This is a genomic window from Brenneria populi, assembly GCF_036016195.1.
Classification (GTDB): domain Bacteria; phylum Pseudomonadota; class Gammaproteobacteria; order Enterobacterales; family Enterobacteriaceae; genus Brenneria; species Brenneria populi.
This window is the reverse complement of sequence record NZ_JAYWTM010000020.1, coordinates 1-115,343: the sequence shown is the minus strand read 5'-3', so window position 1 is coordinate 115,343 and position 115,343 is coordinate 1. Positions and strand designations below refer to the sequence as shown.

97 protein-coding genes, 1 tRNA gene and 2 pseudogenes (1 of these 100 running past the window's edge) are annotated in these 115,343 nt (G+C 56.7%); 53 read left to right on the top strand and 47 right to left on the bottom strand.

Annotated elements, in window-relative coordinates; translation table 11 throughout:
• From manD to VSX58_RS17065, 4 genes are all read left to right on the top strand, one after another.
• Positions 1-914, top strand: partial view of a D-mannonate dehydratase ManD gene (gene manD / locus VSX58_RS17080; protein ID WP_327619142.1) — the 3' portion only. It extends 301 nt beyond the left edge of the window; the window shows 914 of its 1,215 coding nt (coding positions 302-1,215); its start codon lies off the left edge, out of view; the stop codon is at positions 912-914.
• A 111-nt stretch (positions 915-1,025) separates the two neighbouring features.
• Positions 1,026-2,360, top strand: a complete 1,335-nt coding sequence (locus VSX58_RS17075) for an MFS transporter (RefSeq protein ID WP_327619141.1) — start codon at positions 1,026-1,028, stop codon at positions 2,358-2,360.
• A gap of 197 nt (positions 2,361-2,557) precedes the next feature.
• Positions 2,558-4,024 (top strand): mannitol dehydrogenase family protein, encoded by a 1,467-nt coding sequence (locus VSX58_RS17070; protein WP_327619140.1) that lies wholly within the window; start codon positions 2,558-2,560, stop codon positions 4,022-4,024.
• Positions 4,025-4,206: 182 nt separating this feature from the next.
• Positions 4,207-4,893 (top strand): GntR family transcriptional regulator, encoded by a 687-nt coding sequence (locus VSX58_RS17065; protein WP_327619139.1) that lies wholly within the window; start codon positions 4,207-4,209, stop codon positions 4,891-4,893.
• A gap of 273 nt (positions 4,894-5,166) precedes the next feature.
• Here the strand turns inward: VSX58_RS17065 and ydfZ are convergent, their stop codons facing one another.
• From ydfZ to VSX58_RS17045, 4 genes are all read right to left on the bottom strand, one after another.
• The gene (ydfZ, locus tag VSX58_RS17060) at positions 5,167-5,373 is read right to left on the bottom strand and encodes a putative selenium delivery protein YdfZ (RefSeq protein WP_327613044.1); all 207 of its coding nucleotides are present in this window, start codon (positions 5,371-5,373) and stop codon (positions 5,167-5,169) included.
• 250 nt (positions 5,374-5,623) lie between these two features.
• Positions 5,624-6,985 (bottom strand): esterase-like activity of phytase family protein, encoded by a 1,362-nt coding sequence (locus VSX58_RS17055; protein ID WP_327619136.1) that lies wholly within the window; start codon positions 6,983-6,985, stop codon positions 5,624-5,626.
• A 174-nt stretch (positions 6,986-7,159) separates the two neighbouring features.
• Positions 7,160-8,353: a multidrug efflux MFS transporter gene (locus VSX58_RS17050; RefSeq protein WP_327619135.1), complete on the bottom strand. Its 1,194-nt coding sequence runs from the start codon at positions 8,351-8,353 to the stop codon at positions 7,160-7,162.
• Positions 8,354-8,758: 405 nt separating this feature from the next.
• Positions 8,759-9,685, bottom strand: coding sequence for a LysR family transcriptional regulator (locus tag VSX58_RS17045; protein WP_327619134.1), 927 nt, complete (start codon positions 9,683-9,685; stop codon positions 8,759-8,761).
• A gap of 157 nt (positions 9,686-9,842) precedes the next feature.
• On the opposite strand from VSX58_RS17045, the gene xapA reads away from it, so the two are divergent.
• Complete coding sequence (gene xapA / locus VSX58_RS17040; protein ID WP_327619133.1) at positions 9,843-10,673, top strand: xanthosine phosphorylase; 831 nt, start codon at positions 9,843-9,845, stop codon at positions 10,671-10,673.
• A gap of 88 nt (positions 10,674-10,761) precedes the next feature.
• Positions 10,762-12,008: pseudogene (locus VSX58_RS17035) on the top strand (nucleoside permease).
• A gap of 165 nt (positions 12,009-12,173) precedes the next feature.
• Here VSX58_RS17035 and VSX58_RS17030 read toward each other — a convergent pair.
• The 5 genes from VSX58_RS17030 to VSX58_RS17010 are packed head-to-tail and all read right to left on the bottom strand — an operon-like array spanning position 12,174 to position 16,626.
• Positions 12,174-12,911: an ABC transporter ATP-binding protein gene (locus tag VSX58_RS17030; RefSeq protein ID WP_327619132.1), complete on the bottom strand. Its 738-nt coding sequence runs from the start codon at positions 12,909-12,911 to the stop codon at positions 12,174-12,176.
• The gene (locus VSX58_RS17025) at positions 12,908-13,690 is read right to left on the bottom strand and encodes an ABC transporter ATP-binding protein (protein WP_327619131.1); all 783 of its coding nucleotides are present in this window, start codon (positions 13,688-13,690) and stop codon (positions 12,908-12,910) included. Before VSX58_RS17025 ends, VSX58_RS17030 begins: the two co-directional genes overlap by 4 nt.
• Entirely contained in the window at positions 13,687-14,577 is an 891-nt protein-coding gene (locus VSX58_RS17020; protein WP_327619130.1) for a branched-chain amino acid ABC transporter permease, read from the bottom strand. The genes VSX58_RS17025 and VSX58_RS17020 overlap by 4 nt, the downstream gene beginning before the upstream one ends.
• Positions 14,570-15,463 (bottom strand): branched-chain amino acid ABC transporter permease, encoded by an 894-nt coding sequence (locus VSX58_RS17015; protein WP_327619129.1) that lies wholly within the window; start codon positions 15,461-15,463, stop codon positions 14,570-14,572. Before VSX58_RS17015 ends, VSX58_RS17020 begins: the two co-directional genes overlap by 8 nt.
• Before the next feature lie 50 nt (positions 15,464-15,513).
• The gene (locus tag VSX58_RS17010; protein WP_327613054.1) at positions 15,514-16,626 is read right to left on the bottom strand and encodes an ABC transporter substrate-binding protein; all 1,113 of its coding nucleotides are present in this window, start codon (positions 16,624-16,626) and stop codon (positions 15,514-15,516) included.
• A gap of 699 nt (positions 16,627-17,325) precedes the next feature.
• Between VSX58_RS17010 and VSX58_RS17005 the strand changes: the two genes are divergently transcribed.
• From VSX58_RS17005 to VSX58_RS16965, 9 genes are all read left to right on the top strand, one after another.
• Positions 17,326-18,027 (top strand): GntR family transcriptional regulator, encoded by a 702-nt coding sequence (locus VSX58_RS17005; RefSeq protein ID WP_407654886.1) that lies wholly within the window; start codon positions 17,326-17,328, stop codon positions 18,025-18,027.
• Between the two features lie 247 nt (positions 18,028-18,274).
• Positions 18,275-19,075 (top strand): pyrroline-5-carboxylate reductase family protein, encoded by an 801-nt coding sequence (locus tag VSX58_RS17000; protein WP_327619127.1) that lies wholly within the window; start codon positions 18,275-18,277, stop codon positions 19,073-19,075.
• A 386-nt stretch (positions 19,076-19,461) separates the two neighbouring features.
• Complete coding sequence (locus tag VSX58_RS16995; protein WP_327619126.1) at positions 19,462-20,310, top strand: SUMF1/EgtB/PvdO family nonheme iron enzyme; 849 nt, start codon at positions 19,462-19,464, stop codon at positions 20,308-20,310.
• On the top strand, positions 20,300-20,848 hold the full coding sequence (locus VSX58_RS16990) for a carbapenem self-resistance protein CarG family protein (RefSeq protein WP_327619125.1): 549 nt from the start codon (positions 20,300-20,302) through the stop codon (positions 20,846-20,848). The genes VSX58_RS16995 and VSX58_RS16990 overlap by 11 nt, the downstream gene beginning before the upstream one ends.
• Positions 20,845-21,402 (top strand): CpmK protein, encoded by a 558-nt coding sequence (locus VSX58_RS16985; protein ID WP_327619124.1) that lies wholly within the window; start codon positions 20,845-20,847, stop codon positions 21,400-21,402. The genes VSX58_RS16990 and VSX58_RS16985 overlap by 4 nt, the downstream gene beginning before the upstream one ends.
• A 195-nt stretch (positions 21,403-21,597) precedes the next feature.
• Complete coding sequence (locus tag VSX58_RS16980; protein WP_327619123.1) at positions 21,598-22,812, top strand: MdtA/MuxA family multidrug efflux RND transporter periplasmic adaptor subunit; 1,215 nt, start codon at positions 21,598-21,600, stop codon at positions 22,810-22,812.
• Positions 22,809-26,003, top strand: a complete 3,195-nt coding sequence (locus tag VSX58_RS16975) for an efflux RND transporter permease subunit (protein ID WP_327619122.1) — start codon at positions 22,809-22,811, stop codon at positions 26,001-26,003. The genes VSX58_RS16980 and VSX58_RS16975 overlap by 4 nt, the downstream gene beginning before the upstream one ends.
• Positions 26,000-29,098, top strand: a complete 3,099-nt coding sequence (locus tag VSX58_RS16970; protein ID WP_327619121.1) for a multidrug efflux RND transporter permease subunit — start codon at positions 26,000-26,002, stop codon at positions 29,096-29,098. The genes VSX58_RS16975 and VSX58_RS16970 overlap by 4 nt, the downstream gene beginning before the upstream one ends.
• 104 nt (positions 29,099-29,202) lie before the next feature.
• On the top strand, positions 29,203-30,645 hold the full coding sequence (locus VSX58_RS16965) for an efflux transporter outer membrane subunit (protein ID WP_407654885.1): 1,443 nt from the start codon (positions 29,203-29,205) through the stop codon (positions 30,643-30,645).
• 85 nt (positions 30,646-30,730) lie between these two features.
• Here VSX58_RS16965 and araD read toward each other — a convergent pair whose 3' ends face one another.
• The gene (gene araD / locus VSX58_RS16960) at positions 30,731-31,426 is read right to left on the bottom strand and encodes an L-ribulose-5-phosphate 4-epimerase (RefSeq protein ID WP_327619120.1); all 696 of its coding nucleotides are present in this window, start codon (positions 31,424-31,426) and stop codon (positions 30,731-30,733) included.
• Between the two features lie 416 nt (positions 31,427-31,842).
• Between araD and VSX58_RS16955 the strand changes: the two genes are divergently transcribed.
• The 7 genes from VSX58_RS16955 (at position 31,843) to VSX58_RS16925 (ending at position 39,839) form a co-directional block, all read left to right on the top strand.
• Positions 31,843-32,652 carry a DeoR/GlpR family DNA-binding transcription regulator gene (locus VSX58_RS16955; RefSeq protein WP_327619119.1) on the top strand — a complete coding sequence of 270 codons (810 nt, stop codon included), beginning with the start codon at positions 31,843-31,845 and terminating at the stop codon, positions 32,650-32,652.
• A 182-nt stretch (positions 32,653-32,834) separates the two neighbouring features.
• The gene (locus VSX58_RS16950) at positions 32,835-33,839 is read left to right on the top strand and encodes a substrate-binding domain-containing protein (RefSeq protein WP_327619118.1); all 1,005 of its coding nucleotides are present in this window, start codon (positions 32,835-32,837) and stop codon (positions 33,837-33,839) included.
• Between the two features lie 69 nt (positions 33,840-33,908).
• Positions 33,909-35,423, top strand: coding sequence for a sugar ABC transporter ATP-binding protein (locus VSX58_RS16945; protein ID WP_327619117.1), 1,515 nt, complete (start codon positions 33,909-33,911; stop codon positions 35,421-35,423).
• Positions 35,416-36,408 carry an ABC transporter permease gene (locus tag VSX58_RS16940; RefSeq protein WP_327619116.1) on the top strand — a complete coding sequence of 331 codons (993 nt, stop codon included), beginning with the start codon at positions 35,416-35,418 and terminating at the stop codon, positions 36,406-36,408. Before VSX58_RS16945 ends, VSX58_RS16940 begins: the two co-directional genes overlap by 8 nt.
• Before the next feature lie 14 nt (positions 36,409-36,422).
• Complete coding sequence (locus tag VSX58_RS16935) at positions 36,423-37,469, top strand: ABC transporter permease (RefSeq protein ID WP_327619115.1); 1,047 nt, start codon at positions 36,423-36,425, stop codon at positions 37,467-37,469.
• The gene (locus VSX58_RS16930; RefSeq protein WP_327619114.1) at positions 37,469-38,326 is read left to right on the top strand and encodes an L-ribulose-5-phosphate 3-epimerase; all 858 of its coding nucleotides are present in this window, start codon (positions 37,469-37,471) and stop codon (positions 38,324-38,326) included. The genes VSX58_RS16935 and VSX58_RS16930 overlap by 1 nt, the downstream gene beginning before the upstream one ends.
• 31 nt (positions 38,327-38,357) lie before the next feature.
• Positions 38,358-39,839: an FGGY-family carbohydrate kinase gene (locus VSX58_RS16925; RefSeq protein ID WP_327619113.1), complete on the top strand. Its 1,482-nt coding sequence runs from the start codon at positions 38,358-38,360 to the stop codon at positions 39,837-39,839.
• Positions 39,840-39,932: 93 nt separating this feature from the next.
• On the opposite strand, the gene yghU is transcribed toward VSX58_RS16925, so the two are convergent.
• Entirely contained in the window at positions 39,933-40,799 is an 867-nt protein-coding gene (gene yghU / locus VSX58_RS16920) for a glutathione-dependent disulfide-bond oxidoreductase (protein ID WP_327619112.1), read from the bottom strand.
• Between the two features lie 168 nt (positions 40,800-40,967).
• On the opposite strand from yghU, the gene VSX58_RS16915 reads away from it, so the two are divergent.
• Both VSX58_RS16915 and gss read left to right on the top strand, forming a co-directional pair.
• Positions 40,968-41,894: a DMT family transporter gene (locus VSX58_RS16915; RefSeq protein ID WP_327619111.1), complete on the top strand. Its 927-nt coding sequence runs from the start codon at positions 40,968-40,970 to the stop codon at positions 41,892-41,894.
• 387 nt (positions 41,895-42,281) lie between these two features.
• Complete coding sequence (gene gss, locus VSX58_RS16910) at positions 42,282-44,153, top strand: bifunctional glutathionylspermidine amidase/synthase (protein WP_327619110.1); 1,872 nt, start codon at positions 42,282-42,284, stop codon at positions 44,151-44,153.
• A gap of 100 nt (positions 44,154-44,253) precedes the next feature.
• Here the strand turns inward: gss and VSX58_RS16905 are convergent, their stop codons facing one another.
• From VSX58_RS16905 to VSX58_RS16885, 5 genes are all read right to left on the bottom strand, one after another.
• Complete coding sequence (locus tag VSX58_RS16905) at positions 44,254-45,672, bottom strand: glycoside hydrolase family 32 protein (RefSeq protein WP_327619109.1); 1,419 nt, start codon at positions 45,670-45,672, stop codon at positions 44,254-44,256.
• Positions 45,669-47,045, bottom strand: a complete 1,377-nt coding sequence (locus VSX58_RS16900; protein WP_327619108.1) for a PTS transporter subunit EIIC — start codon at positions 47,043-47,045, stop codon at positions 45,669-45,671. Before VSX58_RS16900 ends, VSX58_RS16905 begins: the two co-directional genes overlap by 4 nt.
• A gap of 576 nt (positions 47,046-47,621) precedes the next feature.
• A complete protein-coding gene (locus VSX58_RS16895) occupies positions 47,622-50,714 on the bottom strand; it encodes an efflux RND transporter permease subunit (protein WP_327619107.1) in 3,093 nt (1,030 codons plus the stop codon).
• Positions 50,711-51,850 (bottom strand): efflux RND transporter periplasmic adaptor subunit, encoded by a 1,140-nt coding sequence (locus tag VSX58_RS16890; RefSeq protein WP_327619106.1) that lies wholly within the window; start codon positions 51,848-51,850, stop codon positions 50,711-50,713. Before VSX58_RS16890 ends, VSX58_RS16895 begins: the two co-directional genes overlap by 4 nt.
• A 93-nt stretch (positions 51,851-51,943) precedes the next feature.
• Positions 51,944-53,128: a sensor histidine kinase gene (locus VSX58_RS16885; protein ID WP_327619105.1), complete on the bottom strand. Its 1,185-nt coding sequence runs from the start codon at positions 53,126-53,128 to the stop codon at positions 51,944-51,946.
• A gap of 250 nt (positions 53,129-53,378) precedes the next feature.
• Here VSX58_RS16885 and VSX58_RS16880 point away from each other — a divergent pair, with 250 nt between their 5' ends.
• From VSX58_RS16880 to arnF, 10 genes are all read left to right on the top strand, one after another.
• The gene (locus VSX58_RS16880) at positions 53,379-54,077 is read left to right on the top strand and encodes a response regulator (protein WP_327619104.1); all 699 of its coding nucleotides are present in this window, start codon (positions 53,379-53,381) and stop codon (positions 54,075-54,077) included.
• Positions 54,074-55,264 carry a sensor histidine kinase gene (locus VSX58_RS16875; protein ID WP_327613083.1) on the top strand — a complete coding sequence of 397 codons (1,191 nt, stop codon included), beginning with the start codon at positions 54,074-54,076 and terminating at the stop codon, positions 55,262-55,264. The genes VSX58_RS16880 and VSX58_RS16875 overlap by 4 nt, the downstream gene beginning before the upstream one ends.
• Before the next feature lie 106 nt (positions 55,265-55,370).
• On the top strand, positions 55,371-56,210 hold the full coding sequence (locus tag VSX58_RS16870) for a MipA/OmpV family protein (protein ID WP_327619103.1): 840 nt from the start codon (positions 55,371-55,373) through the stop codon (positions 56,208-56,210).
• Between the two features lie 228 nt (positions 56,211-56,438).
• On the top strand, positions 56,439-57,575 hold the full coding sequence (arnB, locus tag VSX58_RS16865) for a UDP-4-amino-4-deoxy-L-arabinose aminotransferase (RefSeq protein ID WP_327619102.1): 1,137 nt from the start codon (positions 56,439-56,441) through the stop codon (positions 57,573-57,575).
• Positions 57,576-58,559: an undecaprenyl-phosphate 4-deoxy-4-formamido-L-arabinose transferase gene (gene arnC / locus VSX58_RS16860; protein WP_327619101.1), complete on the top strand. Its 984-nt coding sequence runs from the start codon at positions 57,576-57,578 to the stop codon at positions 58,557-58,559.
• Positions 58,556-60,535 (top strand): bifunctional UDP-4-amino-4-deoxy-L-arabinose formyltransferase/UDP-glucuronic acid oxidase ArnA, encoded by a 1,980-nt coding sequence (arnA, locus tag VSX58_RS16855; RefSeq protein ID WP_327619100.1) that lies wholly within the window; start codon positions 58,556-58,558, stop codon positions 60,533-60,535. Before arnC ends, arnA begins: the two co-directional genes overlap by 4 nt.
• Positions 60,535-61,437 (top strand): 4-deoxy-4-formamido-L-arabinose-phosphoundecaprenol deformylase, encoded by a 903-nt coding sequence (arnD, locus tag VSX58_RS16850; protein WP_327619099.1) that lies wholly within the window; start codon positions 60,535-60,537, stop codon positions 61,435-61,437. Before arnA ends, arnD begins: the two co-directional genes overlap by 1 nt.
• Positions 61,434-63,092, top strand: coding sequence for a lipid IV(A) 4-amino-4-deoxy-L-arabinosyltransferase (arnT, locus tag VSX58_RS16845; protein ID WP_327619098.1), 1,659 nt, complete (start codon positions 61,434-61,436; stop codon positions 63,090-63,092). The genes arnD and arnT overlap by 4 nt, the downstream gene beginning before the upstream one ends.
• A gap of 2 nt (positions 63,093-63,094) precedes the next feature.
• Positions 63,095-63,418 carry a 4-amino-4-deoxy-L-arabinose-phosphoundecaprenol flippase subunit ArnE gene (arnE, locus tag VSX58_RS16840; protein WP_327619179.1) on the top strand — a complete coding sequence of 108 codons (324 nt, stop codon included), beginning with the start codon at positions 63,095-63,097 and terminating at the stop codon, positions 63,416-63,418.
• On the top strand, positions 63,415-63,792 hold the full coding sequence (gene arnF / locus VSX58_RS16835) for a 4-amino-4-deoxy-L-arabinose-phosphoundecaprenol flippase subunit ArnF (protein ID WP_327619097.1): 378 nt from the start codon (positions 63,415-63,417) through the stop codon (positions 63,790-63,792). The genes arnE and arnF overlap by 4 nt, the downstream gene beginning before the upstream one ends.
• Before the next feature lie 84 nt (positions 63,793-63,876).
• Here the strand turns inward: arnF and VSX58_RS16830 are convergent, their stop codons facing one another.
• From VSX58_RS16830 to ccdA, 13 genes are all read right to left on the bottom strand, one after another.
• Positions 63,877-64,068, bottom strand: coding sequence for a hypothetical protein (locus VSX58_RS16830; RefSeq protein WP_327619096.1), 192 nt, complete (start codon positions 64,066-64,068; stop codon positions 63,877-63,879).
• Between the two features lie 6 nt (positions 64,069-64,074).
• Entirely contained in the window at positions 64,075-65,697 is a 1,623-nt protein-coding gene (ggt, locus tag VSX58_RS16825) for a gamma-glutamyltransferase (RefSeq protein ID WP_327619095.1), read from the bottom strand.
• Entirely contained in the window at positions 65,694-67,217 is a 1,524-nt protein-coding gene (locus VSX58_RS16820) for a class I adenylate-forming enzyme family protein (RefSeq protein WP_327619094.1), read from the bottom strand. Before VSX58_RS16820 ends, ggt begins: the two co-directional genes overlap by 4 nt.
• Positions 67,210-67,980, bottom strand: a complete 771-nt coding sequence (locus tag VSX58_RS16815; protein ID WP_327619093.1) for a VOC family protein — start codon at positions 67,978-67,980, stop codon at positions 67,210-67,212. Before VSX58_RS16815 ends, VSX58_RS16820 begins: the two co-directional genes overlap by 8 nt.
• Positions 67,977-68,387 (bottom strand): PaaI family thioesterase, encoded by a 411-nt coding sequence (locus tag VSX58_RS16810; protein WP_327619092.1) that lies wholly within the window; start codon positions 68,385-68,387, stop codon positions 67,977-67,979. The genes VSX58_RS16815 and VSX58_RS16810 overlap by 4 nt, the downstream gene beginning before the upstream one ends.
• A 13-nt stretch (positions 68,388-68,400) precedes the next feature.
• The gene (locus VSX58_RS16805) at positions 68,401-69,405 is read right to left on the bottom strand and encodes a zinc-binding dehydrogenase (RefSeq protein WP_327619091.1); all 1,005 of its coding nucleotides are present in this window, start codon (positions 69,403-69,405) and stop codon (positions 68,401-68,403) included.
• A gap of 16 nt (positions 69,406-69,421) precedes the next feature.
• The gene (locus VSX58_RS16800; protein ID WP_327619090.1) at positions 69,422-70,399 is read right to left on the bottom strand and encodes an ABC transporter substrate-binding protein; all 978 of its coding nucleotides are present in this window, start codon (positions 70,397-70,399) and stop codon (positions 69,422-69,424) included.
• Between the two features lie 22 nt (positions 70,400-70,421).
• Positions 70,422-71,189, bottom strand: a complete 768-nt coding sequence (locus VSX58_RS16795) for an ABC transporter permease (protein ID WP_327619089.1) — start codon at positions 71,187-71,189, stop codon at positions 70,422-70,424.
• Between the two features lies 1 nt (position 71,190).
• Positions 71,191-71,925, bottom strand: a complete 735-nt coding sequence (locus VSX58_RS16790) for an ABC transporter ATP-binding protein (RefSeq protein ID WP_327619088.1) — start codon at positions 71,923-71,925, stop codon at positions 71,191-71,193.
• On the bottom strand, positions 71,922-72,620 hold the full coding sequence (locus VSX58_RS16785) for a GntR family transcriptional regulator (RefSeq protein ID WP_327619087.1): 699 nt from the start codon (positions 72,618-72,620) through the stop codon (positions 71,922-71,924). Before VSX58_RS16785 ends, VSX58_RS16790 begins: the two co-directional genes overlap by 4 nt.
• Positions 72,621-72,902: 282 nt before the next feature.
• Entirely contained in the window at positions 72,903-73,685 is a 783-nt protein-coding gene (locus VSX58_RS16780) for an alpha/beta fold hydrolase (RefSeq protein ID WP_327619086.1), read from the bottom strand.
• Positions 73,686-74,090: 405 nt separating this feature from the next.
• Entirely contained in the window at positions 74,091-74,396 is a 306-nt protein-coding gene (gene ccdB / locus VSX58_RS16775) for a type II toxin-antitoxin system toxin CcdB (protein ID WP_327619085.1), read from the bottom strand.
• Positions 74,397-74,398: 2 nt separating this feature from the next.
• Complete coding sequence (gene ccdA / locus VSX58_RS16770; protein ID WP_327619084.1) at positions 74,399-74,617, bottom strand: type II toxin-antitoxin system antitoxin CcdA; 219 nt, start codon at positions 74,615-74,617, stop codon at positions 74,399-74,401.
• A gap of 476 nt (positions 74,618-75,093) precedes the next feature.
• On the opposite strand from ccdA, the gene VSX58_RS16765 reads away from it, so the two are divergent.
• A complete protein-coding gene (locus VSX58_RS16765; protein WP_327619083.1) occupies positions 75,094-75,765 on the top strand; it encodes a CatB-related O-acetyltransferase in 672 nt (223 codons plus the stop codon).
• Between the two features lie 349 nt (positions 75,766-76,114).
• Complete coding sequence (locus tag VSX58_RS16760) at positions 76,115-76,261, top strand: hypothetical protein (RefSeq protein WP_327619082.1); 147 nt, start codon at positions 76,115-76,117, stop codon at positions 76,259-76,261.
• A gap of 371 nt (positions 76,262-76,632) precedes the next feature.
• Here VSX58_RS16760 and VSX58_RS16755 read toward each other — a convergent pair.
• Positions 76,633-76,794 (bottom strand): annotated as a pseudogene (locus tag VSX58_RS16755) (Arm DNA-binding domain-containing protein); the annotation flags it as partial.
• 521 nt (positions 76,795-77,315) lie between these two features.
• Here VSX58_RS16755 and VSX58_RS16750 point away from each other — a divergent pair.
• Positions 77,316-78,458, top strand: a complete 1,143-nt coding sequence (locus VSX58_RS16750) for a Fic family protein (protein ID WP_327619081.1) — start codon at positions 77,316-77,318, stop codon at positions 78,456-78,458.
• Positions 78,459-78,637: 179 nt separating this feature from the next.
• On the opposite strand, the gene VSX58_RS16745 is transcribed toward VSX58_RS16750, so the two are convergent.
• Genes VSX58_RS16745 through VSX58_RS16730 form a run of 4 tightly spaced genes read right to left on the bottom strand, consistent with a single transcriptional unit; the run spans position 78,638 to position 85,743 of the window.
• Positions 78,638-80,248, bottom strand: coding sequence for a type I restriction-modification system subunit M (locus VSX58_RS16745; RefSeq protein ID WP_327619080.1), 1,611 nt, complete (start codon positions 80,246-80,248; stop codon positions 78,638-78,640).
• On the bottom strand, positions 80,245-81,459 hold the full coding sequence (locus VSX58_RS16740) for an AAA family ATPase (RefSeq protein ID WP_327619079.1): 1,215 nt from the start codon (positions 81,457-81,459) through the stop codon (positions 80,245-80,247). Before VSX58_RS16740 ends, VSX58_RS16745 begins: the two co-directional genes overlap by 4 nt.
• Positions 81,456-82,781: a restriction endonuclease subunit S gene (locus VSX58_RS16735; protein WP_327619078.1), complete on the bottom strand. Its 1,326-nt coding sequence runs from the start codon at positions 82,779-82,781 to the stop codon at positions 81,456-81,458. Before VSX58_RS16735 ends, VSX58_RS16740 begins: the two co-directional genes overlap by 4 nt.
• Complete coding sequence (locus VSX58_RS16730) at positions 82,771-85,743, bottom strand: type I restriction endonuclease subunit R (RefSeq protein ID WP_327619077.1); 2,973 nt, start codon at positions 85,741-85,743, stop codon at positions 82,771-82,773. The genes VSX58_RS16735 and VSX58_RS16730 overlap by 11 nt, the downstream gene beginning before the upstream one ends.
• Before the next feature lie 440 nt (positions 85,744-86,183).
• On the opposite strand from VSX58_RS16730, the gene VSX58_RS16725 reads away from it, so the two are divergent.
• From VSX58_RS16725 to VSX58_RS16715, 3 genes are all read left to right on the top strand, one after another.
• Complete coding sequence (locus VSX58_RS16725; protein ID WP_327619076.1) at positions 86,184-86,645, top strand: hypothetical protein; 462 nt, start codon at positions 86,184-86,186, stop codon at positions 86,643-86,645.
• Positions 86,642-86,863: a helix-turn-helix domain-containing protein gene (locus VSX58_RS16720; RefSeq protein ID WP_327619075.1), complete on the top strand. Its 222-nt coding sequence runs from the start codon at positions 86,642-86,644 to the stop codon at positions 86,861-86,863. The genes VSX58_RS16725 and VSX58_RS16720 overlap by 4 nt, the downstream gene beginning before the upstream one ends.
• A 776-nt stretch (positions 86,864-87,639) precedes the next feature.
• On the top strand, positions 87,640-88,521 hold the full coding sequence (locus VSX58_RS16715; protein WP_327619074.1) for an integrase domain-containing protein: 882 nt from the start codon (positions 87,640-87,642) through the stop codon (positions 88,519-88,521).
• 295 nt (positions 88,522-88,816) lie between these two features.
• Here VSX58_RS16715 and VSX58_RS16710 read toward each other — a convergent pair whose 3' ends face one another.
• Together VSX58_RS16710 and VSX58_RS16705 are read right to left on the bottom strand one after the other, a co-directional pair.
• The gene (locus VSX58_RS16710; RefSeq protein ID WP_327619073.1) at positions 88,817-90,076 is read right to left on the bottom strand and encodes a tyrosine-type recombinase/integrase; all 1,260 of its coding nucleotides are present in this window, start codon (positions 90,074-90,076) and stop codon (positions 88,817-88,819) included.
• Positions 90,077-90,239: 163 nt separating this feature from the next.
• Positions 90,240-90,315 (bottom strand) — tRNA-Phe (locus VSX58_RS16705).
• A 656-nt stretch (positions 90,316-90,971) separates the two neighbouring features.
• On the opposite strand from VSX58_RS16705, the gene VSX58_RS16700 reads away from it, so the two are divergent.
• Positions 90,972-93,134, top strand: coding sequence for an ornithine decarboxylase (locus tag VSX58_RS16700; RefSeq protein ID WP_327619072.1), 2,163 nt, complete (start codon positions 90,972-90,974; stop codon positions 93,132-93,134).
• Between the two features lie 57 nt (positions 93,135-93,191).
• Here the strand turns inward: VSX58_RS16700 and ansP are convergent, their stop codons facing one another.
• The 5 genes from ansP to mutY form a co-directional block, all read right to left on the bottom strand.
• Positions 93,192-94,655, bottom strand: a complete 1,464-nt coding sequence (gene ansP, locus VSX58_RS16695; RefSeq protein ID WP_327619071.1) for an L-asparagine permease — start codon at positions 94,653-94,655, stop codon at positions 93,192-93,194.
• A gap of 356 nt (positions 94,656-95,011) precedes the next feature.
• A complete protein-coding gene (locus VSX58_RS16690; RefSeq protein WP_327619070.1) occupies positions 95,012-95,422 on the bottom strand; it encodes a DUF2628 domain-containing protein in 411 nt (136 codons plus the stop codon).
• 250 nt (positions 95,423-95,672) lie between these two features.
• Positions 95,673-96,746, bottom strand: a complete 1,074-nt coding sequence (gene mltC, locus VSX58_RS16685) for a membrane-bound lytic murein transglycosylase MltC (protein ID WP_327619069.1) — start codon at positions 96,744-96,746, stop codon at positions 95,673-95,675.
• Between the two features lie 53 nt (positions 96,747-96,799).
• A complete protein-coding gene (locus VSX58_RS16680; RefSeq protein WP_327619068.1) occupies positions 96,800-97,072 on the bottom strand; it encodes an oxidative damage protection protein in 273 nt (90 codons plus the stop codon).
• Entirely contained in the window at positions 97,069-98,175 is a 1,107-nt protein-coding gene (gene mutY / locus VSX58_RS16675) for an A/G-specific adenine glycosylase (protein WP_327619067.1), read from the bottom strand. Before mutY ends, VSX58_RS16680 begins: the two co-directional genes overlap by 4 nt.
• A 164-nt stretch (positions 98,176-98,339) precedes the next feature.
• Between mutY and trmB the strand changes: the two genes are divergently transcribed.
• The 3 genes from trmB (at position 98,340) to VSX58_RS16660 (ending at position 100,217) form a co-directional block, all read left to right on the top strand.
• The gene (trmB, locus tag VSX58_RS16670) at positions 98,340-99,059 is read left to right on the top strand and encodes a tRNA (guanosine(46)-N7)-methyltransferase TrmB (protein ID WP_327619066.1); all 720 of its coding nucleotides are present in this window, start codon (positions 98,340-98,342) and stop codon (positions 99,057-99,059) included.
• Entirely contained in the window at positions 99,059-99,403 is a 345-nt protein-coding gene (locus VSX58_RS16665; protein ID WP_327619065.1) for a YggL family protein, read from the top strand. Before trmB ends, VSX58_RS16665 begins: the two co-directional genes overlap by 1 nt.
• 100 nt (positions 99,404-99,503) lie before the next feature.
• On the top strand, positions 99,504-100,217 hold the full coding sequence (locus tag VSX58_RS16660) for a YggN family protein (RefSeq protein ID WP_327619064.1): 714 nt from the start codon (positions 99,504-99,506) through the stop codon (positions 100,215-100,217).
• A 117-nt stretch (positions 100,218-100,334) separates the two neighbouring features.
• On the opposite strand, the gene VSX58_RS16655 is transcribed toward VSX58_RS16660, so the two are convergent.
• Together VSX58_RS16655 and idnO are read right to left on the bottom strand one after the other, a co-directional pair.
• On the bottom strand, positions 100,335-100,871 hold the full coding sequence (locus tag VSX58_RS16655; RefSeq protein ID WP_327619063.1) for a gluconokinase: 537 nt from the start codon (positions 100,869-100,871) through the stop codon (positions 100,335-100,337).
• Positions 100,872-100,903: 32 nt separating this feature from the next.
• Entirely contained in the window at positions 100,904-101,668 is a 765-nt protein-coding gene (gene idnO, locus VSX58_RS16650) for a gluconate 5-dehydrogenase (protein ID WP_327619062.1), read from the bottom strand.
• A 456-nt stretch (positions 101,669-102,124) separates the two neighbouring features.
• Here idnO and VSX58_RS16645 point away from each other — a divergent pair, with 456 nt between their 5' ends.
• Positions 102,125-103,114, top strand: a complete 990-nt coding sequence (locus VSX58_RS16645) for a substrate-binding domain-containing protein (RefSeq protein ID WP_327619061.1) — start codon at positions 102,125-102,127, stop codon at positions 103,112-103,114.
• Between the two features lie 405 nt (positions 103,115-103,519).
• Positions 103,520-104,803, top strand: coding sequence for an MFS transporter (locus VSX58_RS16640; RefSeq protein ID WP_327619060.1), 1,284 nt, complete (start codon positions 103,520-103,522; stop codon positions 104,801-104,803).
• A 205-nt stretch (positions 104,804-105,008) separates the two neighbouring features.
• On the opposite strand, the gene VSX58_RS16635 is transcribed toward VSX58_RS16640, so the two are convergent.
• The 4 genes from VSX58_RS16635 to mutH form a co-directional block, all read right to left on the bottom strand.
• On the bottom strand, positions 105,009-106,049 hold the full coding sequence (locus tag VSX58_RS16635; protein WP_327619059.1) for an NADP(H)-dependent aldo-keto reductase: 1,041 nt from the start codon (positions 106,047-106,049) through the stop codon (positions 105,009-105,011).
• Positions 106,050-106,248: 199 nt separating this feature from the next.
• On the bottom strand, positions 106,249-106,467 hold the full coding sequence (locus tag VSX58_RS16630) for a YgdI/YgdR family lipoprotein (protein ID WP_327619178.1): 219 nt from the start codon (positions 106,465-106,467) through the stop codon (positions 106,249-106,251).
• A gap of 224 nt (positions 106,468-106,691) precedes the next feature.
• A complete protein-coding gene (locus tag VSX58_RS16625) occupies positions 106,692-107,408 on the bottom strand; it encodes a TerC family protein (protein WP_327613136.1) in 717 nt (238 codons plus the stop codon).
• A gap of 82 nt (positions 107,409-107,490) precedes the next feature.
• Positions 107,491-108,177, bottom strand: a complete 687-nt coding sequence (gene mutH, locus VSX58_RS16620; protein WP_327619058.1) for a DNA mismatch repair endonuclease MutH — start codon at positions 108,175-108,177, stop codon at positions 107,491-107,493.
• A gap of 698 nt (positions 108,178-108,875) precedes the next feature.
• On the opposite strand from mutH, the gene rppH reads away from it, so the two are divergent.
• From rppH to VSX58_RS16585, 7 genes are all read left to right on the top strand, one after another.
• Positions 108,876-109,409 (top strand): RNA pyrophosphohydrolase, encoded by a 534-nt coding sequence (gene rppH, locus VSX58_RS16615; RefSeq protein ID WP_327613138.1) that lies wholly within the window; start codon positions 108,876-108,878, stop codon positions 109,407-109,409.
• A 12-nt stretch (positions 109,410-109,421) separates the two neighbouring features.
• A complete protein-coding gene (gene ptsP, locus VSX58_RS16610; protein WP_327619057.1) occupies positions 109,422-111,668 on the top strand; it encodes a phosphoenolpyruvate--protein phosphotransferase in 2,247 nt (748 codons plus the stop codon).
• 164 nt (positions 111,669-111,832) lie between these two features.
• Positions 111,833-112,699: a prolipoprotein diacylglyceryl transferase gene (gene lgt / locus VSX58_RS16605; RefSeq protein WP_327619056.1), complete on the top strand. Its 867-nt coding sequence runs from the start codon at positions 111,833-111,835 to the stop codon at positions 112,697-112,699.
• A 36-nt stretch (positions 112,700-112,735) separates the two neighbouring features.
• A complete protein-coding gene (gene thyA / locus VSX58_RS16600) occupies positions 112,736-113,530 on the top strand; it encodes a thymidylate synthase (protein WP_327619055.1) in 795 nt (264 codons plus the stop codon).
• Between the two features lie 242 nt (positions 113,531-113,772).
• A complete protein-coding gene (locus VSX58_RS16595; protein WP_327619054.1) occupies positions 113,773-114,312 on the top strand; it encodes a prepilin peptidase-dependent protein in 540 nt (179 codons plus the stop codon).
• On the top strand, positions 114,306-114,884 hold the full coding sequence (locus VSX58_RS16590) for a prepilin peptidase-dependent protein (protein ID WP_327619053.1): 579 nt from the start codon (positions 114,306-114,308) through the stop codon (positions 114,882-114,884). Before VSX58_RS16595 ends, VSX58_RS16590 begins: the two co-directional genes overlap by 7 nt.
• On the top strand, positions 114,881-115,336 hold the full coding sequence (locus tag VSX58_RS16585; protein WP_327619052.1) for a YgdB family protein: 456 nt from the start codon (positions 114,881-114,883) through the stop codon (positions 115,334-115,336). Before VSX58_RS16590 ends, VSX58_RS16585 begins: the two co-directional genes overlap by 4 nt.
• Positions 115,337-115,343 lie beyond the last annotated feature (7 nt).

Here is a 115,343-nt window from a genome sequence, read left to right as displayed (position 1 = left end):
CCGATATGCCGCTCTATCAGCTGCTGGGCGGCGCATCCCGCACGGGCGTGATGGTCTATTGCCATACCACCGGGCACACCATTGATGAGGTGCTGGACGATTACGCCAAACATCGCGATCTGGGCTTTAAGGCGATTCGCGTGCAGTGCGGCGTGCCCGGCATGAAAACCACCTACGGGATGGCGAAAGGCAAAGGGGTGGCGTATGAACCGGCGACGAAAGGCGACTGGCCGGAAGAGCAGCTATGGTCCACGGAGAAGTACCTCGATTTCACGCCGAAGCTGTTCGAGTCCGTGCGCGCCAAGTTCGGCTTTAACGAACATCTGCTGCACGATATGCATCACCGCCTGACGCCGATTGAAGCCGCGCGCTTTGGTAAAAGCATTGAGGACTATCGCCTGTTCTGGATGGAAGATCCGACGCCGGCGGAGAATCAGGCGTGTTTCCGTTTAATTCGCCAGCACACCGTGACGCCCATCGCGGTCGGGGAGGTATTCAACAGCATCTGGGATTGTAAACAGCTGATTGAAGAGCAGCTTATCGATTATATCCGCACCACCATTACCCACGCGGGCGGGATTACCGGCATGCGCCGCATTGCCGATTTTGCCTCGCTCTATCAGGTGCGCACCGGTTCGCACGGCCCGTCGGATCTGTCGCCGATTTGTATGGCGGCGGCGCTGCATTTCGATCTCTGGGTGCCGAACTTCGGCGTGCAGGAATATATGGGCTATTCGGAGCAAATGCTGGAGGTGTTCCCGCACGGCTGGGCCTTCGATAACGGCTATATGCATCCGGGCGACAGGCCGGGGCTGGGCATTGAGTTTGATGAGAGGCTGGCGGCCAAATATCCCTATGACCCCGCTTATTTGCCGGTCGCGCGTTTGGAAGACGGCACCTTGTGGAATTGGTAATCAGAAAAGATGCAGTAATCATCGCGCATGAATGAATAGAACATCTTACCTACACCTATATTCAATAATGCGCCGCTCTCATAATATCTCTTAAAAGGTAATAATATAATTATGTCCAGTGTAAACCACGTTGAAGATATTCATGATAATACGCCGGTGATAAAACGGGTAGCCACCGCATCGGCGATCGGCACCGCAGCGGAATATTATGATTTTTTTGCCTATGGCACCGCTGCCGTGTTGTTTTTTGGTCAATTATTCTTTCCCAGTTCGGATCCGTTAATTAGCACCTTGGCCGCTTTCGCCACTTATGCCGTTGGTTTTCTTGCCCGGCCGCTAGGGGGAATCGTCTTCGGGCATATCGGCGATAAAGTCGGTCGCAAGAAAGCGCTGGTGATCACTATTTTAATCGTGGGATTAGGCACGTTTTGTATTGGTCTGTTGCCTACCTATGAAAAAATCGGTATTTGGGCGCCTATATTATTAATATTGATCCGTATCTTGCAGGGATTTGGCGTGGGAGGGGAGCAGGCCGGGGCGGTTCTGATGACCGCCGAGTATGCTCAGCCCGAGCGTCGAGGTTTTTTCGCCAGTTGGGTGCAAATTGGCGCGCCGACAGGCTTCCTTCTGCCTCTGGCCTTATTCGCCGTGTTAAATAAGGTGCTCTCGCCTGAGCAGATGTTGGAGTGGGGATGGCGCATTCCCTTCCTGCTTAGCCTGCTGCTGGTCATCGTGGGGCTTTTTATCCGCTTGAAAATTGATGAGTCGCCGGTTTTTGCCCAGATCAGAGAGACTAAAGCGGCGGAATCCCGTCCCGTCATCGAGGTCATTCGCGATTTTCCCGGCATCGTTGCCAAAGGCGTGTGCGCCAAACTTGTCGAGGCGTGTACCTTCGCCATGTTTACCGTTATCGTGCTGGCGTACGGTAAAGCGAACCATCTTGACGAAACGTTATTAATGGAAACCATGATCGTCGCCGTCATACTGGAGATTATGGCAATACCTTTAATGGGGCATCTTTCGGATAAACTCGGCCGCAAACCTATTTATATTCTTGGCGCGCTGCTTCAGGTGGTCATGATTGTTCCTTTCTTTCTGGCAATTAATCAGGATAGCTACTGGTTAACACAGATTGTGATGATTATTGTATTAACTCTCGGCCACAGTATGTGTTATGCGCCGCAGGCATCATTCTTCCCGGAATTATTCCCTACGCATATTCGCTGCAGCGGTATCGCTTTAATATGGCAGGTAGGATCATTAATCGGCAGCGGCGTGCTGGGATTATTGGCGGTTAAGATTCTTCAGGCGACGGGCGGCCATTATTATGGCCTGGCGGCATATGTTATGACGTTGGGCATTATTTCCGTCATCGGTTTATTGTTAATGCCTGAAACGGCGCCTAAGCGAATAAAGCGCGAGCTGCACTCCTGGGGTAAGCATTAATTAATTATTTATCTTTCAGCATTATTCCGGCTATACCGCAAATAATTCGAGTCGCAGGACAAAACGGCAACGCGTTTTTAAACAGCGTTTGCGCTGCCCCAACGGGGCGAACGCCATGGATGGCGCGAGTAACAAAGCCAACGCCCCTGCCGCTTGAAGTATGAAGGGCATATATGTCGCAGACACTAAGGATAACGATGAGTATCAACGAATTTTCCACGCTTAACGCGCAGGTTAGAGTGCCGCGCTACGATCGCCGCCGGCTAAAAACGCGCATCGCCCATATCGGCTTCGGCGCATTTCATCGGGCGCATCAGGCGGTGTGCGCCGACAGACTGGCGGCGGAGCAGGGCAGCGATTGGGGCTACTGTGAAATCAACCTGATCGGCGGCGAGCAGCAGATTGAGGCGATCCGCCGGCAGGATTTGCTCTGGTCGGCGTCCGAAATGGCGGACGGCGGCTGGAGTAGCCGGGTCATCGGCGTGGCGACCGCCGCGCTGCATGCGGAAGTCGAAGGCATTGAGGCGGTGCTGGAGGCGCTAAGCGCGCCGGATATTGCCATCGTGTCGATGACCGTGACGGAGAAAGGCTATTGCCACCATCCGGCCAGCGGGCGGTTGAATACCGAACACCCGCTGATTCGCCACGATCTGGCGGCGCCCGCGGAGCCGCGCTCCCTGCCCGGCGTGATCCTGGCCGCCATCAAACGCAGACGGGAGCGCCGGCTGCCGGCATTCAGCGTAATGTCCTGCGACAATATGCCGGAGAACGGACGGGTAACGCGCAACGTTATCGTACAGCTGGCCGAACGGCAGGATGTCGAACTGGCGCGCTGGATTGAGCGGCACGTTACCTTTCCGTCTACCATGGTAGACCGTATTGTTCCGGCGATTACGCCGGAGACGCTGCAAACGATTGAGGCGCGGCTGGGCGTGGCCGATCCGGCCGGCGTCGCCTGCGAGCCCTTCTTTCAGTGGGTGATTGAAGACAACTTTGTCAGCGGCCGTCCCGCATGGGAAAAGGCCGGGGCGGAGCTGGTGCGGGATGTGCTGCCGTTTGAGGAGATGAAGCTGCGTATGCTGAACGGCAGCCACTCGTTTCTGGCGTACCTGGGTTACCTTACCGGCTATCAGCACATCAGCGAATGCATGCAGGACCGCACGCTGGTCGCGGCGGCGCATCACCTGATGCTGCGCGAGCAGGCGCCGACGCTGCGTACGCAGGGGGTCGATCTGGCCGCCTATGCGGATGCGTTGCTGGATCGCTATCGCAACCGCGCGTTAAAACACCGCACCTGGCAGATTGCGATGGACGGATCGCAAAAACTGCCGCAGCGGATGCTGGACTCCATCCGCTGGCATCTGGCGCGCGGTAGCCGTTTCGATGCGCTGGCGCTCGGCGTCGCCGGGTGGATGCGCTATGTCGGCGGCGTTGATGAACAGGGGCGGCCGATCGAGATCAGCGATCCGCTGAAGGCGTCGATCGCCGATACGGTGCGAGACAGCGCGGAAGGGGCAAGCCGGGTGACGGCGCTGCTGACGCTGACGGCGATTTTCGGCGAGGATTTACCGCAGAATACCGTTTTTGTGGATGCGGTGACGCGGAACTATCTGTCGCTGTTGGCGAAGGGGGTTAAGGGGACGCTGAATGCGACGATTTGGTAGGCTGAAACGCGCGGCGGCCGCTGAACGCGTTGGCGATAGGCGGTGGCGCGGAGCCGGAGGCGCGCTTACGGCCCTTCGCTCCGCCTCCCGCCATCTCGCCACGACAGGCGTGTCGTAACAATGACACTCGTCGCGCTAAGCGTGTATCATACGCGGTAAATTTCTCGGGTAAGCGCGGCGGCATGGACACCTCTTTTCAAATCAATAACAGCGAGCCAGTCAACCAGCAAATTTATCGCGTACTGCGCAAAGATATCGTGGAATGCAATATTCCGCCGGGTAAGCTGCTGTCCGAAAAAGAAATTTCCACGCGTTTTGAGGTTTCCCGTCAGCCGGTAAGAGAGGCCTTTATCAAGCTGGCTGAGGCCGGGCTGGTGCAGATTTTGCCGCAGCGCGGCACGTTTGTGATGAAGATTTCCGAGCAGCGGGTGGCGGATGCCCGTTTTATCCGGCAGGCGCTGGAGTGCGCTATTGTTCGCCGCGCCGCCGAGATGGTTACCGATGAGCAGCTCTTGATGTTGGAGCATAACTTACGCCGTCAGGAGCTGGCCGCGCAGAATGAGCAGGTGCGAGAATTCCTCAGCCTCGATGACAGCTTTCACCAGTATCTGACGCAGATCGCCCGCTGTCCGCTGGCGTGGGAGACCATCGAATCGATTAAAGCGACGATGGACAGGGTGCGTTTCCTCAGCCTAAGCCAGGTTTCCCCGCCGCCGAGTCTGATTCAGCAGCATTACCTTATCTTCGCCGGGCTGAAAAACCGCGATCCCGATGCGGCGGAAAAAGCGATTCGCGATCATTTGCAGGAGATGATCTATTCGATCACGCCGATTGCGCAGCAGAACAGCGACTGGTTCGAGCAGGTTTGAGGGAATAGCGCGCAGGAGTCAAATAGAGAAAGGCCGGGCGACTTCAATATCGGGCGACGGAACGACGCCCGAAATAACAAAGTGATGCGTGGGTAAGGCCGTCAATAATAGCAACGCGCGCGATAGTCGTCATACTTCAAGGTCGGCTTGATTACCGCTCGTCAGCGGGGCTCGCCCCTTCGCGGAGCCGCCGCCGGCGTTTAAAAACGCGTTTGGCGTTTTGTCCCGCAACCCGAAATATGCAGGGTATAGAAAAGCGGCGCGTAGCTAAAATCAGGCGCGGCTAAGACACATCAACTCTTGCGGCGCGAAATACTCTTTAACGCCTTTAAGCTCAACGCATTTCGCGCGGCGAATGTCTTCACGTTTCAGGTTTTCCGCGTGAATAGCCGCGATGGTGCCGACCAGGCGAGAGTCGTTTTGCATCACGCGGTAACCGGCATCGAGCGGATTTCTATATCTGTCATACGCCTTATACATAGTAACCTCCTTCGTTTGACGATAAAAAATCGTCCCGATCCTACTGCTGGCGGAAAGTCGCCACCAGTGGATTGCGGCCGTTATAGAAAGTCCGTATATAAAGCAAGCCGCTATTAACAGCCATTGCTAAAAAATGCGGTTTGGATCACGATTTTAGCCTATCAACAATATTGCGTTAACAGCGACCGGGATGCCTGAAGGGCGCCGGCCGCCTGTCGTATGGCAAAATAATGACCGATATTTTAAGCGGTTACTGCAGCGGCCGCGCCAGTTTGATCAGCCACAGTTCGTTATCAGACTCTGGTTTTTGCAGCGGCACGATTTCCAGCGAGGCGTCGGTGGCCTGGCCGTCGCGCGTCAGTTTACCGTCCGCGCCGACCTGATAATCGTCCGCCTTGTCTTTGGCTTTCACCGGGGATTTCAGTATGGCGCGCAGGCCGAAGTCGTTATCGTTGACGATCGCCAGCGTCTGTTTATCGACGATTGCCAGACCTTCGACTTTTTCTTGCCGCCAGCCCAGCTTGCGCAGATCCACCAATTCCTGTTTTTGCGCCAGGCGGATACCGCGTTTTTCCAAGCGTTCGCCGTCGTCAAATTCGGGCGATTTCCCGTCGGCGTCAAACGGCGTCAGATCGGTGGCTTGGCTCAGGTCCACCAGATAGATGCGGTTCTGCATTTGCTTGTCTTTATCTTTGCCCTGTTCGACCAGCAAAATGCGTTGATTATCCAAAGCGACGATATCGCCGATTTTGGCGTCTTTGGCTTTCTTGTAGCTGTCGACATTGATGGGGTAGCCCACCATACGGCTGGCGCCGTTTTCCGGGTTAAAAATGACCAGACGCGTGAACCGCGCTTTGTTCTTGCTTTTGTTATCGATATCCAGCGTGCTCTGCACCGCCATGACCAGGTTGCCGTCCGGCAGTCTGGTCAACCCCTCGAAGCCGCGATTGGGCTGACGCCATTTGATGATATTGGGTAGACCGGTGGCGACGGACTGTTCGCCGCCAATAGGCGTCGGGCCGAATTTTTGCAGGATTTTTCCTTGCGCATCGATATGGATCAGAAACGGGCCGTATTCATCGCACAGCCAGAACCCGCCCTTACCGTCCGGCGCGATCCCTTCGGTATCCAGGCCGCGTTTACTGCTTTTCAGCGGGAGCAACGCATCATTTAGCGCCACTTCATTGGTGGAGCCAATCAAATCATCCGGTAGCGGCAGGCCGTCGATCGGGCCCTGTTCGTCATGCAACGCGCGCGGATTAGTTGCCTGCGCGGCGCCGGCGCTGACCTTGATGTCCATAACCAGCGGGGTGAAATCGGGATTGGCGAAGATCTTGGCTTCTTTATCGCCCGCCAGCGGCGCATCGGCGTTGGGTCCGCGATCGGTCAGCGTGGTAAACAGCAGGTCGTCGCCCTGTTTGCCGACGAAATAGAGGCCGGAACCGATCCCTACCGGCAAACCGTTGGGAAAGTTACCGGCGAACTTTCCCTGATAAGCGACGTGGTCTCCTTTGGGAAAGGAGACCACGTAGCGGGTGACTTGCTCGCCGTCGGCCAGCGCGTTTAAAGGAATCAGGCCGGCTAGCAATAGCGGCAATACATGCTGTTTCATCGTATTTACTCCTGTGGGTATTCGTTGGGAGGTCAAGGCTGAGTTGATTATGAAAATCACCGGAGCTTAAAGAACGGGCGTGTCATTTGCGTGACAGACACGATGCCGCCGCGCGACCGGAGAACGGGCGGATATTGATCGGAATCCGCTGTTCCGGGCGACAGCCGGATCGGTTCAGGTTTTTTTAGGTATCCGCCGAAAGCTTAGCGCGATCTGGATGGCGTTGCACAACACCAGAAACGCGGTGGTGATAAAGACCCAGCGGAAACCGGCTATGGCGGATACGCCGGAGCCAATCAGCGGACCGACGACGTTGCCTAGATACATAAACGATTGATTGTAGCCGAAGATGCGCCCGGTAACCTGCTGGCTGCTGTATTTTACCAGCAGCGCCTGGACCGCGGGCATCAGCGCGCCGTCGGCAAAGCCCAGCATAAACCGCAGTATGCCGAGCTGGGTCGGCGTTTGAATCACCGACATCACCCAGAACAGCAGAGCGCTTGACGCCAGCGCGGCGATCAGAATGCGGTGCGCGCCGATGCGATCGCCCAGGCGACCGAGCCGAGGCGCGGCCATCAGCGCCGATACGCCGGGAACGGCGGCGATGACCCCGCTGATAAACGCAATATTATTGCTATCGGGCGCCAGGTCGCGGATGAATAGCGTCAGAATGGGATTGATGGAGGCGTTCGACAGCTGAATCATCATGGTGGTGACGAACAGGCTCACGATCAGCATAGGATAGGGCAGGGAAGTAAACACCGCTTTACCGCTCAATCGGTTGGCCTTGCTGATTTTGATGGCGTTTTCCTTAATGGCGAACAGCGTAATCAAAAAGCTGATGAACAGCATCCCGGCGGTAACGAAAAAGACGATCCGCAGCCCAATGTAGTCGGCCATAAATCCGCCGAATAACGGGCCGAGGATGACCCCGGAAATTTGGCCGGTGGATAACGTCCCCAGCGCCCATCCGCTCTTTTCCCGCGGCACCTGCGAGGCGATCAGCGCCATCGCATTGGGGATGAACCCCGACGTCAGCCCCATCATGGAGCGTAAAATGAACAGCTGCCATACATTGGTGGCAAGGCCTTGCAGCGCCATGACGATGGACATCCCCAGCGCCGCGCGCAGCAGCATCAGCTTACGCCCTTTGCGGTCGGCCAGGCTTCCCCATAGCGGCGCGACAATCGCGGAAACCAGAAATGAGGAACTGAAAATAACGCCGGACCAGAGGCTCAATGATTCGTGCGAGCGTACGCCGAGTTGCTCGATGTACAGCGGTAGAAAGGGCAATATCTGGCTCATGGCCAAGCCGGTAAAAAAACACCCCAGCCATGCAGCGAATAAATTGAGTTTCCAGGTTTCCATGGTGTGCAGGACGCGCCTTTGTAAGCCGGTTGCAAATGGTGAAATTAAGCGTCAGAACGTGATTTGCCAGAATCCATAGAGCAGGAGTATCTACAAACAACGTACGGTTATCGGTATTTCATCTCTCGCCATGAGCATAACATAGCGGGCAATTTTGTTGTTCAACAGTCTGATAATTATTCGCAACGGAAGCGTTCGGCGCGTCATTACCCGTGGCGCTGGGCGTGATTTATCGTCGTATGACCGGTATTTTTGTGACGTGCCATGGCACAACGCTTGCGTTGGCCCGAAGGGCGGGCCCCGCCAACGGGGCGAGTAATCTCTAACTTTATCAACCGTCTGAGGCCGATTAGCGCGGGGGCGGCTAAGGGCATGAACGGCAAGATGTCGACTCCGCCGCCGGCCTTATTCAGCGGCTAGCCGCTGGCGCGTCATCTGCAGAAACGCTTGTACCAAAGGCGGCGTGGCGCAGGGATCGTATATCGCGTACAGATCCGCCGACGGCGGGTCGAGCAGCGGGCAGAAGCGTACGCCCGGCCAGGTTATTCGGCCGTAGCTGACCGGCAGCAGGGTGATGCCGTACCCTTCGGCGACCAAGGCCAGCGCGGTCTGCGGTTCATTCACCTGATGGGCGATCGTCGGTGAAAAACCGTATTTCAGGCACAGGTTGCGCACCTGCAGCCCCAGGTTTCTTTCCTGCGACGGCAGAACGATAAAGGACTCGCGCTTTAAGACTTCAAAGGGGAGCGGCTCGCCGTCGGCCAGCGGATGCCGCTGCGGCAGCGCGACCGCAAAATCTTCGCGCGCCAGCAGCTGGCATGCCATATCCGGCAGGGGCTGACTCGCCGCCTCTCGCCATACGGCGATATCGATACGGCGTTGGCGCAGCGCCGTCAGCTGTTCGACCGGCGTCAGTTCGTTCAGCGACCAGGTGGCGTGTTTAAAACGCCGGGTGAACTGTTGCAGGGTCTGCATCAGCGCCCCCCACACCGACGTCCCGACGACGCCTACCACCATATGTCCCGCCTCTCCGCGTCCCAGTTGCTGAACCTCGCGCAGCGAAATATGGGCCTGATCTATCATCTGCTCTACGCAGCTCAGCAGCTTACCGCCCGCCGGGGTCAGGGACATGGTGCGCGTCGTGCGCAGAAACAGCTTCACTCCCAGATGATCTTCCAGCTCTTTGATATGTTTGCTTAGCGGCGGCTGCGACATGTTGAGCCGGCGCGCGGCCTGGGTAAAGTTCATCTCTTCGGCCACGATGCGAAAATAGTGCAGCAGACGGAAGTTTATCGGACCAAGGTCAAATTTTATTGCGTGTTGCCCTTTCATGGTTATTTTCTCCTGGGGCCGGCGCGGTGTCGTTCGCGGCGATGTATCGATGGCTATTTATAGAGACAGGCAATAAATGTGCCGCCGATATTGTATTAGTTCCTGCCGGTTATTACCCAGTAAGATAAAATCCCTCACTCTTTGACCGGAAATAACCATGTTTAATCAAAATGATGCTTTCACCGCGGCCGATATTATCCGCGGTAAAATCGCCGATCTGCAACCTCGCGCCGCCTTAATTCTTGGCTCCGGCCTGGGCGAGTTGGCCGATACCATGACGGACGCCGTTGTTATCGATTACGATGAGCTCCCTGGTTTCCCGGTCAGCGGCGTGGTCGGGCACGCCGGTCAGCTGGTGGCCGGATACCTCGAAGGCGTGCCGGTACTGGTGATGAAAGGCCGGGGACACTTTTATGAAGGGCGGGGAATGAAGATAATGACGACCCCGATTTATACCTTTAAATTGCTCGGCTGCGAGTTCCTTTTCGCCACCAATGCCGCCGGGTCTTTGCGGCCGTCCGTCGGCCCCGGTCGTCTGGTGGCGCTCAGCGATCACATCAACTTTATGCCGGAATCGCCGATGGTGGGTGAAAACGACGAGCGTTTCGGCCCGCGCTTTTTCAGCCTGGCGAATGCTTACGATCGCGATCTGCGCAATCGTTTGGCTGGCGTGGCGGCGCAGTCCGGCATCGAGCTGGCGGAGGGCGTTTTTGCCGCTTATACCGGCCCCAACTTCGAAACCCCGGCGGAGATCCGCATGATGCAGATCCTGGGCTGCGATGTAGTGGGGATGTCGATCGTGCCGGAAGTGTTGTCGGCCCGCCACTGCGGTTTAAAAGTGCTGGCGGTGGCGGCGATCACCAACTATGCCGAAGGTCTGTCGGATACGCCGTTGTCCCATGAGCAGACTCTGCGCTGCGCCGCCATGGCGGCGGAAGATTTCACCCTGCTGATTCGGCGCTTCTTCGCCTCCTTGCCGGAGGCGTAATGCTCCTGCGGTCTGGGGCGGACGCGTTTCCGCCCGCCGCCTTTCAGGCCGCCGCAGACGGCGTTTTTTTATTACTATGGTAAGTGTCATGTCGATAACATTACGTTTGAAAGTTATTGTTTTTATGCAGTTTTTATCTGGGGGTGCTGGCTGACGACGCTGGGTTCCTACATGATCAACACGCTGCATTTCAGCGGGCTGGAGGTCGGACTGGTTTACAGCGCCAAAGGCATCGCCTCGCTGTTTATGCCCAGCCTGGCGGGCATCGTGGCCGATCGCTGGATCAAAGCCAACCGGCTTCACGGTTTCTGTCACCTGCTGGGCGCGCTGGCGCTGCTGACCGCCGCTCAGGTTTCCACCTCTTCCGCGATGTTCTGGGTGATACTGGTTTACGCCATGCTCTATATGCCGACGCTGGCGCTGACCAACGCCATTTGCTATTTTTGTTTGGAAAAACATGGCCTTGATTCGACGAAGGATTACCCGCCGATTCGGGTTTACGGCACAGTCGGCTTTATTTGCGCCATGTGGATCATCAGCTTTAGCAAACTGGAGCTCAGCAACCTGCAGCTGTATCTGGCCGCGGCGGTGTCTCTGGTTTTGGGGCTTTATTCGCTGACGCTGCCGGCCTGCTCCACCACGCGGGCGAAGAAAGGGGCGAGCTGGTTCAGTATGCTGGGTCTGGACGCGCTGGTGCTTTTCCGCCAGCGGCGCATGGCGCTGTTTCTGCTGTTCGCCATGCTGCTCGGCGCGGCGCTACAGATCACCAACACGTTCGGCAATCCTTACCTGCATGATTTCGCCAGAAATGCGCTGTATCAGGACAGTTTCGCCGTGAAGTATCCGTCGGTGCTGCTTTCCTTATCGCAGATCGCGGAAGTCTTTTTCATCCTCACGATCCCGTTCTTTTTACAGCGCTACGGCATCAAAAGAGTGATGCTGATCAGTATGATCGCCTGGACGCTGCGTTTCGCCTTTTTTGCCTGGGGAAGCCCGTCGGGACTGGGCTTTATGCTGCTGGTGCTTTCGATGATCGTCTACGGCTGCGCCTTTGATTTCTTTAATATCTCCGGTTCGATTTTTGTCGAAAAAGAGTCCAGCCCGCATATTCGCGCCAGCGCTCAAGGCCTGTTTATGACGATGGTGAACGGATTGGGCGCCTATGTCGGCGCTATCGGCAGCGGCATGGTGGTGGATTACTTTACCCGCGACGGGGTGAAAGATTGGCATGGCATCTGGCTGGTGTTCGCCGCCTATGCGCTGGTGCTGGCGGTTATCTTCGCTTTCTCGTTTCACTATCCCGCCGATGAGAAAAAACCGGCGACCGCGGGTTAAGCCGGATCCGGGTTCCCTCGTCATGCCGGCGGCTCTTGGCCGCGTTTATGCGGCGGCCGCGGCGGTTTCGGGCGCTGGAAGCCGATCCCCGCCTATTGTCGCGGGGATGGCGGGAAATGCGCCGGGGGATAGACGAGGCGCGCGTCGGGGATGACCGTAGGGGCTTTATGGCGATGGCGAGGCGGCGTCAGGCCGCCCGCCCAGATAGAGCTCGCGCATGCGCGGATCGTCGAGCAGCTCGCCGGCTTTGCCGGTAAGGGCCACCTTGCCCAGCGCCAGCACGTAGGCGCGGTCTGAGATATGCAGCGCCTCCATGGCGTTCTGTTCCACCATCAGGATCGCCACCTGCTCCTGCCGCCGGATATCCTGGATCGCCGCGAATACGTCGGAGAGCATCTTGGGCGACAGTCCCGCGGAGGGTTCATCCAACAGCAGCGTCGTGGGTTTCGGCATCAGGGCGCGGGTCAACGCCAGTATCTGCCGCTCCCCGCCGGAGAGCGCCGAGGCCATGGCGCGCCATTTTTTGCGTAATAGCGGGTAGCGTTCGCACAGCTCCTCCATCCGTTGACGGCGCTGGGCGTCCGGCAGGAATTGCCCGCCGGTCTGCAAATTTTCCTTGATGGTCAGGTTGTTAAAAACGTTATCGGTTTGCGGCACGAACCCCAGCGAGCATTCGCGTACCTTACGGTGAATAGGGATCTGGCCGACATCCCGCTCGTTCAATAGGATCCGGCCGCGGCGCGGACGCAGGTAGCCGGCGATACATTTAAGCAAGGTGGATTTGCCGCAGCCGTTCGGGCCGAGCAGCGTGACGATCTCCGCGTTATCAACCTGCAGGGAGATTCCCTGCAGAATATCGATGCCGGGCGTGTAGCCGGCAATCACATCGTGCAGCGCGATCATACGGCCTCCTGTAATGAAAGCGGCGTGCTGCGGCCAAGATAGGCGTCCAGCACCTGTTGGTTATCGGCCAGCTCATCGGGTTGGCAGTCGGCGACGATCTTGCCCCTGTCCAGCACAATGCAGCGCTGGCAAAGTTCGCGAATGAAATGCATATCGTGTTCGATAATGATCAGCGACAGCCCGTTGTGCCGCAGACGCAGCAGCGTATCGACAATGTCGCGCCGCAGATTGGGGTGCACGCCCGCCATCGGTTCGTCCAGCATCAGGATTTGCGGCTCGCCCATCAGCGCGCAGGCGATGCCCAGCAGTTTTTTCTGCCCGCCGGATAGCGCGGCGGCGGGCAGGTCGCGCACCGGGGTCAGCAGTAGCTCATCAAGCAGCGCCTGGGCTTTGCGCTTATCTTCCCATTCGGCCCGACGGGCGGCGGGGAGAGACAACAGGCTGCTCCAGAACCCGTGATGCCGGGTTCCGGCCGCCATCACCACCTCCATGACGCTCATTTTTTCCGGCATGGCCGGAAGTTGAAAGGTGCGCGCCACGCCGGCTTTGATGATGCGGTGGGGAGGGAGCCTGTCGATGCGCCGTCCGTCCGCCAGAATAGATCCTCCGTCAATCGGGGTAAAACCGGAGATGGCGTTAAGCAGCGTGCTTTTGCCCGACCCGTTGGGGCCCAGCAATCCGAGAATTTCTCCCCGGCGCAGGGTGAAGGTCACGCCTTCCAGCACCCGGTTGCCGCCGAAAGCTTTACTGACGGCATCGACCTGCATCAGTGGTGTCATGGCGCGATTCTCCTTAGCCGTTCAGGCAACAGGCCGCCGGCTCTCCCCAACAGGCAGCCCAGCAGAATGACGCCGACGGCGCCCAGACGCAGCGCGCCGGTAACGTCGGAGCTGATATTAAAGATATCTTTGGCGAAGGGGATAAAGGTATAGAGGCACTCCACCAGCAGCACGCCCAGCAATACGCCGGCCACGTTGCCGATCCCGCCGATCATGACCATGCTCCAGATCAGAAAGGTTTCCGAAGAGAGCAGATAATCGGGGCTAACGTAGCTGGTGTAGTACGCCAGCATGACGCCCGCGCCGGCGGCGATGGCGGCGCTGCACATCAGCGTACGGCACTTAAGCCACTGCAGATGATACCCCATGCAGGTCGCCAATTGAGGCTGTTCGCGCATCAGCCGCAGCGCCCGGCCAAAGCGGCTTTTGCCCAAGCGCAGCGAGAGCAGGGCGATTAACGCCACGGCCAGCAGGATCGCCGCGGCAAAGATCGCGCCGTCCTGCTGCTGGGAGCCGGTCGTCCAGGACGGGACGATGTTGCCCAGTCCCTGGGCGCCGCCGGTCAGCCAATCCTCATTGATGGCTATGGTGCGGATGATTTCGGCCACCGCCAGCGTGGCGATCCCCCAGTAGTCGGCGGCCAACTGGCGGCCGAGCATCGCCATACCGGCGCCGATCAGCATGGATAGCGCCATGCCGACGGCGGAAGCGGTGATAAAGGAGAGGCCGAGCTGCGTGCCGATACCGGCGGAGTAGGCGCCGATGCCGACAAAGGCGATATGGCCGAAGTTCAGCAGCCCGGCGTAACCCGCCTGAATATTCAACGCCAGGGCGATCAGGGCATAGATACCGGTGATGCTGATAAGATGGAGCAGAAAGTCAGACACGGCGCACCTCCCGGTTAAACAGGCCGTAAGGACGCAGCAGCAGCGCCAGCAGCAGAATCACGAATGAGGCGGCGTTGATGTAGGTCACGGGAATAAAGATCAGTTCGCCGCCGAACAGCCAGCCGAAATCGAGATTGGTGACCAGCGTTTCGGTGGCGGCGATCAGCAGAGCGCCGAGCACCGCGCCCATCGGATTGCCCAATCCGCCCAGAATGGCGGCGGCCAGCACCGGCAGCAGCAGGTCGTTGCCCTGGTTGAAATAGGCGCTGGCATTCATCGCCAGCATCGAGCCTCCCAGCCCGGCCAGCGCGCCGGCGATAAAGTTGACGATATGCACCAGCGCGTCGGCATTCAGCCCGGAGGCGGCGGCCAAATCGCGGTTGCTGGCCAGCGCCCGAATCGAGCGCCCCAGCGCGGAGTAGAAGAGCAGGGCGCAAAAGCCGATCAGCAGCAGAAAGGTCACCGCGGCGGACCAGAGCTGATTGCGGGAGATATGGCTGCCGGCCAGCGACAGCATCGGGCTGAGCGGCAGGTCATAGCTCTGCGGCGACGATCCGACGCCGCCGAGAATCAGCGCGATCAGGATCATCGACATCGCCAGCGATCCGATCATGGCGTTTGCCGGGCCGGCCTGAGCCAGACGTCGGAAGATCCAATGGTGCAATAAGACCGCCATAATCCCGCACAGCGCGGCGGCCGCCAGGATCGCCAAGAGAAACGGGCATCCGAGCCGCAGCAGGGCGAGCGTCATAAATGACCCCACCATGGCGTACTGCACATGCGCGACGTTGGCGAACCGCACCAGCCCGTAGACCAGGCTGAGGCCCACGGCTATCAGCGACAGTTCGGCGGTGCGGAGTAATGTATCAAGGATGAACTGAAACATAGTGCCTTCCTGCAAGGAAACGAACTTCTTGTGGGCGAATCCCCCACGGCTTAGCGAAGCACCTGGGCACCGTCGACCACTTTGACCTTTTTATAAGGCTGCGTTTGACGCAGATTGTCGGCATCCAGATTCAGCGGGCCGGTTACGCCGTCGAAGTGCGGCGCGACGCTTTGCATGGCCGCTTGCAGCGCGGCGGGGTCGGCCGAGCCGGCTTTATTGATCGCCGCGGCGGCCAGCGTGACGCTGTCGTAGGCATAGCTGCTGTAGGCGGATTGCGGGTCGGCGCCGTAGCGTTTGCGGAACATATCGATGTATCCCTGGCCCTCATCGCCGGTGCTGGCGACCTCCATCCCCATTCTGCCTTCGATGTATTGCGCCGGGGTGTTGGCCGTGCTCATGGTCAGGTACATGGCGTACCAGGGCGTTTGATTCAGCCCCAATTCATAGGATTCGCGATTGAGCACCACCGCATCCTGGCCGTAGGTGGTATAGACATAGGCGTCCGGCTTGATGCGCGAAAGCTGGCCCAGCTCGCGGCGGTAGGAGGATTGGCCGCCGGTGTAGAGCATTTTGGCGACCACTTTGCCGCCCAGTCCCTGAAAGTCCTTGCTGAACTGATCCAGCATACTTTGGCCGTAGGCGCCGTTAGGCGCGATAAACGCCACCTTGCGGTAACCCATGGCGTAGACGTCCTGAGCGGAGAATTTGGTCGCCAGATCGGCCAGCCCGATCACGCTGTAGGAGTATTTGCCGACCTTGCGCATATCGGTGCTGGAGGAGGTGATATTGATATGCACCCGCTGATTTTTCACCAGATATTGCCCGACGGGAATGGTGACGCTGGAGGAGAACTCGCCGATCACCAGCGGCACTCGGTTGACCTGGGTCAGTTTGCGCGCCGCATCCAACGCGGTGACCGGGCTGCCGGCGGAGTCTTCAATCATCACCGCCAGCTTTTGCCCGTTGACGCCGCCGTGTTCGTTGACCTGTTCCACGGCCAGCGCGATGCCCCGGCGCATATCTTCGCCAATGGTGGCGCTGACGCCGGTTAGCGGCAGAATCGCTCCCACCGTGACATCCGCTTTAGCGGATAGCGAGGCGCCTAAAAATGTGCCGCCTAACAACGCCGAAGCCAAAAAAACATGACGAATACGTAAGGTCATACTGAATCTCCTGGTTAGGGTAAATGCGGGCGGAGTTATGGTTAACCTCTTTATCCCCGTCATACTTCAAGCTGCCTATGCGTTGGCTTTCCTGCAACTCGAATTATTTAGGGTATATCCCCGTCGGCATCGCCGCGTAATTGTCGCTATTCGGCAGGACGTAAAGTCTTGCTGTTCTTACTCACCGAAAAAGTGAATAACATAGTGAATGATTAAGTGAATACACTTTGCCGAAAGTATTCAGCAATTGCTATGCCAGACAGGGTAAAAAAGCGCGGCCCTAGGGCCGATGGGGAGCGGCGTTATTGCAAAATGTTGAGCTATTCGTATGTATAACAATGGATTATATAAATATCCTGGCGTGATGAGCGCGTGGTTAAAAGATTTATACGGAAAAGAAATATCTAATAATCGGATGGAATAAATTATCAAAAACGGCGGCACTCTGCTTTTTTTTGGTGCAGAAGAACCGTTTTAGTGCAATGGCCTTTTTATTATAAATATATAAGAAAATAATATATTACTCAGGCGAAGGGATGCGGATTTTATATTGGCTTCCGCTGGCGGCAATGTGTGGATAGAAGTGTATGCACATCCCGATTGTGTTATATATCCAGGCATGCTATCAATTTAAATCATGTTTTTTAGGGACGGTCCCGATTATTAATCATCAGCCATCAATGAGGAAATAGCGTGCCGGTGAGTCAGAAAACAGTGCGCAGCGCCGATAGCGTGGAAAAAGTGTATGAAGTGGTGAAAACTCTGGCGATAGATTATCACTTTAGGCCCGGCGAGCGTATTAACGAGGTCGAACTGGCCAACCGGCTGGGGGTATCTCGCACGCCGGTGCGCGAGGCGCTGAACCGTCTGGCTCAGGATGGCTTTATGAGCTTCGTGCCCAACCGCGGTTTTTATTCCCGGGATATTACGCCGGAAGGCGTACGCGAGCTGTATGAGATGCGGGCGGTGATTGAACAAGCGGCGTTCCGCTTTGCCTGCCGGCGCGCCAGCGATGAAGAGATTAACCAGACGGCGGAAATCTGGGAGCAGAGCTGCCGCGATTTGCCCGATCCCGCCACCATTACGGACTGGACCAAAGTCGCCGAAGACGATGAAGCCTTCCATATGTCGATCGCCCGTATCGCCCGCAATGGACGGCTGTACGACACCCTTGATAGCCTGAATTCGCTAATCCGTTTTTTCCGCCGCATCGATTTGGAAACGCCCAGCCGGCGCAATAATGCCTATGACGAACACGTCGGCATTATCGACGCGTTGCGCCGGCGCGATGTGGAAAAAGGCATTCCGCTGATGGAAAAACACGTTTCGCTGAGCGCGGAACATGCGATTGCGGTGACGAAAGAGGGGCTGGCGCGTATCTATTTCGGCAAAATGACGTAAACCCGATATTTGTGCCGTCCGCACACAACGCGGCGCGGAAGAGCGTTCAGCCGCCGAATGCGGGTCACTTAAGCCGATTTTTAGGGGAAACACCGGGGGGAGGTTCCCGTAGGGACGCCTCCCCCCGGTGGTCGCCCCGTGTATCTCGATGCTTAAACGATCGGCATTCGTTCCGCCGCCCTGTTTTTTTATTTATACCAAGCTGGTTCCAGCAGCAGTTGAACGCTAAGTATTTGGAGAGAAGATCATGAGTCAGATTCATTTTATCGGGGCAGGACAGATGGCGGAAGCCATTATTCGGGCGGCGCTGAACAACGGCAAGCTGTCGCGCGACGCGATTACGCTGGATGATATCGACGCGGAGAGAATCGCCGCGCTGGAAGCGCGTTACCAACTGACCTCCGGCCTGCGCGGCGAGGCGGCGCTGGCGGCGGCCGATTATATTGTGATGGGGGTGCGCCCGCAGGACGATATCGCGTCGGTGTCCGCCCGTATCCGCCGGCATGCGTCGCCGCAGGCGACGGTGATTTCCATTATCGCCGGGGTGACGATCGCCACCCTGACCGAACAACTGGGCGACGCGCGCCCCATTGCCCGCGTGATCCCGAACACCCTGACCGATACCGGCTATGGCTACAGCGGCGCGGTGCTGAACGCCTACGTCGAGGAAGCGCCGCTGCGGGCGTTTTTGGAAAGCTTCGGCAAAGTGATGCTGGTGGAAGAGCGGCTGCTGGATATCTTCACCGGCTACGGCGTGGCCGGCCCGAACTACGTGTACTACTTCCTTGAGTCGTTGATTGACGCCGGCGTGCTGGCCGGGATGCCCCGTCCGCAGGCGACCCAGATCGCCTATGAAAACCTGGTGGGCGCGGTGGCGATGCTCAATATCAGCGGCAAGCATCCGCGTCAGCTGATGGATATCAACAACTCTCCGGCCGGGGTGGGGATGAACGGGCTATATGCGTTGAACGACAGCGATTTTGCCGCCGGGCTGCAGCGCAGCGTGCTGGCGGCGGTAAGGCGCACCACCGAGCTGGCGGGTAAATAAACATTTTGGTCTGGCTGTGACGCCGCGTTTTCGCATGGCGCGGCGTGATCGGCGATCGCCCTCTTCCGTATTTCCCGCCGTCTGCTTCGCTCTATCAAGTCTAGGTTGCAACGTTCGTCTGGCGGTAAAATTAAGCAGTCTGCGTATCCTCAATACGCTTGCGGCGAAAGGTCCGGACGTGTTCGCAGCATGGTCTATGCTAATTCGCAGGAAATAATCAGACTCGGAAATAATGGCTACCTTGCCGACTGATATCGGCGGCGTCATAAGAGTTTAGGGCCGGTAGGCATATGCCTATACTCGTCATACTTCGAGTCGCAGGAAAGCCAACGAACAGGCAACTTGAATTATTTGGCGTATATATTTTGAACACTACGGGAGATCGCGTGCGTTATATTTTTTTACTCTTGGGCGTCATTTGCGCTTTTGACGCGTATTCATCATCCGATATAAGAGAAAAGCCGGTCAAAGGCGGTGATTTTTATGTCGGCGACGTTTTTGGCGATCGGGACTATCGCGCGCACACTAATGTAACGTTAACGTCTTTTTACATTATGCAGACGGAAGTGACCTACGCGTTTTATCAGAAAATATATCAATGGGCCGTATTGAATGGTTATGATTTTAATAACGGTTGCAACGGCGCGACCTATGAAGATTGTCTGCCGCCGGAAAAAGATGGCGGTAAACATCCGGTAACCAATATAGAGTGGCTGGATGCGGTTATTTTCGCCAATGCGCTAAGCGAATCATTACATCTGACGCCGGTCTATCGGACGGAGAAAAATGAACCCCTGCGTATTAATGCTAAAAATATAACGATTCATGTCAATGAGCAGGCCAATGGATACCGTTTGCCGACGTTGAGCGAATGGCACGTCGCCGCCAGAGGGGGAACGCCGGCGCTTGATTCGGGACATTATGGCGATCGCTACTCCGGCGGCAATAATGAAAAAAAGGTTGCCTGGTACCCGGATTTCAATCGCCATGATTTTGGTACGCAAAGGGTTGGACAATTATCGCCGAATGCTTTGGGGCTCTATGATATGAGCGGCAATGTTTCCGAATGGGTTTATGACAGCGACGAGATCGATAACATTAAAATGTATTACTTTTGCGGCGGAAGTTATCTTTCTCGCGCTACAACGTTAGCCAGCTGCGACAGCCACAGTTCAGGCTTTATCATGCCCGATATCGGGTTTAGGCTGGTTCGGAGCGGGTCGATTGAAAAATAATAGCATCCCGATCGTCTTATTGACGATGTTCTCTTTGGGCGTCTGCGCCGGAGAACAAACGCACGTTTTGCTCCGCGATGGGGTAAACCGCATTGATTTAAACGGGGACGGGACGGATGACCTGCTATTACGCGCGGTGTTTGATAATAACACCTCCCATCCTGTTAATACCCTGACTATTTTCATCAAGGACAGGGAGGGAAATTATAATATCGTTCCTATTCCTGATGGCGAAGGGTTCACCTGGGGCGATTTCTCGCTATCGGCGTCGGTGATAAAAATCATAGACTATCGGTTATATAAAGAGAACGGCCGCTATTATATGGTGAGCGCCAACAAGGTTATGGATAAGCGAACCGGGGAAGATGTATCGGATGCGCTGCCGGTAAAATTAGTTCGCTATGAGCTTAAGGCCAACACTGACGATCCCGGCGTCTCCGCCTATTTTTGGGATTATATCCATGCTTATGTTACCGCCCGGAAATATAGCAGCGTAGATGATGCTTTTGCCGAATTGAATTTTGCAGGTCGGAAATGAAATTTTTTATTTTTTTAGCGATGCTCGTTCCCTTTTGCGGTTATGCGCAATCGACGCCGGTGGATAAATATATAAAAAAAATCCAGACGGCTCTGGATAGGCAACCGGCCCTCTGCCTGGGAGAGCGCCGCTGGCCGGTTGCCATCGACAGGAGCGGCGTAAGCGCCAGCTGGATTAATGGAAAAATGGAGTCATTGGTGGACGCCGGGCTGATAAAATCCCGTTTTTCAGGCGATAAAAAGGTATGGGAACCCACGCCGGCCGGGCTAAAGGAGTTGAAAAAACATGGCGATTTTTGCTACGGCCGAATTATGGTTAAAGAGATAGAGAGCATAACGCCGGAGAGTAACGGCGCCGGCGTCATTATATTTAACTACTCTATCGCCTCTTTGCCGGCGTGGGCGAAAAATAGATCGGTCCGCGTCGCCTATACGGATTTGGATAATCTTGTTACGGGCGTTAATTCAACGCGATATCAGGTAAAGTATCGGCGTATCGGCCCAGAGGCGATAAAAATAGTTGGTGAACCTGAGCAACTGGATCTCCTTTATTAGCGCCGATTAAGATACTGTTCCGATAGGGTTCTTGGCGTATCGCGCCTCATTGATTGGGAATCCTGAACAATCTTAACGAAACGATTACGGTTAGCGCATGGAAGTTATTGGCGAAGTTGACGATAATAGCTCTCAACTAGCTCCCTTTCCCGCATGTGAAAGAGATATTCGCCTTTAACTACGATTAAGATTTTCATGACTAAACCATCACGCTCCCGACTGTTGAAGCTTCTGCTGCTCATCGTTTTAGTATTGATTATTGGCGGCGTCGTTTGGCGCCTGTGGCCGAGCGGACAAAACAAGATGGGAAGGCCCGGCGGGCCTGGCGGGCCGGGAATGATGATGGGGGGCGGCAACACGTTGGTTCATGCCGGAACCGCCGCCCAGGCCGATGTGCCGGTCTATCTCAACGCGTTGGGCACGGTCACGCCGAACGCCACGGTTACGGTGACCAGCCGCGTCGACGGCCAGCTCATGAAGATCTCTTTCACCGAGGGGCAGAAGGTCGAGGCCGGCCAACTGCTGGCGCAGATCGATCCGCGCAGCTACCAGGCGACGCTGGCGCAGTATCAGGCCGAACTGAGCGAGAACCAGGCGCTGCTGAAAAGCGCGCAGCTAACGCTGCAGCGGTATAAAAAACTCTTTGCCCAGGATTCGCTCTCGCGTCAGGATCTGGATACGCAGATCGCCACCGTCGGGCAGTACAGCGGCGCGATCAAAGCCGATGAGGCGCAGATCGCCGCCGCCAAGTTGAATATCGAATATGCGCGCATCACCGCGCCGATTAGCGGGCGCGTGGGCCTGCGGCTGGTGGATGCGGGCAATATGGTGACCAGCAGCGACACCACCGGCATCGTCACCATCACCCAGACTCAGCCCGCGGCCGTGACCTTTAGCGTGCCGCAAAGCAATATACCGGTGCTGCTGAAAGCGCTGCATAACGGACAGAGCATGCCGGTGACCGCTTTTGATCAGGACGACAAAACGCAGCTTGCCGAAGGCAAAGCGCAATTCATCAGCAACAGCATAGACACCGGCACCGGCACCGTGCAGTTAAAAGCCCTGTTCGATAATCGCGATGAGGCGCTGTATGCCAACCAGTTCGTCAACGTGCGGCTGCAAATCGGCCTGCTGTCGCAGGCGACGGTGATCCCTTCCCAGGCGTTGCAGCTCAGCAGCGACGGCAGTTTTGTCTTTGTGATCAATCAAGACGGCACCGTGACGCGCAAAGTCGTGCAAACCGGGCCGAGTTTCGGCGAGGATCTGCGGGCGATTATTTCCGGCGTGGCGCCGGGGGATCGGGTGGTGACGGAGGGCGTCGAACGCCTGGCCAACGGCAGTAAGGTCAGCGTGGTGACGTCCGCACAAGAGCAGACCGGCGCGGCCAGTGGGAGCGCCAGGGCGCAATGAATCCGTCGCGAATCTTTATTGAACGTCCGGTCGCCACCATCTTGCTGATGGTCGGCGTGCTGATTTCCGGGATTTTCGCCTATCGCTCGCTGTCAACCTCCGCGCTGCCGCAGGTTGATTACCCCACGATACAGGTCACCACGCTCTATCCGGGCGCCAGCCCGGATGTGATGGCGTCATCGGTGACCGGGCCGCTGGAGCGCCAGCTCGGCCAGATGGCCGGGCTGAGCCAGATGACCTCCAACAGCAGCAGCGGTTCATCGCTGATTACCCTGAAGTTTTCGCTCGATCTGTCGCTGGACGTCGCGGAGCAGGAAGTGCAGGCGGCGATCAATGCCGCCGACAGCCTGCTGCCCTCCGATTTGCCCAATCCGCCGACCTATAAAAAGGTCAACCCGGCGGATAGCGCGGTCATCACCCTGGCCGCCAGTTCGGATACCCTGCCGCTGATCAAGGTGCAGGACCTGGTGAACACGCGCATCGCGCTCAAGCTGTCGCAGATTTCTGGCGTGGGGATGGTTACGCTGGCGGGGGGGCATCAGCCGGCGATCCGCGTGCAGGCGGATCCCAAAGCGCTGGCGGCGCGGGGATTGACGCTGGAGGATGTCAATACGCTGATCGGCAACAGCAACGTTAACGGTTCGAAGGGCGGCTTCGACGGCAAATATCATTCGGTCACCATTGACGCCAACGACCAACTGCGCACCGCCGAGGAGTACGGCAATCTGATTCTCGCCTATCAGAACGGCGCCGCGCTGCGCCTGCGCGACGTCGCCCATATCGAAGAAGCCGCGGAAAACAGCTATCAGTCGGCGTGGGCCAACCGCAGCCCGGCGATTGTCATCAGCGTGCAGCGCCAGCCCGGCGCCAACGTCATCTCGGTGGTGGATAGCATCAAGGCCCAGCTGCCGACGCTGCAGGCGGCGCTGCCGGATGGCGTGAAAATGGAGATACTGTCCGATCGCACGCAAACCATTCGCGCCTCCATCAGCGACGTACAGTTCGAACTGATGCTGTCGATCGCGCTGGTCATCATGGTCACCTTCCTGTTCCTGCGCAATATCGCCGCCACGCTGATCCCAAGCGTCGCCGTTCCCCTATCGCTGGTGGGCACTTTCGGCGTGATGTACCTGTCCGGCTTCAGCCTCAACAACCTGTCGCTGATGGCGCTGACCATCGCCACCGGCTTCGTCATCGACGACGCCATCGTGGTGGTGGAGAATATTTCCCGCCGGCTGGAAGAGGGGGAAACGCCGATGCAGGCGGCGCTGAAAGGCTCGCAGCAGATCGGCTTTACCATTATTTCGCTGACCTTCTCGCTGATTGCGGTGCTGATCCCGCTGCTGTTTATGGGGGACGTGGTCGGGCGGCTGTTCCGCGAGTTCGCCATCACGCTGGCGGTGGCGATACTGGTGTCGATGCTGGTGTCGTTAACCTTAACGCCGATGCTGTGCGCCTATTTGCTGCGTCATATTCCGCCGGAAAAACAGTCGCGCTTTGCGCGCAAGGGCGGTGAATTTTTCGACGGGCTGGTGCGCGGCTACGATCGCCTGCTGACGGTGGTGCTTAACCATCAGAAGCTGACGCTGCTGGCGGCGCTGGGCACTTTCGTGCTGACCGCGCTGCTGTATCTGATTATCCCCAAAGGCTTCTTCCCCACGCAGGATACCGGGCTGATTCAGGGGATTAGCGTGGCGTCGCAGGACGTTTCCTTTGGCGAAATGGCCAAGCGGCAGCAGGCGCTGGCGGATGTGATTCTACAGAATCCGGCGGTTGAGAGCGTCTCTTCCACCATCGGCATCGACGGCAACAACACCAGCCTGAACAGCGGGCGGCTGCAAATCAATCTTAAATCGTTCGACGAGCGCGATGAGCGCGCCGACGCGGTGATCGCCGAGCTGAAACAGGCGGCGCGCGGCGTGCCGGGCATCGCGCTCTATCTGCAGTCGGCGCAGGATCTGACGGTGAACGATCAGGTGACGCCGAGCCAGTATCAGTTCACGCTGGATGACGCCGACGGCGAAAACCTGGTGAAGTGGTCGCCGCAACTGGTCGCGGCGCTGGCGCAACGTGCGGAATTCAGCGACGTGGTCAGCAACCTGCAGGATCAGGGGCAGGTTGCCTATGTCGAACTGAACCGTGATAAAGCGGCGCGCTACGGCATTACCGCGTCCGATGTGGATACCGCGTTATACAACGCCTTCGGGCAGCGCCTGGTTTCGACCATCTTCACCCAGTCGAACCAGTATCGCGTGGTGCTGGAGGTGGCGCCGGCCTATCAGCAGTCTCCGGCGTCGTTCGATGATGTCTGGCTGACCGGCACGGCGTCGTCCGACGGCGGCAGTTCGTCATCTTCGTCCTCAACGTCTTCTACTACTACTTCAACGTCCTCCACGTCATCGTCGACCAGTTCGACGGCCAATATGGTGAAACTGACCTCGATCGCCACCATCCATCAGCGCCCCGGCTCGCTGATGCATATGCGGCTGAACCAGTTTCCGGCGGTGACGGTGTCGTTCAACCTGAACGACGGCTATTCGCTGGAAGAGGCGCAGCAGGCGATCGCCGACATCGGTCAACGGCTCTCGTTGCCCTCCAGCATCACGCTGCGTTACCAGGGGGAGGCCTCGGCGTTTCAGAGCGCCAACAGCAACACGCTGTGGCTGATTCTGGCGGCGCTGATCACCATGTATGTGGTGCTGGGCATTCTGTACGAAAGCTTTATCCATCCGATCACCATCCTGTCGACGCTGCCTTCGGCGGCGGTGGGGGCGCTGCTGATCCTGCTGCTGGCGGACAGCGAATTCAGCCTGATTGCGTTGATCGGGGTGATTTTGCTGATCGGCATCGTCAAGAAGAACGCCATCATGATGATCGACTTCGCGCTTGAGGCGGAGAACCATCAGCGCCTCAGCCCGCGCGAGGCGATCCATCAGGCCTGCCTGCTGCGTTTCCGGCCGATCCTGATGACCACTATGGCGGCGCTGCTCGGCGCGCTGCCGCTGATGCTGGCTTCCGGCTCGGGGGCTGAGCTGCGCCAGCCTCTGGGGCTGGCGATCGTCGGCGGCCTGATCGTCAGCCAGGTCCTGACGTTGTTCTCCACGCCGGTGATTTATCTGTGGTTCGACGGCCTGGCGCAGCGCGGCAAACGCTATATGCGTAACGCGCGGCAGTCTCAGGGCGGGGAGTGAGTATGGTACGGTTGTTTATCTTCCGTCCGGTCGCCACGCTGTTGCTGACGCTGTCGATCCTGCTGCTCGGCATGCTGGGCTATCGCCTGCTGCCGGTGGCGCCGCTGCCGCAGGTGGACTTCCCCACCATCATGGTGACCGGCTCGCTGGCCGGCGCCAGCCCGGAGACCATGGCCGCCACGGTGGCGACGCCGCTGGAGCGGGCGCTGGGGCAGATCGCCGGCATTACCGAAATGACCTCCAGCAGTTCGTCCGGCAGCACCAATATCATTTTGCAGTTTGAGCTGAACCGCGACATCAACGGCGCGGCGCGCGACGTACAGGCGGCGATCAACGCCGCCCGCAGCCTGCTGCCCAGCAGCATGACGACGCTGCCCACCTATCGTAAGGCCAATCCGTCCGACGCGCCGATCGTGATGCTGGCGCTCACCTCGGCGACGCGCCCCCTCGGCGAACTTTACGATCTGGCGGACAGCAAGATCGATCAGAAGATCGCTCAGGTGCGGGGAGTCGGCGAGGTATCGCTGATGGGCAGCGCGCTGCCGGCGGTGCGCATCGATCTGCAGCCGCAGATGCTGACCCACTTCGGCGTGTCGCTGGATACGGTGCGCGCCGCCGTCGCCGACAGCACCACCAACCTGCCGAAAGGCATCCTGAACGGCGGCAGCCAGTCGTGGGTGGTGGACGGCAACGGCCAGCTGGGTAAGGCGGCGCAGTACCGCAATCTGGTGGTCAGCTACCAGAACGGCCGGGCGATCCGTCTGCGCGACGTGGCGACGGTGTACGATGCGATCGAAGACAAATACAAAGCCGGCTACTACAACCAGCAGCCGGCGGTGATGATCGGCGTAACGAGGCAGGCGGGCGCCAACATGCTGCAAACCATCGATGCGATCAAGGCGCTGCTGCCGGATCTGCAGGAGGTGCTGCCGGCGGATACGCAGCTGAAGCTGGTGGTGGATCGATCCTCCACGGTGCGCGCCTCGCTGTATGATACCGAAGAGACGCTGCTGATCGCGGTGCTGCTGGTGATCGGCGTGGTGTTCGTGTTCCTGCGCAACGCGCAGGCGGTGATTATCCCGGCGCTGGCGCTGCCGGTATCGCTGATCGGCACCTGCGCGGTGATGTATCTGCTGGATTACAGTCTGGATAATCTGTCGCTGATGGCGCTGATTATCGCCACCGGTTTCGTGGTGGATGACGCCATCGTGGTGCTGGAAAACATCACCCGCTATATCGAAGCGGGGCTCAGCCCGGTGCGGGCGGCGCTGAAAGGGGCGCGCGAAGTCAGCTCCACCGTGCTGTCCATGACCTTGTCGCTAGTGGCGGTGTTTATCCCGATTCTGCTGATGGGCAGCGTGGTGGGCCGCCTGTTCCGCGAATTCGCGGTGACGCTGACGGTGTCGCTGCTGATCTCGATGCTGGTGTCGCTGACCCTGACGCCGATGCTCTGTTCGCGCCTGCTGAAACGCAAACCGGCGGTGACGAAACGGCCGCATCCGCTCTACCGGTGGATTGAAAATCAGCTCAACGCCCTGCTGGCGGCGTACTCCCGCGGGCTGGGGTGGGTGATGAAGCACCAGCGTTTGACGCTGTTTAGCCTGCTGCTCACCGTGGCGCTCAACGTTTTCCTCTACGCCGTGGTGCAGAAGGGCTTTTTCCCCACCCAGGACACCGGGCTGCTGATGGGCATGGTGCGCGCCGATCAGAACATCTCGTTCCAGGCGATGAAGCCCAAGATGGAGCAGGCCGCCAAACTGATCGCCGCGGATCCGGACGTGGACGGGGTGATGGCGTCGATGGGCAGCGGCGCGTTCGGCTCGCGCAACAGCGCCAACTTCTTCGTGCATTTGAAAGACTTTAGCCAGCGCAGCGCCACGGCGAGCGAAATCGCCAACCGGCTGAGCGCCAAAGCGCAACATCTGGCCGGCATGCAGCTGTTCTTGATGGCGGCGCAGGATTTGCGCGTCGGCGGCCGCAGCGCCAACGCCAGTTACCAGTACACCCTGCAGGCGGACGATCTCGACACCCTGCGCGCCTGGACGCCGAAGGTGCAGGCGGCGCTGGCGAAGATCCCGCAACTGACCAGCGTGGATTCCGATGCGCAGACCGGCGGGCAGGAGGTGATGATCAACATCGATCGCGATAAGGCCACGCGGCTGGGGGTGGACGTCGATATGCTTGATGCTTTGCTGAACAACGCCTTCAGCCAGCGTAAGATCGCCACTCTGTACCATACGCTCAACCAGTACCACGTGGTGATGTCGCTGGACGATAGCTTTACCCAAGATCCGGATACGCTGAAGGATCTGCTGGTGGTTAACGATAACGGCGATCGGGTGCCGCTCTCCGCCTTCGTCACCTTCAGCAGCGACACCGCGCCGCTGTCGGTGGCGCATCAGGGGCAGTCCGCCGCCAGCACCATCGCCTTCAACCTGCAGGACGGCGTGTCGCTGGAGCAGGCGCAGGCGCTGATTAAAAACGCCATGGCGCAGATCGGCCTGCCGAGCGACGTGCAGGCCGGATTCAGCGGCACCGCCCGCGAATTCGGCGAACTGACCGCCAGCATGCCGTGGCTGATTTTGGCGGCGCTGGCGGCGGTCTATATCGTGCTGGGCATGCTGTATGAAAGCTATATCCACCCGTTGACCATTCTTTCAACGTTGCCGTCGGCCGGCGTGGGCGCCTTGCTGTTGCTGCTGTTGACCAACACCCAGCTTACGGTGATCGCGCTGATCGGCATCTTGCTGCTGATCGGTATCGTGAAGAAGAACGCCATTATGATGATCGACTTCGCGCTGATGGCCGAGCGCCAGCAGGGGATGTCGCCGCAGCAGGCGATCGTTCAGGCCTGCCTGATGCGTTTTCGCCCGATTATGATGACCACCCTGGCGGCGTTCTTCGGCGCGCTGCCTCTGGCGCTGGGCAGCGGCGGCGACGCCGATCTGCGCAGCCCGCTGGGGCTGGCGATCGCCGGCGGTCTGGCGCTTAGCCAGTTGCTTACGCTGTTCACCACGCCGGTGGTGTACCTCTATCTCGATCGCGCCAGCCGCGCCACTCGTCGTCAGTGGCAGCGCTTGCGCCATGCTGAATAACGTTTATGAAACTGAAAAATATTGCCTTTACCCCTAATGCCGGCCACGTAAGCCTATTTTTAGGAGAAACACGGGGTGAGGTTCCCGCAGGGACGCCTCGCCCCGTGGTCGCTCCGTGTATCTCGATCCTTAAGCGTTCGGCATTGGCCTTGACTCCGCTTTTTCTCGCCCTGACGCTCAGCGGCTGCGCCGTGGGGCCAGATTATCAGCGCCCGGCCGCCGTCAGCGTGCCGTTGCAGTATAAGGAAGCCAAAGGCTGGCAGCAGGCCGAACCGCAGGATCAGGTCAATAAGGGCGAGTGGTGGTCGGTGTATCGCGATGCCACGCTATCGTCGCTGCTCCGTCAGGTGAGTATTTCCAATCAGAACGTGGCGCAGTATGAGGCGCAGTACCGTCAGGCCAAGGCGCTGGCGGCGCAGTCGCGTTCCGAGCTGTTCCCCACCATCAGCGGCAGCGGATCGGGCACCCGCAGCGGCAGCAAGGCCAGCGGCAGCTCCGGCCAGCGCTCCGTCAGCAACAGTTTCTCGGCGCAGGCCAGCGCCAGCTGGGAGCTGGATCTGTGGGGCAAGCTCAGGCGCACGCTGGAAGAGAACCAGGCCAGCGCCCAGGCCAGCCAGGCTGAGCTGGCGAACATCACGCTGAGCGCCCAGTCGGAGCTGGCGCAGGATTACTTCCAACTGCGCATTATGGATCGGCAAATCGCCTTGTATCAGCAGAGCGTGCAGGCCTATGAACGCTATTTGCAGGTGATCGACAACAAATATCAGGCCGGCGCCGAATCGCGCAGCACGCTGGCGCAGGCGCAGCTACAGCTGGAGAGCGCCAGAGCCTCGGCGCTGGATTATGTCTGGCAGCGGGCGCAGCTGGAACACGCGATTGCGCTGCTGATCGGCAAAACGCCGGCGGAATTCAGCTTGGCCGCCGCGCCGCTGAGCGCCACCCTGCCGGCGATCCCGCATGCGCTGCCATCGGAACTGTTGCAGCGCCGGCCGGATATCGCCTATGCCGAACGCAACGTGGCGGCGGCGAATGCGGCGGTGGGGGTGGCGATCGCCGGCTACTACCCGGATCTGACGCTGAGCGCCAGCGGCGGCTTCAGCAGTTCGGTGCTGCATAACCTGGTCTCGCTGCCGAACCGCGTCTGGTCGCTCGGCCCGGAGCTGAGCGGCACGCTGCTGGATTTCGGCGCGACGTCGGCGAAAGTGGAACAGGCGCGCGCCGCCTATGACGCCAGCGTCGCCAGCTACCGCCAAGCGGTACTGCAGGGCTTTACCGAGGTGGAAAACTATCTGGTGCAGTTGAATACCCTGCAGGATGAGCTGGCCGCGCAGCAGCGCGCCGCGACCGCGGCGCAGGATTCCGCACGCGTTACGCGCAACCAGTATGAGGCCGGTATGATTGATTACCTGGACGTCGCCACCACCGAAAACGCCAGCCTGAGCCAGCAGCAAAGCCTGCTGTCGCTGCAAAGCACGCAGTGGGTGGCCAGCGTCGAGCTGATTGCCGCGCTGGGCGGCGGCTGGGACGCGGCGACGCTGACGCGGTAGCGGGGCGGGCGGCTTCGTCTGAATCACCCGCTTTGCGATTCGCCATATGCCGGGGGGAACGGCGCGGCCGCCCCTCCGCGGGGCGCTACTGCCCGTAGTAGGCGTTGGCCCCATGCTTGCGTAGGAAGTGTTTATCTAACAGCGTTTGCTGCATGGGCGCTATTTCCGGTCGCAGCTGATGGGTAAAGAGATTCATATAGGCGATCTCTTCAAGTACCACCGCGTTGTGTACCGCGTTGGCCGCATTTTTCCCCCAGGCGAAAGGGCCGTGGCCGTTAACCAGCACCGCGGGAATATCGTTTGCGCCGATACCTAATCGGGCAAAGGTTTCGACGATAACATTGCCGGTTTCGTATTCGTAATCTCCGGTTATTTCGTCGTCGCGCATCAGCCGGGTGCAGGGGATGGCGCCGTAGAAGTAGTCGGCGTGCGTGGTGCCGAAGGCGGAAAGGGCGGCTCCGGCCTGGGCCCAAATAGTGGCGTGGCGCGAGTGAGTATGAACAATGCCGCCGATATCAGGAAACGCCCGGTACAGCACCAGGTGGGTAGCGGTATCGGAAGAGGGTTTCTTGCCGCCTTCGACAACCTCTCCGTTTTCCAGGCTGACGACCACCATATCTTCCGCGCGCATTACGTCATATTCCACGCCGGAAGGTTTAATCACCATGAGGCCGCGCTCCCGGTCGACCCCACTGACGTTGCCCCAGGTGAATGTGACGAGCCGATGTGCCGGCAATGATAAATTGGCCTCTAATACCTGCTGTTTTAATTCCTGGAGCATTATTATTCACCTCGTTAAATTTTCTCGTGGTTATTTTGCGGATATTTTTTAATGCTGCCGCTACGGTAATTAAATTACTGCTATTGCCGCGTGTATAAAAGCCGCGGCACCGGCCGCGGGCGTTAAACGGGCGCATTAAGTCATGGTCGGTCATAAATGGTCGCAGCGTGTCTGCCCATTTATGTTTGTTTTCTGCTGTCGATGTCTGTTTACGAGCTGTTTTTGCCGGTTTTACGTGATGGCTATCATATTTTCGTGGAGGATTTTCATCGTTACATTCAGTTGAATTGGTTTGCGATCACAAAATATCGCTTGGTAAACGCATAACAATTATTCCTTGAATTCAGTCACTTTACTCCCGGCGGAAAAACATGAGTATAAAGACATCTTAATTCTGTCAGGGTCAGAGAGATATTATGTTGCAGGCCGAACGCTATAAGATGATTTATGCCTATGTGCAGCAGCATGGATCTGCCCTGGTGGCGGAATTATCAGAAATGTTTCAGGTTTCGCCTGAAACTATTCGCCGCGACCTGAATGTATTAGAGAAGAATAAAAAGCTTATCCGCAGTTTCGGCGGGGCGGTGTCTCTGGATGCGCATGATGCGCCGCCCGTAGAGACGCAGGATAGCGTTTACCAGCCGAACGCCATCGATCGGGCGGAGTCTTTCCGTAAAAGAACGGAAAAACATCCTGATATTAAAATGAAAATTGCTAAATCCGCGCTACAGTTCATCCAGCCTGGCGACTGTATTCTGCTGGATAACAGCAGCACCTGCTGGTTTCTGGCGAGGCAGATTCCGGATATTGATATTACCGTGGTCACTAATTCGGTAAAAATTATTCAGGCGTTGGCCTGTCGGGACAACGTGCGCGTCATCGGCGTCGGCGGGGAATATTCCGCGCGTCACGACGACTTTCACGGCCCGGTGGCTGAAAGCGCGATAAGAAATTTCCAGATTAATAGCCTATTTTTTTCATGCCAGGGGCTTAATCAAGAGAGCGGCGTCAGGGACGGCAGTGAAATTAACGCTAGGTTAAAACAGGTTATGCTGCAAATCTCCGGGAAAAAGATCTTATTGGCGGACTCCAGTAAGTTTGAACAGTTCGCATTCTGTAAAATATGTATGCTGGATAAAATCGACGTATTAATAACAAATAAGGTCGTTGCGCAAAAATACCGGGATGATAACCCGGGCCTGACTATTATTGAAACCGAAAAATAAATTGCGGCAGGGCCGCCGATAATTATGTTTTTACCCATGCGTGACGTTATCAATGTCGTGAAAATAAATATTGAAACAGTATCCGTGCCAGCACCAGTGAAAAATGAAATAAATAATAAGTCGGACCGCTTTTCTTATTTCGTAATGTCTGACGCCTAAAATATTCTCCAGAGGATCTTATAATGAAAAAATTAATCTTACCCTGCCTGATCACCGCCCTGATGTCCGCTAATTCCGTATGGGCTGCCGAAGCCGCCGTTCCGCAGAAGGCGAATAAACCGTTCACCATGGGCGTGGTGGTTAAAGTCGGGGGGATCCCGTGGTTTAACGTTATGGAGCAAGGCATCAAAGAGGAGGGCAAGGCGCTGGGGGTGAATGCCTGGCAGGTCGGCCCGACGACGGCGGATCCGGCGGAGCAGGTGCGCGCTATTGAAGATTTGATTGCCAAAAAGGTCGATGTGATCGGGGTGGTGCCCAACGACGCCAAAGTTCTTGAGCCGGTACTGAAACGCGCCCAGGAGGCCGGCATTAAAGTGATTACCCACGAATCGCCCGCGCAGGCGAATGCCGACTGGGATTTCGAGCTGCTGGATACCCAGACCATGGGAGCCAATCATATGAAGGATATGGCCGCGTGCATGGGCGAAGAGGGGAAATACGCCATGTTCGTCGGCAGCCTGACGGTGCCGCTGGTTAACGAATGGGCCGATGCGGCGATTGCTTACCAGAAGGCGCACTACCCGAAAATGACGCTGGCGGAGGACCGCTTCGGCGTTGCGGAGTCGGTGGATGACTCCATGCGCACCGCCAATGACCTGATGTCCAAACATAAAGATCTGAAAGGCATCATGTCCTTTGGTTCCCAGGGGCCGATCGGCGCGGGCCGCGCAATCGACAAGCGTAAGAAAAATGACGCCATTTGCGTCTTTGGCACCTTTACGCCGGGCCAGGGCATCAAACTGTTGGAAAAAGGCGCCATCGATGGAGGGTATATCTCCAACCCAATGGTGGCGGGCAAAGTCTTCGTTCAGGTTGCGACGGCGATGATGAACGGCGAGGCGATTAAAGACGGCGTCAAGCTGGGCGACATGGGAGAGATTAAGATCAAGGGCAACACCATTCTCAGCGATAACCCGGAAAAACTGGACGTGGAAAATACCAAGCGTTTGGTGAAACTGGGTCTGTGACCCCCGAGTCGTACTGCCGGGTCGCTTGCGGCCCGGCGCTTACTACGCCGTCTATCTGGGAGCAGTACGATGCTTCACATTTCCGATGTTGGTAACACCATCCCCCTGATCGCGCTGCGGACGTTATCGAAAAGTTTCGGCGGCCATCAGGCGTTGAAAAATATCACTCTGACGTTGAATAAGGGCGAGGTCCACTGTCTTGCCGGGGCGAACGGCTGCGGCAAAAGCACCCTGATTAAAGCCATCAGCGGGGTCTATGCGCCGGATGAAGGCAGCGAAATCATTATCGACGGTAAAAGCTACTACCGCCTGACGCCTGACCGGGCCAGGTATTTGGGAATACAGGTTATCTATCAGGATCTGTCGTTATTTCCGAATCTGACGGTGGCGGAAAATATTGCCTTTGAATACAACCTGAAAGGGTACTTCGGCTGGTTCAACCGCAAAACGATAAAGGAGAAAGCCCGGCAAATTCTTCATGAGCTGACGTTCAACATCGACCCCGATGTGCCGGTGCAGCATTTACCCATAGCCCAACGCCAGCAGGTGGCCATTTGCCGCGCGCTGGTGGCGGACGCCAGGCTGGTCATTATGGATGAACCGACGGCGTCGTTGACCCGCACCGAAGTGAACCAACTGCTGCGCACGGTGAGCTACCTGCGGGATAAAAACATTACCGTGGTTTTTGTCAGCCACCGGCTGGATGAAGTGAAAGAGATTTCCGACCGGATCACCGTTATCCGCGATGGCGAAATGGTCGGAACCTGGGCCGCCCAAGAACTTTCGACGGGCCGCATCACCGAGTTGATGACCGGCCTGACTATCGTACATCGGCAGAAATTGCCCAACGCCGAGCTGGGCAAAGTGGTGCTGGAGCTTAACGGCCTGAGCCGTAAAGGACAGTTCCACGATGTTTCGCTGCAATTACACCGGGGCGAAGTGCTGGGGCTGTGCGGCTTGCTCGGCGCCGGGCGAACCGAGCTGGCGCTGAGTCTGTTCGGCATCACGCATCCCGACGGCGGCGATATTTATCTTGATGGCCGGAAGGTGCGGATTAAAGACAACGCCCAGGCCGCCGAAATGGGGATTGCCTATGTTTCCGAAGACCGGCTCACGCTTGGCGCGGTGTTGCCGCAATCCGTCGCCGACAACATGGTGCTCTCTATCCTCGATAGGATCAAAACGCCCTGGTATCTGATCGATGAGCGGCGCAAGGACGCCCTGGTTCAGGCGTGGATCAACGATCTGGATATCAAAGTCGCCGATCCGAATAATCCGCTGTCCACGCTGTCGGGGGGAAATCAGCAGAAAGTGGTGCTGGCGAAATGGATCCTTACCCGTCCGAAGGTACTGATTCTCGACGCCCCCACGGTGGGGGTCGATATCGGCGCGAAAGACAGTATCTATAAGCTTATCCACCGTCTTTCCGGCGTCGGGATCTCGGTGCTGTTGATTACCGATGAGGCGCCTGAAGCCTATTACAACTGCGATCGCATCCTGCATATGAAGCAGGGACGGGTAGTCAATGAGCTAATCCCCTCCCGGCTCAGCGAACGGCAACTTGCGGAGGTCATTAATGGCTAACTGCTTAAAACTCAGACTGCCGAGCTCGGTGGAAGGATGGCTGGCCTGGGTCATCGTCATCATGCTGGCGCTGTTTGCCTCATTGAGCAATGAGTTTCTCTCGATACAGAATCTGCTCGATCTGACCGAAAGCTATGCCGTAACCGGCGTCTTTGCGCTGGGGCTGTTTGTGGTGCTCGTCACCGGCGGCATAGACATTTCATTCGCCGCCGTGGCGTCGGTGGTGCAGTACGCGGTAGCCTCGCTGCTATTAAACGGCGTAATCGCCAGCCCGGCGCTGTGTCTGGGGGTCGCCGTCGCGTTTGGCGTCGCCCTCGGTCTGGTGAATGCGCTATTGATTTATTACCTCAATATCGTGTCGATCATCATCACCATCAGCATGCAGTCGCTGCTGTTCGGCCTGCTGATGTGGATAACCAACGGCCACAGCATCTACGACCTGCCGGACTGGTGGATAACTCAGCGCGCCGTCGTCCCCTTCAGCTATGACGGCGAATCCTACCAAATCGGCCTGCCGCTGGTGGTGATGCTGGCGATCGCCTTGCTGACCTGGATCGTGCTGCAAAAGACCCATATCGGGCGTCAGCTATACGCCGTCGGCGGCAGCGCGGAGTCCGCCCGCCGTATCGGCATCCGCGTCTCGCTTATCTATCTGTTCGCTTACGGCTACCTCGGCGCCACGGCGGCTATCGGCGGTATGCTGCAGGCCTATCGCATGAGCGAGGTGGTGCCGAATGCCCTGGTGGGCGGCGAACTCGACGTGCTGGCGGCGGCCGTATTAGGGGGCGCCAGCCTGTCCGGCGGCCGGGGCTCGGTCATCGGCACGCTGATGGGCGTTTTCCTGATCGGTATTCTGAAAAACGGCCTCAATCTGATCGGCGTCTCCAGCTACTTCGTCAATATCGTGATCGGCGTGGTGATCGTGGTCGCTATTTGCGTCACCCATTACAAAAAGCGCAAAGAAACGGACGTCGGCTTTATCTGATAAAGGCATTTGATATGAAAAAACAATCGTTTTTACCGGTGGACGGCACCAGCGCCGGGCTGCTGGGGATCTGCGTTCTGGCCGTGATGGTGTTTACCGCGGTCATGCCGGGCCGTTTCTTTAGCGAAAACACCTTTCTGAGCATCGCCTTTCAGTTGCCGGAGCTTGGGCTGTTAACCTTCGCGATGTTTGTCCCGATGCTGAGCGGCGGGCTGAACCTGTCGATTATCGGTACGGCTAACCTCACCAGCCTGTTTATGGCCTGGCTGCTGATTCAGTATGTTCCCGCCGACGCCGGCGTTGGAACGCAGCTGCTGTGGCTGGCGCTAGCCCTGCTGGGAGCGGCGGCGATTGCGGTGTGCATCGGCGTTCTGACCGGGCTGATGATCTCGCGCGTCGGCGCGCATCCGATTCTGGTTACGCTCGGCAGCATGACCATTATCAGCGGCGTCGGGGTCTATTTGACCAAAGGGGCGGCATTGAGCGGTATGCCGCCGATTGTGCGCGGCATGGGGTCCGAAGTGGTATGGGGGATGCCGATCCCGACGCTCATTTTCGTGGCCGCTTCACTTGTTCTGGCGCTGCTGCTGGGCAAAACCCGTCTGGGGAAAAGCATTTATATGTGCGGCAGCAACATTAACGCTACCTGGTTTAGCGGTATCCGCACCGATCGGGTCATGATGGCGATCTACGCTATTTCCAGCCTGCTTTGCGTTCTGGCCGGTCTCATCATGATGGCGCGCTTTAACTCGGCGCGCATGGGATATGGGGATTCTTATCTCCTGCTTACGGTACTGGCGATTGTGCTGGGCGGCACCGACCCGTTCGGCGGCGTGGGCAAAGTCAGCCACGTGTTCTGCGCGCTACTGGTGCTTCAGGTTATCGCCACGGGCCTTAGCCTGCTCGGCGTCAGCCTTCATTTCAATCTGGCGGTATGGGGATTCACCCTGATATTCGCGCTGGCGTTCAAATTCTTTAAACACCGGTGGCAGGCGCGGCGCGCCATGCGGCTTAACCGGAAGAGATATCAGCAGCATCTGGCAACTCGCGAGGGACGATAATGCGTAAGCACCCGTTAGGTATTTATGAAAAGGCGCTGCCCAAAGACACAAGCTGGGTGGAAAAACTCGCGATAGCGAAATCCTGCGGTTTTGATTTTGTGGAGATGTCGATAGACGAGAGCGATGAACGCCTGGCGCGCCTGGCGTGGACCCGGGCGGAGCGGATGGAAATTATCGGCGCCATCGCGCAAACCGGGGTACGCATTCCCACCCTGTGCCTGTCGGCCCACCGGCGTTTTCCTTTCGGCAGCCGGGACGATGGAACCCGCCTCCGGGCGCGCGGCATTATGCAAAACGCGCTGAGTTTGGCGCAGGACCTGGGGATTCGGACCATTCAGCTGGCGGGGTATGACGTCTACTACGAGCCGCAGGATGAAGACACCGTCGCCCGCTTTGAGGAGTCCATGGCCTGGACCGTAGAGCTGGCGGCGGCGGCGCAGGTGATGTGCGCGGTAGAGATCATGGACACGCCGTTCATCAACTCCATCAGCAAATGGCGGGAGCTCGACGCCAAAATCAACTCCCCGTGGTTCACGGTATATCCCGACGTGGGCAATCTGACGGCGTGGGGGAATGAGGTTGACAGCGAGCTGAGCAAAGGGATCGACCGCATCGCGGCGATACACCTGAAGGACACCTTTCCGGTAACGAAAGATTCGCCGGGACAGTTTCGCGACGTTCCGTTCGGCGAGGGATGCGTTGATTTCATTCGCCTGTTTAAAACGCTGCGCCGCCTCAACTACCGCGGAACCTTTCTGGTTGAAATGTGGACGGAAAAATCGGCGGAGCCGCTGCTGGAGATCATTCACGCCCGACGCTGGATCGAAGACAAAATGAAAGCGGCTGGCTGGCGATAACCGCCCGAGATCTATCGATTAAGGAGAGTCTATGAGCCACTATTTTATGGGGATCGATCTGGGCGGCACGGTTACCAAAGCGGGGATTTACACCCCCGACGGCCATGAAATAAAGGTGACCGAACTGGCGCTGCCGCTGCTTAGTCCGCAGCAGGGGTTCTGCGAGCGCGACATGGATGAACTATGGCGCGCGACCTGTCAGGTTATCCGCGGCGTATTGTCCGAGAGCCGCATCGTACCGGGGCTGATCCGCGGGATCGGTTTTTCAGCGCACGGCAAGGGACTGTATCTGGTGGATAAGCAGGGAAGGCCGGTGCGCCGCGGCATTGTATCGTCGGATTCGCGCGCGCAGGCGCTGGTGACGCAGTGGAAGAGGGAGGAAAGGGATAAGCAGGCGTATGCGCACAGTTTGCAGCAGCTCTGGCCTTCTCATCCGGCGGCTCTGCTCGGCTGGCTGAAACAGCATGAGCCGGACAGCTATGCCCGGGCAGGCTACATCCTGATGGCGCATGATTATATTCGCTATTGCCTGACGGGGCGGTTTGCCTGCGAGGCGACCAATATCTCCGGCAGCAATCTTTTCAATCAGCAGAGCGGCGAGTTTGATCCGGCGTTGTTCCGCATTTTCGGCATTGAAGAAGCGGCGGAGAAAACGCCGGCGATACTTAACTCCTCGGATCTGGCCGGCTATGTGACGTCCGCCGCCGCCGGTTTGTGCGGTCTGAAGGCCGGCACGCCGGTATTCTGCGGGATGTTTGACGTCGTGGGGGCGGCGCTGACCTCTGGCGTGCATGACAGCACCCGGCTAAGCGCGGTCGCCGGCACCTGGTCGATCGCCACGCGGGTTTTCGAACGCATCGAACCGGCTGACTATCCCTACGTATGGGGAAAATACAGCATCCCCGGCACCTATTTCGCCCATGAGGGAAGCCCCACCTCGGCCAGCAATCTGGCCTGGTTTGTAAAGCAGTTTTTCCCCGACCTGCCGAATAGCTACGACACGCTTAATCAGTGGGTGAAAAGCGGCTATCAGCAGGCCAATGATATTCTTTTCTTCCCCTGGCTATACGGGTCGAATTTCCATGCCGGCTTGAGCGGCGGTTTCCTCGGATTAAGCGGTCATCACGGCGTTGAAGATATGGCCTACGCCATCTATCAGGGGATTGTGTTCTCTCACTTGCTGCATCAGGACCGCATTCTGGCGCTTGGCGGCGAAACGCGCTGTATCCGTTTTACCGGCGGCCCGACGCACTCCTCCATCTGGATGCGGATGTTCTGCGACGCCAGCGACTTACCGCTGGAAATTGTCGATATTCAGCAGTCCGGCTGCCGTGCGGCGGCGATGTGCGCGGCGGTAGGCGCGGAGGACTTTGCGGGATTTGAAGCGGCGATGCGGGCGGCTCGGTCGCCGACGATCCGCCTGGAGCCCGAGGCGGATAAACATCAGATCCTCCGGCGGCGGTTCGCCCGCTTTAAGCAGGTTGCCCGCGCTCTGAGCGAGGTAGGCGGATAACCTCTGTTTGCGCAGGTGCTTTGCCATCATCACCGGCGATACTTCGCTTAGCGGTCCGGTGATGGATTTTTTGAATAACCAATCGGCGCGCGCTCACGCCTGACGTTTATCTTCGGTATGGCTATCGAAGTCGCTGGCGTCGTGACGTTCATGCAGTTGCTCATTGAGCGGTCCGTGGATGCGATTCACGATGCGTCCGCGTTTTACCGCCGGGCGGCTGCCGATCTCTTCGGCCCAGCGCAGCACGTGCTTATAGCTGCCCGCATCGAGGAATTCCGCCGCGCCGTAGACGTTGCCCCGCACCAGGTTGCCGTACCACGGCCAGATGGCCATATCCGCAATGCTGTACTCCGCGCCGGCCACGTACCTGTCGCGCGCCAGCTGCTTATCCAGCACATCCAACTGGCGTTTGGCCTCCATGGCGAAGCGGTTGATGGCGTACTCGATTTTTACCGGCGCATAGTGATAAAAATGGCCGAAGCCGCCGCCGAGGAACGGCGCGGAACCCTGCAGCCAGAACAGCCAGTTCAGGGTTTCGCCGCGTCCGGCGGGATCTTGCGGCAGGAAATGGCCGAACTTCTCCGCCAGATAGAGCAGGATATTGCCGGATTCAAAAACGCGGATCGGCGGCGCGGCGGAGTGGTCGCGCAGCGCCGGAATTTTGGAATTAGGGTTAACTTCGACAAAACCGCTGGAGAATTGATCGCCCGCGCTAATGTTAATCAGCCAGGCGTCGTACTCCGCGCCGCTGACGCCAAGCGCCAGCAGCTCTTCGAGCATAATGGTTACCTTCTGGCCGTTGGGCGTGCCCAGCGAGTAAAGCTGAAGCGGATGTTTGCCGACGGGAAGCGCTTTCTCATGCGTCGGTCCGGAGATCGGGCGGTTGATGCTGGCGAACGCGCCGCCGTTGTCCTGTATCCATTTCCATACTTTGGGCGGTTGGTAGCTGTTCTCTGACATATTGGCCTGCCTTGTTCGGTGGATGTCTTAAGGCAGTTTAGCAGGCGCGGACGCGCACGTTAATTGTTGGCGTCTTAGCGTAATTGCGGCGTTTTTTGACGGATATCAAACAGCGAACGATAGGGTGATGTATCGTTTTTTTGAGACGTCGTCAGAAGAGGTTCCGCTATGCCGTATTTGTTGCTTACACTGGCCGCCATGTTCTGGGGCGGAAATTATGTCGTAGGCCATATACTGGTCGCCGGAGCCGACCCGGTGGTGATGACCGAAGCGCGCTGGGCGATAACCGCGCTGCTGCTTATGACGGTGTATTATAAACAGGTCGCCGCCGACTGGCGCTTGCTGAAACAGTCGCTGCCGGTGGTGGTCTTTTTATCGATCTTCGGTCAGGTGCTGTTCCCCCTGACGCTGTATATCGGATTGCAATACACCACTTCGCTTAACGCCGCGATTTATATGTCGGCGACGCCCTGTATGGTGCTGATTATCAATAAGCTGATATTCAACGATCGTATTTCGAGAAATAACTGGGCCGGCGTATTGCTGAGCACGTTCGGCGTGTTTTATCTGGTCAGCAAAGGGCGAATAACTAACCTGGATGCCTTCAAAAATATGAATCAGGGCGATTTATGGACGATGGCGTCGGCGCTCAGCTGGGCTTTCTACTGCTCGTTCCTGAGGAAAAAGAATAAGGCGATAGCCGGGAATGCCTTCGTCGCAACCAGTTCGATGATTGGCGCCGTCATCCTCGCGCCCGTACTCTACCTTTATGCGCAGACGCAAAGCGCGATTGACCTGACATCCTATCGCCATTGGGATTTTCTGGCCGGGCTGGCCTATCTGGTGATTTTCCCATCGTGGCTCTCCTATGTTTTCTGGAACCGGGGCATCGCCGAGATCGGCGCGACGCGCGGTGAAATTTACACCCATATCATTCCCCTATCCGGCGGTCTATTCAGTATTCTCTTCCTCGATATCTCGCTGAACTCTTTTCATGTGGTAAGCGCGATTTTTATTATTTTAGGCATCTGGCTGTGTTCGACCAACAGGGCGAGCGCCAGCCAAAATAATCGACCGCGCCGCCAGATATCTTGACGCGATTGAGGATGCCGCCCGCATTAACGCTTTTTTGTCATTGCCCAAGTTGAATGAGTGCTATCATAAATTCACCTCTGGCGGATATTGCCTGGACGGGATAAGAGACCCAATAGATTTCGCGCCGCTTGCGGCGGCCCCAACGGGGCGAGCGCCATGGATGGCGCGAGTAACAAAGCCAACGTACCGGCAACGCGAAAGATGAAGGGTGTAGAGTAATGCTGGTCACTTAAGCCCGTTTTTAGGGGAAACGCCGGGGGAGGTTCCCGTAGGGACGCCTCACCCCGGCGGTCGCCCGTGTATCTCGATGCTTAAACGATCGGCATGAGGGTAGAAAGGGTTTTTCCGCAGTCAACCGTCCGGGCTGCATTAATTTGAGGTCAGGCAATGAGCAAAGGAACAACGGACAGCGATGCCCCGTTCGGCACTCTGTTGGGATACGCGCCGGGCGGCGTGGCGATTTATTCATCGAATTACAAAAGTTTGGATCGGCAAAACATGCCGGACGACGCCTCGTTTCGCAGCTATATCGACAACGAGTATATGGGGCATAAGTGGCAGTGCGTCGAGTTTGCCCGCCGTTTTCTGTTTTTGAACTACGGCGTCGTCTTTACCGACGTCGGCATGGCGTATGAGATCTTCTCCCTGCGCTTTTTGCGTCAGGTCGTCAATGACAATATCCTGCCTTTACAGGCCTTTGCCAACGGCTCTCTGCGCCCGCCGGTCGCCGGTTCGCTGCTTATCTGGCAAAAAGGCGGCGAGTTTTACCAGACCGGCCACGTGGCGGTGATCACCCAACTGGTGGGCAACAAAGTGCGCGTCGCCGAGCAGAACGTGCTTCACTCGCTGCTGCCGCAGGGGCAGCAGTGGACCCGCGAGCTGACGCTGGAGGTAAGCGACGGCCGTTACACCATCCACGACACCTTTGACGACACCACTATTCTCGGCTGGATGATTCAGACCGACGAGACGGCTCACAGCCTGCCGCAGCCGACCATTCCCGGAGAGGCCCTGGTCATTCACGGTGCGCGGCTGGAGGAGCGGGGCCAGTTCGCCGGCAAGTGGCTGGACGAGCGCGACCCTTTGCAACAGGCCTACGTGCAGGCGAATGGCGGCCATATTATCAATCAGGATCCCTATCAATATTTCACCATCACCGAAGATGCCGAGCAGGAGCTGATCAAAGCGACGAATGAGCTGCATCTGATGTATCTGCACGCCACCGATAAGGTGATGAAAGATGACGATTTGCTGGCGCTTTTCGACATCCCTAAAATTCTCTGGCCGCGTTTGCGTCTCTCCTGGCAGCAGCGCCGGCACGATATGATCACCGGGCGCATGGATTTCTGCATGGACGAGCGCGGTCTGAAAGTCTATGAATACAATGCGGACTCCGCCTCCTGCCACACCGAAGGCGGACTGATTCTCGAACAGTGGGCCCGTCAGGGGTACCCCGGCAAGGGGCATAACCCGGCGCAGGAGCTGATCGACGAACTGACCGGCGCGTGGAAACACAGCCTGGCGCGGCCTTTCGTTCACATCATGCAGGACAAAGACCTGGAGGAAAATTACCACGCCGGGTTTATGCAGCGCGCCCTGACGCAGGCCGGCTTCGAGAGCAAAATCCTGTACGGGCTTGATGAGCTGCGCTGGGATGCCGCCGGGCGGCTGATCGACGGCGACGGCCGGCTGGTCAACTGCGTCTGGAAAACCTGGGCCTGGGAGACGGTGATTGAGCAGGTGCGCGAGGTCAGCGCGACCGAATTCGCGGCGGTGCCGATCCGCACCGGCCACCCGGATAACGAAGTGCGCCTGATCGACGTGCTGATGCGTCCCGAAGTGATGGTGTTTGAACCGCTGTGGACGGTGATTCCGGGCAATAAGGCGATTCTGCCGGTGCTCTGGTCGCTGTTCCCGCATCATCGCTATCTGCTGGATACCGACTTTGAGGTGAACAACGAACTGGCGAAAACCGGTTACGCCGTCAAGCCGATCTCCGGGCGCTGCGGCAGCAATATCGACCTGGTCAGCCACCATGATGAGGTGCTCGATAAGACTTCCGGCAAGTTCGTCGATCGGAAAAATATCTACCAGCAGCTGTGGTGTCTGCCTAACGTCGCCGGCAAGTATATTCAGGTATGCACCTTTACCGTCGGCGGCAACTATGGCGGAACCTGCCTGCGCGGCGATGATTCGCTGGTGATTAAAAAAGAGAGCGATATCGAACCGCTGATCGTGCTGAAAGATAATCAGCGCTAGAGAGGCGGCGGGAACGGGAGGTTCGCCGGCGATGGCACGGTTTAGCCGCCATCGCCGGGCCGGTTAAGCCGCGCCATGCGTTTTGGCGCGGCCATTTTACTTAGCGGGCGATCTCCGCGCCCGTCTGGCTCTCCTGTAACCGCCAGTGGTCGAGCGCGATCTCCGCGCCGCCGCTAAAGGTCAGGTTCGCCTTTCCTGCGGGGAAGTAGCGGGAAGACATCACGCCGACGCCGTCATTAATAAAGATCTCCAGGCTGGAGCTGTCGCAAAGGATATGCAGCTTCTCCACCTTGCCTTGCCAGTAACGCTTCTCTTCCTCGCCGGAGCTTAGCCCCTTGCGGCTCAACTTGACGCCCTGTTCATCGCAGGTCAGCCGCATCGTCGCGCCGAAGTCCGCCTGAAAGTTTCCGCTGACCTGCAACAGGATCTCGGCGCTATCGGCGTCCAGAGCCGGCAGCGAGTCGGCGCGTCCGCCGGCCTGCCGGTGCGCCCCGCGCAGCGCCTGGAGTTCGCGCGCCGGTTGCTGGCAGACTTTTCCGTCGCGCACGCTCAGCTCGCGCGGGCAGGTCATCATATGTATCCAGCCGTGTTGAATCGTGGGCTGCGCGAACTCGTCCTGATCGGGCACGCCCATCCAGCCGATCAGCAGACGGCGGCCGTCGTCGGTCAGGGTGGTTTGCGGCGCGTAAAACTCGTGGCCGCAGTCCAGCTCGTGGAACGGACCGTGGGGATAGTCGCCGCTGGCGTAGTCCAGCTTCCCGAGCAGATAGCCGCACTGATACTGGTTCAGATAACGCCGCTCCTGCGCGGCAACGCCCTGCGGGCAGGTAATCAGCACGTCGTGGCCATCCAGGTGGAACAGGTCCGGACACTCCCACATATAGCCGAATTCGGCGCTATCCCTCACCCGGCTGCCGGCAATCTCGCCAATCAGCGTCCACGCCGTCAGATCGGGCGATTTTAACAGTAGCACCCTGCCTTGCAACTGCGGGCTCTGCGCCGCCAGCACCATGTACCAGCTATCGCCGTGACGCCAGACTTTCGGATCGCGGATATGGCCGGTGTAGCCCTCCGGCTGAGCAAAAACCGGCTGCTTTTCAAACTCGCCCTGCGCATTCTGCCGGGCGATGCACTGCCACGCGGTGCGGTCGTCCGGGAGCATCACGTTGCCGGTGTAGATCAGCACCAACTGCCCGTCGTCATCCACCGCGGAGCCGGAGAAGCAGCCGTCGATATCGAATTCCGCGCTCGGCAGCAGGGCTACCGGCTCATGGCGCCAGTTCACCAGATCGGCCGAGCTCCAGTGCCCCCAGAACTTGGAGTCATGGTTGCAGGCCAGAGGATTCCATTGATAAAACAGATGATAACGCTGTTTGAATTGAATAAAGCCGTTAGGGTCGTTCATTAATCCCACCACCGGGGACAGGTGCCACAGCGGCCGGTAACGGTCGGACGGGTCGCGATGATGACCCTTCATCACTGCGAGCAGCGTCTGTTTCAGGAGGTGCGTTTCTCTCATTGGTCGCCCTTTTGTTTATAGTTGAACATTAACGAAATAAAGAATGACAGGCCGAAAGCGATGGTCAAACCAATCAGATGATTGACGAGCGAACTGGCCTGAATAATGGCCAGTCCCGGCAGGCCGGTGAGACCCACGCCGGTAGCGTAAACTTTATTGTAAACAACCCAGGCGCCGCCGACCGCGCCGCCGGTCATCGCCGCGATAAAGGGTTTGACGAAGCGTAGATTGACGCCGAACACCGCCGCCTCAACCGAGCCGATAAGCGCCGAGAACGCGGCGGGAATGGCTATTTTGCGCACTTTGCTATCGCGGGTGCGGAACCAGACCGCCAGGCAGGCGCCGCCCTGGGCGACGTTGGCCATCGACCAGATCGGCAGCAGGTAGTTGACGCCGATATTGGGGTTGATCAGCAGCCCGGCCTCAATGGCGTGGAAGCTGTTGTGGATGCCGGTGATGGCGATCACCGAATAGAGGCCGCCGAACACCACTCCGGCAATCCAGCCGGTCTGGGCGATCAGCGTAGTCAGTATGTAGGCGATGCCGTCGCCGAGCATGCGCCCGGCCGGGCCGATAATCAGCAGCGCGACGAAACCGGAGATAATCAATGTCAGAAAGGGAACGAAAATAATCTCGACGATATCGGGGACGATGCGCCGCAGGCGCTTCTCCAGAAAGCTCATAAACCAAACGGTCAGCAGCACCGGAAACACCGTTCCCTGGTAGCCGATCATGGCGATTTGCATTCCGTAGAAATCCAGCGTGTGGAAGCTGCCCAGTCCGCCCCAGATATTCGCCAGCGTCGGGTGCGTCAGGATCCCGCCGAGCGTGGCGCCGAGAAAGGGGTTGCCGCCGAAGACGCGGGCGGCGGTAAAGCCAATCAGCACCGGCAGAATAATGAAGGCGGAAGAGCTGAACATTTCCAGCAGGGTATAGATGGCGTTGCTCGATTCCAGCCAGCCGTAGGTTTTAATCAGGCTCAGCAGGCCCATCAACAGGCCGGAGGCGATAATTGCTGGGATGATGGGAATAAAAACGTTGGATAGGGTGCTGGCTATGCGCTGGAAATAGCTGAGATTTTTTACCGCATTCTGTGAGGCTTCTTCTTTCTGCGTCGAGTCGTCGATCATTGCCGCGTGGACAAACGCGTCGTAGATATCGTTGATGACGCTGCTGTCGAACACCACCTGTATTTGTCCGGCCTTACGAAAACTCGCCTTTACTCCTTTGACCGCGTCAATCGCGTTAAGATCCAGTTTTGATTCATCTTCCAGTACTACTCTAAGTCGTGTCGCGCAGTGAATGGCCGACGCAATATTATCCTTACCGCCCATCAGCGGAACGAGCTGCCGGGCTACCTGCTTATAATCCATGAACTTCCTCAAAAACTTTAGCGTGATAAAAGTGTGAAACAGATCACAAGTAATCTCTCAAATCGACGTATGAAAACACATAATCGCTTTCCGGTACAGTTTGTTAAGGCGATAGGGCGCGGCGCGGCGGCTTCGTCCACTCTTCAGGAGCGCTTACCTGATCCGGCTCGGCGCGATCGATGAACGGCATACCGTCCGGCGCCGTCGGCGGGGAAAATCCGCCGGATTGAGTAACGCCGATCGTTTAAGTATCGAGATACACGGGGCGACCACCGGGGTGAGGCGTCCCTACGGGAACCTCCCCCGGTGTTTCCCCTAAAAACCGGCTTAAGTGAACGGCATTAGCCGGATTGAGCGTCGTTTACCGTGCCGCCGCCCGAATTATTGAGGGGGGATACGGCGGCGTTAATCTCTTGGCGCTTCTGTCTAATGATTACGCTTATTTATCTGTACCAGAAAAAACGGTATGCCCGATAGAAACGCCATACTTGATACCCATAACCAGTAGCCGAGATACTCGCCATTGGGCGGCACTTCCGTCCATGTGACGGCCCCTTTTTATGATGGGAGCATAGGCTATTCCATTTCCGCCGCGCGGGCGCCGTTGTTTTCTTCCGCCTGCATGACCAGGCTGAGCGATGCCGGCAGCACGGTCAGCGTAACCAACGTGGCGACAATGAGCCCGCCGATGATGGCGTAGGCCATCGGCCCCCAAAAGACCTGATGGGAGATGGGGATCATCCCCAGGACGGCGGCGCAGGCGGTCAACAGTATCGGGCGCGCGCGGTGTTTGGCGGCCTTGATAATCGCCTCTTCCCTCCCCAGTCCCTGGCTGGTATTGCTGTCCACTTCGCTGATGAGGATCACGGCGTTACGAATGATCATGCCGGCCAATGCGATAATGCCGAGCAGCGCGACAAAGCCCATCGGCGTGCCCGTCGGCAGCATCGCCGCCACGATGCCGGGCAGGCCAAACGGCGCCATCAGCAACGCCAGCAGCATGCGGCTAAACTTCTGCAGCTGGATCATCAGCAGAACAAGCATCGCGAACAGCGTAACCGGCAATACGGCGTAGACCGAACCGTTGCCTTTATCGGATTCCGCCACCGTACCGCCTTCCTCAATGCCGTAATCCGGCGGAAGGTCGGCGCGCAGCGAATCGACGTCGGGCAGCAGCGCCTGGGACACCGAGACGGCGTTCATTCCCGGCGCCAGATCGGTCTGAACGGTGATAAACGGCAGCCGCTGGCGGCGCCATATAACCGGATCCGCCACCTCCCATAGCGGCGTGGCGACCCGGCTTAGCGGCACCTTTTGCCCCCCCGAGGCGGTAACCGTCAGGGATTGCAGGCTGCCGGTATCCAGCCGTTCGGCATCGTCGCCGCGCAGCACCACGTCGATCAGCCGGTTGCGATCGCGCACGGTGGTGACGACGCTGCCGGACCAAACGGTGTGCAGCGTTTCGGCCAGGCTGCTGGAGGAGACGCCCACGGCGCGCGCCTCGGTCTGATTCACTTTCAGCGTGATGACCCGTTCGGGTTCTCCCGCCGTCAGGTTGACCTCGCGCGCGGCGGGGTTGCGCCCGATGATGCCCGCCAGCCGCTGGGCGAAATCGTGCACTTTGGCGTAATCCGGGCCGCTGACGCGGTATTTTATCGGCCAGCCTACCGGCGGCCCCAGTTCCAGCGGCGAAACGCGCGTGGTGATATCGGCAAATTGCTCCGCCAGTATCTTGTTCAACCGCTGCATCAGCCGATCGCGGGCGGCCAGATTTTTGGCGACCACCACCAGCTGCGAGGTGTTCTCGTTGTCCGACAGCACATCCATCGGCAGATAGAAACGGATCGCGCCGGTGCCGATATAGGCCGAGTAGCGATCGATATCCTCGCTCCCTTCCAGGAACGTTTCGAGCCGGGCCGCCTGGCGCGCCGTTTCCGTCTGCGAGGCGTTGGCCGGCAGGGAGAGACTGATCAGCAGTTCGGGACGATCGGAGGCCGGAAAGAACTCCCCCTCCATAAACGAGGCGCCGAAGACCGAGAGGGCGAAGACGGCCAGCGCGATGCCGAGCGTCGCCGCGCGGCGGCGCAGCACCTGCGTCAGCAGACCGCTATAGAAACGCATCAGGCGCCCTGGCCGGCGGGTTTTCCCGCCCTCATGCGCCTTAAGGGCATGGGGCAAGATCCAGACCCCGGTAAGCGGCGAGAAAAGAATCGCCACGATCCATGAGCACAGCAGGGCGATCAGCACGACGGCGAACAGGGAAAAGCAGTATTCGCCGGCGCTTGAGGCCGCAAAGCCGACCGGAATAAAACCGGCGATCATCACCAGCGTACCGGTGAGCATTGGAAACGCCGTGGTTTCAAAGGCATAGGTCGCGGCGCGCCAGCGGTTATCGCCTTTCTCCAGACAGGCCACCATGGTTTCGACGGTGATCATGGCGTCATCCACCAGCAGCCCGAGCGCGATAATCAGCGCCCCCAGCGAGATACGCTGAAGGCCGATGCCGCACAGCATCATAACGGCGAAAGTCATGGCCAGCACCAGCGGAATGGCGGCGGCCACCACCAGCCCGGCGCGCAGCCCCAATGAGACGAATGAGACGGCCAGCACAATCACCACCGCCTCGATCAGTACCCTGACGAAGCCGCTCACCGCCTGTTTCACCACGGTCGACTGGTCGGCGACGGCGGTCATTTCGATGCCGTGGGGCAAATGCGTCTGTATCTGCGCCATGCGCGCGTTGATCGCCTGCCCGAAACGCAGCATATTGCCGGTCGCCGCCATCGAAATGGCGAGGCCGACGGCGGGTCGGCCGTTGACCTGGAACGCCGGCGCCGGCGGCTCCGCCGGCCGGCGGTCGATGGCGGCGATATCGGTCAGGGGGATGTAGCGTCCGTCAATGCGCAGGGTGACGGCGCGCAGGCTCTCCTCCGAGCTCAGCGCGCCGCTGACCCGCAGCGCGATATTCTCTTTTTCCGTTCGCAGTTCGCCCGCCGGCACGACGTCGTTCTGCGCCTTCAGCGCCTCGGTCACCTGTTGCAGGTCCAGCCCCATTCCGGCGAGCTTACGCGGAGAAAAGGCGATGACGAGCTGCTCCTCCTGTTCGCCTATCAGGCTGATTTTGCCGATATCCGGCACCGACATCAGGTCGCGCCGGATATCTTCGACCTGGTCGCGCAGCTCGCGCGGCGTGAAGCCCTCGGCGGTAAAGCCGTAAATCGTGCCGAAAGTATTATCGAACTCGTCGTTGATGGCGGGGCCCTGTACGCCCTGCGGCAGAGAGGGCGCGATATCCTGCATTTTGTTGCGCACCTGGCGCCAGATATCCGCCACCTTGTCCGGCGGCGTGTCATCCCGCAGGTTGACGAAAATGACCGACTGACCGGCGCGGGTTTCGCTCTCCACATAGTCAAGGTAGGGCGTTTCCTGCAATTTCTTTTCCAGCGTATCCGTCACCAGATTGGTGGTATCGCCGATGGTGGCGCCCGACCACTGGGCGGTGACCACGGCGGATTTGATCGTGAAGGCGGGATCTTCATTGCGCGGCAGTTGGTCATAGCTTATTACGCCGGCGGCCATGATAAGCAGCATAAAAAAGGTCACCAACTGCTGATTTTTCAGCGCCCACGCCGAGAGGTTAAACGACGCTTTCAAGCCGGAAATAGTCATTTTATCTCCTCGCCGAGGCTGACCGTTTCGCCTTCCCATAATTTGCTGACGCCCGCCGCGACCACTTTTTCGCCCGGCCGCACGCCGCTGGCGATGAAGACCGATGAGGCGCTGTACCTTGCCGGCGTAATCGGCCGCAGATGAAGCCGCATGCTCTCATCCACGATGAAAACCGCCGGTTTGTCGCCGGCGCGGGTTAGCGTGGCGGCGGGCATGGCGATGGTTCCCGGCCCGGACGCCGGTATCGACACCTGAGCGCTGGCCCCTAGCGCCATGGCCTCCGGCGGATTATCCAGCGTAATCCTGACCCGCCAGGTTCGGGTCTGAGGATCGGCCTGCGGGCTGATATCGCGCAGGCGGCCCGTCGTTTTGACGGCGGGGTCCGTCAGCAGGGAAAGGGTAAACGCGCCGTTTTTGACGTGGGCGATCTGCTGCGGATCGGCGATATCGAACACGGCGTCGCGCCCGTCGCCGGCGGCGAGCGTGAAGATAGCCTGTCCGGCGCTGACCACCTGGCCGGCGGAGGCGCTGACGCTGGTAATCACCCCCGACTGCGGGGCGGTAAGCCGCGTCCACGCCAGATTGTCCTGCGCGTTTTTCAGCGCCGCCTCACCGCTCTGACGGCGGGATACCGCCGCCTGCCAGTCCGACGTCGCGCTGTCGAGCTGCGCGCGGGCGATGGCGCCGGACGGCATCAGCGACCGCAGGCGGTGCAGGTTGACGTTCGCCACCCGTTCGGCGGCGCGCGCGCTGTCCAGCTCGGCCTGCGCGCTGCTGAGCTGATTGCGGCTGGTATCGCTCTCCAGCGCGGCCAGCGTCTGGCCCTTGACGACCTGAGCGCCCACGTCGGCCGTACGGACGAGGAGCTTGCCGTCGAGCCGGAAACCCAAAGATATTTCATCATGAGCGCGGATCTCGCTGGTCCGGCTCAGCGCCGCGCCGCTGGAGGGCTGCGGCGCGGTGACGTAGCGTACCGGTCGGGGCGCCACACTTTGGGGCGGGAGGGCGTCCTCGCAGCCGGCGATAAGCAGCGGCATCAGATATAACAGCGGCCGAAGCGGCGGTATCCGCGGGCGGCGAGGAGCGACTATCCGGCGCAGCGCGTGACGCGCATAGGTGATAAGGTTTTCTGACATGGTGCTTCCCCTGGATCAAGATGGCGCCATTGAATCAATCTTGTGCCGAAATTCCGTTGATGTTTCATCAAGGATTTATCAAGAGAGGGGAACTCACGGCGCTATCCGGTCGGTTTCCGGCAGGCGAAGGGTGATGAGCAGTCCCTTGTCCGCCGGCAGGGCGGCGTGAATGCTTCCGCCGTGCGCCGCGCAGATGGCGCGGGCTATCGACAGGCCCAGTCCGCTGCCGCCGGAGTGGCGGGCTCTGGAGACGTCCGCGCGGGTGAAACGCTCGAACATGCCGGATAAAAATTTCGTATCCACGCCGGGGCCATAATCGCGAAAGGCGATCAGATAGCCGCTGTCCGCGGGCTGCACCTCGACGGTCAGCCGTTTGCCTTCGCTGGCGTAGCGCAGCGCGTTTTCCATAAGAATGGTAAAAACCTGCCCGAGGCGAAAGGCGTCGCCCAGGTAGGTACAGGGCGTTTCGGCGACCACATCGATCGACATGCCGGCCTTTTTTAACTGGGGCTTGAGCCAGGCGGCGCGCTCGCGCAGCAGCTCCGTCAGGCTTAGCACGCGGCGATCGAGCTCAAGCCTGCCCGCTTCGGCCAGCGACAGCAGGTGCAGTTCGTCAATAAGGCGATTCAGATGCTGCAGCTGCGCCATTACCATCCCGAGCTGCTGCGGCTCGGCGCTAAATACGCCGTCGATCATGCCCTGAAGCCGTCCAATCGCCGCGGTTAGCGGCGATCGCAGCTCATGCGCCAGCGCGATATGCGACGCCCGCATCTCATGTTCATAACGGGCGAGCTGATGCGTCATGGCGTTAAAGCGGCGGGTAAAGCGCGCCATCTCCGTCGGGGCTTTTTTGACCTGTTCGGCCTGCGCGCCGAACTTTCCCCGGGTGACGGCTTCGGAGGCCGCGGCCAGGCGGCTGAACTGGACCGAAAGCGGGCGCGCCGCCTTGAGGCCCAGCACGACGATAAACGGGATCATGACCACCACCAGCACCCCGACCATAAGCCAGTCCGCGGAGGCGATCGAGGGATCGGAATAGTCCACTCCCCACCAGGTATCAACAATCTGATGGAATCGGGTCAGGTTGATTTCAGGGTGCTGACGCAGCGTCAGGAACTCTTCCCGCAGCGCCGGCGGCATGTGATTAAGCACCCAGATATTCTGCACGGCGAAACGCAGCCACATGCACAGCGCGATGACAATGACCGTGCCGATAGCCAGCGCCAGTATCCGAACGCATATCCAGCGCCAGAGGGAGTGATATTCAGCATGCTTCATAAATGACGTAACCTGTCTCGATGCCACGGACGTGGCGCGGGGCATCGGGGATGGCCCGCCGCGGGCCGCATGCCGCCCGTAAAAAATAATGAAATTGAAATAACCGGATGCCCTTCCTATAATTGGGCGCCGCCGCCCGATAAATACCCGCAGCAAGTCACAAGCCTGAACGAGCATCACCTCGATCATCGCAGCATAACATCAAGCGATGCTGAATGAATTATCAAGATTTCATGAAGGGATAGAATCTATGAGTCAACGAAGAGTGTTGATCGTTGAAGATGATTTCGACGGCGCCGAGGTTCTGAGCGCTTACCTGAACCGTGACGGCTTTCAGACTCGCCATGTCGCCGATGGGCGTCAGGCATTGGAGCAGCACGCGCAGTGGCGGCCGGATTTGGTCCTGCTGGATATCATGCTGCCGGGGCTGAGCGGCAACGACGTGCTGGCGGCGATCCGCCAGCACTCCTCCACGCCGGTGATTATGGTGACGGCGGTCGGCAGCGAATCCAATCGCATCAACTCATTGCTGTATGGCGCCGACGATTATGTGGTCAAACCCTATAATCCCGGCGAAGTGGTGGCCCGCGTCTACGCCGTGCTGCGGCGCTGGGGCAACAACGCCCAGGCGCGCTCCCGCTGTCTGCGCCACGGCAATTTGATTGTGGATATCGATGCGGCGCAGGTTTCGGTCGAAGTCGACGGCGTTCGGCGGCCGCTCGATCTGACGCGCACCGAGTTTAATCTGCTGGCGATGCTGATGGCCTGTCCGACGCGCATGTTTTCACGCGCGGAGCTGCTGGCCGGATGTCTGCCGGAAAGCGATGCCCTGGAGCGCGTCGTCGACGCGCACATCTATAATTTGCGCCGCAAACTGGAACATGTCGGCATTGGCGGCGTGCTGCTGACGGTGCGCGGGCTGGGCTATCGCTTCAGCAACGCGTTATGAGCGCAAACGGCATGGACGACGCTCGGCGGGGCTCGGCCGAACCGCTGTGGCGCTGGATAAGCCTGCGCATGATCGCTCTGGCGCTGGCGGCCATTCTGGCGATCGGCGGCGGCATGTGGCTGCGTTTTTGCTGGTGGGAGGCGCAGATGCGCGCGGCGCTCCCCGAGCCGGTGCGGCAGGAGCTGCAGCGTCTGGAGGCCCAGCCGGCCGAACACCGGCAGCGTTTGCTGCAGATCTACGGCGAATATATGTACGGCGAGTACTTCACCAATGAAGCGGTGCGTGAAGACATGCTGTTTTTCGGCGTGTTCGTGCTGCTGTCGATTCCGCCGATCGTCATCGGCGGCGTATGGGTTTCGCTGCATCTGTCGCGTCAGCTCGGCGCGGTGGCGAGCTCCGCGGACCGCATCGCGCAGGGCGATTTCACCGCGCGCGCGGCGCTGGTGCCCCGGGCGCCGGCGGCGCTGCGCAGCCTGACCGACGATTTTAATCGCATGGCCGAGCGGCTGGAGCGTCATGAGCGGGAGCTGCGGGCGTCCAGCGCCGCCGCCGCCCATGAATTGCGCACGCCGCTGACCGCGGCCAAAGGACGTCTGCAGGGGCTGATGGACGGCGTGTTCGCGCCGACGCCGCAGAATTTTCAACTGATTATGCGCCAGTTGGATCAATTGAACCGCCTGATCGATGATTTGTACCTGCTGTCGCTGGCTTCCGCCCGGCAGTTGACGCTCTCTCCCTGCGAGTTCGCGCTGCGTCCACTGCTGGAGGAGCGCATCGCCTGGGCCGCGCCGCGTTTGCAGGCATTGCAAATGCGCGCGGATCTCGACGCCGCGGAAGATTTGTACCTACGGGCGGATCGCCATCGCCTGGGACAGACGATCTCCATCCTGCTCGACAACGCTATCCGCTACGCCGCGTCGGGCGGCTGGATAGCGCTCAGCGCCCGGCGGCAGGAGGAGGGCGTGCGCATCGAGGTGGAAGACGGCGGTCCCGGTTTCGCGCCGGAGCATCTTGACCGCGTCTGCGACCGCTTCTGGCGCGCCGAAAGCTCGCGTTCGCGGCACGCCGGCGGCAGCGGCTTGGGGTTGGCGGTCGCGGCGGCGATCTGCCAGGCGCACGCCGGCCGGATTTCCGTACACAACCGCGACGGCGGCGGCGCGCGCATCGTTATTTACCTGCCTGATTAACGGAATTTTTCTCCTCTTCATAGAATCTTCACCATTTCTCGGTCGGAACTTGTCTGAACGCTGGTGTACTGCCTGCGGTTTCTATTCAGCTTGAGGATGAGTACCAATGAGCAATACACGCAGTTTTTCGACGCGTCGATATGCGTCGCCGCTGATCTGTCTGGCCTGCGCTCTGGCGGCGCTGCCGCTGGCGGGGCGGGCGCAGCCAAGCGAATCACCGGCGCCGGCCAGCCTGTTCGGCGATAAAACCGACGTCAATGTGGGGCTCGGCGCGGCCGTCGGCCCGCGTTACCTGGGCGCGCGCCAGACGCGGGTTACGCCCGCGCTGGCGTTAAGCGTTTCGCGCGGCATCTTTTTTGTCGACATGCTGCGCGGCGCCGGGGCGGAATATATGACCGACGGCGGATTTTACGTCAGCGGCGCATTAACCTACGACCCGGGCCGCAAAGACCGGGACAGCGCCTGGCGACCCGGCTCCAAACGCCTGCGCGGCATGGGGGAGGTCAAGGGCGCGACCACCGTCGATGTGCAGATGTCGCAGCAGCTCACCTCCTGGCTGGCGATTAATGGCGAAGCCGAGCTGCGCGTGGCGGGGTATGAGCGCGGCAATCGTTATCGTCTGGGGCTGGAGGGCACCCTATGGCGCGACGGCGGCGATACCCTCACCCTGGGCGTCAATGCCCATGCGGGCGACGGCCGCTACAACCGCACCTACTTCGGCGTGAGCGAGCAGCAGCATCGCCATTCGCGTTTTTCCCGTTTCGATGCGAAATCCGGGGTGTATGCCTATTCCGCCTCCCTCGACTGGCAGCACGATTTCGATCGGAACTGGACGCTGTTTATGGGGGTAAATCTGATGGAGTTCAGCGACAGGGCCCATCACAGCCCGCTGGTGGAGGGCGATACCGGCGTGACGGGCTTCGCCATGGTGAATTATACGTTCTGAGATAAAGCGCGGCGGCGGGCGATAGACGCTCGGAAATCGTGGCTGTTCGCCGGACTGGCGATAGCCGTTCCGCGCTTACGCGATCCTAAATTCCCGCTCTTAATGTTGAGTTAATTGTCGCAGGTTATGTTGCAAACACCGCATAAGTTGAAACCGCGCCGATGGTTTTCGTCCGCAAGCTAATCACTGTAATGCGTATTCTGTTTTAAATTATAAGGAATTTATTAAATGACATTCCTTCCTTTTTCCCGGCCTTCGCTCGGCGAGACGGAGCTGGCGGCGGTAAAGGCGGTTTTCGCATCCGGTTGGATCACCACCGGGCCGAAATGCGCCGAACTTGAGCATGCATTTTGCCGGCTCACGGGAAATCAGCATGCCGTTGCCGTGAGCTCCGCCACGGCCGGCATGCATCTCGCCCTGATGGCTCTCGGTCTGCAGCCCGGCGATGAAGCGATCACCCCTTCGCTGACCTGGGTTTCCACTCTCAATATCATCTCCCTGCTTGGCGCCACGCCGGTCATGATCGATATCGATCGCGACACGCTGATGGTGACGCCCGAAGCCATTGAAGCCGCCATCACGCCGCGTACCCGGGCGATTATCCCGGTACATTACGCGGGCGCCCCGGTCGATCTAGACGCCATCCGGGCGGTGGGCGAGCGCTACGGCATTCCCGTTATCGAAGATGCCGCGCACGCGGCGGGAACCTTTTACAAAGGGCGCCACGTGGGTGACCGCGGCACGGCGATATTCTCTTTCCATGCCATCAAGAACATGTCATGCGCGGAGGGCGGGCTGATCGTCACTGATGACGCCGGCCTGGCCGATCGCATCCGCATGCTGAGGTTTCATGGGCTAGGAGCGGACGCTTTCGATCGCCAGACCCACGGCCGTCAGCCGCAGGCGGAGGTGATTACGCCCGGTTTTAAATACAACCTGCCGGATATCAGCGCCGCAATCGCGCTGGTTCAGCTTGAGAGGCTCCCGCGGATCAACGCCCGGAGAACGGCCATCGCGCAGCGTTATCTCCAGGCGTTAAAAGAGACGCCCTTTTCCCCGCTTGAGGCGCCCGCCTGGCCGCACCGGCACGCCTGGCACCTGTTTGTCATTCGCGTCGATAAAGCGGCCTGCGGCATCACGCGTGATGCTCTGATACAGGCGCTCAAGGAGCAGGGCATCGGCTCTGGTCTGCATTTTCGCGCCGCGCATACCCACAAATATTATCGCCAACGCTATCCCGGCCTGTCGCTGCCCGCGACGGAGTGGAACAGTGAACGCATCTGCTCCATCCCCCTTTTTCCCGATATGACGGACGGCGACGTCGAGCGCGTAATTGCCGCGCTTCGCAGGCTAGCCGGGGTTTAAATGACTGAAGATAAAGCTATTAATAAAGTGTCGGTGGTGATTCCCGTTTTTAATGAACAGGAGAGCCTGCCGGAGCTGATGCGGCGTACGGACAACGCCTGCAACGGTCTGGGTTTGGAATATGAAATTTTACTGGTCGATGATGGCAGTCAGGATCGCTCCGCCGACATGATTTCCGCGGCGGTCGGCGTGCCCGGCAGCCATATCGTGGCGATCCTGCTTAACCGGAATTATGGTCAGCATTCGGCCATCATGGCGGGATTCAGCCACGTCAGCGGCGACCTCGTCATCACGCTGGATGCCGATTTACAGAACCCGCCCGAGGAGATCCCGCGGCTGGTGGCGGCGGCGCAGGAAGGCTACGACGTGGTCGGAACGGTGAGGCAGAATCGCCGGGACAGCTGGTTTCGCCGGCGTGCGTCGCGCGCCATCAACCACCTGATTCAGCGCGTCACCGGCAAAGCGATGGGGGACTACGGCTGTATGCTGCGCGCCTACCGCCGCTACATCGTCGACGCGATGCTGAACTGCCATGAGCGCAGCACCTTTATTCCCATTCTCGCCAATACCTTCGCGCGCCGCGCAACGGAGCTGCCCGTGACGCATGCCGAACGTGAATTCGGCAGCTCAAAGTACAGCTTTATGCGGCTCATCAACCTGATGTACGACCTAGTGACCTGCCTGACGACGACGCCGCTGCGTATGTTAAGCGTGTTGGGCAGCCTGATCGCCCTGGTCGGATTCGCCTTCTCCGTGTTGCTGATCGCGCTGCGCCTGTTTCTGGGGGCGGAGTGGGCGGGGGACGGCGTATTCATGCTTTTCGCGGTGTTGTTTATGTTCGTCGGCGCTCAGTTCATCGGCATGGGGCTGCTTGGCGAATACATCGGCCGCATCTACAACGACGTCCGGGCGCGGCCCCGCTATTTTATCCAACGCGTTATCCATTATCAGAAAGACGCTTCAGTACAGGAAACAGAACAATGAAAACCATCGTATTCGCTTACCACGATATGGGCTGCGCGGGCATCAACGCGCTGCTTGAGGCCGGCTATACCATTTGCGCCATTTTTACCCATGCCGATGCGGCCGCGGAAAACCGCTTTTTTGGCTCGGTGGCTCGCATTGCGGCGGAGAAAGGCATTCCGGTCTATGCGCCTGACGACGTTAACCACCCGCTATGGGTCGAGCGCATCAACGCCATGGCGCCGGACGTCCTGTTCTCGTTTTATTACCGCACGCTGCTGTGCGAGGAGATTCTGAGCAGCGCAAAGGTCGGGGCTTTTAACTTACACGGCTCCTTGTTACCGAAATACCGCGGCCGGGCGCCTCTTAACTGGGCTATCGCCAACGGCGAGCGTGAAACCGGCGTAACGCTGCACCGGATGGTCGGACGCGCCGACGCCGGCGATATTATTGCCCAGCAGTCGGTGAAAATTGCAGACGAAGATAATGCGATGACGCTGCACCATAAGCTGGTGCGGTGCGCGTGTGATTTGCTTGGCGACAGCCTGCCGGCCATAAAACAGGGGCGGATCGCGGGGCGCAGCCAGAATGAGGCCGAGGCGACGCGGGTCGGCCGCCGTACGCCGGAAGACGGGCGCATCGATTGGTCTCTGCCCGTCCGGGATATTCATAATCTGGTACGCGCCGTCACCGACCCCTGGCCGGGCGCCTTTGCCTGGGCGGGAGCGGAAAAATTCATCATCTGGAAAAGCCGGGTCTTATCGGAGCGTACCCAGGCGACGCCCGGAACCGTGCTGTCCGCCGATCCCTTTGTGATTGCCTGTAAAGACGGCGCGCTTGAAGTGTCGATCGGTCAGACTGAGGGCGGGGTCGCCATGAACGGTTGCCAACTGGCGCAAAGTCTGGGCCTGGCGCCCGGCGCGCTGCTGCGTTCCCAGCCCGCGGACGCGGGCAAACGCCGTACGCGCGTGCTGATCCTGGGGGTGAACGGCTTTATCGGCAACCACCTGACCGAGCGTTTACTTCAAGATGATAACTTCGAGGTGTTTGGTCTGGATATCAGTTCTGACGCCATCAGCCGTTTCGTGGGCCACCCTCGCTTTCAGTTCGTCGAAGGGGATATCAGCATTCATTCCGAGTGGATCGAATACCACATCAAAAAATGTGATGTCATCCTGCCGCTGGTGGCGATCGCCACGCCGATCGAGTACACCCGCAATCCGCTGCGCGTGTTTGAGCTCGACTTTGAAGAAAACCTGAAGATTATCCGCGGCTGCGTGAAATACGGTAAGCGCATCATCTTTCCGTCCACGTCGGAAGTGTACGGCATGTGCACCGACGCCAGCTTTGACGAGGACCATTCGAAACTGGTCGTCGGCCCGATTAACAAACCGCGCTGGATTTACTCGGCATCCAAACAGCTTCTGGATCGCGTCATCTGGGCCTATGGCGAAAAAGAGGGGCTGCGGTTTACGCTGTTCCGCCCTTTCAACTGGATGGGGCCGCGTCTTGATAGCCTGGATGCGGCGCGCATCGGCAGTTCGCGCGTGATTACGCAGCTTATTCTGAACCTGGTGGAAGGATCGCCCATCAAGCTGATTGACGGCGGCCGGCAGAAGCGCTGCTTTACGGATATCAGCGACGGCATCGAGGCGCTGTTTCGTATCATCGAAAACCGGCATCAGAACTGCGACGGGCAGATTATCAATATCGGAAATCCGGACAACGAAGCCAGCATCAAGGAGCTGGCGGAGCGGCTTCTCGCCAGCTTCGAGCGCCATCCGCTGCGCGGCAGTTTCCCGCCGTTTGCCGGGATCCAGGAGGTGGAGAGCGGTAGCTACTACGGAAAAGGCTATCAGGATGTCGAGCACCGCAAGCCCTCCATTCGCAATGCCCGACGCCTGCTGGAATGGACCCCAAGGGTTGAGATGAACACCACCATTGAAAATACGCTGGATTTCTTTCTCCGTACCGTTGAACTGCCGGAGAACGCCTGATGAAGAGAGTCGGTCTGCGGGTCGATGTCGATACCTGGCGCGGCACGCAGCTGGGCGTTCCGGCGCTGCTGGAGCTGTTCGACCGGCATAATATCCAGGCGACGTTTTTCTTCAGCGTGGGCCCGGATAACATGGGGCGCCACCTGTGGCGCCTGATGAAGCCCCGGTTTTTATGGAAAATGCTGCGCTCGCGCGCGGCATCGCTGTATGGCTGGGACATCCTGCTGGCGGGAACCGCCTGGCCGGGCAGGGTCATCGGAGAAGGTCTGGCGGAAGTCATCCGCGCCGCCGCCGAACATCATGAAGTCGGGCTGCACGCCTGGGACCATTTCGCCTGGCAAACCTGGGCCGGAAGCTGGCCCGCGGAGAAGCTCTGGCAGCAGATTGCCTGCGGTTTAGCGGCGCTGGAAAAGATCGTCGGACGGCCGGTGACCTGTTCCGCGGCGGCCGGCTGGCGCGCCGACGGCAGGGTTATGGAAGTCAAACAGGCTTTCGGCTTCCGCTATAACAGCGACTGCCGCGGAACCGCGCCATTCCGTCCGCTTCTCGGCAACGGCCAGCCCGGCGCCGTGCAGGTGCCGGTCACGTTGCCGACGTGGGACGAAGCGGTGGGCCAGAGCGTCAGCGCCGACGGTTATAACGATTTCATCCTGGCGCGCATGCGGGCGGATAGCGGTTCGCCGGTGTACACCATTCACGCCGAGGTGGAAGGCATCAGCCGGCGCAGCGCGTTCGCCGACTTACTCCGGCGCTGCGACGCGCAGGGGCTGCGGTTTTGCCCGCTCGGCGAGCTGCTGCCGGCGGATGTGACCCGATTGCCGACGGGGGCGGTGGTGCGCGGGCATATCGCGGGCCGCGAAGGGTGGCTGGGGTGTGAAAAACTCACGGGGAGAATGGCATGACGACGGCTGGCAAAGGTTTCCTCCTGCTTGTCCTCTTGATTCTGTATTACCTGGTTCCGCTGGAGTTCAGATCGCTCTGGCAACCCGATGAAACGCGCTATGCGGAAATAAGCCGGGAGATGTTGCAAAACGGCAACTGGGTTGCGCCGCATTTCTTTGACCTGCGTTATTTTGAGAAGCCGATCGCCGGTTACTGGTTCAACACGGTCGGGCAGTGGCTGTTTGGCCACAATAACTTTGCGGTGCGTATCGGCTCCGCATTTTCCACGCTCCTGAGCGCGCTTCTGGTGTATTGGCTGGGACGCCGCATCTATGCCGGGCGCGCGCTTGCGCTGACCGCCAGCGTCATATGGCTTACCTCGCTGCTGGTTTACGGCGTGGGAACCTATGCGGTGCTCGATCCCATGCTGTCGCTGTGGCTGATCGCCGCAATGTGCAGCTACTGGTTTGCCGCCGAAGCCGTTAGCGTAAAACAGCGCGCGCTGCGCTATCTGCTGCTGGGTTTGGCCTGCGGTATGGGGTTTATGACGAAAGGCTTTCTGGCGCTGGCCGTGCCGGTGCTGGCGATTGTCCCCTGGGCGCTTTGGCATCGACGCTTCAGGGAGCTGCTGGTTTACGGACCGCTGGCCGTGTTAAGCGCCGCGCTGCTGAGCGCGCCCTGGGCGCTGGCTATTCAGCAACAGCAGCCGGATTTCTGGCGCTACTTTTTCTGGGTTGAACATATCCAGCGTTTCGCCGAGTCGGATGCCCAGCACAACGCGCCGTTCTGGTATTACCTCCCCGTGCTGCTGGCGGGGGCGCTTCCCTGGCTGGCGCTGCTTCCGGGCGCGCTTTATCTGGGCTGGCGCCAACGCTTCGACTCTTGCGGCGGGCTGTATCTGCTCTGCTGGGTGGTTATGCCGCTGCTGTTCTTCAGCATCGCCCGAGGCAAGCTGCTGACCTATATCCTCCCCTGTTTCGCGCCCCTGGCGATTCTGATGGCCCATTACGGCCACGCGCTGGTCGGGCGGGCCGCTAACATCCTGAGGATAAACGCCTGGATTAATATACTGTTCGGCTGCGCGGGCATGGCGGCCCTGCTGCTGGCGCTGGCGCCCTGGGGCGTTGGCCGCCATCCGCTTTACCGGTGGCATGAGATGATGCCTCTGGCGTTAGCGGTTGCTTGCTTCGCCGGCTGGGCCTTAGGCGGAGCGTTAAGCCTGAAGCCGCAGAATGGGCGCTGGCTGGCAGCCGCGCTCTGCCCGCTGGCGCTGGCGCTCTGCGTCGGCGCGGCGATACCGGAAAGCGTGCGCAACGGCAAGCAGCCTCAGGCCTTTATCGGCGGTATCGCCGACCGTCTCGCCGGCAGCCGTTATATTCTGAGCGATAATCCCGGTATTGCGTCCGCCATCGCCTGGACGCTCAGGCGCAGCGATATGCTTTTCTATGATAAACAGGGCGAGCTTCAGTATGGGCTGAGTTACCCGGATGCGCGCTCACGTTACATTGGTAAAGCCGATTTCCCTTGCTGGCTGGCCGCGCATCGTAAACAGGGAACGGTTTCGCTGGTGTTGCTGATGGATCGCGACGAACCGACGCCCGCCGACCTGCCGCCGGCCGATGCCGCCTATCGCGCGGATAAAATGCTGTTTCTGCAATACCGCGCCGCGCCATGAAGCTGAGCCTGCTCCTTGTGCTGCTGACCTGCCTGCTGAGCTGCGCCGGTCAGATATGCCAGAAACAGGCGGCGCGCCAGGTGAAGCGCTCCCGGCTGACAGGCTGGCTGCTGGCCAGTCTGGGTTTTCTGGGCTGCGGCATGGCGGTATGGCTGCTGGTGCTGCAGCGTCTGCCGGTAAGCCTGGCGTATCCGATGCTGAGCGTCAATTTTATGCTGGTGGCCGTAGCGGCCAGGCTCTTCTGGCGCGAAAAAATGTCCCGCATCCAGTGGGTTGGAACATTGCTGATTGTGGCGGGCGTGGCGGTGATCGGGAGTTACGCATGAAGGGATATCGGCTGGCGCTGTGCAGCGTTCTGTTGGTTACGGCCGCGCAGCTGGCGCTGCGCTGGGCGATGGTTCGGCTGCCGGGCCTGGATGCCATCGCCGAATGGCGCCTTTCGCCGCGGCCTGCGCTGGCGCTGTTCGCGGGATTAACCGCCTACGGGTTTTCCATGCTGTGCTGGCTGCTCGCCTTGCGGCGGCTGCCTCTGAGCCGCGCCTATCCGGTGCTTAGCCTGAGCTATGTGCTGGTGTGGCTGCTGGCCATTTTACTGCCGGCGTTCGCCGAACCCTTTCATCCGGGAGCGCTGGCCGGCGTCGCGCTGATCCTGCTGGGCCTGCTGTGCATGGGTGTCCGGCCCAAGAAGGCCGCTTCTTGACGGCACACGTTAAATCCGACGGGCGCAGACTTTGCGCGTCGGCAAGTTCGCCGGTTTTTACTCAGGACGCTGCGCGCGGACGTTTTAAAACGCATACTCCAGCATGAGGCTCACCGCGTTGCGGTTCGACGAGGTAACCTGCGCCTGAACCGCCTGCGGCGATGCCATCTGTTGCTGCTGCGTTTTTTTCTGCGGCTCTTGCGTTTGCGCGCTTTCCCGTTTTTTCGCTGCGGGCCTGGGGCGCGCCGCCGCCGGCGGCATCTCGGCCTTTTCCACCTTTTATCAAAATCCCAACGCCTGCCCGTCCCGTCGGCTGTCGCTGGCGGCGACATAGCCGTGATTAGGGTTATCCGACAGTCGCCAGATAAATTGCCCTGCGCCAAAATCCATATAAGGGTCATCGATGGCTTTTAACCGGTGCCCGCGATCCTGCAAGCGTTGCGCTACCGTCGGGTCAAAACGACTTTCCAGATCAAGGGTGAAATCCCGGTTGATTTTCCAGCGAGGCGCATCGCAGGCGGCCTGCGGCTGCTGATGAAAATCCAGCATTCTGACGATGGCTTGCACATGCCCCTGGGGCTGCATATCGCCCCCCATAACGCCAAAACTCATCTGCGGTTGCCCATCTCTGGTCAGAAACGCCGGGATTATAGTATGAAAAGGGCGTTTCCCCGGTGCCACCGCATTGGCCGATTGCGGATCGCTGGAGAATCCTGCCCCCCGGTTTTGCAGACTGACGCCATACCCGGGCACCACCACCCCCGAACCAAATCCCATATAGTTGGACTGAATAAACGACACCATCATGCCGTTTTCATCGGCGGCGGTCAGATATACGGTGCCGCCGCTGCGCGGCATTCCCGCCGTCGGCAGGCTGGCGCGGGCCGGGTCAATTTTTGCGGCGCGCTGTTTGAGGTAACTGCCGTCCAGCATCTGCTGGGGCGTTACCTCCATCGACGCGGGATCGGCCACGTAACGGTATACATCGGCGAAGGCCAGTTTCATCGCCTCGATTTGCAGATGCTGGGCGTCCGCGTCATCCGGCGCCAGGCTCGCCAGATCGAACTGCTCCAGAATCCCCAGCGCAATCAGCGCCGCGATACCCTGTCCGTTCGGGGGGATCTCATGAAGCTCATAACCGCGATACCGCTGGCTGACCGGCGTCACCCACTCAGGGCGATATGCCCGCAAATCCTGCGATGTCAGACTGCCGCCGGTTTGCTGTGACCATTGAACGATGGCGTCGGCGATTTCACCTTCATAAAACGCCCGCGCGCCTTGCTCGGCCAGCAGACGCAGGGTTTTCGCAGCCGACGGAAAGCGAAATAGCTCGCCGGTCCGCGGCGCGCGCCCGTCGGGCATAAATGCATCGGCAAAGCCGGGTTGTTGCGCAAGGATCGGCACGGCGGCCCGCCATTTGCGCGCCACCATCGGCGCCAGCGTTACGCCGCGCTCCGCGATCTCAATGGCGCCGTGCATCAGGTGGGAGAACGGCAGTTTGCCGAAACGGCGATGCAGCGCTTCCCAACCCGCGACGGCCCCCGGTACGGTAACCGCATCCCAGCCGCGTTCCGGGCGGTTTGCCAACCCTTGCGCATCGTCGCCGTAACGGCGGCGAAAATAGCTTACATCCCAGGCCGCGGGCGCCGGGCCGGACGCATTCAGGCCGTGCAGCCGCCCGCCGGCCCAGATTAGCGCAAAGGCATCGCTGCCCAGTCCGTTTGATACCGGTTCCACGACCGTTAGCGCGGCGGCGGCGGCGATGGCGGCATCCGCCGCGTTGCCCCCTTCCAGTAATATACGGTTGCCCGCCATCGCCGCCAGCGGGTGCGAGGTGGAGACGATGTTGCGTGCAAACACCGGCGTGCGCGGCGTGAGATATGGGTTGTGCCAGTTAAAGGTCATGGTTGTTCCCCTTTTTGTACGCGTTGTTCCGCCGATGCCTGTAACGCCCGGCGGTCGACTTTATTGGTGCCCGCCAGCGGGAAGCGGTCGGTGAGCCAAATGCAGCGCGGGTGTAGGTATGCCGGTCCCCGTTGCAGCATCCAGGTTTTCAGCGCCTGCGGGGCAGGGTTTTCTCCGGCTCGCGGGATCACCCAGGCGACCGGTTTTTGGCCTTTGATATCATCCGCCACCGGCACCACGCAAGCCTGTTGCACCTGCGGGTGACTTTCCAATAGTTTTTCGACTTCGCCAGGCCAGATATTTTCGCCGCCGCAGACGAACATATCGTCGTGGCGCCCGACGAACCGGAAGAAACCCTGTTCGTCGCGGCGGAATACATCGCCGGTAATGTAATAGCCGTCATCCGTGAAGGGGGACGGCAGGTCCGGGCGTTGATGGTAGCCCTGCATCAGCGCCGGGCTTTTTATTTCCAGCACGCCTTCGTCCGCCGGCTCGCCGGCGCCGTTGCGCAGCCGCACGTCGACGGCGGCGTGAGGATAACCGGGCGAGCCGGCGGGGGCGCTCACCCCCTGTGGATGAGGGGCGAACACCACCGGCCCGGCTTCTGTGGTGCCATAGGCATTAATAATGCGCGCCTGCGGCAGCCAGCGGCGCAGCGACTGATACAGACTGTCGCTCACGGGGGCAGATCCCATGCGGATGGCGCGCACGCAGGAGAGATCGAGCTCTGCCAGCAGATCTTTTTCCTGCAACATCATGGCCAGCATCGGCGGTACGGCGGTGAGCCAGGTGCAGCGGTAGCGGCCGACCGCCTGGAGATAGGCGCGCGCGTCAAATTGCGGCAGCAATACGGTCGCCACCTGGCTGGCCAGCGTCAGCAGCGCCAGAGCCAGCGCATTCATATGGTAGAACGGCGCGGCAATCAGCACGCGCTCCCCGGTTAATTCCCGGGCCGCCAGGCGGGTCGCCACCACCCAGCGCTGGCTGGCGTGCGTCAGGCGCACGCCTTTCGGCACCCCGGTGGAGCCGGAGGTGTACAGCATTAGGGCGAGGTCGTCGGCGCCCGGCGTAAAGCGGGACGGCTCGCCGGCCTGGCGCAGCGCCTTCAGCTCCGCGCCAAAGCTTACCCGGGGAAGATCGCCGTCGATACGGGCAAGCTGATCCCTATCGCCCAGCAACAGGCGGCTGCCGCTGTCCGCCAGAATGCGTTCAATGGTGTCCGCCGGGAAACGAAAGTTGATGGGGACCGCCACTAAACCGGTGCGCATAATTCCCAGCAGGCTGGCGATATAGTCGATGGAGTTGCGTGCGAGGATCGCCACCCGCGTCCCCGCAGGCCAGGAAAATTGCCGCAGGCCGCGGCCGATGGCGTCGGCCTGCGCATCCAGCTGACCGAATGTCATTTCCCGGCGCGCGCCGTCGGCGAGCGGGACGATGAACGCGGTCCGATCGCGATGGCGCGGCGTGATCTGGAACGCGCCCAGGTTGTCCGGCGGCGTTAATAAGCGGGCGTCAGGCATCGTTAAACTCCAGCACCAGCGCCAGCGCAGGGATGGCTACGGCCAGCCGCCCGCGTTGTCGTTTCAGGGGGAAATGGAGGCGTTGCGCCGCCGCCGCCAGCGCGCCGGTATCTCTGCCGGCGATATGAATCGCGGCGAAACGGCTTGCGCGATCGTCCGCCAGCGTCAGCAAATCACCGTATTGCGCCTGCCATTCCGCGAGGCCGAGGATGCGCAGCAGGTTTGTACTGCCCAGCCGCGCATAATGAAGGCGGGTCGCTTCCGGATCGCGCGCCGCCACGGTTAATGCCCGAATAGCGCCGGGCTGCAGCCACTCGTCGCGCCATACCCATTCCGGAGTGTGGTGCCGACAGAAGTACACCCGTCCGGCGCTGAAGCTGCCCGGCGCCAGGCGCAGGGTGCTGAAGCGGGCTTCGCCTTTTTCCGCCCCGCTAACCACCGCGCGGGAAAAATGCTGCGCCGGCTGCACGTTAAAACCGGCGGCGCGCAGCGTGGTTTCCGTACGTTCGGTATCGTCGCTGGCAAACACCAGGCCGTCAATACCGGGCGGGCTATCAAGCAGCTCCCGGCGCAAAGGCTGACTCGGATCTGGAAGGCCGATCAGTTCCAGGTAGTGGTCGGCGAACATAATCAGATGGTTGATCGAACCCAGGCTGTGATGCCCCCTGGGCGTTAACGCGAACCCCAGCGCCCGGAACAGTTCCGCGCTGTCATCCAGCGCAAAACGGCAGTTGATCGCCAGATGATCCAGTTTTAGGATCATGCCGCCCCCTGTTCCGCCGGCGTTGCGTACAGACCGCGTCCGCTGGCCGCCAGGCGGCCTTGCGCGTCATAGACCCAGGCTTCCGCGCTGGACGCCAGCCTGCCGTGTTTAATGACTTTGGCTTTGACGGTCAGATCGCCGCGCGCCGGGCGGTGATAATCCACATGCAGGTTGAGGGTCGGCACGCCCTTGCCGGTCCAGGCGACCAGCGCCCAGTCCGCCGCCAGATCGATGAGCGTGGCGAGAATACCGCCGTGGATATAACCGCCCGCCGGGTTGACGATAAACTCCTCGCGAAAAGGCACCTGCAGGGTAATCTCCCCCTCATCCGCCTGCGTAACCCGCAGACCCAGCCACTGGTGATAAGGGCCTTGCAGCAATTTTTGTTCGATATCTTGTCGGTTCATTTTGGCTCCTGAATCAGGGAGTGACGACCACTTTGCCCAGCACTTCGCGGTCGCGAATCAGCCGTAGCCCTTCCACCGCCTGTTCCAGCGGCAGTATCCGGTCAATCAGCGGGGTGATATGTCCTGCGGCGACCATCTCAAGCAGCGCGGTCAGATTTTCCGCATAGAAGCTATTGGAGCCCTTGATATTCAGCTCGAAACTCCAGACGTAGCGCAGGTCTTCCTGCGGGTCATAACCGGCGGTAGCGCCGCATACCAGCAGGGTGCCGCCACGTTTCAGGCATTTCAGCGACGGGCGCCAGGTGTCGCCGCCGGTGAAGTTGATCACCACGTCCACGCCGCCTTCATAAGTGCGGCGCTGCGGTTTGCCGTATTTTTCAATCGCCCAGCGCGAGAAGTCCTGCTCACGGTAGTTGACCACATGATCCGCGCCGAGGGTCTTGAGCGCCGCCGCTTTTTCATCGCTGCCGGCACAGGCGGTGACTTCCGCGCCCAGGTGTTTTGCCAGTACTACGCAGGCGGTGCCGACGCCGCCGCTGGCGCCGAGGATCAACACTTTGTCGCCAGTTTTAATGGCGCCATGGGTGATTAGCATGCGATGGGCTGTGCCATAGGCCGCAGGCAGCGCGGCGGCCTGTGCAAACGTTACGCCGTCCGGCAGCGCGATAAGCTGGCGCTCATCGACCAGCGCATATTCCGCCATGCCGCCGTCGGTCATTTCCCCCATCAGACCGACGCCCGGCTTCAGCGGGTTAACCAGCACCCGATCGCCGACGTTCCAGCCGGTTACGCCTTCCCCGATGTCGTCGATGGTTCCCGCCAGATCCAGCCCCGGTATTACCGGCAGCGGGACTTTAATACCCGGCATGCCCTGTACGGTGAAGATATCGTGATAGTTAAATGAGGATGCCCCGACGCGCACCACGACATGTCCGGCCTGCAGCCGGGGGATGGCTCTGTTTTCATCAATACTTAGCTGCTCGAGATCGCCGTGCTGCTGTAATACCAGCGCTTTCATTGTGTTGTTCTCCGGGTTATTTCAGGTTTTTCGCGGCAAGGTAGGGGCGGGGATCGAACAGGTCGTCATTCAGCCCGCCCTTGATAGAGCCGCTGCTTAACAGCACCGCGTGCTCGCGTTTCAGCGTGTCGATGTCCGCGCTTTCAAATGACATCTGATTCATTCGGTCCCACAGGCTGACGTAGGCGCGCGCCTGTTCTTCCGGCAGGTTGGCCTTTGCCTTGAGGATTTTTACCACGTCTTCCGGGTGAGCCCGCCCCCAGTCAAGGGTATCGCGCAGGGCGGCGATGACTTTGGCGACGGTTTCCGGCCGCTGGGCGAGCAGTTCGCTGCGCGCGGCGCCCACGCCGATATAAGGAAGGGCGTCGCCGTGAGCCAGTTTTTTCCACTCATCGGCAAAGGTGCTGATAACCCGCAATTTCAGCTCCGGCAACTGCTTGACCGTCAGGGTGCGCAGGGCCGCGGCATCGACCTGATTCTGCGCGAGGAACTGCGCCAGGCGCGATTCGTTCCCACCGATCAGCGAAAATTCATGCGCGGCGATACCGGCGTTTTCCTGCAACAGGGTGGTGCCGATGACCGCCACGGAGGAACCCGCTGGCGACATGCCCACTTTTTTGCCTTTCAGTTGCGACAATTCGGTGATGGGCGATCCCTCCGGGACCACGAACGCCACATCGGCAGGCTGCGTGGCGGCGAAAATCTTCACCGGCACGCCTTCGGCGGCCACGCTGAATACCCCCGCGACCGGCGCGCCGAAGGCCAGATCAATGGAGCCGGACGCCAGCGCTTTCAGCGGCGCATTCACATCCGGAAAGTGAACGAACTCGACGTCTACGCCGCGTTTTTTCAGGAAATCCTGACTCTCCAGCACCGAGCCGTAGCCGAGGCTGACGCCGGATGTCCAATAGCCGATGCGTACTTTGTCGTCGGCCGCGCCGAGCCGCGGCAATAACCCCGCCAGCAGCGCGAAAAGAACAAGCAGTTTTTTCATGTGATTCCCCCGAGTGCATAAGTTATGAACGTTTTTTCCAGCGGAACAGGTGGCGTTCCAGCGGTTTCAGCAGGCCGCCTTCCAGCAGCAACATCAGTGAGACGAGCAGCAGTGTCCAGGCGAACACCTGGTTGGTCTGCACCAGATCGCCGGCCTGGCGCAGGCGATAGCCAATGCCATCGGACGACCCCAGCGTTTCGGCCACCAGCGACACCCGCCAGCCGAAACCAAAGGCCAGGCGCGCGCCGGAAAAGAAGTACGGCAGAATGGTGGGCAGATAGATTTTTCCTAGCGTCTGCCAGCGGCTCATGCGAAAACTGCGCGCCAGTTCGACAAATTGCGCGTCCACGTTTTGCGCGCCCTGCCAGACGTTGGTGAGGATGAGCGGCATGGCCGTCATAAACACCACAAAGATGGTAGTGGCATCAGAAATACCGAACCAGATAATGGCGAAGATGGCCCAGATCGCCGACGACACGCTGTTAAATACCGCCAGAAGCGGTTCGCAAAAACGCGCCACCCGCCGGCTGGCCCCCAGCGCCAGACCGAATGCGGTGCCCGTCAGCGCCGCCAGCACAAAGCCCGATGCCACGCGCCTGAAGGTAACGCCGATGTCGTGCATCAGCGTTTCACCCCGCCACAGGCCCAGCAGCGCCTGCCAGGTGGCGGCGGGGCCGGGTAAGACAAACGCCGGAAGATGCTGCGCCCCCTGCCACCAGGCAATCAGGAAAATCGCCAGTAAAACCAGCCGTTGCAGGAGTAGGCTGAGGGTGCGTGAAAAGAGTTTCATCTCATACCTCAAGGCGTAACAGACGAATCTGTTCATTCACTTCGGGAACGGTGGCGATACGCGGGCGCGGCAGAACCAGCGCGGTTTCCAGATGGATGCGCCCCGGATGGGGTTTCAGCACCACGACCCGGTCAGCCAGAATCACCGCCTCTTCCACGTCGTGCGTCACCAGTACCACCGTCATTCCCGTCAGTCGCTGAATACGCAGCAGTTCGTCGTGCATGGCGCTGCGGGTTTGCGGATCGAGACGTGAGAAGGGTTCGTCCATCAGTAATATTTGCGGCTGTACCACCAGGCTGCGCGCCAGCGCCACGCGGCTGCGCATCCCGCCGGATAGCTGGTGCGGCCAGTGCCGGGCGAAGGCGGAGAGGCCGACCAGCTCCAGGGCGTCGGCCGCCCGCCGCCGGCGTTCCTGCTTATCCAGCGCGCTGTTTTCCAGACCGAAATGCACGTTCTGTTCGACGGATCGCCACGGCAGCAGGCGGTCTTCCTGAAACAGGTAGGCGATGCGTCGCCAGTGCTGAAATTGTTTTGTCGGAATGCCCTGAATGGCAATGTCGCCGCTGTCCGCGGACAACAGCCCCGAAATCAGGTTCAGCAGGGTGCTTTTACCGCCGCCGGAGACGCCCAGCAGCGCCACTATTTCCCCCTGACGGATCGTTAGAGAGACGTTGTCCAGTACGTTCTGGCTGGCAAAGGATTTACTGACGCCGCGTAATTCAATGGAGACGCTCATTCGAATATCTCCTGCGGCAATACCGGTAGCAACGCGCCCTCTTTACTCAGGGTGGCGTAGATTTTTTCCAGCGTCATCGCCTGGAAGGTTTCAATATGACGGCGGGCAATAAATTCCACCCGTTTCGCATCCCCTTCGATAAACGCATCGATCATGGCGTTATGGTCATGCTTTATCTCCGGTTTAATGCGTTGCACATTAAATCCCAGCGCCACCAGCCGCGCCATTTCATCCATTAATCCGGACAGGGAGCGAATTAAATGCGTGTTGCCGGTGGCCTGCGCGATGGTTAAATGGAAACGTTTATTGGCGTTCATAAAGACATCGATGCGCGTGGACAGCGGGGCTGCCACTTCCACCCGGCACTGGGCTTCAAGGACTTTCAACTGCGCGACATCCACTTTGCCGACGGCCAGCCGCGCCGCCAGCGGCTCCAGCGCCGCGCGTACCGTGAAAATCTCTTCCACGTCCTGTATCGTCACCGGCGCGATGCGGTAGCCCTTGCGCGGGCGTGAGATCGTCAGCCGTTCATGACTTAGGCGCGTCAGCGCCAGCCGTATGGAGTTTTTCCCTGACTGGTAGCGATCCATCAGTTCGGATTCCGTCACCAGCGATCCCGGCAACAGTCGGCAGGTCAGAATATCGCGACGGATGGCGTGATAAGCCTGGTCGCTTAAAGATAAGAAATCGCCCATCCCGGTCCTCTCAGTCTATTACTGTGAGCAGCTCACTGCGTCACATTGAGTACCTTAATGAGCGCATTCTGTCGTAATGCCGGAGATGAAACTAATAATTAAAACAGCAATGTAATTTATCTCTGAGCATCAACTGGGCTGCTCAGCGGCTATGTCGGCGATATTCAGGAAAATTTTTCCCGCTCGTATTGTGAGCGTCTCACGATATTGAGTGACAGGCGCGGTATCGGGATAACGTTATGCGTTCCGATTTTATCGCGCCTGTGTTACGCGGGTTGAAAACTATCTCTGGGGCGTGGGGGGTAAACCGGCCAGGAATGCCTTGAATGCGGGAAGAACGGCCTCCGGGCTCTCTTCCAGAAGGGTATGCGAAGCAAAAGGCAAATTCAGCAGGCGCGCGCCCGTAACCTGTTCGGCCAGGTCGAAAGCCTGACTGCGGGAGACCAGAAAATCGTCATCGCCGCGGACAACCAGCAGCGGGCAGGCGATCGACCTTACCGACGCGCCCGGATAGGCGTCGTCATCGTTGCCGAGCCACATGGCGGTGGTTGCGGCAAACAGCGCGGCAAAATCGGGTTTGGGGTTTTCAGCCTCATATTGCCGGATCTGCTGCGCAAACATCTCTCGCCATGCGTTCTCGGTGACGCCCTGGTAGATTCCGCGCGTCGGATCATCGGCCGACAGCTGCCAGTGGGCGCCGACGGCGACGACGAAACGAGGCTTGACGCTGCCGGACGCGGCGAGGCGCAGCGCCACGATGCCTCCGTCGCTATGGCCGATAATCCCGGCGCCGGTCAGCCCAAGCGCGGTCAGAACAGCGGAGACGTCCTGCTCAAGCCGATGATAGGTGAGGGGGGCGTCTCCCAACTCCGAGCGCCCATGCCCCCGGCTGTCGATGGCGATCAGGCGGTAATCGGCCGCCAGATATTTCGCCAGCGGCAGGAAATCGTTTCGGCTTCCCAACCCGCCGTGAAGCAGAACGATCGGTTCGCCATCCGCCTTGCCGGCTTCCGACACAAATAGCGCTGTATTATCTACGGTTACGGTCTGTCCAATATCGAACATGCTTTTCTCGCTTGGAATGTTATCAACGGGGAGTTCGGCTACGGCTCTCGTTCCATCCGCTTGGATGGATACGCTGCTTTGCGCCGCAGGACTTTTAGCAAAGGTAAGAACGGCGAAAAACGCCAACGATAGGCTAAATAATATCGCTTTTATGGTCATTTTCCTTTCGGCGCCGCTAGCCCAACAGGTTGAATTAAGATGGAGAGTTTAGGCCGCGGATGGCAATAAGGTATTGATTTGACGCAAAGGGCCGGCCGTTCGGCGATAACCTTGCGCGCGTGCCGGCGCAACGGTAGTGTAAGTATCTCGATAAACCGGACTATTGCCTTTTAGAGGTATTTAGGTATCTAGTTGCGGAAGAGAAACGCTGTGCTTAAAACGTGATTTGAACGCTTTTAACCCTTATTAAATCCTCCAAAACATAAGATTGATAGCATCCTTGATCTCATCCGCGTACTTGCCAAGATCCGCGATAGCTTCGCCAATGACTTCAACGGAAACGCTCGATAGTTCAGTGGTCATCAGCCGATAATCTTCGCCGTCGAGGCGGAGCTGGGGGAAAAGTGTCTTATTCACTTTTTCAGACTGGTGATGCGATTCGATAAGTGGAATGACCATCCGTCGTTTTGGCGTCTCGACAATATCACTCTGCACATCGACAAGCATTTTGTAGTGGCTGGCGCGTTTGTATTGATAAACCATGAATTGCATGGTCACCAATTCCTGTTTTCATCAGCAAAGGAGCCATGCTGTGCGATGAATCTGGCGACGTCTTCTATCCCTTCGCGATTTTCCTTCTTCCACGCTTCAGCCTTTATGAGACGGGCTTCTTTGCCGATGACATCGTTCACCAGTCCAGAAATATTGATTCCGGCAGCACTTAGAACCTGATAATTGTCTTTGTCCACGGTAACGCTAATGCGGTGTTTCATAATAGTGCTCCTCGCTTACGCATACTGTGAGTATATATTCCGCATAGTTGTTCAGCAATTAGCCAAGATTCAACTCAAGCCGTCAAATGTATAAACCCGAAAAACATGACGATACCGCGCTTCTCGCAGGGTGTACTGATGATTTACGATGACGTGACGCTATTGAACAGCGATTCGATAGCCCGCTTTTCTGCGGATCTGGCACGATGTAGAAAACGTAAATCCGGTGCTTATGAGGGATCCTACCCATGAATAATGAATACGCTGTTATCGACCTGTAATCGCACCAGGTGGGCGGTCGGGCTACGTTGAAACGGATCTCGGTAAGGCTATGCCCATTTTTTCTTTGCAATATCATTCGGATAGAATATTAGCGTTTGCCTGAGGTTGCGAGAGTAAGCATTGGCTGCTAGCTTTAATTCAATGGCTATGAATCGTAAACATAAAATGTGTTTTAATACTGAAGGAGTATTCTTATGAAAGGGCCATCGCCAGATGTCATGCATCCTATTCCTAACTTCCCAGAAATATTATTTTTAAAAAATGTAATAAAAACAAAAAATATTATTGTGGGCGACTATACGTATTGCAATGATCCGTTGGGGCCGGAAGGTTATGTAGACCGCCATATACTTCATCACTATTCGTTCATTGGAGATCGTCTGATAATTGGTAAGTTTTGCTCTTTAGCCCGTGATATTAGATTCATTATGAATGGTGGTAATCACAATATGAAAGGGTTCAGTACTTATCCATTTCAAATGTTCAAGGAGGGATGGGAAGAGTTTGATATGTACTTAAATGGAATATCTTTAGATATTCCTGTCGACCTTCCCTTAAGAGGGGATATTAATGTTGGGAATGATGTATGGATAGGCTATGGCGCTACCATTCTTTCTGGTGTTACTATTGGCGATGGCGCTGTTATTGGTGCGAAGTCAGTCGTTACACGGGACATACCGCCGTATGCAATTGCGGCGGGAAATCCCGCTCGTGTAATCCGAAAGCGTTTTGATGAAAAAACAATTGAAATATTAGAAGATGTTTTATGGTGGGATTGGCCAATTGAAAGTATAAATAAAGCAATGAGATTTATTCTTGATGGGGATATAAATGCCCTGATTTTAATTAATAAGAAACTTCATTAAATGAAGTCACCATTATAATTGTGAGTTAGCATGTAGTAATTCGGGAATTACTACGCGATTCTGTCATAATTACTAATTACCAAAAAAACAACGCGCAATTGATAGTGGATATTATTGCAAAAATAGCTGAGCATAAATTCTAAATAACTTTGCGTATTAGCGCTCTACTTTAGCTAGCCCGGATTGATTACCTGTTCCAGTAATTGCCACATGTGAATACATTTATCCGCGGAGTTTTACATTTTTCAAATCAGTGACATTTTCAATGGTATTTTGGGGATAGTGGTCTTTACTGAGTACAAGGCTATTAATCATATCGCCTAGACAGGTTTCCATCAGGGGACCGAGTATGAGTAATTCATTGTTAATAATGACTCTAATGGGGGAATTCATTCATCTGAATTGGCAGGAAGATGAACGTGTGGAACTGGAACGATTGCTAAAACAGTTTGTTAATGACTTTACTTCTTTACAGACTGTTGAAAAAAATGATTAATTATCCATTCTGGGGACCTTTGTGGCTATTTTGGTATTTTCTTATCCGGGTTGATGATAGGGAGTGGCGTCAAAATTATCTGGAATTGGAAAAATATTGGATAATTTATCCTCAGACAAAAAAATACGGGGACTCGTTGCTATTACTGTGGTTCTAATCGCATAGATAGCTATTTGTGGCGGGGTATATCAGGGTACAGAGTTCATTATTGTCATCAGTGTCGCAAGGATCTTTATCGAACAGCGGAATAGTTGATGTGCCGCATTTATCGCGTGGCGTATCATTCACATATACTTTTGCAAACTGCCAGACTGTGTTGCGGTTAAGGTCATTCTCTACTCTGCTTCACTTTCCTGATGCTTTTGGAGGGAGGGGCCAAAGGCCAGACGGTTTTCCTTACCGCCGAAGCGATAGCGGAAATACCATAACTTGGCGCCACTGGCGGATACCGTCAGGTACAAGCCTTGCGAGTCGGTAAGTTTGTAGGATTTTGCGAGAGGTTTGGCTGCGCGGATTTTGCTGTCAGTTAACATGCGAGGGTCACTCCAGTTGTCGAACTGAATGACCCGCAATCTGACCCCAAATTCTCCGGATACGAAGGGATAAATCAAAACGTATCAGAAAGACTTTTTACCACAACCTGTTTAATTTCAACAACATAGGAATTCATAGGAAGGCATAAAAAAAGAATAGTGGTGCCGGACTCGGAATCATATCCACGATTAATATGCTGTTTTTTATTGGTTTTGTTGGAAAAACGACCAAGCAGTGCCCCCACTAAGGCCCCCATAAAAAATCGCTTTGTTTTTGTGATGGTTGTCACGAGGAATCGGTGTTTTAGTGGCTAACGGTACTAAAAACTTGGTTTCATCACCCATACAGACAACGGCCTGTTCCTCTCTGCGTTGAACATCTTTTAAACTTAGATTTGATATATTAGATTTTTGTTTTTGAGATAATCATAAGCGGAGTAATTCATAATTACTGGATTATATTGTTATTTTTGCTATGGTTTTGAGATATCCTCATGCTCAGTTTGAGATAACTACATATCATGGCTCAATTTAATCACTTTGAACTCTCGCTTCTGAACCCCAAATTTGACTCCCCTTTAGTCGATGCGCTGACGGAACTGGAGTTACTCCGGCATTTGAGGCTGGAAACGGATGTTCACCCTATCCTGTTTGCGCAGTTGAAAGCCGTTTTCCACATGCTGGAGAGTTTGGGCTCCGCAAGAATTGAGGGAAACCACACTACGCTTGCCGACTATGTTGAAAGCAAGGTTGAAGGAACGCAGAGTTCAACGGATCAGCTCAAAGAAATCAACAATATTGAAGCCGCGATGGAATTCATCGATGAGCATCTAAATAATGGTGATGACATAACTGAGTATTTTATCCGAGAGCTACATAGTCTGGCGGTTGTCGGATTGCAACAGGAAGGTGATAAAACTCCCGGTGCCTATCGACAACATAACGTCAGCATCGCTCAGTCTGACCATTTACCGCCGGATCACATCCGTGTCCCTGATTATATGGCAGAACTGACGGCCTTTATTAACCGTGCCGATAAACCAAAATATGACTTGATGAAGATTGCGTTGGCGCATCACCGCTTTGGCTGGATACACCCATTTGGCAACGGTAATGGCAGAACGGTTAGACTGCTGACCTATGCGTTATTGATCAAGTATGGTTTTAATGTTCAGGCTGGGGGGCGGGTACTCAATCCGACAGCAGTATTCTGTAATGATCGTGAACGCTATTACGCCATGCTTTCGTTAGCCGATAAAGGAACGGAACAGGGGCTTGAGGAATGGTGCTTATATGTCCTTTCGGGGATCTCTTCTGAGCTGAAGAAAGTCGACCAACTGACAAACCACGCTTTTCTGAGCGAAAAGATCTTGTATCCGGCTATCGATTTTTCATCGGAGAGGGGGCTGATAAACCCGCTGGAATCGAAGGTTCTGAAGCGCGTTGTTGAGCTGGGGACGATAAAAGCGGGCGATCTACGCGCTGTTTTGCCTGATCTAAAACCGACGCAGGTGACTTATCAGCTTGGTAAGCTGATTGAGCGGGGACTGCTTCAGCCAGTAGAAGAAGGAGCTCGTACTTATACGGCGAAGTTTTCTAACTCGTATTTGATACGTGGAGTGATTAAGGTACTGAGGGAAGAAGGGTTTATTCCTGATTTGTGATTTCAGTGCTGGCGTTTTCACTACACACAATAGTTGTTGGTCTGGTTTGTGTGTTTTTATTAATGCCTATTATAAATCGACATTCAAGATAAAAAATAAACGAAACTGAAAACATGAGAAGGGCGGAGAAATCTGAATTATGGCCCCTGCCAGGGCAGGGGCTGATTTATAGAAATATTTCAAGGAAGAGGAGGAAGCCCAAGCTCTTTAAGAAACGCGTTATGCGTATCTCTGGCCTTGGCTATTTCCTTTTCTAAGTCTGCTAGTTGGTTGTTTACTGTTGCTAGATCGATTTTTTTCTCTGGCATGGCCGTGCTGATATAGCGAGAAATATTCAGGTTATAGTCGTTCTTTTTTATCTCATCCAATGAGACACGACGAGAGTAACGCTCCTCTTCCTTGCGGAACTGGTAAGTATCGACAATCTTACTGATGTGATCTTTATTAAGACGGTTCTGGCGTTTTCCTTTGTCAAAATATTCACTGGAACTGGCGTTGATAAATAATACGTCATCCGGTTTTTTGCACTTTTTCAGCACGAGGATACAGACCGGAATACCCGTCGAGAAAAACAGGTTGGCAGGCAGGCCAATCACCGTATCTATATTGCCATCTTCCAATAACTTACGCCGGATACGCTGTTCCGCACCGCCACGAAACAGGACGCCGTGCGGTAGGATAATCGCCATGGTGCCTTCTGGAGACAGAAAGTGGAAACCGTGCAGCAGAAAGGCGAAATCGGCAGCGGATTTGGGCGCAAGCCCGTAGTTTTTGAAACGGAAATCCTCTCCCATCGCTTCGTTTGGCTCCCAACGATAGCTGAAAGGTGGATTAGCCACTACGGCGTCAAAGTGCATTTTATGGGCAGGATTGGCTTCTTTCAGAATATCCCAGTCATTACGCAATGAGTCGCCGTGGAAAATCTCAAATTCGGAATCCTTCACACCATGCAGCAACATGTTCATGCGTGCGAGGTTGTAGGTGGTAATGTTCTTTTCCTGACCATAAATTTTGCCGATGCCGTGTGCGCCAAGTTTGTTGCGCACATTTAGCAGCAATGAACCGGAACCGCAGGCAAAATCGAGTACTTGATCAAGTCGCTTTTTCTTTCCAGTCGTCGGATCTTGACTGTCGAGAGTGACAATCTCGGAAAGGATGCTGGAGATTTGCTGCGGGGTGTAAAATTCGCCCGCTTTTTTACCAGATCCGGCAGCAAACTGTCCGATCAGATATTCGTAGGCATCACCCAGAATATCGCTACTAGTGGAAAACTTAGCGATACTTTTCGAAATTTCGCTAATGATGACGCATAGCCGGGTATTCCGTTCCTCGTATTTTTTGCCGAGTTTATCGGACGTCAGGTTAATTTCAGAAAATAGTCCCTGAAAGGTACTTGCAAAGGATTGATTTTCTATATAGTCAAACCCTTTATCCAGCGTACGAAGTAACTCTTTATCCTGTGTGCGGGCCATTTCGGCGATGCTGCTCCACAGGTATTTCGGTTCAATAACGTAATGAACCCTACGGCGCATCATTGCTTCAAAATCTTTGATGTCATTAGGATTATTTTGATACCACCGGTTTAAAGGAGCAATGGGTGAGTCTTCAGTGCTCGGATAATCCGGACCTAGTTCTTTTTTCGCGGCAGTTTCGTAGTTATCCGACAGGTAACGCAAGAATAGAAATGACAGCATGTAATCACGAAAGTCATCGGCATTCATTGCGCCGCGCAGATTGTCAGCGATGTTCCACAGGGTATCGCCCAGTTGTTTTTGGTCTTGTTCAGTCATGCGTGATCCACAGATTCAGGGAGTTCAACGGGGATTTCCGGTTGTGCGGCGGGCGGCTGTGGTTTTTCGGCCAGCAGCTCCGGTAACGCAAATTCATATTTTGCCAGAAATGCACTCAGGATATTTTTAAATAAGTCTTTGGTATCATCGCCCATTATCCTTGGCTCATAAGCCGAATATTTTCCGTGACTTAACAGGTTGAGGGCACGGCCATATAGCACTTCATCTTCCACGCCGTGGATACAGGCGGAGAAGTCATCATAGCCAAAGAAAGTCGCTGTTCTTTCCAGAATGCTGCGCAGCATATTAAAATGGTGAGTATACAATTTAGGGGCTATTGCAGTATCCAGAGTCACTGCCTGCTGCAATTCACTTAACATAGCCACATGATGAAGAAACGGAGTATCGTCAGTGGCGCGTAGCGTATACTTGCCTAATGTTTTTTCACTATGAAAGAAATATTTCTTGTGCGACAGTTTTTTTAGTTCATTACACATCACGTTGAAAAACAGACCGTGATGCGAAGAGATCACTATTTTCAGTTTGTCTTTTCCACGTTTAAGCAGTTGCGCCAGATCGCTGGCGACGGCAATAGCATTATTATCATCCAGTGACGAAATAGGATCGTCAATATACAGATATTTCACCCAGTGATAAGGACCGGTTTCGTCGCCGTCAATCGCCAGTTCGCAGATTGCCAGATAGATGCACCAGATAAAAATATTCTCCTCGCCACGCGAGACCTTAATATTTGTTGCGTCGCCGCGGGAGAACGTGACGGTCCATTCTTCATAATCAATGCGAAAATCAAAATTCGCATAGCGTTCAAGGTAAGCAAAGATTTTCTCTTCCAGCGCCAGGTCCCGCAGGCCAGCAAAGAATTTTGACGCTGAATTGATGCGTAATACACGTTCAGTATCGGCGTTGAGATCGTTGTCCCAATAGAACAAATCCTCAGTATAGGCGTTAAAATATAGTGTATCGCCCTGAATTTCTTCAATGACAAGCGGCTGCATCACGTGGTCGTTAACGGTAGCCGGGCGACGGGATTTCTTTTTCCCCTTGTCCTTAAAGGCCATTGACAGGCGCGTTTTCCCGGTACCGTTATAGGCGTAGAGCAGCACAAAGTCAGTATTGTTCAGGTCATCGCGCAGGCGGGTAACGACGCGCTCTATAGTTTTATAACTGTAGATTTTAGGTTTGTCACTCATGCGTTAACCTCATCCATTGCGGGGAAAAGCTGCTGCATCAGGCCGGTTTTGTGGGTTTTGAGGGTGGTTAGTTTTTGGGTTTCGTCGTTGATCAACTCGTCAAGAGAAGAAAGACAATCGGCGATTTTTCTTTGCTCATATACATTTGGAAAATTAATAATAAAGTTTTTTATCTGGGCGACAGTCAGTTGCTGTTGCGCATTTCCAAAAGCTGATTTCTTAATATGCTGTGACATGACATCTGATTTGCAAAAAAAATATAAATAATCGGCAATGATTTTATTGCATTTTATTCTTAAGATAACCATTCCGGAATTTATCCGCATATGCTCAAATGGAATTTCTTCAGAAAAAAAAGCAAATTGCCCAATAGAACCTCTGGTTGTCAAAACAACATCCAAACGTTGTAATTTCCCCTTCCCTAAAACTCTATCTTTGTCTTCTGTAATGAATTGCTTCTCTTCAAATCTAAAACCATGTTTAGTAACATTCTTAGCATTAAGGAAGATACAAAATCCCTTATTACTAAATTCATCTGATTTTGGATAGTTTTTCCCTCTATCTCCATCAATGATCTCAAATACAGAACTAAATATGTCAATATCCCACTCGGATTGAAGCTTACCAAACCGCAACTCCGGCACCATCTCCCCCTCAGCCGGAAACAGCTTCTGCATCAGTCCCTTTTTATGCTGTTGAAGTGCATCAATTTTCTTTGCTTGTAATAAAATAACGTTATCAAGCGAAGAAAGACAATCAGCAATTTTTTTCTGTTCTTCCTTAGTTGGTAACTTTATATAAACCTTTTTTAAAGAGCTTTGATTTATCCCTTTTGCTGTAGAACCAGTTGAAAGTCTGTCAATCAGGTATTGAAATTGACTATCCCAAATGAGTTGAATAAGGAAATTATTGTTGACTTGTTTTTTTGTTTTAAAAGCAACAACTCTTTGGCTCAATATATATTTTTCTGAGTCAGGGATAAGAAGGGCATTACCCAAAGGAGCTTCCATTGTAAATACAATGTCATTTTTCTCAATATTTACCTTTCCCATCCATTTTTCATACAACGATTGACTCCCTAAGTTACATTCAGCTGTGTAATCAATATATCCATTTTTCACATTATTAGCAGAAAGACTGATAATATTTCCACCACCCCACTCCATCCCGAGTTTGAGTGGTGTTCTTCCTCTGAAATCAATAATTTCATTTAATAACTCATAGAATCCACAAGATTTCCATTCAGGAGCATTGTTGAACTCAGGAAACCTTAACTCCGGCACATTACCATTTTTTGTCTTAATCTTCATCTCACTGCTCATACGCCGCCAACCCCGAAATCTCACGCCCCTGCGCCAGCTTATGCAACAACGGCGCTAAATCTTCCATCAACGCCAGACTCTTCTGCGTTCTCGCCTTCCAGCCCAGATCCAGCGGTGCCAGCAAATCGCTCAGTTGCTCGCCGTCGAAAATCATCCGCTGCATAATCCCATCGACAAACGCCTGCAACGCGGTGCTGTCCAGTCCGTGCCGTTCCGCCACGGTTGCCAGTTCGCGGGTAAATTTCTGCGCTTTAAACTCTTCATACCCTTGACGTATCTCTTCCTCACTCATTCCTTCGCCCGCTTTAAGCGTATCGATATAGGCCGTGATTTCCTCGCGCTCATCGATAAATTTGGCCTCAGCGCAAATCAAGCCAATCAATTGCTCACGGGTCATCTTCTGCTTGCCGGGCTTGTTCTGGGTATAACGTGCCAGCAAGCTCATAATGTAGTCATAATCAATTACCGCTGAAGCAAACAGTACGAACTCGAAATCCAGCTCTTGCACTTCACGAGCGATGGTATCGTCATTTTTTTCCCGCTGTGCTTTCAGACGTTGCGCTGTTTCCAGATACACGCCACGGAAAGCGCGTAACGTATCTTCCGGCAGAGCCTGTTCAATACTGGCGGTATTCTCCAGCGTCAGATCGGTATATTGATCAAGCTGGGTTTTTAGCCGCTGCACCTCTTTAAACAGGTTAATAAACTGACTACGGGCCTCATCCCCTCTCAGATTCGCCACTTCTTCCGGCGCGCAGGGCAAACCCTGAGATGTCATAAAGCTGTCCAGCGTGGCGACCGCTTGTTCCAGTTTGTCGATGACCACCGGCGCGGGGTCAACCAGCCAGATTTCTCTGGCGTGTTCTTGCTTCTCACCGGAAAACAGCGCGATAGCGTCGTTAACCGCATCCTGCTGCTGGCGGAAATCCAGCACATTGCCGTAAGGCTTGGTGTCGTTCAACACGCGATTGGTGCGGGAAAATGCCTGAATCAAACCGTGATATTTCAGATTCTTATCCACATATAGCGTATTCAGGAATTTGGAATCGAAACCGGTCAGCAGCATATCGACCACAATCACCACATCAATTTTCTGCTCGTGGGGATAATCCTGATTTGGGTACTGTTGCGCTTTAATGCGTGTCTGAACGTCCTGATAATACAGATCAAAATTATTGATATCGTGGTTAGTGCCGTAGCGGGTGTTGTAATCGGCGATGATCGCTTTCAACGCGGCTTTTTTCTCTTCTGGCGCATCTTCGTTATCTGCTTTTTCCTGCGGCAGATCTTCCTGTATCTGCTGGACGTCTTTGTTACCATCGGCAGGTGGGGAGAACACGCAAGCTACATTCAGCGGCGTAAACGAACTTTCTTCCATCAGCCGCAACGCCTGAATATCCTGAAACAGGCGGTGATACTCAATGGCGTTGTTAATTGATGCGGTTGCCAGAATGGCATTAAATTTCCGTCCGGCGGTGGCGGTATCGTGTTTATCCAAAATCGCCCTAACCACGGCCTCCTGCGCCAGCATTTCTCCGGGTTTCAGACTGGCTTTTCCTTCCGCTTTGTAATAGTCGACATGGAAACGCAGAACGTTACGATCCTCTATCGCGTGGGTGATGGTATAAGCGTGAAGCTGCTTTTGGAACACATCCGCCGTGGTGACAATGGATTTTTCCTGCCCGTCAATCTGTTTGTAAGTCCCGTTTTCCGGAAAAATAGGCGTACCGGTAAAACCGAATAGCTGGGCGTTGGGGAAAAATTCTTTAATGGCCTGATGGTTATCACCGAACTGTGAGCGGTGGCACTCGTCGAATATAAAGACCATGCGCTTATGGCGCAGCGGCTCAAGTCGCGCTTTATAGTTGCGTTTGCTGTTACCGTCCAGCGCCAGACCGAGTTTTTGAATGGTTGTAACGATCACCTTATCGGCGTAATCGTCCGATAATAAACGCCGGACCAGCGCTTCGGTATTCGTATTTTCCTCTACGCATCCGGCCTGAAACCGGTTAAATTCCTCACGGGTCTGCCGATCGAGATCCTTACGATCGACGACAAACAGGCACTTTTCGATATCAGGGTTATCCTTTAGCAGCGTCGATGCCTTGAAGGAAGTTAGCGTTTTGCCGCTGCCGGTGGTATGCCAGATATAGCCATTGCCCCGGCGTTGGTGGATACAGTCCACAATAGCCTGCACAGCGTAAATCTGATAGGGCCGCATCATCAGCAGTTTCTGTTCGCTGGCGACCAGCACCATATAGCGGCTGATCGTTTCACCGAGCGTACATTTAGCGAGAAATTTACCGGCAAACGCATCAAGCTGAGTGATTTTTCGGTTGCTTTCATCGGCAAGCTGGTAAAGCGGCAGAAAACGTTCGTCCGCATCAAAGCTGAAGTGGCGGTTATTATTGTTGGCGAAATACCACGTATCGCTGCGGTTGCTGACGATAAACAGTTGCAGGAAACAAAGCAGAGTACGGTCGTAACCGTTACCGGGATCATTTTTATAATCGACTATCTGCTGCATGGCGCGACGCGGACTGATCGCCAGCGCTTTCAGTTCGATCTGCACCACCGGAATGCCGTTGATCAGTAGCAGCACGTCATAGCGGTGGTGGCTGTTGTCGGTGTTTATCCGTAGCTGGTTAACACATTCAAAGGTGTTTTTGCACCAGTCTTTAATATTCACCAGCGTGTAGTGAAGGGGTGTACCGTCGTCGCGTTCAAAGCTGCTGTGCTCGCGAAGTTGCGTTGCAGCTACAAATACGTCCTGACTGACGATCTTCTCCATCAGGCGGGAAAACTCACCATCGGTCAGATGTACACGGTTCAGCGCTTCGAACTTCTCGCGGAAATTGTGCTCCAGTGCGTCACGATCGCGGATATCAGAACGATAAACATATTTAAGGTCGGCCAGTTTGCCGATTAAGTCCTGTTCGATCTGCTTTTCTGTTGTTGTCATGGGGCAAACCTGATGGCTGCTACTGCCTGAATAATTCCCTGTGTTTTTTAGCTATATCAGGGAAATGAATAAGTGTACTGTCGAGATAATTGGTTGAGGTAGTATAAGCACCTTAATTCCTTGATGAAAGTCATTAATCAGCCTGCCGAAACAAGGATACTCCTTGCCGCCGCGAATCAATCGCGGTATCTTTTATAGGCACCTGCAAAATCAGGTGCCGGGATTGGTCTCCCGAATACCATACTGGCGACATATGACGCGCCTTGCGTCTTTTTTTATGTCGTAATGCTTAGCTATGCCGAATTATGGTGGGCTGGGCGGGGGCACCGCAAGGTGCGCCGGTTCCAGTATGGCCGGTAAGACCAACTCCGTTCAGTCCACCACCCGTAAGATTGGTCTCTTCGGTGGTGGTTTAAACATCACATACTGGAGGCTGCCTTATGGCTACAACCCTCGATCAAACTCATCCGTTACTTACCGTTCCTTTCAGCGCCGCCACGGATTTCATCGTACTGGCCGACCATTGTGAAAAGTGCGCAGATACTCAGGCGGAATGCTACGATCCTGTACTGAAGATGGCCCTCTGCGGTCGGCTTGCCGCCGGTCTTGCGCTGCTGAAACCGGGCCTATGCGATCCCATTCCGCCTCACCTGATAGACAGTCTGACCGTTGATACCTTGCCCACAAACTCTCCTCGTTTTGCCCCTGATGCGGATACGCTTTGCGATTACTGTTTTACCCTGACTCAACTTCTGCTTTGCCGGATGTTTCCGCCACAAGCGGAAGAACAGTTGCGCTGGCTCCTGGCGGAACTGGTTGATTACTTTGCCGCTGAATTGAAAGCTCCGCGCTGGATACGCACTGCTGACGGCGTGAAATGCATTGATGAGGTGGTCGCATGAACCAACAGGACTGGCATCCCGCCGATATTATTGCGGCGCTGAAAAAGCGCGGAACGTCGATGGCAGCGGTTTCGCGTAACGCGGGGCTGGCCTCTTCCACGCTGGCGAATGCGCTGACAAAACACTGGCCCAAGGGAGAACGGCTGATTGCGGAAGCGTTGGGTGTTGCGCCTGCGGAAATCTGGCCTTCCCGTTACCGCAAGCCAGAGGTGCACTAAAGTAAAACAATCTCTCCCGTCCCGTTATCGGCGAACGCGGATAACGGGACGGGAGAAGGCAAGCGAAGCGCGGCAGCTTGTCATTCATAAAATGACGAAAAAATCAACAAACAACTCTATAAAAGCAAAAAACAGTTTCCCCTTTCTGCCTTGTTGCCACGGGTGTAAGTTTGCACCTGCACAAAATGCTTTATGACCTGAGAGAAGCGCCTGATGAATCAGGATGGTCAATCCCTTACCGGCGGCTACCTTTGCAAACTGCCGGACCGTCTAACAGACGGTTAAGGTCATCCTTCACTTCTGCACCAGCCTATAAACGTGACGGGCAACGGCCTGCATTGCCGTAAGGCTTTGCTGCCGCGTGACCGCTATCTTGCACCAGCATTTCAATTCTCAATCACTGCGCCAGTCCAGTGCGTCACTTTAACCGCGCAAAGCGGGAAAGTGACGCACCAGCGCCTTTTGACTGCACCAGACAATTCAACTGCGCCAACGCATGGAGAGATTCTGACACCTTAAATTCAACCCACTTTCACTCACAGGAGAACTTGAACCGATACCGGAGGGGGATCAGGACGATCCGGGGGATAACCCGCGCAAGCGGGCGGCTGCTCAGAGAGCACAACCGAAGCCCCACTACACCTCAACGGCTGCCGCCCCGGCGCTCAGGTATCGTTCGCAGCCCCGACAAAAAATCAGGGGCTATCGGCCTATGCGCTGGGGAAGGTTGTATCTGTTTTGGATTTTGCGGCAATCATGAAAAAGGGAAAGAGAATATGGGCATTCTGGAGCAGGAAATGAAAACGCTGGCGCGGCAGGCGGGCGGCAGTCATAAAACCGTTCATGACCGTATGGCGCTGGCGCAGCGATTTTGTAAGCGCTTACTGGCACAAAATGTGCAGATCCGGCGGGTGGAGCAACTGAAAGCGCGGCATATTGAGAGTTACGTCCGTGAACGGCTGGCGCAGAACATAACGAAACGCAGTCTGCAAAACGAAATGGCAGCGCTCCGCTGTCTGCTGAAGCAAGCAGGGCGTGATCGATTGGCCACCAGTGAACGGCTGTCCAATAAATCGCTCGGCTTATCCGGCGCATCCCGCAACGGCACCCGGCAGGCCATTACGAAGGAGCATTATCGGCAGGTGCTAGAAACCGCTCGCGCAAAAGACGCCGGAATGGCGGCAGCGCTGGAGCTTTCAAGGTTGATGGGATTACGCTCGCAGGAAGCAGTGCAGTGCGCGCAATCGCTTAGGACGTGGAAACAGGCGCTGGAGCGTGATGAAACCCGGCTGACCATCGTTTTCGGCACCAAAGGCGGACGGTCCCGCGAGACAATAATTCTGGATGTTGGCGCAGTCAGAAAAGCGCTGGAAAATGCGTTAGCTGTGGCGGAACAACGCAACGGCAGGCTGATTGATAAACCCGATCTGAAAAGCGCGATGAAGTACTGGCACGGTCAGGCTTCGCGTATCGGCTTGACCGGCGCATATTCCCCGCATTCATTGCGCTACGCCTGGGCGAAGGATGCCATTCGCCATTACCTGGCGCAGAGATTCAGTGAAAAAGAGGCTCTGGCATTGGTCGCGATGGATTTAGGCCACGGCGACGGGCGTGGGCGTTATGTGGCGCAGGTTTACGGACGGCGGGGAGAGGAGTGAGTTTCCGTGCTGGTGCAGCCGTTGATGAATGTTCGATCATTGCGTCAGCCAAAAGGAAAAAGGGCTAAAGGGTAAAGGATGCTAAGGGTAACAGCGCCAAACCGGAAAGGGCCAAAGGGCTGAAAAGGCCGTGATTGGCGCAGTTCGATGTTCGTTCGACGGGGAATCTGGTGCAGCCCTGCGATTTTACCGGCGTCAGTGAATGAGGGCTGTGATAGGCCCCAGTGTTGGTGCTAATAAAAAAGCAGATCCGCTGGCGCAGAGATCTGCTTTTCGGCGTCAATCAGTCGCGGGTTCAGGCAACCTGAATATGCCTCTCAAAACGGTAAGCCGGGATGAATTTCTGCCGGCAGGCATCGAGATAGTCCGACCACCATTGCATCATCTGCGTGCGTTCGTCGAGGTGCTCCGCCTTGTGGATATAGGCGGCGCGAACGTGGTTACGCTCTTGATGGCTCATCTGCCGCTCCACTGCATCTTTTGACCAGCGGCCTGATTCAATCAACGCGCTACAGGCCATCGTACGGAAACCATGACCGCAAACGTCCACCTGCGTGTCATAGCCCATCGTGCGCAGCGCCTTGTTGATGGTGTTTTCGCTCATCGGTTTGCGCGGGTCGTGGTCGCCGGGAAACAGCAACTCACTGCTACCGGACAGCAGTTTTAGCTGCTTCAGTACAGTTACCGTCTGTGTTGACAGCGGCACCAGATGCGGTGTTTTCATCTTCGCGCCGCGCTCTGAATAACGCACGCCCGGAATGGGTTCACGTTGCGCGGGGATGGTCCACATTGCGCCATCCAGATCGATCTCCGTCCAGCGGGCAAAGCGTAGCTCGCTGGAGCGAATAAAGATCAGCAGGTTAAGCTGCACCGCCAGACAGGTTAGTAATCTCCCGGAATAGCCTTCGATCCGTTCCTGCACCTCCGGCAGCTTCTCCAGCGGCAGGGCGGGGTAGTGGTTTTTTGGCGGCGGCGCAATGGCTCCGGCCAGATCGTTGGCAGGGTTGCTGGCAATCAGTCCCTCCTGCACTGCATAGCGCATGATCGCCGTGGTGCGCTGCTGTATTCGTGCGGCGGTTTCCAGATTGCCTTTTCTTTCCGCCATCCGCAGCGGGATCAGCAAATCGGCGGTTTTCAGGTCGGCAACGGGAAATTTGCCGATCAGCGGAAAAACGTGCAGTTCCAGCGAGCGCAGGGCTTTGGCGGCATGGGCTTCAGTCCAGCGGATATTACCCGCTACCCACTTACGGGCGATCTCTTCAAAGGTATTGCCGCTTTTGCGCGAATGTTTCTCCTGCTGCTTTTTTACGCCGGGATCGTCGCCTGTGTTGAGTACCGCACGGGCTTCCTCACGTAGTTTACGGGCATTTGCCAGCGTGACGGTGGGGTAAGCGCCAAACGCCAGCTTCTTCTCCTTGCCGCCGAAGCGGTACTTAAGATGCCAGAGCTTGGAACCGTTGGGTTTGATCAGCAGGTATAAGCCCTGCGCGTCGCTGAGTTTGTAAGGTTTATCGAGCGGCTTGGCGTTGCGGATGGCGGTATCAGTCAGAGGCATGGTGGGGGCTCCGTAGTTTATCGAACCGACAGGCCCCCAATTAAGCCCCCAAAAACTACGGATGTCAAAAAATCTGGTAGTACCTATTGGTACTCCAGATTCTTATCAACTTACTGATTTTTCAACGTTCCCGGACGCATAAGGACATCCTGAAACTAAATTTTGGTGCCCGGACTCGGAATCGAACCAAGGACACGAGGATTTTCAATCCTCTGCTCTACCGACTGAGCTATCCGGGCAACGGGGCGCATTAAACCGTATTGCCCGCGCGGCGTCAACGGGTTTCTGTCATAAACCCGTGCGGCTGCTCTATTTTCAGGCAATGGCGCCCTGCGCGGCGGGTATCTTTCAGCCTGCGTTAATCGGCGCGCGCTGTTTTCCTTCCGTTATGCCGACGCGAGCTAGGTTTCTGCGGGCAGATACGCAGCGAGAGCCGCCCGTTTCTTGAATTTGGCGGAAAATAGTGCCAATATTGCGCGGTTTTTAACTTTCCGTTTGCTTGCGCGCTTTGTTCACCCGTGGCTAAAGAGGGCTGCTGATATGTCGGATTCATTGCTTATGGTGCGAAATGCTTGCGCCGGATCTTTGATGATGGCATTGCATGTTTCCCGTTTCAGCCGCCTTTTCCCGTCTCGTCGATTATCCTCCGCCACTATGCGGTAAGGCGTCTATCCGCCCGCTGTTAGGCATGATTAAAAATAGAGTTCCGCTCTGATTTTACTGATGTCTATCGGATAGCGCCGGCCTCGGTTCGTCCATTCTTAGCCTACAGTAATTACTGTAGGAGTCATGCGCTTGTCGTTATTGATCGACATTGTAATTGGTCGGGATTGTTATCCCTGCGCCGTGTCTTCCGGGCACGTACACTCATCCTTAACCGTTTGGGTTTGGTTAAATGAAACAGTTAAAAATTGCGGCTAATGCGGCGGTCGCCGCCCGTTTAATCACTGCACGAGAAATTGTTGCGCTAGGTCAGACTGATTTTACCGATGTGGCCGCGGTCGTTGTCTCCATCGAGGAGGCGCGCAGCGGAATTTTGTCGGTCTTGCAGCACACGGGTTTTACTATTCCGGCCTTCGTCGAGCAACCGGATGAAGAGAGGGAGTCGGATATTTTGCTGCCGGCGGGCAGCGAGTGGCTGCCGCTGGACGAAGAGGGCGAGCACGCGGGCGTACTGGAACGTGCGGCTAAGGCTTATCAAGATGCGCTGCTGCCGCCGTTTTTCGATACGCTGGTCAAGTACGTCAAAATGAAAAATACCACGTTCGCCTGTCCCGGGCATCAGGGGGGGCAATTTTTTCGCAAGCACCCGGCAGGACGTCAATTTTTTGAATTTTACGGTGAAAATATTTTTCGTTCGGACATCTGCAACGCCGACGTTAAGCTGGGCGACCTGCTGATTCACGAAGGGGCGGCAAAGAAGGCGCAGAAGCACGCCGCGCGCGTGTTTAACGCGGATAAAACCTATTTCGTGTTGAACGGCACCTCCTCAGCGAACAAGGTGGTGACGAATGCGCTGTTGGCGCGCGGCGATCTGGTGCTGTTTGACCGCAACAATCATAAATCCAACCATCATGGTGCGCTGATCCAGGCCGGCGCGACGCCCATCTATATGGAAACCGCGCGCAATCCGTTTGGGTTTATCGGCGGGATTGACGCCCGCTGTTTTGATGAAACTTATCTGCGCAGCCTGGTGAGCGAAGTGGCGCCGGAACGGGCTAACGAACGGCGTCCGTTTCGTTTGGCGGTCATTCAGCTTGGCACCTACGACGGGACGATTTATAACGCGCGCCAGGTGGTCGATAGCATCGGCCACCTATGCGACTACATTCTGTTTGATTCCGCCTGGGTGGGATACGAACAGTTTATTCCGATGATGGAGCAGTGTTCGCCGCTGTTGCTGGAACTGAATGAAAACGATCCCGGCATCTTCGTCACTCAATCGGTGCATAAGCAGCAGGCCGGGTTCTCCCAGACGTCGCAGATCCATAAGAAAGATAACCATATCAAAGGTCAGCGCCGTTTCTGCAACCATAAGCAGTTGAATAACGCCTTTATGCTGCACGCCTCCACCAGCCCGTTCTATCCGCTGTTCGCCGCCCTGGACGTGAACGCAAAAATGCATGAGGGCGCCGGCGGGCGTCGGCTATGGCTGGAGTGCGTGAAGCTCGGCATCGAGGCGCGTAAGCAACTGCTGACGCGTTGCGATTTGATTCAGCCGTTTGTGCCGCCGACGGTGGCGGGCATCCCCTGGCAGGATCACGACACGGAAGTTATTGCTCATGACGTGCGATTCTTTAATTTCGAGCCGGGTGAGAAATGGCACTCGTTTGACGGTTATGCGCCGGATCAATATTTTATCGATCCCTGTAAATTACTGCTAACCACGCCGGGGATCGACGCGGTCAGCGGTGAATACACCGATTTCGGCGTTCCCGCGACGATTCTGGCCAACTACCTGCGCGAGCACGGCATTATTCCCGAAAAGTGCGATTTGAACTCGATCCTGTTCCTGTTAACGCCGGCCGAAGACGGCGTCAAAATGCAGGAACTGGTTAATGCGCTGGTCCATTTTGAAACGCTGATCGCCCGCGATGCGCCGCTGAGCGAAGTGCTGCCGAACCTGTATCAGAAGTACAAAGAGCGCTATCGCGGCTACCGTCTGCGCCAGCTGTGTCAGGAGATGCATGACTTCTATGCCAGCCACAATGTGAAAGATCTGCAAAAAGCGATGTTCCGTAAAAGCGATTTTCCGCCGGCGGCGATGCTGCCGCAGGATGCCAACAGAGAATTCGTGCGCGGGAATATCGAACTGGTGCCGATAGCGCAAATCGCGGGCCGTATCGCGGCGGAAGGCGCCTTGCCTTACCCTCCGGGCGTGTTGTGCGTGGTGCCGGGAGAGGTATGGGGCGGGGCGGTGCAGCGTTATTTTCTGGCTTTGGAGGCCGGGATCAATCTGCTGCCGGGATTCTCCCCCGAACTGCAAGGCGTTTACAGCGTGGCTGAGGAAGACGGCGGCAAACGTCTTTATGGCTACGCCATCGCGCCGTCCGCCTAACCGCGCGCCGTCCCGTATCGGGCCCGTTAACCGCGGCCCGATCTCCCTCGCGGCTGGTCACGCCGCCGGTTCTTGGCGCGGCTCTTCCGCGCGCCGGGCCGTTTTATACTTATTCAGTCCTAGCCACCCGGCGACCAGCATCAGTCCCAAAACGGGAATGGAGGCGATGGTCCAGGTGCCGTTCGGGTAGTCAAACGCCATCAGCACCAGCACGCCCAGCAGAAACGCCAGCGTCAGCCAGGAGGTGACCGGCGCGCCGGGCATTTTAAAGGAGACCGGTTTGGCTTTGCCCTGGCGGATCGCTATACGCAGCTTCATCTGGCACACGATGATAAATCCCCAGGAGGAGAGAATGCCCAGCGAGGCGACGTTCAGTACAATCTCAAACACCTGCGCCGGCACGATGTAGTTAAGAAATACGCCGATAATATGAATGCTCACCGTCACCAGGATGCCGGCGTAGGGCACCGACTGGCGGCTCACCTTCGACAGAAAGAGCGGCGCGGAACCGCCCTGCGAGAGAGAGCGAAGGATACGCCCGGTGCAGTACAGACCGGAGTTAAGGCTGGAAAGCGCGGCGGACAGCACCACAATGTTGATTATGCTGTCGATGTACGGCACGCCGAGTTTACTAAAGAAGGTGACAAAGGGACTTTGTCCGGCCTGGTAGGCATTCCACGGCAGCAGGCACACCAACAGAATGATCGAACCGACGTAAAACAGGCCGATACGCCAGATCACGCTATTAACGGCTTTCGGCAGGATTTTTTCCGGGTTCTTGCACTCGCCGGCGGTGATGCCGAGCATTTCAACGCCGGCGAAGGCGAAGATTACCCCCTGGATCAGCACCAGCGCCGGCAGGAGGCCGTGCGGAAACAGTCCGCCGTTGTCGGTGATCAGGTGGAAGCCCGTCGGGTTACCGTCCAGCGGCGCGCCTGTGCCGAGGTATATCGTTCCGACAATGAGAAACAGCGAGATGGCCGCCACCTTAATCAGGGCGAACCAGAACTCCATTTCGGCAAACCATTTTACCCCGATCAGATTCATCAACGTGACGAGCGACAGGGCGCCAAGCGCGAATGCCCACTGCGGCACGTCGGCGAAAGCGCCCCAGTAGTGCATGTAAAGCGCGACCGCGGTGATATCGACAATGCCGGTCATCGCCCAGTTGAGAAAATACATCCAGCCCGCCACGTAGGAGGCCTTTTCCCCCAAAAATTCCCGCGCATAAGAAACAAAACTGCCGCTGGTCGGGCGATGAACGATAAGTTCGCCCATTGCGCGCAGAATAAGAAAAGAGAATATGCCGCAGATCAGATAGACCAGCGCCAGCGCCGGCCCCGCAATTTGCAGGCGAGCGCCCGCGCCGAGAAACAGCCCTGTACCAATGGCGCCGCCAATCGCGATCATCTGCACGTGGCGATTGCCCAGCCCTTTGTTATAACCCGTTTCGTGTGAGTCAAGCCAACGTCGTTTTTGGTTTGCATCATGTTCATTATTGGTTGTTTTGCTTTGCGTCATTACTTACCTGTATGCCTGTCGGTTACTCATGTATAATTTAACAACATATTGAATTTATTATTTTTTTATATGGCTACCCGGGGCCGGGACGGCAAGTGAAATAGCCCTGACGGGATAGGTTCTAATCGGTGGCGGCATTAAAAAATGGCGTCATACTACCCTTTCTCGGCATCCGTAGCAAAAATGCATCCCGGCGGGATGAAGACTGACGCGGTTGGTGCGAAGAGAAGTACGCCATTCGGCGTACTCAATAGCGTGAAGCAAAATGAATCGCCTTACTTTTTATCTTATCGGTACGAGATGCTATTGCTCACCGTCGGCATATTCGCCGTAAGCGGTCTTATGGTTTCTAACGTTTATAGTATGCCTTCAAATGGATTCCAGCTTTTGCCGCCTTTCATCTCTTTGAGGTAATAAGCGTAATTTGCGGTTGTTCCCCACATCATCGCGATTAAGATATTAATAGGCAGTTCCACAGCGTTAGGTAACGACATGCCGATAATTTTTTCCACAATAATTTGAATAACGCCAATCGCCACCGTCAGCGCTATCAGGGAGAGATTCTTTCTCCAAACTCCGATGATGAAAAAATAGATGCAACCGAAGAAAAAAGCATAATAATTCATATTAATCAGTATCCGGCGGAAGAATTTTTCTTTCTTGAGCGCTATGCGGAATTCCTGGGTTTTCGGTGCGCCGTGCTGTGCAAAAAAGTTGAAACGGATTTGCCACTTCTCCGCATATTTACCTGTTTCCGTTGCTTTCATGATGATCCCTTCCATTATTGGGTTTTCGGATTGGTATAATAATTGCGAAGCAATCCTACTATCAGATAGGTTATTTTTCTATAAGATACCGATGAGCCGCAGCATAAAATATTTAGTGAATAGAATAAGTTGAATGCATATTATTGGTCGGCGCAGCCAACGCGCACGAAGGGCCGTAGTGATGCGGTCATGTCGTTTTTATGCCGTCCGGGCCGCCGGCTATCAATGCCGGCGGCCCGGACGGCAATGACTAACGGCGGTAGTTCTTTTGCGCGGTATTGACTTTGTACAGATAACGCCGCGACTCGCTCGATGGATGTTTGGTAGTCAGCGTATCATACACCTCGCCCGGCGACATGTTGTTGATAATATTGACCGCGCGATCCCTATCGCTGGAGAAGACCCGCAGCACGCTGCCTGCGCCGCCGTTGTAGGCGGTGATGACGGCATAGCGGCGCGACGTCGGGTTCTCGATGCCGGCCAGATAGCTGTTTTTCAGGATCGACAGATAGGCGGTGCCCGCATCGATATTATTCTCTGGATCGAACAGGTAGCTGCGGCTTGGCTGTCCCCATTTCCCTTTCATTTTGAATACGTCGCGGCCGGCGCTGTGCTGGACCACCTGCATCAATCCCAGCGCGTCGGCATGGCTGACGGCATACGGGTTGAAGCTGGATTCGGTCTGCATGATGGCGAGGATCAGCGACTCTTCGACGCCGTAGCGCTCCGCGGCTTTACGCACCAACGGCAGGTATTTGTGCGCGCGCTTATCCAGATGATTCGGCACGAGCTGGATGGTGATCGACCAGATGACGTGCAGCCCCGAGGTGCGTTTTTGCAGGCGGTTCTGCAGCAGATAATCGGCGAAGTTGGCGGCGCGCCCTTCCCAGCGGATCGGCTGGCCGGTGTTGTCCAGCACCTGGCCGTACAGCATCGGCTCGCGGCTGATCTGAATGTCGTTGGCATCCGAGTACAGGTCGGTGTTGCTGGCGTCATCGCCCATCAGCAGGGTGGTGATGATGGCCTGACGCAGGCTGGCTACGGAGTTGGTCGCCGAGATGGTCTCCACGGTGATGGTGCCGGCGTCAAAGTTGATGTGACTGCGGGTCTGATATTGATCGGTATATTTTACGTAGTCTTTCGGCCCGGCAATCAGGACTTCATTCATCCCCCAGATATTCTCGATGTTATTGGCGAATTGCCCCATCAAGATATCGAAGGCGTTGGTATCCTTGACGAACTCTTCATTATAGGCCGGGCTTTTGCTTCCCGAGCAGGAGACCAATAACGGTGCGACGATCAGCAGAGCTAAAATTTTCTTCATATAAAAAGCCGTGTCGGAATAAGGGCGCAAAAGGGCCATCCGGCCCGACAGTATCAATGACTCGGAGGCGTATAGCCTTCAACGTGCACGTCCTTACCTTCGAACAGAAACTTGATCATCTCCTGTTCCAGCAGTTTGCGGTCTTCAAGGTTCATCATGTTCAATTTTTTTTCGTTGATCAGCATGGTTTGCTTGGTTTGCCACTGCGCCCAGGCCTCTTTTGAGATCTCGTTATAGATACGTTTGCCCAAATCGCCCGGATAGAGCTGAAAGTCCTGGCCTTCGGATTCGCGCTGTAAAAAAGTACAAAAAATGGTTCTGCTCATGTTTCTTCCTCATTAATTTTGCAGGCATTCGGTAGTATCGGTAGCGGTTGAGCCAATGCGCGCAGCAGGCGTTCAACCGGGGCGGCCAGCCCGACGGAAGGCGGCTGCGCTAAGTTATACCAGAGACCCGGGCCATCATCCATGCAGGAGCCCGGCTGCGGGATATCCTGCGCCGAAATATTCAGCCATAGCGGCACGATATCCAAATGAAAATGGCTGAACGTATGTCGGAAAGCGACCAGCTGTTGCAGCCCATCAGCGTTCAGACCACGCTGCCGCAGCCAGAGTTCCAATTCGTCGCGCCGGTTGAACTGCGGAAAGCAAAACAATCCGCCCCATAGGCCAACGGCGGGCCGCTGCTGTAGCCACACCGTCGACCCCTGCTGCAGCAGCAGAAACCAGCCGGTCTTTTCCGGCAGCGTCTGTTTGGGTTTCTTGCCGGGGTATTGCGGCCAGCTGTGATTGGCGTAGGCGATGCAGCCGTTATTCAGCGGGCAGAGCTCGCACTTGGGACGGCTGCGGGTACAGACCATCGCCCCCAGATCCATCATCGCCTGATTGAACTGACCGACGCCTTCGGCCGGCGTCGTCGCGTCGCTTAACGCCCATAGCTTTTTCTCCACCTCTTTTTTGCCCGGCCAGCCGTCGACCGCGTAGCAGCGCGCCAGCACGCGCTTTACGTTGCCGTCGAGAATGGGGTAGCGCTGCCCCAGAGAGAGCGACAGTATGGCGCCGGCGGTAGAGCGTCCGACGCCCGGCAGGTCGGCGATTTCGTCGAACGTGGCGGGGAAAACGCCGCCGTGGCGGGCGACGATGGTTTGCGCGGCCTTGTGCAGATTACGGGCGCGGGCGTAGTAGCCCAGCCCGGTCCACAGGTGCAGCACTTCGTCCAGCGGGGCGGCGGCCAGCGCCTTCACATCCGGAAAGCGCGCTATAAAGCGTTGAAAATAAGGAATGACCGTGGCGACCTGGGTCTGTTGCAGCATCACTTCGGAGAGCCATACCTGATAAGGCGTTTTCTCAAGCTGCCAGGGCAGGGTTTTTCGGCCATAGCGTTGGTACCAGTTCAGCACCTGGTGCGCGAACTGTTGCGCTTGCATCATAAAAGGGATCACTATCCGGCAGGTAAAAAGTCTGACAGCGATTCCAGCACAGAGTGAATGTGCTGTAAACCGGAACTTTCCGAGGCGGCGCTCTTGCTAAACCACAGTATCCTTGCATAATGCGCGTTTCCTTTATGAAATCGGACGGGCGGAAAGCACCTTTTATGATTAACAACGTCATCTCACCGGAATTTGATGAAAACGGACGCCCGCTGCGTCGCATACGCAGTTTTGTTCGTCGTCAGGGGCGTTTGACCAACGGGCAGCAGCAGGCGCTGGATAACTATTGGCCGGTGATGGGCGTGGAGTTTCAGGGAGAACCGCTGGCGTTCGCCGCGCTATTTGGCCGCGATGCGCCGGTGGTGCTGGAGATCGGTTTCGGGATGGGCGCTTCGCTGGTGACCATGGCGTCGCAGCATCCGGAGCAGAATTTCCTCGGGATTGAAGTTCACCTGCCGGGCGTCGGCGCTTGCCTTTCCGCAGCGCATGAGGCCGAGGTCGGCAACCTGCGCGTCATGTGCCATGACGCGGTGGAAGTGCTGGAAACCATGATCCCCGACGGGGCGCTGTCGATGGTGCAGCTGTTCTTCCCCGATCCGTGGCATAAGGCCCGGCATAACAAACGCCGCATCGTGCAGGCGCCCTTCGCTGAGCTGGTGTTGCGCAAATTAAACATCGGCGGCGTTTTTCACATGGCGACGGATTGGGAACCTTATGCGCAGCATATGCTCGAAGTGATGGGCTCCGTCGCCGGGTATCGCAATCTTTCCGCTAATAATGACTATGTCGCGCGGCCGGAATCACGCCCGCTGACGAAATTTGAAGCTCGCGGCCAGCGTTTAGGGCATGGCGTGTGGGATTTGATGTTTGAGAGGATAAAATAATGGCACAGGCTCGTAGCCGTCGTTTACGTAAAAAACTGCACATTGATGAGTTTCAGGAACTGGGTTTTTCCGTGAGCTGGCGCTTTCCCGAAGGAACCGGCGTTGAAGATATCGATCGGATGATGGATAAATTCGTTGATGATGTGATTGAGCCCAACGGCCTGGCGTTTGAAGGCAGCGGCTATCTGCAATGGCAGGGGCTGGTCTGCCTGCAGAAAACCGGCCACTGCACGGACGAGCACCGTTTGCTGATCGGCCATTGGCTGGAAAGTCAAAGCCTGACGGATGTTAAGGTCAGCGAGCTGTTCGATATCTGGTGGGATTTACCCGAGGAACTGCTCTAGATTTTTGGCCCGGCCGGGTGGCGCGCCGTTATCCAGCCGTTTTCGCCCGTAACGGCCGGCGCGTTCATCCTTTCCCCCGCTGTTTCCCTCAGGAGAAAATATGCTGCGTAAAATGACTCTGGGTTTATTGATGCTGTCGACCTGGCAGGCTCAGGCCGCATACCAGTGTAATGTTAATCCGCAGGACGATATCGTTATCAGTCCGCAACAGGTACAGGTTATCGGCGCCAGCGGTAATTTACAAATATCCCCGCAGGGCGACATGATGCGCAACGGCGCGCCGCTGACGCTTAGCGACGGGCAGCGCCAGCGCGCCAAAGCCTATCAGGAAGATATCCGTCAGCAGCTGCCCTGGATCGATCGGGGCGCGCGGCAGCATCTGGAAAAAGCGCGCGCGGCGCTGGACAAAGTGATAGTGCAGGAGCTGGGCAGCGGCAGCAACGTGCGCAACCGGCTGACCACGCTGGACGGCCAGATGAAGCAGCAGATGAACCGCATTATTGAACACCGCGGCGATGGCCTGGCTTTCCACCACCAGGCGATTAAACAGGTTGAGCAGGACGGCAGGCAGATCGTCGAGCAGAGTATGGGCGGCGTATTGCAAGACAGCCTGAACGAAATGGGCGTGAAGCAAATGTCGAACGGCGGCAATCCGCTACAGGCGATGATGGGCAATCTCGGCGGGCTGCAGAAAGCGATTCAGACCGAATGGAACAATCAGGAAATGGCGTTTCAGGGGTTTGGCCGCGAAGTCTGCGACCGGGTGACGTCGCTGGAAAATCAGCGTAAAGAGCTATTGGGGTCGCTTAAATAAGCGCGCCGGCAAAAAATCGACCGAAAACCCCGGACGGTTGACAAACCTATCGTCCCCTGGCGCCGCTTGTCAGGCTTGGTCAGCAAACTCAACCGGGCGGCGCCCGGTTTCGGCCTGTTACGGCGTCGGGCTGGCGATGGATATCCGTTCAGGCGTCAGCGCATTCAGACAGCGCTGCACGACATCCTCCATCGGCGCGTCGATATCAATCGCCACCACATCCGCTTCATTCTCTTGCGGAGCTTCCAGCGCCATAAACTGGCTTTTGAGCAAACTTTCCGGCATGAAATGGCCTTTACGCCGCCGCATACGCTCTAACACCAGCGCGTAATCCCCGGTTAGCCAAAGAAAGGTGATGCCGTGATTACTCTCCCTCAGCCGATCTCGATAGCGTTTTTTTAATGATGAGCAGACCAGAAGACCCGTCTCATTCTTTTGCTGTAGGCTGAAGATGACGTCGTTCAACCGTTCAAGCCAGGGTTCGCGATCGTCGTCATTCAGCGCCTGCCCCTGGGACATTTTGACAATATTGCGACGCGGATGAAGATCGTCGCCGTCGATGAATTTGGCGTGCAGCCGCTGCGCCAGCCGCGCGCCCACGCTCGACTTTCCCGTGCCGGACACGCCCATGATTACCACGCATTTTCCTGCCATAAACGCTCCTTTATATAGCGCGAGTCGAGCGGTTAAACCGCCACCAACATACCGCCATCAACAAACAGCAAGTGGCCGTTTACGAAATCGGACGCCCGGGAGGAGAGGTAGACCGCCGCGCCGATCAGCTCTTCCGGATTGCCCCAGCGGGCGGCGGGCGTACGTTTGCACAGCCATTGGGTAAAGGCTTCATCCTCAACCAGCGCTTTGGTCATCTCGGTTTTGAAATAACCGGGCGCGATGCCATTCACCTGAATGTTATAACGCGCCAGCTCGACGCACATTCCGCGCGTCAGCATTTTTACCGCGCCCTTCGACGCCGCGTATGGGGTGATGGTGTCCCGTCCTAGCTCGCTCTGCATGGAGCAGATATTAATAATTTTGCCGCGTAGCCGTTTGACCATAAAACGGGATACGGCCTGAGAAACCAGGAATACGGATTTTTGGTTAACGTCGATCACCGCATCCCATTCATTTTCCGGAAACTCGGTAAAGGGGTGGCGGCGCTGAATGCCGGCATTATTAATTAATACATCGATCTCGCCGATATTTTTTTCAATTTCGGCAATGGCGCTATTAACGGCCGGACCGTTCGTGACATCAAATGCGCAGGCATAGGCCGTAAATCCGCCATCGCGTAATTGACCGGCGGCATGTTGGGCGCGTTCGTCGGTAATATCATTGATAACAATCTCGGCTCCCTGTTCGGCTAATCCTTGCGCCAACAGAAAACCAATGCCTTGCGCCGAACCGGTGATAAGGACTTTTTTATTTTCTAACGAAAAAAGATCTTTCATTGCGTACTTTCCCGATAAATAAATAGAATCGCATGCTCTATTAAAATGATGAGAAACCCGATCCCGCTGACATGCGGGATCAATGCGTGATAATAAATCCTAAATAATTCGGGCCGCGGGATGGCGTACCTGAACCCTGATAGTAACGGCGGCGCAATCGCATCGCCGGTGCCGGACCTTATATATATCAAAGCGGTTTATTTCCGATAGGACTGTGACATAGATCACTTAATATCGTGTTACGCAGGGGTGTTACTCTTTACGTGATCCGCCGCCCGTCTATGGGCGGCAATATGGACCGACGCCGCCGGTTATTTATATAACATAATGAAAAATAATATTATTTATTCAATCCTGGCAATGTTACGAGAGCTATTCGGGTAACATCCTTCCCTTTTCCCGCAGGGGCGGTGCATAATCCCCGTTTTGAATCAGGAGATATCCGGGCCTTCCCGCATGAAAAGCCAGCGCGTTACGTTACAGGACATTGCCCAATTATCAGGCGTTACCAAGATGACCGTCAGCCGTTATCTGCGTACGCCGGATAAAGTCTCGCCTGAAACCGCGCAGCGCATCGCCCAGGTGATCGCCGAGGTAAATTACACGCCTGACGAACGCAAAGAGACCATAGCGGCGCCCGCGCCGCGCATCGGTATTCTGGTTCCCTCCTTTAATAACCAGATTTTCTCCGATCTGCTGGCCGGCATTGAGTCCGTCACCGCATTGAACGGTTACCAAACGCTGGTGGTCAACTACAACTACGATAAAGCCCGTGAAGAGGAGCAGATTGTCAACCTGCTCTCCTGTAATATCGCCGGGCTGATCCTGACCGATTCCGAACATACGCTGCGCGCCGCTAAGTACCTTGATTCCGCCAATATTCCCATTGCTCAGGTGATGGATCTGCAGCCGCTGCCGGGTCGTATCGTGGTCGGGTTCAACAATACGCAGGCCGCGTATGATATGACGGCGGCGATTCTGGCCAGCGGAAAACGCCATGTGCTCTACTTCGGCTCCATGTCCGATATTCGCGACCGTAAACGCTATCAGGGCTATAGCCGGGCCATGCGGGAAGCCGGCCTGGAGCCGATGCAGATTTCGCCCAACAAGGTCTCTTCGGTCTCGATCGGCGCGGATATGCTGGCGTTGATACGTCAGATGTATCCGCAAGTGGACGCTATTTTCTGTACGAATGATGATATCGCCGTAGGGGTATTGCAGGAGTGCCTGCGTTTGTCGCTTAACATACCCGCTAACATCGCTATTTCCGGCTTTCACGGTTTAGATATTGGGAAAGCCACCACTCCCGCCATCGCCAGCGTCGTTACTCCGCGCTTTGAGATGGGGAAGGTGGCGACGGAGATATTAATCAAGAAAATCAACCATCTGCCAACGATAGAGTATGTCGACCTACACTACCGCCTTTCACTGGGCGGCACGCTATAACTCCCCATTCGTCAAACAGTTGCGGCATAAGGCGCGGCGAAAGCCGACTGCAATGCCACGCGGATCACGTTACCAGTAACATCTTTCCTTAACATGATTTACAGTGATATAAATCACAAAAATAAAAGCTGAAAAAGGTTCTTATATTTATAACGTCAACAATGTCTGATGATCGTAAATAACAGGGAACTAAAATTAAATTTGAATATTTATTTTTGCGTTGATTTGTTTCGAGAGTCTATTTTTTAGAGTGAATTTCGGTATGCCATGATGCGGGGAGTAATATTTATCCGTATCACATAACTCCTTTTATATTAATTAGCGCCTTCTTTTTTAATTCGGTGCTCGGGGATCCTTTTAATATTTCCCTGGCGCACGATAACAATACAAAGTAAATAGGTAATCATGATGACGAATAAAAAAATAGCTATTCAGCGCTGGTGGTATTTAATGCCGATTATTTTTATTACCTACAGCCTCGCCTATCTCGATCGCGCCAACTATGGTTTTGCGGCGGCGTCGGGTATTGAGGTGGATTTGGGCATCAGTAAGGGAACGTCTTCGCTAATCGGCGCGCTGTTCTTTCTCGGCTACTTCTTTTTTCAGGTGCCGGGCTCCATTTACGCCGTCAGGCGCAGCGTGCGCAAACTGATTTTCGTCAGTTTGGTCCTCTGGGGTCTATGCGCCGCCGCAACCGGATTGGTGAATAACATTCCGATGCTGATGGCGATCCGTTTTATCCTTGGCGTGGTGGAAGCGGCGGTAATGCCCTCAATGCTGATTTATATCAGCTCCTGGTTCACCAAAGAGGAGCGTTCGCGCGCCAATACGTTTCTGGTATTGGGCAATCCGGTGACCGTTTTGTGGATGTCCATCGTCTCCGGCTACCTGATAAACGCGTATGGCTGGCGCGAAATGTTCATCATCGAAGGGGCGCCCGCCATTATCTGGGCGTTTATCTGGTGGTTCCTGGTTCGCGATAAACCCTCCGAAGTAACCTGGATGAGCGCGCAGGAAAAAGCCGACTTTCAGGCGGTGATGGATGCCGAACAAAAAAATATCAAACCCGTCCGCAACTACGGCGAAGCCTTTCGCTCGCGCAATGTGATTATTCTGTGTGCCGTACATGCGTTATGGAGCATCGGCGTTTACGGTTTTATGATGTGGATGCCTTCGATCATCAAATCCGCCGCCTCTTTGGATATCGTGTCCGTCGGCTGGCTCTCGGCGCTGCCTTACTTCGCCGCTATCGTACTGATGCTGACGGTTTCCTGGCTGTCGGACAAGATGCAGAACCGTAAACTCTATATTTGGCCGTTACTGTTGATCGCCTCGTTGGCATTTTTCACCTCCTATGTCATCGGGACGCAATACTTCTGGGTTTCTTATGCGCTGTTAGTGGTGGCCGCCGCCTGCATGTATGCGCCCTATGGCCCGTTCTTCGCCCTGATCCCCGAACTGCTGCCTAAAAATGTATCCGGGGTTTCTATTGGCCTGATCAACAGTTTCGGCGCGCTGGGCGCGTTCCTCGGCGCCTGGCTGGTCGGCTATCTGAACGGCATTACCGGCAATCCGAGCGTCTCCTATAGCTTTATGGCCGTTGCGCTGCTGCTCTCGGTGCTGCTGACCATTACGGTTAAGGCGCCGGGCGATGAGAAAAAATCACGATTGGCGGCGTCGCACCCTTAACGCCGGCGCCGCCCGAGCGGGCGGCGTCAGCCGTTGCCGAACAAGACATCGAGCGCTAAGCGTGCGCGGTTCGTAAAGAGGCGGCGGGTGCGTTGTGGTAACGTCGAACCGTGCGAATGTAGCCTTATCCCGCAAGATTCACTCTTGCGGAGCCGTCGTTCGCGCGAACGCTTTCCTCTTCGCTTGCATCGCCGCCGGCCTGAAACTAAGGCGCCGGGATGGTAAAGCGGCGGTGGATCGCCTCCAACTCATCCAGTATTTCTTGATCCAGCGTGAGCTCCAGACTGGCGAGGTTGGTTTCCAACTGCGCTATTGAGGTCGCCCCCAGCAGCGTGGTGGCGACAAACGGCTGTTGGCGCACGAAGGCCAGCGCCATTTGCGCCGGGTCGAGACCGTATTTTTGCGCCAGCGCCACATATTCGGCGATAGCCTGTTCGGCATGCGGAGCGTTATAGCGAACAAAGCGGCTGAACAGCGTGTTGCGCGCGCCGGCGGGTCTGGCGCCGTTAAGGTATTTCCCCGTCAGCGTGCCGAACGCCAGCGCGGAGTAGGCCAGCAGCTCCACGCCTTCATGCTGGCTGATTTCCGCCAGGCCCACTTCAAAACTGCGGTTCAGCAGGCTATAAGGGTTTTGAATCGACACAATGCGCGGCAGGTTATGCTTTTCCGCCAGATGCAGATAGCGCATGACTCCCCATGGAGTTTCGTTGGAGACGCCGATATAGCGGATTTTCCCCGCCCGAACCTGTTCGCTCAGGGCTTCCAGCGTCTCTAATAACGTAACGGCCGGTTTTTCATCCGTATATTGATAATTCAGTTTGCCGAAGTAGTTGGTTTGCCGCTGCGGCCAGTGCAGTTGGTATAAGTCGAGATAGTCGGTATTCAGACGCGTCAGGCTTGCATCCAGCGCGTCGCGGATGTTTTTGCGGTCCAGCGCCTGCTGCGGGCGAATAGCGCTATCATTACCGCGCACCGGGCCGGCCACTTTGCTGGCCAGAATCAACTTTTCACGTCCGCCGCGGGATTTCAGCCAGGAGCCGATGTAGTTCTCGGTTAATCCCTGCGTTTCCGGGCGCGGCGGCACCGGATACATCTCTGCGGTGTCAATCAGGTTAACGCCGGCGGCAATAGCGCGATCCAACTGGGCATGCGCGTCGGCCTCGCTGTTTTGTTCGCCGAAGGTCATGGTGCCAAGACCCAGAACGCTCACTTCTAAAGAACTATGGGGAATACGGTGATATAGCATTGCCAGCTTCCTTTATCTCTGCGAATGGCCGGTGTTGTTATACCCGTCATCTTCAGGCGGCAGGCGTATCGCCGCCCGCATCCTGAACGCTCATGGGTATCGACACCTGAATTCGACTATAACGGAGCCGTGGCATGTGGGGAAGCGTCTTTATCGTTTAAAGCCGCGGGGGCGCAAGGTTGGCTAAAAACGGCGAACATCAGCGTTCGATTATCTGGGAGACCCGATCGCCGTTAATCTGTCTCTCGTTTCCCTCTTCATCGATGTAGCCGATCATTCCGGTCTCTTTGTCCAGGACCGGTTTACCGTGCGTCAGCAGCATTTCTCCCTCTTTCGTCGCAATCACATAGTTACCGGCGCAGCCGCACAGGGTGAACAGCAGCGTCAGCGTTACCGCTATTTTCATCCGAACTTTCATCATCATTACCTGTTACCGAATTACCTGTTGCCGAGAGTAAAAAACGGGAGCCGTCGGCGAGTCTAACAAATAGATCGTGAGGATTAAGTAAGAATAGTGGGAAAAATTGATAGGAGGAAGCTAACGTCCGTTAAGGCCGAGGACGCGTCCGAAGCGGGGGAGAGGGGACGCCTCGCCCCGCGCCTTTCGGTCCGGCAGACGGCCGGTCAACCGTCTGCGGCTGTTCAATCTGCCGCGTTGGCTTTTTTGCCGCGCAGCAGATTCAGCGCTTCCACCGACATGGAGAAGAACATGGCGAAATAGATGTAGCCTTTCGGCACATGAATATCGAGGCTCTCCAGAATCAGGGTGAACCCTACCAGGATCAGGAACGTCAGCGCCAGCATTTTGACCGACGGATGGCGATCGACGAACTCGCCGATGGCTCGGGCGGAGAACATCATTACGCCAACCGCGATCACCACCGCCGCCATCATAATAAACAGATGGTCGGAAAGGCCGACGGCGGTAATCACCGAGTCCAGGCTGAAGATGATATCCAGCAGCATGATCTGTACGATGGCGCCCCAGAATGAGTGCACCTGAGTCGCATGCTCCTCCGAGCCGCCTTCTACCATTTCATGGATCTCTTTGACCGATTTCCAGATCAGGAACAGCCCCCCGAAAAACAGGATCAGATCCCGGGTGGAGATCTCATTGCCTAAGAGGGTAAACAGCGGATTTGTCAGGCGGATAACCCAGGCGATGGACGCCAGCAGCCCCAGACGCATCAGCATGGCGCCGAGCAGCCCCAAACGGCGAGCTTTATTTTGTTGGGCTTTGGGTAATTTGGCGACAACCAGCGACAGAAAGATAATGTTGTCGATACCCAGAACGATTTCCAGAATAGTCAGCGTACCCAGAGCTAACCAGGCATTCGGATCAACAATCCAATCGAACATTATATCAAAGTACCTTAAACGAAATGTAAACAATATTATACGCTGCTAGCTTAGCGAGCAGGCAAGAAAAAAACGTCGCCGGCTATAGCAGAAAATGGCGCGCCAGCAGGGGAGCGGTGAACGTTTTCTTTAAGTAGAATCCACGTGGCAAGGTCAGAATCGGTTGTCCAAACTCGCCAATCGCTTCCGTCAGCGCATGGCTATTCGCCGCTTTGGGGCGCAATTGTAGCACTTCGCCGTGGCGCGCGGTGACTCTTTCAACCCGGCCGAGCACAATTAAGTCCATCAGCTCTTCCCAGTCGCGCCGTAGCCGTTCCTCTTCTTCCCGGCTGGGGCTCCAGATAAGCGGCGCGCCGATGCGGCGCTCGCCCAGCGGAATACTGCGGGAGCCTTCGACCGGTATCCATAACACCCGCGCCAGCTTGTGTCGGACATGGCTGCTTTCCCAGGTGACGCCGCTGTTGCCGGTTAACGGCGCCACGCAGACGAAAGTGGTCTCCAGCGGCCGTCCCTGTTCGTCGATGGGAATGGTCTTCAGTTCAATGCCGATGTCGGGGAAATCCTGCTCCGGTTTGCTGCCGGCGCTGGCGCCCAGAAAGCGCTCCAGCAGTACGCCGATCCACCCCTTATCCCGTTTCAGATTGGCCGGCAGCGGCAGTTGCGCGATATGCGCCAGTTCAGCCAGGTTGTAGCCAGCAAGCGATTGGGCGCGCTGCAGCAGCTCCTGCTCGCTCTGCGGCGGCGCGATGGAAACGGAGGGTGAATTCATAACGTCTATGGCCTGATTTTTTCTGATTAAAAAAAATACAATGTTTAAAACGCGTTAGTGCACAACCTGATAGCCGGTTGAGAAATTCAATAATAGCATGATTCATAGCGATTTTTTTTAGCGGCGCGACGCCGGCCGGGTCCGCGTTGGCAAACTGTTCACCTGTCGACGCCAACAATGAACAGGATCTTACACCATCTTATCCACAGATTTCTTGGATAACCGGCATAAAGATAGATTACTGGTTTGATTTACAGCCTTGACGCCGGGGGTTTTTACTGTTTTTGTCTGTTTTTTGCCTGATGGCGGCGGCGCTTCTGTGGATAAAATCGGCGTCGCGCGATCTTTCGCCACCGTTTTGGCGGCGGCTGTTCAATCGGAGGATCTTCCGGTGATCTAGCTGTTAAAAAAATACCTAATGCAATGAATGGCAATGATTATTTTTTTATTGCCGCCGGCGTGCCTTTTTAAGCGAAAAATAAGTTTTACTCACTTTTTCATGGGTTCTACACAAAGATGTCCACAGAAATAGTGAATAAAACGGCCATATTGAACTTTACATGTTTATAACTTCGATTAACTCTGTGGGTTATCGCACATTTATTAGAACGATAACTGTTCCAAGCAGTGGTTTACCGTCTGGCGGGAGTGTGAAACAATCAAGTCATCTTTGCATTTAAGTCTATCGAGGTAGTCCGGTGATCGATGATGATGGCTACCGCCCGAATGTTGGTATTGTAATTTGTAATCGGCAGGGACAGGTCTTATGGGCCCGCCGTTACGGTCAGCACTCCTGGCAGTTTCCCCAGGGGGGGATTAACCCCGGAGAAAGCGCGGAACAGGCGATGTACCGCGAACTGTATGAGGAAGTGGGGTTAAGAAGAAAAGATGTCCGTATTCTGGCATCTACCCGCAGCTGGCTGCGCTATAAATTACCGAAGCGTTTGGTGCGTTGGGATACAAAGCCGGTATGTATTGGCCAAAAGCAAAAGTGGTTTCTGCTACAGTTAATGTGTAATGAGTCGGATATCAATATGCAAAGCAGTGGCACGCCCGAGTTTGATGGTTGGCGCTGGGTCAGTTACTGGTACCCGGTCCGCCAGGTCGTTTCTTTCAAACGCGATGTTTACCGTCGGGTGATGAAGGAATTTATCAGCCCGGTGATACAGCTTCAGGAGAATGCCGCGGTTCGCCCGGCTTCGTCGTCCGGCTTCCGGCGGAAAAGAGGATAATACAGGCACATCATGCTCACGCGCTTGCGGGAAATTGTCGAAAAAGTAGCGGCGGCGGCCCGCCTTAGTGATGCGCTGGAAATTCTGGTCAATGAAACCTGCCAGGCGATGGACACGGAAGTCTGTTCAATTTACCTGGCCGATCACGATCATCAATGTTACTACCTGATGGCGACGCGCGGATTGAAAAAACCGCGCGGACGCGCCGTTACGCTGGCTTTCGGACAGGGCGTGGTCGGCCTGGTTGGGCAGCGCGCCGAGCCGATTAACCTGGCCGACGCCCGCGCTCATCCCAGCTTCAAATATATTCCCGCCGTACGGGAACAGCATTTTCGCTCTTTTCTCGGCGTGCCGGTTATCCACCGTCGTCAGCTGCTGGGCGTCTTGGTGGTGCAGCAGCGTGAGCATCGCCAATTCGATAAAAACGAAGAGTCGTTTATGGTCACGCTGGCGACCCAGATGGCGGCCATTCTCTCCCTGTCGCAGATTAAAACGCTGTTCGGTCAATACCGCCAGACGCGCATCAAGGCGCTGGCGGCGTCGCCCGGCGTTGCGCTGGCGACGGGGTGGCGCGACTGCAGCCAGCCTTCGCTGGAGCACGTTTTTCCGGCTTCAAGCCTGGATAGCGAACGGGAGCGATCGCGATTAACCCAGGCTTTGGAAGAAGCGACGGCGGAGTTCCGCCGCTTCAGCAAGCGTTTTAGCGCCGGCGCGCAGAAAGAGAGCGCCGCTATTTTTGATCTGTACACCCATCTGCTGAACGACGCGCGCCTGAAGCGGGAGCTGTTTCAGGAAGTGGATGCTGGCAATGCGGCGGAGTGGGCGGTCAAGCTGGTGATTGAGCGTTTCGCCGCGCAATTTTCTAATTTGCAGGATACCTATCTGCGGGAGCGCGCCGGCGATCTACGCGCATTAGGGCAGCGGCTGCTGTTCCATCTTGACGATAACGCGCAAAGCATCGGGCAATGGCCCGAACGCTTTATTCTGGTCGCCGATGAGCTGACGGCGACGCTGTTGGCGGAATTGCCGCGGGAACGGCTGGCGGGCGTGGTGGTATTCGACGGCGCGGCGAATTCGCATGCCGCTATTCTGGTGCGCGCCATGGGGATCCCGACCCTGGTCGGCGTGGATATTGAGCCGGAGCTGCTTAATCAGCGCTTGCTGATTATCGATGGCTACCGCGGCGAGCTGTTGGTGGATCCTGAGCCGGCGCTGGAGCAGGAGTACCAACGCCTGTTAGCGGAAGAAAATGAGCTAACGCGCCTGGCCGAAGATGATGTGGATCGCCCGGCCGTGCTGAAAAGCGGCGAGCGTATTCAGGTGATGTTGAACGCCGGGTTAAGTACGGATCATGAGAAACTTTTTATTAATCAGGTCGATGGCGTAGGATTATACCGGACTGAAATCCCCTTTATGTTTCAGAACGGTTTTCCGCCCGAAGATGAACAAACGGCGCAGTATCAGAGTATGTTGCAGCTCTATCCGACGCGCCCGGTGATGCTGCGCACGTTGGATATCGGCGCGGATAAGCCATTGCCTTATTTGCCGATCGCTGAAGAGAACCCTTGCCTCGGCTGGCGCGGGATTCGCATTACCCTCGATCAGCCGGAAATATTTTTGGTGCAAATCAGAGCCATGCTGCGGGCGAACGCGCATACCGGCAATTTGAACATCTTGTTGCCGATGGTCAGCAGCCTGGATGAGATAGACGAGGCGCGCGGTTTGCTCGATCGGGCGGTAGGCGAGGTTGAAGAGCTGATGGGGTTCCCGCAGCCTAAGCCGCGCCTCGGCATTATGATCGAAGTACCCTCCATGGTGTTTCTGCTGCCGCATCTGGCCGCGCGCGTCGATTTTGTTTCCGTCGGCTCCAACGATCTTACGCAATATCTGCTGGCGGTGGATCGTAACAACACTCATGTGGCCGCGCTGTATGACAGCCTGCATCCGTCGATGCTGCAGGTATTGCATACCATCGCCGCCGAGTGTCAGCGTCACGCCATCCCGTTTTCGGTGTGCGGCGAGATGGCCGGCGAACCTCTGGGCGCCTTAATGCTGATAGGATTGGGATATCGCTCTCTCAGCATGAATGGGCGCAGCGTGGCGCGTATTAAATATCTGCTGCGTCAGCTCGACTTAACCGAAGTGCAAACGCTGGTGCGGCAGCTGCTGAAAGCCCAAAGCGCCCGCGAAGTCCGGCAGTGGGCCTCTATTTTTATCGAGGAGCGCGGGCTGGGCGGTTTGATTCGGGGCGGCCGTTGATTGCGGTTATTGAAAATGTTTTACAGAACTTTCCCAATCTCAAAACTTATGAACCCGGCGCGCTATGCTATGATGCCTCGCCGCGGCTTGCGGGACGGATAACGACTATTCCGGCTTTATATACCGCTCCGATCGGGGCGACACAATAAATGATGTGGTGAACGATGACGACGAGCTATCTGGCGTTTCCTCAGTTTGATCCGGTGATTTTTTCGCTTGGGCCGGTGGCGTTGCACTGGTATGGGCTGATGTATCTGGTTGGGTTTGTGTTTGCCATGTGGTTGGCTATTCGCCGGGCCAACAAACCCGGCAGCGGCTGGACGAAGGATGAGGTGGAAAACCTGCTGTATATGGGGTTCCTCGGGGTGTTTATCGGCGGCCGCCTGGGCTATGTATTGTTCTATGCGCTGCCGTCATTTTTGCAAAACCCGCTCTACTTATTCAAAGTTTGGGACGGCGGCATGTCGTTCCACGGCGGTCTGATCGGCGTGATTTGCGTGATGCTGTGGTTCGCGCGCCGGACGAAGCGGCATTTCTTTCAGGTGTCCGATTTTATCGCGCCGCTGATTCCATTCGGCCTGGGGGCCGGGCGTCTGGGCAACTTTATCAACGGCGAACTGTGGGGACGCGTAACCACCGACACGCCGTGGGCGATGCTGTTTCCCGGATCGCGCGGCGAAGATTTGGCGCTGGCGGCCGGCAATCCCCAGTGGCAGGCGATTTTTAATCAGTACGGTCTTCTGCCGCGTCACCCCTCTCAACTTTATGAGATGTTGCTTGAAGGGATTGTTCTGTTCATCATTCTGAATTTTTTCATTCGTAAGCCCCGTCCGATGGGGAGCGTCTCCGGGCTATTCCTGATTGGTTACGGCGCGTTCCGCATCATCGTGGAATTCTTCCGTGAACCGGATGCCCAACTGGGGCTGTTCAGCAATATCCTCAGCATGGGGCAAATCCTGTCGCTGCCGATGGTGATAGCGGGCGTTCTGATGATGGTCTGGGCCTATCGGCGTCAGCCTGCCCGGCAATAGTCAGGCGTAATTTTCTAATATTCGTGGTGAGGTAGTATGAAACAGTATCTGGATCTGATGAAAAAAGTGCTCGATGAAGGAACGCCGAAAGCCGATCGCACCGGCACGGGCACGGTGTCGATTTTCGGTCATCAGATGCGTTTCAATTTGCAGGAAGGTTTTCCGCTGGTAACCACCAAACGCTGCCATCTGCGTTCAATTATTCACGAGCTGTTGTGGTTCCTGAATGGCGATACCAATGTGGCGTATCTGCATGATAACAAAGTGAGTATTTGGGACGAGTGGGCGGATGAGAACGGCGATCTCGGGCCGGTTTATGGGAAACAATGGCGCGCCTGGGGCGCCGCCGACGGGCGTCAGATCGATCAACTGAAAAATGTGCTTGCCCAGTTGAAACAGGATCCCGACTCGCGGCGCATCATTGTGTCAGCCTGGAACGTAGGGGAGCTGGATAAGATGGCGCTGGCGCCCTGCCATGCATTTTTCCAGTTCTACGTCGCCGACGGTAAATTATCCTGCCAGCTCTATCAGCGTTCGTGCGATGTCTTCCTCGGTCTGCCTTTCAATATCGCCAGCTATGCCCTGCTGGTGCATATGGTCGCGCAGCAGTGCGATCTGGCGGTCGGGGATTTTGTCTGGACGGGCGGGGATACGCATCTCTACAACAACCATATGGAGCAAACGCATCTGCAACTGAGCCGTGAGCCGCGCGCCCTGCCGAAACTGGTGATTAAACGCCGTCCCGATACGCTGTTTGATTACCGTTTTGACGATTTCGAAATCGAAGGTTACGACCCTTATCCGGCCATCAAAGCGCCGGTGGCGATTTGATATCGTCAAGCGTCAAGGCCGCGTGAGCGGCCTTCAAACCGTGGACAAAGCGATAAATTTCCCCCGGTCACTCCCCGTTCTCATCTGTCATTTCCGCCCGGTATCTCTGTCATTCCGCGTTTTCCCCGCCCTCCCGCATCTTTCCTCTGCCGTTGCATCGTTGCCGGAAAATATTGCGCATCGCCAGGCATAAAACGCTTAATGCGCTGTTTTGGCTCGCTAAAAAACCTACACTTACCGCTATGAAAACCATCGATCGGCAAGCGCAGGGGGTTACCTTGCTGGAATTATTAGCGGTGATGACTATCGTGGCGCTGCTGGCCGGCGGCGGCCTGCGCGCCTGGACGGGCTATCAGCAGGCGCTGCGTCTCGAGCAGGGGGCGCAGCAACTGCTGGCTTTTTTAAACCGGGTTCAGGCGAACGCCTACTGGCATAATGAAACCCGCACCGTTCGGCTGGTGCGGCAAGGTGAGTACTGGTGTATGGAGAGCGCTACGGACAGCGGGGGCGATGCGGCGGAGGGTTTCGCAGAGCGCGGCTGCTCCGCGGGCGGCGGCTGTTGCGACGATGGCGGGCGGCGATTTACGCGTATCTCCAAAGCGCTTGCCGTAACCCGATCGACCAGCGACGCTTTCGCTTTTTATGGCTTACGCAACGCCGCTCAGCCTGGGCATATCACGCTGTCGAATCCGGCGGGGGAAGTGCGGCTGGTGATATCGGTGCGCGGACGTATGCGCCTGTGCAGCGAAACGCGGCAGGTGCTGGCCATTCCCCTATGTTGAACATGGCGCAGCGGGGATTTACCCTGCCGGAGATTCTGCTGGCGCTCGCTCTCGGCAGCCTGATTATGCTGTCCGCGGCGCAACTCTATCCCCTGCTGCGTATGCAAAGCCAGAATAGCGCTCAGTATTTCAGACTGGAACAGCTATTCAGCCAGGCGGCATCCGGCATTGAAAAGGATATCCGGCGCGCCGGGTTCTGCGCTGGGGAATGTCAGGGAAGGGGCGTCAGCATCGGGGAGTATCCGGGGGAAATGGCGCAAAGCTGCCTTAATGTGTCGTATGATCTGAACCTCAACGGCAGCTGGGATGGCGGGGAGCGGCAGGATGAATCTTTTGGTTATCGCCTGCGGGCCGGCGCGCTGGAGATCCAGAGCGGAGCGCATAATTGCCGGGGCGATCGCTGGGAAAAGCTTTTTGATCCGCAGGAAGTGACGCTCACGCTATTTCACCTGCGGCGTTTGAACGACCGTCCCGGCGCCGCGCTGTATCAGCTGCGCTTGGCCGGCTACTGGACTAAGCGACCGGCGATCCGACAGCAGATCTCCCGGTTGGTTATAGGGCGCAATCAATGAAAAAACGCAGCGAGTCCGGCGGCGGTACGCTGGCGATGATGATGCTGATCTCCATCGCCGGACTGCTGTTGATGTCCGGCCTGCAGCGTCAGCTTGATGCCGCGATACAAACGGGAAATGATGAGCGCCACTACCTGAAAGCTTTTAATCAGGCGTCCTCATCCCTGAATTGGGCGCTGAGCCTACGCTGGCGCGATACGGAGTCCGGCTGGCAGTGTCAGGCTCTGGCGACGGACGAGCTGAAGGCCTGTCTGAGAAAGGCTTTCGACGGGGAGCAGTGGCTGCTGCGCGGGGAGGGGACAACGCCGGCATCGTCGCGTCCGCTGCGGTTATATCGGCGAGTCGTCTCCTTAACGTCGGCGGCGCAGCATGTTACGCTGCAGCCGGTATCGCATGGCTGGCTGGATTTTTGTCCGGATAGGGATAAGACTCGCTGTGCCGACGCTGAATAAGGCAGGA

What these genes read in the sequence shown, in the direction of transcription:
- VSX58_RS16785 (WP_327619087.1), bottom strand. Translation starts at nt 72,620, where the DNA reads ATGGGCGATTTCTTATCTTTAAGCGACCAGGCTTATCACGCCATCCGT.
- VSX58_RS16590 (WP_327619053.1), top strand. Translation starts at nt 114,306, where the DNA reads ATGTTGAACATGGCGCAGCGGGGATTTACCCTGCCGGAGATTCTGCTG.
- VSX58_RS17010 (WP_327613054.1), bottom strand. Translation starts at nt 16,626, where the DNA reads ATGACCTTACGTATTCGTCATGTTTTTTTGGCTTCGGCGTTGTTAGGC.
- VSX58_RS16870 (WP_327619103.1), top strand. Translation starts at nt 55,371, where the DNA reads ATGAGCAATACACGCAGTTTTTCGACGCGTCGATATGCGTCGCCGCTG.
- arnB (WP_327619102.1), top strand. Translation starts at nt 56,439, where the DNA reads ATGACATTCCTTCCTTTTTCCCGGCCTTCGCTCGGCGAGACGGAGCTG.
- VSX58_RS16900 (WP_327619108.1), bottom strand. Translation starts at nt 47,045, where the DNA reads ATGGATTATAAGCAGGTAGCCCGGCAGCTCGTTCCGCTGATGGGCGGT.
- yghU (WP_327619112.1), bottom strand. Translation starts at nt 40,799, where the DNA reads ATGTCAGAGAACAGCTACCAACCGCCCAAAGTATGGAAATGGATACAG.
- VSX58_RS16880 (WP_327619104.1), top strand. Translation starts at nt 53,379, where the DNA reads ATGAGTCAACGAAGAGTGTTGATCGTTGAAGATGATTTCGACGGCGCC.
- thyA (WP_327619055.1), top strand. Translation starts at nt 112,736, where the DNA reads ATGAAACAGTATCTGGATCTGATGAAAAAAGTGCTCGATGAAGGAACG.
- VSX58_RS16955 (WP_327619119.1), top strand. Translation starts at nt 31,843, where the DNA reads ATGTTGCAGGCCGAACGCTATAAGATGATTTATGCCTATGTGCAGCAG.
- VSX58_RS16680 (WP_327619068.1), bottom strand. Translation starts at nt 97,072, where the DNA reads ATGAGCAGAACCATTTTTTGTACTTTTTTACAGCGCGAATCCGAAGGC.
- VSX58_RS17055 (WP_327619136.1), bottom strand. Translation starts at nt 6,985, where the DNA reads ATGAAACAGCATGTATTGCCGCTATTGCTAGCCGGCCTGATTCCTTTA.
- VSX58_RS16735 (WP_327619078.1), bottom strand. Translation starts at nt 82,781, where the DNA reads ATGAGCAGTGAGATGAAGATTAAGACAAAAAATGGTAATGTGCCGGAG.
- VSX58_RS17065 (WP_327619139.1), top strand. Translation starts at nt 4,207, where the DNA reads ATGGACACCTCTTTTCAAATCAATAACAGCGAGCCAGTCAACCAGCAA.
- VSX58_RS16720 (WP_327619075.1), top strand. Translation starts at nt 86,642, where the DNA reads ATGAACCAACAGGACTGGCATCCCGCCGATATTATTGCGGCGCTGAAA.
- VSX58_RS17075 (WP_327619141.1), top strand. Translation starts at nt 1,026, where the DNA reads ATGTCCAGTGTAAACCACGTTGAAGATATTCATGATAATACGCCGGTG.
- VSX58_RS16820 (WP_327619094.1), bottom strand. Translation starts at nt 67,217, where the DNA reads ATGCCTGACGCCCGCTTATTAACGCCGCCGGACAACCTGGGCGCGTTC.
- VSX58_RS16640 (WP_327619060.1), top strand. Translation starts at nt 103,520, where the DNA reads ATGATGACGAATAAAAAAATAGCTATTCAGCGCTGGTGGTATTTAATG.
- lgt (WP_327619056.1), top strand. Translation starts at nt 111,833, where the DNA reads ATGACGACGAGCTATCTGGCGTTTCCTCAGTTTGATCCGGTGATTTTT.
- VSX58_RS16585 (WP_327619052.1), top strand. Translation starts at nt 114,881, where the DNA reads ATGAAAAAACGCAGCGAGTCCGGCGGCGGTACGCTGGCGATGATGATG.
- VSX58_RS17025 (WP_327619131.1), bottom strand. Translation starts at nt 13,690, where the DNA reads ATGACACCACTGATGCAGGTCGATGCCGTCAGTAAAGCTTTCGGCGGC.
- VSX58_RS16800 (WP_327619090.1), bottom strand. Translation starts at nt 70,399, where the DNA reads ATGAAAAAACTGCTTGTTCTTTTCGCGCTGCTGGCGGGGTTATTGCCG.
- ggt (WP_327619095.1), bottom strand. Translation starts at nt 65,697, where the DNA reads ATGACCTTTAACTGGCACAACCCATATCTCACGCCGCGCACGCCGGTG.
- VSX58_RS17015 (WP_327619129.1), bottom strand. Translation starts at nt 15,463, where the DNA reads ATGTTTCAGTTCATCCTTGATACATTACTCCGCACCGCCGAACTGTCG.
- VSX58_RS16660 (WP_327619064.1), top strand. Translation starts at nt 99,504, where the DNA reads ATGCTGCGTAAAATGACTCTGGGTTTATTGATGCTGTCGACCTGGCAG.
- VSX58_RS16930 (WP_327619114.1), top strand. Translation starts at nt 37,469, where the DNA reads ATGCGTAAGCACCCGTTAGGTATTTATGAAAAGGCGCTGCCCAAAGAC.
- VSX58_RS16665 (WP_327619065.1), top strand. Translation starts at nt 99,059, where the DNA reads ATGGCACAGGCTCGTAGCCGTCGTTTACGTAAAAAACTGCACATTGAT.
- VSX58_RS16810 (WP_327619092.1), bottom strand. Translation starts at nt 68,387, where the DNA reads ATGAACCGACAAGATATCGAACAAAAATTGCTGCAAGGCCCTTATCAC.
- VSX58_RS16940 (WP_327619116.1), top strand. Translation starts at nt 35,416, where the DNA reads ATGGCTAACTGCTTAAAACTCAGACTGCCGAGCTCGGTGGAAGGATGG.
- VSX58_RS16740 (WP_327619079.1), bottom strand. Translation starts at nt 81,459, where the DNA reads ATGAGTGACAAACCTAAAATCTACAGTTATAAAACTATAGAGCGCGTC.
- mltC (WP_327619069.1), bottom strand. Translation starts at nt 96,746, where the DNA reads ATGAAGAAAATTTTAGCTCTGCTGATCGTCGCACCGTTATTGGTCTCC.
- VSX58_RS16790 (WP_327619088.1), bottom strand. Translation starts at nt 71,925, where the DNA reads ATGAGCGTCTCCATTGAATTACGCGGCGTCAGTAAATCCTTTGCCAGC.
- VSX58_RS16690 (WP_327619070.1), bottom strand. Translation starts at nt 95,422, where the DNA reads ATGAAAGCAACGGAAACAGGTAAATATGCGGAGAAGTGGCAAATCCGT.
- VSX58_RS16905 (WP_327619109.1), bottom strand. Translation starts at nt 45,672, where the DNA reads ATGAGAGAAACGCACCTCCTGAAACAGACGCTGCTCGCAGTGATGAAG.
- VSX58_RS16655 (WP_327619063.1), bottom strand. Translation starts at nt 100,871, where the DNA reads ATGGCAGGAAAATGCGTGGTAATCATGGGCGTGTCCGGCACGGGAAAG.
- xapA (WP_327619133.1), top strand. Translation starts at nt 9,843, where the DNA reads ATGTTTAATCAAAATGATGCTTTCACCGCGGCCGATATTATCCGCGGT.
- trmB (WP_327619066.1), top strand. Translation starts at nt 98,340, where the DNA reads ATGATTAACAACGTCATCTCACCGGAATTTGATGAAAACGGACGCCCG.
- VSX58_RS16710 (WP_327619073.1), bottom strand. Translation starts at nt 90,076, where the DNA reads ATGCCTCTGACTGATACCGCCATCCGCAACGCCAAGCCGCTCGATAAA.
- ansP (WP_327619071.1), bottom strand. Translation starts at nt 94,655, where the DNA reads ATGACGCAAAGCAAAACAACCAATAATGAACATGATGCAAACCAAAAA.
- VSX58_RS16815 (WP_327619093.1), bottom strand. Translation starts at nt 67,980, where the DNA reads ATGATCCTAAAACTGGATCATCTGGCGATCAACTGCCGTTTTGCGCTG.
- VSX58_RS16715 (WP_327619074.1), top strand. Translation starts at nt 87,640, where the DNA reads ATGGGCATTCTGGAGCAGGAAATGAAAACGCTGGCGCGGCAGGCGGGC.
- VSX58_RS16975 (WP_327619122.1), top strand. Translation starts at nt 22,809, where the DNA reads ATGAATCCGTCGCGAATCTTTATTGAACGTCCGGTCGCCACCATCTTG.
- VSX58_RS16765 (WP_327619083.1), top strand. Translation starts at nt 75,094, where the DNA reads ATGAAAGGGCCATCGCCAGATGTCATGCATCCTATTCCTAACTTCCCA.
- arnT (WP_327619098.1), top strand. Translation starts at nt 61,434, where the DNA reads ATGACGACGGCTGGCAAAGGTTTCCTCCTGCTTGTCCTCTTGATTCTG.
- VSX58_RS16795 (WP_327619089.1), bottom strand. Translation starts at nt 71,189, where the DNA reads ATGAAACTCTTTTCACGCACCCTCAGCCTACTCCTGCAACGGCTGGTT.
- arnA (WP_327619100.1), top strand. Translation starts at nt 58,556, where the DNA reads ATGAAAACCATCGTATTCGCTTACCACGATATGGGCTGCGCGGGCATC.
- VSX58_RS16875 (WP_327613083.1), top strand. Translation starts at nt 54,074, where the DNA reads ATGAGCGCAAACGGCATGGACGACGCTCGGCGGGGCTCGGCCGAACCG.
- mutY (WP_327619067.1), bottom strand. Translation starts at nt 98,175, where the DNA reads ATGATGCAAGCGCAACAGTTCGCGCACCAGGTGCTGAACTGGTACCAA.
- VSX58_RS16625 (WP_327613136.1), bottom strand. Translation starts at nt 107,408, where the DNA reads ATGTTCGATTGGATTGTTGATCCGAATGCCTGGTTAGCTCTGGGTACG.
- VSX58_RS17045 (WP_327619134.1), bottom strand. Translation starts at nt 9,685, where the DNA reads ATGAAAGGGCAACACGCAATAAAATTTGACCTTGGTCCGATAAACTTC.
- VSX58_RS16935 (WP_327619115.1), top strand. Translation starts at nt 36,423, where the DNA reads ATGAAAAAACAATCGTTTTTACCGGTGGACGGCACCAGCGCCGGGCTG.
- VSX58_RS16750 (WP_327619081.1), top strand. Translation starts at nt 77,316, where the DNA reads ATGGCTCAATTTAATCACTTTGAACTCTCGCTTCTGAACCCCAAATTT.
- VSX58_RS16980 (WP_327619123.1), top strand. Translation starts at nt 21,598, where the DNA reads ATGACTAAACCATCACGCTCCCGACTGTTGAAGCTTCTGCTGCTCATC.
- VSX58_RS16925 (WP_327619113.1), top strand. Translation starts at nt 38,358, where the DNA reads ATGAGCCACTATTTTATGGGGATCGATCTGGGCGGCACGGTTACCAAA.
- VSX58_RS16745 (WP_327619080.1), bottom strand. Translation starts at nt 80,248, where the DNA reads ATGACTGAACAAGACCAAAAACAACTGGGCGATACCCTGTGGAACATC.
- VSX58_RS16895 (WP_327619107.1), bottom strand. Translation starts at nt 50,714, where the DNA reads ATGACTATTTCCGGCTTGAAAGCGTCGTTTAACCTCTCGGCGTGGGCG.
- idnO (WP_327619062.1), bottom strand. Translation starts at nt 101,668, where the DNA reads ATGAAAGATCTTTTTTCGTTAGAAAATAAAAAAGTCCTTATCACCGGT.
- VSX58_RS16730 (WP_327619077.1), bottom strand. Translation starts at nt 85,743, where the DNA reads ATGACAACAACAGAAAAGCAGATCGAACAGGACTTAATCGGCAAACTG.
- VSX58_RS16890 (WP_327619106.1), bottom strand. Translation starts at nt 51,850, where the DNA reads ATGTCAGAAAACCTTATCACCTATGCGCGTCACGCGCTGCGCCGGATA.
- gss (WP_327619110.1), top strand. Translation starts at nt 42,282, where the DNA reads ATGAGCAAAGGAACAACGGACAGCGATGCCCCGTTCGGCACTCTGTTG.
- VSX58_RS16595 (WP_327619054.1), top strand. Translation starts at nt 113,773, where the DNA reads ATGAAAACCATCGATCGGCAAGCGCAGGGGGTTACCTTGCTGGAATTA.
- VSX58_RS16950 (WP_327619118.1), top strand. Translation starts at nt 32,835, where the DNA reads ATGAAAAAATTAATCTTACCCTGCCTGATCACCGCCCTGATGTCCGCT.
- VSX58_RS16630 (WP_327619178.1), bottom strand. Translation starts at nt 106,467, where the DNA reads ATGAAAGTTCGGATGAAAATAGCGGTAACGCTGACGCTGCTGTTCACC.
- VSX58_RS16805 (WP_327619091.1), bottom strand. Translation starts at nt 69,405, where the DNA reads ATGAAAGCGCTGGTATTACAGCAGCACGGCGATCTCGAGCAGCTAAGT.
- VSX58_RS17030 (WP_327619132.1), bottom strand. Translation starts at nt 12,911, where the DNA reads ATGATCGCGCTGCACGATGTGATTGCCGGCTACACGCCCGGCATCGAT.
- arnF (WP_327619097.1), top strand. Translation starts at nt 63,415, where the DNA reads ATGAAGGGATATCGGCTGGCGCTGTGCAGCGTTCTGTTGGTTACGGCC.
- VSX58_RS17070 (WP_327619140.1), top strand. Translation starts at nt 2,558, where the DNA reads ATGAGTATCAACGAATTTTCCACGCTTAACGCGCAGGTTAGAGTGCCG.
- ccdB (WP_327619085.1), bottom strand. Translation starts at nt 74,396, where the DNA reads ATGCAATTCATGGTTTATCAATACAAACGCGCCAGCCACTACAAAATG.
- VSX58_RS16985 (WP_327619124.1), top strand. Translation starts at nt 20,845, where the DNA reads ATGAAATTTTTTATTTTTTTAGCGATGCTCGTTCCCTTTTGCGGTTAT.
- araD (WP_327619120.1), bottom strand. Translation starts at nt 31,426, where the DNA reads ATGCTCCAGGAATTAAAACAGCAGGTATTAGAGGCCAATTTATCATTG.
- VSX58_RS16635 (WP_327619059.1), bottom strand. Translation starts at nt 106,049, where the DNA reads ATGCTATATCACCGTATTCCCCATAGTTCTTTAGAAGTGAGCGTTCTG.
- VSX58_RS16700 (WP_327619072.1), top strand. Translation starts at nt 90,972, where the DNA reads ATGAAACAGTTAAAAATTGCGGCTAATGCGGCGGTCGCCGCCCGTTTA.
- VSX58_RS17000 (WP_327619127.1), top strand. Translation starts at nt 18,275, where the DNA reads ATGAGTCAGATTCATTTTATCGGGGCAGGACAGATGGCGGAAGCCATT.
- mutH (WP_327619058.1), bottom strand. Translation starts at nt 108,177, where the DNA reads ATGAATTCACCCTCCGTTTCCATCGCGCCGCCGCAGAGCGAGCAGGAG.
- ptsP (WP_327619057.1), top strand. Translation starts at nt 109,422, where the DNA reads ATGCTCACGCGCTTGCGGGAAATTGTCGAAAAAGTAGCGGCGGCGGCC.
- VSX58_RS16945 (WP_327619117.1), top strand. Translation starts at nt 33,909, where the DNA reads ATGCTTCACATTTCCGATGTTGGTAACACCATCCCCCTGATCGCGCTG.
- VSX58_RS17050 (WP_327619135.1), bottom strand. Translation starts at nt 8,353, where the DNA reads ATGGAAACCTGGAAACTCAATTTATTCGCTGCATGGCTGGGGTGTTTT.
- ydfZ (WP_327613044.1), bottom strand. Translation starts at nt 5,373, where the DNA reads ATGTATAAGGCGTATGACAGATATAGAAATCCGCTCGATGCCGGTTAC.
- VSX58_RS16760 (WP_327619082.1), top strand. Translation starts at nt 76,115, where the DNA reads ATGAGTAATTCATTGTTAATAATGACTCTAATGGGGGAATTCATTCAT.
- VSX58_RS16885 (WP_327619105.1), bottom strand. Translation starts at nt 53,128, where the DNA reads ATGAAGCATGCTGAATATCACTCCCTCTGGCGCTGGATATGCGTTCGG.
- VSX58_RS16725 (WP_327619076.1), top strand. Translation starts at nt 86,184, where the DNA reads ATGGCTACAACCCTCGATCAAACTCATCCGTTACTTACCGTTCCTTTC.
- VSX58_RS16915 (WP_327619111.1), top strand. Translation starts at nt 40,968, where the DNA reads ATGCCGTATTTGTTGCTTACACTGGCCGCCATGTTCTGGGGCGGAAAT.
- VSX58_RS16645 (WP_327619061.1), top strand. Translation starts at nt 102,125, where the DNA reads ATGAAAAGCCAGCGCGTTACGTTACAGGACATTGCCCAATTATCAGGC.
- VSX58_RS16780 (WP_327619086.1), bottom strand. Translation starts at nt 73,685, where the DNA reads ATGTTCGATATTGGACAGACCGTAACCGTAGATAATACAGCGCTATTT.
- ccdA (WP_327619084.1), bottom strand. Translation starts at nt 74,617, where the DNA reads ATGAAACACCGCATTAGCGTTACCGTGGACAAAGACAATTATCAGGTT.
- arnC (WP_327619101.1), top strand. Translation starts at nt 57,576, where the DNA reads ATGACTGAAGATAAAGCTATTAATAAAGTGTCGGTGGTGATTCCCGTT.
- arnD (WP_327619099.1), top strand. Translation starts at nt 60,535, where the DNA reads ATGAAGAGAGTCGGTCTGCGGGTCGATGTCGATACCTGGCGCGGCACG.